General features: G+C 68.2%; 77 protein-coding genes, 3 tRNA genes, 1 other RNA gene, 1 pseudogene and 1 riboswitch (2 of these 83 cut by a window edge). Of the genes and pseudogenes, 32 read left to right on the top strand and 50 right to left on the bottom strand.

Annotated elements, in window-relative coordinates:
- The 3 genes from J2S53_RS00675 to J2S53_RS00665 form a co-directional block, all read right to left on the bottom strand.
- A protein-coding gene (locus tag J2S53_RS00675; protein WP_456239312.1) for an FkbM family methyltransferase crosses the window boundary here: on the bottom strand, positions 1-3209 show its 5' portion. Its footprint begins 595 nt before the window's first position; the window shows 3209 of its 3804 coding nt (coding positions 1-3209); its start codon is at positions 3207-3209; its stop codon lies off the left edge, out of view.
- A 50-nt stretch (positions 3210-3259) separates the two neighbouring features.
- Complete coding sequence (locus tag J2S53_RS00670; protein WP_092929120.1) at positions 3260-4603, bottom strand: glutamine synthetase family protein; 1344 nt, start codon at positions 4601-4603, stop codon at positions 3260-3262.
- A 172-nt stretch (positions 4604-4775) separates the two neighbouring features.
- Positions 4776-6353, bottom strand: coding sequence for an alpha/beta hydrolase (locus J2S53_RS00665; protein WP_456239311.1), 1578 nt, complete (start codon positions 6351-6353; stop codon positions 4776-4778).
- Between the two features lie 85 nt (positions 6354-6438).
- On the opposite strand from J2S53_RS00665, the gene J2S53_RS00660 reads away from it, so the two are divergent.
- Positions 6439-8211 (top strand): NAD+ synthase, encoded by a 1773-nt coding sequence (locus tag J2S53_RS00660; RefSeq protein WP_456239310.1) that lies wholly within the window; start codon positions 6439-6441, stop codon positions 8209-8211.
- 177 nt (positions 8212-8388) lie between these two features.
- On the opposite strand, the gene J2S53_RS00655 is transcribed toward J2S53_RS00660, so the two are convergent.
- The gene (locus tag J2S53_RS00655) at positions 8389-8814 is read right to left on the bottom strand and encodes a hypothetical protein (RefSeq protein WP_456239309.1); all 426 of its coding nucleotides are present in this window, start codon (positions 8812-8814) and stop codon (positions 8389-8391) included.
- Positions 8815-8949: 135 nt separating this feature from the next.
- On the opposite strand from J2S53_RS00655, the gene J2S53_RS00650 reads away from it, so the two are divergent.
- From J2S53_RS00650 to J2S53_RS00630, 5 genes are all read left to right on the top strand, one after another.
- Positions 8950-9828, top strand: a complete 879-nt coding sequence (locus J2S53_RS00650; protein ID WP_456239308.1) for a helix-turn-helix domain-containing protein — start codon at positions 8950-8952, stop codon at positions 9826-9828.
- Entirely contained in the window at positions 9815-10015 is a 201-nt protein-coding gene (locus J2S53_RS00645; RefSeq protein WP_456239307.1) for a DUF397 domain-containing protein, read from the top strand. Before J2S53_RS00650 ends, J2S53_RS00645 begins: the two co-directional genes overlap by 14 nt.
- Before the next feature lie 57 nt (positions 10016-10072).
- A complete protein-coding gene (locus J2S53_RS00640) occupies positions 10073-10270 on the top strand; it encodes a DUF397 domain-containing protein (RefSeq protein WP_092929132.1) in 198 nt (65 codons plus the stop codon).
- 62 nt (positions 10271-10332) lie between these two features.
- Complete coding sequence (locus tag J2S53_RS00635) at positions 10333-10521, top strand: DUF397 domain-containing protein (protein WP_456239306.1); 189 nt, start codon at positions 10333-10335, stop codon at positions 10519-10521.
- Positions 10522-10627: 106 nt separating this feature from the next.
- Positions 10628-11254 (top strand): hypothetical protein, encoded by a 627-nt coding sequence (locus J2S53_RS00630; RefSeq protein WP_456239305.1) that lies wholly within the window; start codon positions 10628-10630, stop codon positions 11252-11254.
- A gap of 93 nt (positions 11255-11347) precedes the next feature.
- Here the strand turns inward: J2S53_RS00630 and J2S53_RS00625 are convergent, their stop codons facing one another.
- Positions 11348-12178, bottom strand: coding sequence for an arylamine N-acetyltransferase family protein (locus tag J2S53_RS00625; protein WP_456239304.1), 831 nt, complete (start codon positions 12176-12178; stop codon positions 11348-11350).
- A gap of 205 nt (positions 12179-12383) precedes the next feature.
- Here J2S53_RS00625 and panB point away from each other — a divergent pair, with 205 nt between their 5' ends.
- On the top strand, positions 12384-13277 hold the full coding sequence (gene panB / locus J2S53_RS00620) for a 3-methyl-2-oxobutanoate hydroxymethyltransferase (RefSeq protein WP_456239303.1): 894 nt from the start codon (positions 12384-12386) through the stop codon (positions 13275-13277).
- A 456-nt stretch (positions 13278-13733) separates the two neighbouring features.
- Here panB and J2S53_RS00615 read toward each other — a convergent pair.
- The 14 genes and pseudogenes from J2S53_RS00615 to J2S53_RS00550 all read right to left on the bottom strand — a co-directional run.
- Positions 13734-14651: pseudogene (locus J2S53_RS00615) on the bottom strand (glutathione S-transferase family protein); the annotation flags it as partial.
- Between the two features lie 221 nt (positions 14652-14872).
- Positions 14873-15538, bottom strand: a complete 666-nt coding sequence (gene npdG / locus J2S53_RS00610) for an NADPH-dependent F420 reductase (protein ID WP_456242661.1) — start codon at positions 15536-15538, stop codon at positions 14873-14875.
- A 161-nt stretch (positions 15539-15699) separates the two neighbouring features.
- Positions 15700-17211, bottom strand: a complete 1512-nt coding sequence (locus J2S53_RS00605; RefSeq protein ID WP_456239302.1) for an RNB domain-containing ribonuclease — start codon at positions 17209-17211, stop codon at positions 15700-15702.
- A gap of 6 nt (positions 17212-17217) precedes the next feature.
- Positions 17218-17439 carry a hypothetical protein gene (locus J2S53_RS00600; RefSeq protein WP_456239301.1) on the bottom strand — a complete coding sequence of 74 codons (222 nt, stop codon included), beginning with the start codon at positions 17437-17439 and terminating at the stop codon, positions 17218-17220.
- 77 nt (positions 17440-17516) lie between these two features.
- Positions 17517-17948, bottom strand: a complete 432-nt coding sequence (locus tag J2S53_RS00595; protein ID WP_456239300.1) for a hypothetical protein — start codon at positions 17946-17948, stop codon at positions 17517-17519.
- A gap of 131 nt (positions 17949-18079) precedes the next feature.
- A complete protein-coding gene (locus J2S53_RS00590; RefSeq protein WP_456239299.1) occupies positions 18080-19066 on the bottom strand; it encodes a C40 family peptidase in 987 nt (328 codons plus the stop codon).
- Position 19067: 1 nt separating this feature from the next.
- A complete protein-coding gene (locus J2S53_RS00585) occupies positions 19068-19694 on the bottom strand; it encodes a hypothetical protein (protein ID WP_456239298.1) in 627 nt (208 codons plus the stop codon).
- 27 nt (positions 19695-19721) lie between these two features.
- Positions 19722-21719 (bottom strand): hypothetical protein, encoded by a 1998-nt coding sequence (locus J2S53_RS00580; RefSeq protein ID WP_456239297.1) that lies wholly within the window; start codon positions 21717-21719, stop codon positions 19722-19724.
- A 2-nt stretch (positions 21720-21721) separates the two neighbouring features.
- A complete protein-coding gene (locus J2S53_RS00575) occupies positions 21722-24652 on the bottom strand; it encodes an ATP-binding protein (protein ID WP_092975263.1) in 2931 nt (976 codons plus the stop codon).
- Complete coding sequence (locus J2S53_RS00570) at positions 24627-25217, bottom strand: hypothetical protein (protein WP_092975266.1); 591 nt, start codon at positions 25215-25217, stop codon at positions 24627-24629. Before J2S53_RS00570 ends, J2S53_RS00575 begins: the two co-directional genes overlap by 26 nt.
- Positions 25218-25255: 38 nt before the next feature.
- Positions 25256-25528, bottom strand: a complete 273-nt coding sequence (locus J2S53_RS00565) for a hypothetical protein (RefSeq protein WP_092929349.1) — start codon at positions 25526-25528, stop codon at positions 25256-25258.
- Positions 25529-26015: 487 nt separating this feature from the next.
- Positions 26016-26804, bottom strand: a complete 789-nt coding sequence (locus tag J2S53_RS00560; RefSeq protein WP_456239296.1) for a class I SAM-dependent methyltransferase — start codon at positions 26802-26804, stop codon at positions 26016-26018.
- Between the two features lie 371 nt (positions 26805-27175).
- An RNA gene (gene rnpB, locus J2S53_RS00555) (RNase P RNA component class A) lies at positions 27176-27578 on the bottom strand.
- A 198-nt stretch (positions 27579-27776) separates the two neighbouring features.
- A complete protein-coding gene (locus J2S53_RS00550) occupies positions 27777-29213 on the bottom strand; it encodes a sugar porter family MFS transporter (protein WP_130466749.1) in 1437 nt (478 codons plus the stop codon).
- Between the two features lie 179 nt (positions 29214-29392).
- Between J2S53_RS00550 and J2S53_RS00545 the strand changes: the two genes are divergently transcribed.
- The gene (locus tag J2S53_RS00545; RefSeq protein ID WP_456239295.1) at positions 29393-30556 is read left to right on the top strand and encodes an ROK family protein; all 1164 of its coding nucleotides are present in this window, start codon (positions 29393-29395) and stop codon (positions 30554-30556) included.
- A gap of 16 nt (positions 30557-30572) precedes the next feature.
- Here the strand turns inward: J2S53_RS00545 and J2S53_RS00540 are convergent, their stop codons facing one another.
- Genes J2S53_RS00540 through cobC form a run of 4 tightly spaced genes read right to left on the bottom strand, consistent with a single transcriptional unit; the run spans position 30573 to position 34502 of the window.
- Complete coding sequence (locus J2S53_RS00540; protein WP_456239294.1) at positions 30573-31784, bottom strand: bifunctional RNase H/acid phosphatase; 1212 nt, start codon at positions 31782-31784, stop codon at positions 30573-30575.
- Positions 31781-32515 carry a zinc ribbon domain-containing protein gene (locus J2S53_RS00535; protein WP_092975284.1) on the bottom strand — a complete coding sequence of 245 codons (735 nt, stop codon included), beginning with the start codon at positions 32513-32515 and terminating at the stop codon, positions 31781-31783. The genes J2S53_RS00540 and J2S53_RS00535 overlap by 4 nt, the downstream gene beginning before the upstream one ends.
- Positions 32512-33372: a Nif3-like dinuclear metal center hexameric protein gene (locus J2S53_RS00530; RefSeq protein ID WP_456239293.1), complete on the bottom strand. Its 861-nt coding sequence runs from the start codon at positions 33370-33372 to the stop codon at positions 32512-32514. The genes J2S53_RS00535 and J2S53_RS00530 overlap by 4 nt, the downstream gene beginning before the upstream one ends.
- A complete protein-coding gene (cobC, locus tag J2S53_RS00525) occupies positions 33369-34502 on the bottom strand; it encodes an Rv2231c family pyridoxal phosphate-dependent protein CobC (protein WP_456239292.1) in 1134 nt (377 codons plus the stop codon). The genes J2S53_RS00530 and cobC overlap by 4 nt, the downstream gene beginning before the upstream one ends.
- A gap of 150 nt (positions 34503-34652) precedes the next feature.
- Here cobC and J2S53_RS00520 point away from each other — a divergent pair, with 150 nt between their 5' ends.
- Positions 34653-35210: a low molecular weight protein-tyrosine-phosphatase gene (locus tag J2S53_RS00520; RefSeq protein ID WP_456239291.1), complete on the top strand. Its 558-nt coding sequence runs from the start codon at positions 34653-34655 to the stop codon at positions 35208-35210.
- Between the two features lie 82 nt (positions 35211-35292).
- Positions 35293-36186, top strand: a complete 894-nt coding sequence (locus J2S53_RS00515; RefSeq protein WP_456239290.1) for a fructosamine kinase family protein — start codon at positions 35293-35295, stop codon at positions 36184-36186.
- Positions 36187-36234: 48 nt separating this feature from the next.
- Here the strand turns inward: J2S53_RS00515 and J2S53_RS00510 are convergent, their stop codons facing one another.
- A complete protein-coding gene (locus tag J2S53_RS00510; RefSeq protein WP_456239289.1) occupies positions 36235-36438 on the bottom strand; it encodes a helix-turn-helix transcriptional regulator in 204 nt (67 codons plus the stop codon).
- Positions 36439-36493: 55 nt separating this feature from the next.
- Here J2S53_RS00510 and tnpB point away from each other — a divergent pair, with 55 nt between their 5' ends.
- Positions 36494-37852, top strand: coding sequence for an IS607 family element RNA-guided endonuclease TnpB (gene tnpB / locus J2S53_RS00505; RefSeq protein WP_456239288.1), 1359 nt, complete (start codon positions 36494-36496; stop codon positions 37850-37852).
- Positions 37853-37926: 74 nt separating this feature from the next.
- Positions 37927-38817 (top strand): SURF1 family cytochrome oxidase biogenesis protein, encoded by an 891-nt coding sequence (locus tag J2S53_RS00500; protein WP_456239287.1) that lies wholly within the window; start codon positions 37927-37929, stop codon positions 38815-38817.
- Positions 38818-38841: 24 nt separating this feature from the next.
- Here the strand turns inward: J2S53_RS00500 and J2S53_RS00495 are convergent, their stop codons facing one another.
- A complete protein-coding gene (locus tag J2S53_RS00495; RefSeq protein ID WP_456239286.1) occupies positions 38842-39783 on the bottom strand; it encodes a cobalamin biosynthesis protein in 942 nt (313 codons plus the stop codon).
- Positions 39784-39916: 133 nt separating this feature from the next.
- On the opposite strand from J2S53_RS00495, the gene J2S53_RS00490 reads away from it, so the two are divergent.
- From J2S53_RS00490 to J2S53_RS00475, 4 genes are read left to right on the top strand one after another with little or no spacing between them, the layout of a single operon-like run.
- Positions 39917-41713: a DUF2397 domain-containing protein gene (locus J2S53_RS00490; protein WP_456239285.1), complete on the top strand. Its 1797-nt coding sequence runs from the start codon at positions 39917-39919 to the stop codon at positions 41711-41713.
- Positions 41710-42966: a TIGR02678 family protein gene (locus tag J2S53_RS00485; protein ID WP_456239284.1), complete on the top strand. Its 1257-nt coding sequence runs from the start codon at positions 41710-41712 to the stop codon at positions 42964-42966. The genes J2S53_RS00490 and J2S53_RS00485 overlap by 4 nt, the downstream gene beginning before the upstream one ends.
- Positions 42963-47174 carry a TIGR02680 family protein gene (locus tag J2S53_RS00480; RefSeq protein ID WP_456239283.1) on the top strand — a complete coding sequence of 1404 codons (4212 nt, stop codon included), beginning with the start codon at positions 42963-42965 and terminating at the stop codon, positions 47172-47174. Before J2S53_RS00485 ends, J2S53_RS00480 begins: the two co-directional genes overlap by 4 nt.
- Positions 47171-48454, top strand: coding sequence for a DUF2399 domain-containing protein (locus J2S53_RS00475; protein ID WP_456239282.1), 1284 nt, complete (start codon positions 47171-47173; stop codon positions 48452-48454). The genes J2S53_RS00480 and J2S53_RS00475 overlap by 4 nt, the downstream gene beginning before the upstream one ends.
- 129 nt (positions 48455-48583) lie before the next feature.
- On the opposite strand, the gene J2S53_RS00470 is transcribed toward J2S53_RS00475, so the two are convergent.
- From J2S53_RS00470 to J2S53_RS00440, 7 genes are all read right to left on the bottom strand, one after another.
- Positions 48584-51064, bottom strand: coding sequence for a beta-glucosidase (locus J2S53_RS00470; RefSeq protein WP_456239281.1), 2481 nt, complete (start codon positions 51062-51064; stop codon positions 48584-48586).
- Positions 51065-51353: 289 nt separating this feature from the next.
- A complete protein-coding gene (locus J2S53_RS00465; RefSeq protein WP_092929183.1) occupies positions 51354-51737 on the bottom strand; it encodes a hypothetical protein in 384 nt (127 codons plus the stop codon).
- 201 nt (positions 51738-51938) lie between these two features.
- Positions 51939-53000: a saccharopine dehydrogenase family protein gene (locus J2S53_RS00460; protein ID WP_456239280.1), complete on the bottom strand. Its 1062-nt coding sequence runs from the start codon at positions 52998-53000 to the stop codon at positions 51939-51941.
- 107 nt (positions 53001-53107) lie between these two features.
- Entirely contained in the window at positions 53108-53689 is a 582-nt protein-coding gene (locus J2S53_RS00455) for a TMEM165/GDT1 family protein (protein ID WP_092975317.1), read from the bottom strand.
- A gap of 489 nt (positions 53690-54178) precedes the next feature.
- A tRNA-Val gene (locus tag J2S53_RS00450) sits at positions 54179-54250 on the bottom strand.
- Between the two features lie 46 nt (positions 54251-54296).
- Positions 54297-54761 carry a peroxiredoxin gene (locus J2S53_RS00445; protein WP_092975323.1) on the bottom strand — a complete coding sequence of 155 codons (465 nt, stop codon included), beginning with the start codon at positions 54759-54761 and terminating at the stop codon, positions 54297-54299.
- Between the two features lie 103 nt (positions 54762-54864).
- Positions 54865-55302, bottom strand: coding sequence for a DUF3052 domain-containing protein (locus J2S53_RS00440; RefSeq protein WP_092975326.1), 438 nt, complete (start codon positions 55300-55302; stop codon positions 54865-54867).
- Positions 55303-55721: 419 nt separating this feature from the next.
- On the opposite strand from J2S53_RS00440, the gene aceE reads away from it, so the two are divergent.
- Complete coding sequence (gene aceE, locus J2S53_RS00435; protein ID WP_456239279.1) at positions 55722-58499, top strand: pyruvate dehydrogenase (acetyl-transferring), homodimeric type; 2778 nt, start codon at positions 55722-55724, stop codon at positions 58497-58499.
- Between the two features lie 68 nt (positions 58500-58567).
- On the opposite strand, the gene J2S53_RS00430 is transcribed toward aceE, so the two are convergent.
- Positions 58568-59251, bottom strand: a complete 684-nt coding sequence (locus tag J2S53_RS00430; protein WP_456239278.1) for a nicotinamide mononucleotide transporter family protein — start codon at positions 59249-59251, stop codon at positions 58568-58570.
- An 85-nt stretch (positions 59252-59336) separates the two neighbouring features.
- Positions 59337-59468: riboswitch (FMN riboswitch) on the bottom strand.
- Between the two features lie 265 nt (positions 59469-59733).
- Here J2S53_RS00430 and J2S53_RS00425 point away from each other — a divergent pair.
- The 7 genes from J2S53_RS00425 to J2S53_RS00395 all read left to right on the top strand — a co-directional run bounded on the left by J2S53_RS00425 (position 59734) and on the right by J2S53_RS00395 (position 66545).
- Complete coding sequence (locus J2S53_RS00425; RefSeq protein ID WP_456239277.1) at positions 59734-59997, top strand: DUF3263 domain-containing protein; 264 nt, start codon at positions 59734-59736, stop codon at positions 59995-59997.
- 77 nt (positions 59998-60074) lie between these two features.
- A complete protein-coding gene (locus tag J2S53_RS00420; RefSeq protein WP_456239276.1) occupies positions 60075-61304 on the top strand; it encodes a PucR family transcriptional regulator in 1230 nt (409 codons plus the stop codon).
- Positions 61305-61514: 210 nt separating this feature from the next.
- Positions 61515-62462, top strand: coding sequence for an ACP S-malonyltransferase (locus tag J2S53_RS00415; protein WP_456239275.1), 948 nt, complete (start codon positions 61515-61517; stop codon positions 62460-62462).
- A complete protein-coding gene (locus J2S53_RS00410) occupies positions 62459-63442 on the top strand; it encodes a beta-ketoacyl-ACP synthase III (RefSeq protein ID WP_092975341.1) in 984 nt (327 codons plus the stop codon). Before J2S53_RS00415 ends, J2S53_RS00410 begins: the two co-directional genes overlap by 4 nt.
- 70 nt (positions 63443-63512) lie before the next feature.
- On the top strand, positions 63513-63752 hold the full coding sequence (locus J2S53_RS00405) for an acyl carrier protein (protein WP_092630548.1): 240 nt from the start codon (positions 63513-63515) through the stop codon (positions 63750-63752).
- Positions 63749-64996, top strand: coding sequence for a beta-ketoacyl-[acyl-carrier-protein] synthase family protein (locus tag J2S53_RS00400; protein ID WP_456239274.1), 1248 nt, complete (start codon positions 63749-63751; stop codon positions 64994-64996). The genes J2S53_RS00405 and J2S53_RS00400 overlap by 4 nt, the downstream gene beginning before the upstream one ends.
- A gap of 109 nt (positions 64997-65105) precedes the next feature.
- Positions 65106-66545 carry an acyl-CoA carboxylase subunit beta gene (locus J2S53_RS00395; protein WP_456239273.1) on the top strand — a complete coding sequence of 480 codons (1440 nt, stop codon included), beginning with the start codon at positions 65106-65108 and terminating at the stop codon, positions 66543-66545.
- A 111-nt stretch (positions 66546-66656) separates the two neighbouring features.
- On the opposite strand, the gene J2S53_RS00390 is transcribed toward J2S53_RS00395, so the two are convergent.
- From J2S53_RS00390 to J2S53_RS00380, 3 genes are all read right to left on the bottom strand, one after another.
- The gene (locus J2S53_RS00390) at positions 66657-67259 is read right to left on the bottom strand and encodes a hypothetical protein (protein WP_456239272.1); all 603 of its coding nucleotides are present in this window, start codon (positions 67257-67259) and stop codon (positions 66657-66659) included.
- Positions 67260-67429: 170 nt separating this feature from the next.
- The gene (locus J2S53_RS00385) at positions 67430-68068 is read right to left on the bottom strand and encodes a response regulator (RefSeq protein ID WP_456239271.1); all 639 of its coding nucleotides are present in this window, start codon (positions 68066-68068) and stop codon (positions 67430-67432) included.
- Entirely contained in the window at positions 68065-69288 is a 1224-nt protein-coding gene (locus J2S53_RS00380) for a sensor histidine kinase (RefSeq protein ID WP_456239270.1), read from the bottom strand. The genes J2S53_RS00385 and J2S53_RS00380 overlap by 4 nt, the downstream gene beginning before the upstream one ends.
- Before the next feature lie 287 nt (positions 69289-69575).
- Between J2S53_RS00380 and J2S53_RS00375 the strand changes: the two genes are divergently transcribed.
- Both J2S53_RS00375 and J2S53_RS00370 read left to right on the top strand, forming a co-directional pair.
- Positions 69576-70664: an ABC transporter permease gene (locus J2S53_RS00375; RefSeq protein ID WP_456239269.1), complete on the top strand. Its 1089-nt coding sequence runs from the start codon at positions 69576-69578 to the stop codon at positions 70662-70664.
- The gene (locus J2S53_RS00370; protein ID WP_456239268.1) at positions 70661-71329 is read left to right on the top strand and encodes an ABC transporter ATP-binding protein; all 669 of its coding nucleotides are present in this window, start codon (positions 70661-70663) and stop codon (positions 71327-71329) included. The genes J2S53_RS00375 and J2S53_RS00370 overlap by 4 nt, the downstream gene beginning before the upstream one ends.
- A gap of 44 nt (positions 71330-71373) precedes the next feature.
- On the opposite strand, the gene J2S53_RS00365 is transcribed toward J2S53_RS00370, so the two are convergent.
- The 5 genes from J2S53_RS00365 to J2S53_RS00345 form a co-directional block, all read right to left on the bottom strand.
- Positions 71374-71877 (bottom strand): DUF3145 domain-containing protein, encoded by a 504-nt coding sequence (locus J2S53_RS00365; RefSeq protein WP_456239267.1) that lies wholly within the window; start codon positions 71875-71877, stop codon positions 71374-71376.
- Positions 71878-72226: 349 nt separating this feature from the next.
- Entirely contained in the window at positions 72227-73690 is a 1464-nt protein-coding gene (locus J2S53_RS00360) for a dihydrolipoyl dehydrogenase family protein (protein WP_456239266.1), read from the bottom strand.
- A gap of 181 nt (positions 73691-73871) precedes the next feature.
- Positions 73872-74522, bottom strand: a complete 651-nt coding sequence (locus tag J2S53_RS00355) for a hypothetical protein (protein WP_456239265.1) — start codon at positions 74520-74522, stop codon at positions 73872-73874.
- 204 nt (positions 74523-74726) lie between these two features.
- Positions 74727-75770, bottom strand: coding sequence for a hypothetical protein (locus J2S53_RS00350; RefSeq protein ID WP_456239264.1), 1044 nt, complete (start codon positions 75768-75770; stop codon positions 74727-74729).
- Entirely contained in the window at positions 75767-76258 is a 492-nt protein-coding gene (locus J2S53_RS00345; protein WP_456239263.1) for a SigE family RNA polymerase sigma factor, read from the bottom strand. Before J2S53_RS00345 ends, J2S53_RS00350 begins: the two co-directional genes overlap by 4 nt.
- Positions 76259-76587: 329 nt before the next feature.
- On the opposite strand from J2S53_RS00345, the gene J2S53_RS00340 reads away from it, so the two are divergent.
- The 5 genes from J2S53_RS00340 (at position 76588) to J2S53_RS00320 (ending at position 81238) form a co-directional block, all read left to right on the top strand.
- On the top strand, positions 76588-77415 hold the full coding sequence (locus J2S53_RS00340; protein WP_456239262.1) for an LLM class F420-dependent oxidoreductase: 828 nt from the start codon (positions 76588-76590) through the stop codon (positions 77413-77415).
- 445 nt (positions 77416-77860) lie between these two features.
- A complete protein-coding gene (gene pobA / locus J2S53_RS00335) occupies positions 77861-79039 on the top strand; it encodes a 4-hydroxybenzoate 3-monooxygenase (protein ID WP_130466728.1) in 1179 nt (392 codons plus the stop codon).
- Positions 79040-79806: 767 nt separating this feature from the next.
- Positions 79807-80604 (top strand): sensor domain-containing protein, encoded by a 798-nt coding sequence (locus tag J2S53_RS00330; protein WP_456239261.1) that lies wholly within the window; start codon positions 79807-79809, stop codon positions 80602-80604.
- 112 nt (positions 80605-80716) lie between these two features.
- Positions 80717-80992 carry an ArsR/SmtB family transcription factor gene (locus tag J2S53_RS00325; RefSeq protein ID WP_207227181.1) on the top strand — a complete coding sequence of 92 codons (276 nt, stop codon included), beginning with the start codon at positions 80717-80719 and terminating at the stop codon, positions 80990-80992.
- 12 nt (positions 80993-81004) lie between these two features.
- Positions 81005-81238: a hypothetical protein gene (locus J2S53_RS00320; RefSeq protein WP_456239260.1), complete on the top strand. Its 234-nt coding sequence runs from the start codon at positions 81005-81007 to the stop codon at positions 81236-81238.
- Between the two features lie 149 nt (positions 81239-81387).
- Here J2S53_RS00320 and J2S53_RS00315 read toward each other — a convergent pair.
- The 6 genes from J2S53_RS00315 to dnaG form a co-directional block, all read right to left on the bottom strand.
- Positions 81388-81465, bottom strand: a tRNA-Ile gene (locus J2S53_RS00315).
- Positions 81466-81632: 167 nt separating this feature from the next.
- Positions 81633-81845: a hypothetical protein gene (locus tag J2S53_RS00310; protein WP_092975383.1), complete on the bottom strand. Its 213-nt coding sequence runs from the start codon at positions 81843-81845 to the stop codon at positions 81633-81635.
- A 593-nt stretch (positions 81846-82438) separates the two neighbouring features.
- Positions 82439-82510 (bottom strand) — tRNA-Asn (locus J2S53_RS00305).
- Between the two features lie 108 nt (positions 82511-82618).
- Positions 82619-83380 carry a trans-aconitate 2-methyltransferase gene (locus J2S53_RS00300; RefSeq protein WP_456239259.1) on the bottom strand — a complete coding sequence of 254 codons (762 nt, stop codon included), beginning with the start codon at positions 83378-83380 and terminating at the stop codon, positions 82619-82621.
- Positions 83381-83460: 80 nt separating this feature from the next.
- Positions 83461-84009, bottom strand: coding sequence for a hypothetical protein (locus J2S53_RS00295; RefSeq protein WP_456239258.1), 549 nt, complete (start codon positions 84007-84009; stop codon positions 83461-83463).
- On the bottom strand, positions 84006-85907 hold the full coding sequence (dnaG, locus tag J2S53_RS00290) for a DNA primase (protein ID WP_456239257.1): 1902 nt from the start codon (positions 85905-85907) through the stop codon (positions 84006-84008). Before dnaG ends, J2S53_RS00295 begins: the two co-directional genes overlap by 4 nt.
- A 187-nt stretch (positions 85908-86094) precedes the next feature.
- On the opposite strand from dnaG, the gene sigJ reads away from it, so the two are divergent.
- Complete coding sequence (sigJ, locus tag J2S53_RS00285; protein WP_456239256.1) at positions 86095-87093, top strand: RNA polymerase sigma factor SigJ; 999 nt, start codon at positions 86095-86097, stop codon at positions 87091-87093.
- Positions 87094-87104: 11 nt separating this feature from the next.
- Here the strand turns inward: sigJ and J2S53_RS00280 are convergent, their stop codons facing one another.
- The 3 genes from J2S53_RS00280 to J2S53_RS00270 all read right to left on the bottom strand — a co-directional run.
- Positions 87105-88223 carry a serpin family protein gene (locus J2S53_RS00280; protein ID WP_456239255.1) on the bottom strand — a complete coding sequence of 373 codons (1119 nt, stop codon included), beginning with the start codon at positions 88221-88223 and terminating at the stop codon, positions 87105-87107.
- A gap of 165 nt (positions 88224-88388) precedes the next feature.
- Positions 88389-88583, bottom strand: a complete 195-nt coding sequence (locus J2S53_RS00275) for a hypothetical protein (RefSeq protein ID WP_092923398.1) — start codon at positions 88581-88583, stop codon at positions 88389-88391.
- 132 nt (positions 88584-88715) lie between these two features.
- Positions 88716-89995: the 3' portion of a deoxyguanosinetriphosphate triphosphohydrolase gene (locus J2S53_RS00270; RefSeq protein ID WP_456239254.1), read on the bottom strand. The gene runs 13 nt beyond the window's last position; 1280 of the gene's 1293 nt are visible here — the last part of the coding sequence; its start codon lies off the right edge, out of view — the gene reads right to left on this strand; its stop codon occupies positions 88716-88718.

Genomic DNA, 89995 nt, shown 5'->3' with positions numbered 1-89995 from the left:
TTGAGCCTGCCGAGCACGCGGACCGCCTGGTAACCGACGTAGGCACCCACGTCGAGGAAGACCCCACCCGGCTCCAGCAGGGAGTCGATCAGGGCGGAGACCTCGGCGTCCCAGCGGTGGTGCGAGGACAGCCACGGCAGCATCACGGTGTCATCGGCGGGCAGCCGCAGCAGTCCCGCCTCGCACACCACGGGAGTGCCGGGCAGATGTGCCGTGTCGCTGTTGCGTTCGTGCTCCCGCAGCACGATGCGACGCAATGCGTCGGTACCGCGCAGCGCGTTGTCGATGTCCAGGGCGCTGCGGCGCAACCCGTTCTCCAGCTGTTCCTGCTGGCTCTTCTCCGACTCCTCGATCCGCTGTTCCAGCCGGTCGACCCGGTCCAGTGTCCGCTCCACCGCCCCGGTGAGGCTGTCGATGCGCTCGGCGAGCTCGGAGAGCTGTCGCTGACCGAACGAATCGCCGGTTTCCTCCAGCCCGCGCAGCCTGCGGTCGTGCTCCGCCAGTTCGGTACGGGCCTGCACCGTGCTGTCGTCGGCTCCCGCCACTCGGGAACCGAGCTGCTCCTGTCGCTGGGCGAGTTGCGTGAGCTCGGCGCGTACCGCGTTGATGTCGAGGTCGTCGGCGCGTTCCTGCTGCCTGCGAAGCAGTTCGGAGGAGGTTTTCTCCACCCCGTCCAGCAATGAGCGAATGATGTCGCGAATGTGCTCGTCGTAGTGGCCCAACGCCTTGAGCACGGCCTTGCGCAACGCGGGTGTGACGGCATTGCGCCCACCCATCCCCACTTCCGGTGGGCGGTGCAGCGCGTGACGGGCGATCAGCAGCGGACGCAACGGGTCCTCGTCGGGGGCGTGCTGGTCGCGTGCCCACTTGGCCCGCCAGTTGCGGTAGGCCGCCTCCACGCGCTCCCGCAGCTGTTCACCCGCCCTGCCCGGGGCGAGCTGTCGGGACAGCCGTTCCCCCGCCGCGACGGCGAACCGCTGGAGTTCACCGGGGTCGTCGGCGGCCGAGGTCAGCGCGGCAGCGGCGGACTCCACGTCGGGTTCGCCACTGCCGTGGCATCCCACCAGCACCGCGCCGGACGAGCCGAACAGCTCACCGACCGCCCCCTGTTCCACTGTGATCACCGGAATCCCGCACCCCGCGGCGTGCAGCATTCGCAGCGCGTAGCGGTCGCCGCCGACACCGCCGTCCGCCCGGTGCAGGGAGACGGCGCAGTCGGCGACCGACAGGAGCGTCTCCTCGGCGTCGTCCCGCTCCAGCAACAGGATCCGGTGGTCGGTGGTGGTGGCCAACCGCAGGCGTTCCGCCGCCTCGGGATGCTCCGCGGCACCGCTGACCGCCACGACCAGCCGCACGTCGGTGCGGCTGCCGAACGCGGCACCGAAAGCGGTCACCAGGCCGAGCACGTTCGCGCGGTGTTCCTCGGCGTGGTCGGCGAAGGCGGCGAAGACGAATTCCTGGTCGATCCCGAGGCGTTCCCGCGCGGTCTGCCGAATGGCGGGCTCAGTTGGCTCCCGCTCCGGGAACGGCAGCGCGAGCACGCGGGCCTGCACTCCCACGTGGCGCGCCGCGTGCCTGCCTGCCTGCGAGAGCGCCCACAGTTCGGTGGGTTCGCCGGAAGCGGGAGTGGTGTCGGCCGGATCGGCCCCACCGTCCGGCCGGATGTCGATGAGGTGGTGCCCGGCGGGTACGGGCACCGAGGGATCGCAGCGCAGCACGACGGGATAGCGCGCGTCGTCCGAGTTCGGGATGCCGGAGGTGCGCACGGCGAGCCGGACCAGTTCGGCGAGCCGTCCGGTACCGACGACCGCGACCCCCAGTTGGTCGGTCATCTCGGAGTCGTCGGTTCCCCTGCTCCGGGCCAACCGGGCGGGCACGCGCCCACTGGCCACCCCGACCCCGGCGCACCACTCGCGGAACGCGGCCGCGTCGTCGGTCAACGGGAGTGGATAGTCGCGCCGCAGCACCTGGTCGTCCTGCCACAGGGCGAAATCCCACCGGGAGCACCCCGCGGCGCGCTGTTGCTCGTCGGCGGGGCTGCCCGCCCACTCCAGGAATTCGGCGAACGGATCACGTTCCGGCCCGGCGGGTTCGAAGGGACTGGGCACGACGGGCTCGCCCGAGGACTCGGCGGACAGCCACTGGGCCCGGTACGCGGCGCGCAGCGAAGTCGGCAGCACCGTACCGTCGGGCAGTTCGTCGAACGGCGAGGCGCGTTCGCTCGTCATTCCCCGCGAGACGAGCGCGTTTCGGTAACCGGCACACAACTGCGCCAGCGGCGGTGATTCGGAGAGCAGCACCCGGGGGCGATCGGAGTACTCCGCGGAGAACAACCAGGGGCGCTGCGGTTCGAACCCCTCAAAGTGGACGGTACGCAGCGGATAACCATCCACTGTGTACGCACCGTCGGAGGTTTCGAGCTCGCGCTGCCCGGCGTTGTACACCGACAGCCCCACACCCGGGTCGCGCAGCACCCGGTGTTCGACCATGGCGGGCAGCCCCTCGAAGAACTCGGCCGCGGCGTCCGGTTCGGCACGCACCCGCTGTGCCCACTCGTCGAGCACCCGTTCCGCGCCGTGAGTTACCGCGAGCAGGTTCGGATCGAACGAGCCCGCCCGGGCCAGGTCCCTCGACCCGGGACGCAGCCCGTCGGCGGGCAACGGGCGAATCACCCGGGGAGCGAGGCCCAACGGCGCTTCGTCGCCGAGCGCGGCGAGCGGTTCCCCGAACGAGCCGAACACCCGGACCACCGGCGACAAATACAGCACGAGCGGTTCGGAGCGCAGCAGGCGGGCGAGCAGGCCGGGGAGCACGACCGAGTTGAGCGGTTCGCCGCCGCAGGCCGTGGCCAGCCGGGAGAACTCGACATCGTCGATACCGATGTCGACGGGGGTGCTGACCTCCTCCCGCAGGTCGGCTTCGAGGTCGGTGTCGAAGTCCAGCAGCAGGATCGTGAACCGCCCGCCGGGGTGGCACCGCAGGAACGAGTCACGCAGCACCCGCGCCCCGGCGAGCTGACCGTGCCGGGCGACCGTGCAACCGTGCGGGGCGGGGAACCCGTTCCCGTCATCGGCGGGCCGAGTCGATTCGTCCTCCGGCAGTTCGGCGGGCCAGGCGGGCTCGTCGACGAACTCGTCCGCCGAACCGAGCCCTTCGGGATCGGCGGACGGCCACTGGTTCGATTCGGAGTGGTCCAGGGGGTCGTTCACGAGTCCTGAACCTACCGTCGAGGCTTCGAGGTCGGCACTCCCCGACCGGATCACAGCATCGGCATCAGGGTGCGAAGCTCGTAAGGCGTGACGTGGCTGCGATAGGCGTTCCACTCGGCCCGCTTGTTGCGCAGGAAGAAGTCGAACACGTGCTCGCCGAGCGTCTCCGCCATGAGCTCCGAGTTCTCCATCTCGGACAGCGCCTCGTTGAGGTTCTGGGGCAGGCTGGGATACCCGGCGGCCTTGCGTTCGCTCTCGGTCAGCGACCAGACGTCGTCCTCGGCCGCGGGGGGAAGTTCGTAGCCCTGCTCCACGCCGCGCAGCCCCGCGGCGAGGATGGCCGCGTAAGCCAGGTAGGGGTTGCAAGCGGAGTCGAGGTTGCGCATCTCCACGCGCCGAGAGGAGGACTTGCCCGGCGAGTACATCGGCACCCGCACCAGTGCGGAGCGGTTCGCGTGGCCCCAGCAGACCGCCGTGGGCGCCTCACCGCCGACCACGAGGCGTTTGTAGGAATTCACCCATTGGTTGGTAACCGCGCTGATTTCCCTGGCGTGTCGCAGCAGCCCGGCCACGAAGGCCCGGCCGGTGTCGGAGAGCTCGTAGGGGTTCTCCGGGTGGTAGAAGGCGTTCTGGTCGCCCTCGAACAGGCTGATGTGGGTGTGCATCCCGGAACCGGGTTGCTCACTGAACGGTTTGGGCATGAACGAGGCCCGCACGTTCTGGGTGAGCGCGACCTCCTTGACCGTGTACCGGAAGGTCATCACGTTGTCGGCCATGGTCAGGGCGTCGGCGTAGCGCAGGTCGATCTCCTGCTGCCCGGGGGCGCCCTCGTGGTGGCTGAACTCGACGGATATCCCCATCGCCTCCAGCGCCTCGATGGCGTTGCGCCGGAAGTGCGGGGCGGCGTCGTGGCTGGCCTGGTCGAAGTACCCGCCGGAATCCGCGGCCACGGGTTCGCTGCCGTCCACGGGCAGATCCTTGAGCAGGAAGAACTCGATCTCCGGATGCACGTAGCAGGTGAACCCGGCCTCGGTCGCCTTCGAGAGGGTGCGCCGGAGCACGTGCCTGGGGTCGGCCCAGCAGGGCGATCCGTCCGGCATCGTAATGTCGCAGTACATCCGCGCCGAGTAGTGTTCGCCGTCGGCGGTTTCCCAGGGCAGCACTTGGAAGGTCGCCGGATCGGGTTTGGCGACCATGTCCGACTCGTAGATGCGGGAGAACCCCTCGATCGCGGATCCGTCGAAACCGATCCCCTCGGCGAAGGCCCCTTCGAGCTCGGCGGGCGAGATGGCCACCGATTTGAGAATGCCGAGAACGTCGGTGAACCACAGCCGCACGAAGCGGATGTCGCGTTCTTCCAGAGTGCGGAGCACGAACTCCTGCTGACGATCCATGCCCGCACCCTAAGCGTCCGGGCGGGTTCGTGCCCCACCCGCTCGGTCACGAGTGGGTGGGGCACGCCCACCGACAGCGTGGCCGAGCCTCGCTCGGACCGGGGGCTCGGCGCGTGACTGTCGGTGCGGAGCTTCCGATGGGGCGGTCACGGCCCCGACCGGAAAACCTCGATCAGGCCGAGCAGCGCTTGCCCTGCTCGGGAACCCGCAGATCGACCAGGTAGCGCGTCCCTGCCTTGTTCACGCAGTCGTTGTCGCCGAGGAAAACCGTGTGCCCCTCACCCTCGTAGGTCAGCAGCCTCCCGCCCAGCGCGTCGGCGAGCTCTCGCCCGTTCTCGTAGGGCGTGGCCGGGTCTCCGGTGGTCGATATCACCATCGTGGCGGGCAGTTTCCCCGGTCGGGGCTCCGGCTTGTCACCTGTCTCCGGGACGGGCCAGAAGGCACAGCGGTCGCGGGCGGAGCTGACCGGCTGACCGTCGTCGGTGAAGGGGGCGGCCTGGCGGTACTTCCGGTTGAGTTCGCGCTGTTGCTGCCTGCCGCCGATGCGGTTGGCGTCCACGCAGACCACCGCCTGGTGGGCGGCCATCATGTTGGAGTAGGAACCGTCCTCGGCTCTGCCGTGGTAGAGGTCGGCCAGTCGCAGCAGCACCGAGCCGTCGCCATTGGCCAACCGGGACAGTCCCGCGTTGAGTGGCTTCCAATACTGCTTCGTGTAGAGCGCCTGCACGAGGCCGGTCTCGACATCCTCGTAGGACAGTTTCCTCCCGTCGAATCTCGTGGCGGCCGGACTGTCGATCAGGGGGCGGGTGATCTCGTGGAACCGCCGCACCGCGCGGTCGGGATCGCCGCCCAGCGCGCAGCGCTGCTGCCTGGCGCACCACTGTGCGAAGGAGTCGAAGGCCTGCTGGAACCCGGCGGCCTGTTCCAGGTTGGTCTCGGTCTGGTCCCACTCGCCCGGCGCCACGGCGCCGTCCAGCACCATTGCCCGGACGCGGTCCGGGAACCGGGAGGCGTACTCGTTGCCGAGCAACGTGCCGTAGGAGTAACCGAGATAGGTGAGTTTCTCGTCACCGAGCGCGGCCCGCAGCACGTCCATGTCCCTGGCGACGCTGGCGGTGCCCACGTTGGCCAGCAACTTCTCACCGCTGCGTTCGGCGCACTTCTCGGCGTAGCGGCGGTTCTCCTCCTCGATCCGTTCGACGGCTCCGTCGGAGGTGATCACCTCGGAGTTCAGTCGAGCGGTGTCCTTCTCCGAGGCGTTGAGGCACTCGACGCGAGGAGTGCTCGCCCCGACGCCGCGCGGGTCGAAGCCGACCAGGTCGAACTTCTCGCCGAGCTCGGTGCCCTTCACGCTGGAGATCCGCGCGGCGGCCGAGGCCATCCCGGAGGCGCCCGGCCCGCCGGGATTGGACACCAACGAACCGATGCGCGCCTGCTCGTCGGAGGCGGACCGGCGCAGCACGCCGATCTTCGCGGTCTCGCCGTCGGGCTCGTCGTAGTCCAGCGGCACGGTCAGCCGGGCGCATTCCAGCCCCTCGGTGCCGAAGAGCTTCTCCGTGCGGGGAGTGGTGGTGTAGGACTCGCAGCTCTCCCAGTCGAGTGACTGCTGGTAGTAGTCCCGCAGCTCGGCGGTGGAGCTCTGCTCACCGGATGGTTCGTTGTGCTGCTGTTGTGAATCCTGCGTGTTCGAGCACGCCGTCGTGACCCCCAGAAGAGCGACAGCGGCGACCACGATTCGTGGGCGAAGCATGCGCGGGATCGTGACACGCGACACCGAACCGCACGATGGGTCGCCCCGGCGAACGTGCGCGGCGTCACTGAGCGAAGATGGGGGCATGCCGCAGTTGCGCGTAGCTCTGGCCCAGGTAAACCCCTGCGTGGGCGATATCGCGGGTAACAGTTCGCTGGTCCTGGAACGCAGCGAGGAAGCCGTGGCGCGCGGGGCGCACGTCGTGGCGTTCCCGGAGATGGTGCTGTCCGGCTATCCGGTGGAGGACCTGGCGCTGCGCAAGTCGTTCGCGGCGGCCAACCGCGCCGAGTTGGAGTCGCTGGCGGTGCGGCTGCGGGACGCGGGCTGCGGCGAGGCGCTGGTGATCGTGGGGCATCTGGACCGCGATGACGAGGGGGTGCGCAACGCGGCTTCGCTGCTGCACGGCGGCGAGGTGGTCAGCACCTACTTCAAGCACCACCTGCCGAACTACGGGGTCTTCGACGAGGCGCGCTACTTCGCCCCCGGCTACGACCTGCCGATCGTGCGGTTCCACGGCCTCGACATCGGCGTGGTCATCTGTGAGGACATCTGGCAGAACGGCGGACCGATCGCGGCACTCGGCAAGGTCGGGGTGGACGCGGTGGTCTGCGTCAACGGCTCGCCGTACCAGCGGGCCAAGGACCACGAGCGCACCCAGCTTGTGGTGCGCCGCGCCGCCGAGGCCGGGGCGCCGATGGCCTACGTGAACATGGTGGGCGCGCAGGACGAGCTGGTCTTCGACGGCGACTCGATGATCGCCACGAATCACGGGGAACTGCTGAGTCGCGCCCCTCGGTTCGCGGAGCACCTGCTGGTGCGCGACCTGGAGCTCAGCGCGGGCGGCCACACCTCCACCGATGTGTCCCCCGAACCGGTCGAGCAGGGAACACCGCTGCACTTCCGCCCGCGCGCGCTGCCCGCCTTCCACGTCGACCGACTCACGCTGAGTCCGGATCCGCTGCCCGCCTACGAGCCCGAGGAGAACGAGGGGCTCACCGAGCCGCTGGCCGAGGAGGCCGAGGTGTGGTGGGCGCTGGTCACCGGGCTGCGGGACTACCTGCGCAAGAACGGGTTCAAGTCGGTGGCCTTCGGCTTCTCCGGTGGTATCGACTCGTCGGTGTGCGCGGCGCTGAGCGCGGACGCACTGGGTGCGGACGGGCTGTACGGGGTGTCGCTGCCCTCGCACTACTCCACGGAGCACTCCCGTTCCGACGCGGCCGAGCTGGCCGAGCGGATCGGCTGCCACTTCGAGGTGCACCCGATCGAGGACATGGTCCGGGTGTTCGTCGACCAGCTGGGACTGTCCGGACTGGCCGAGGAGAACGTGCAGGCGCGCTGCCGGGGAATCACGCTGATGGCGCTGTCCAATCAGCACGGGCACCTAGTGCTGGCCCCGGGCAACAAGACGGAGCTGGCGGTGGGCTACTCCACGATCTACGGCGACGCGGTCGGCGGGTTCGCGCCGATCAAGGACGTGCCCAAGACGCTGGTGTGGCGGCTGGCGCGCTGGCGCAACGCGGAGGCCGAGAAGCGCGGTGAGACGCCGCCGATCCCGGAGAGCTCGATAACCAAGGAACCCTCGGCCGAGCTGCGACCCGGCCAGGTGGACACGGACTCGCTGCCGCCGTACGAACTGCTCGACGAGGTGCTCGACGGTTACGTCGAGGGTGACAAGAGCTACGACGACCTGCTGCTGGAGGGTTTCGACGCCGAGCTGGTGGAGCGGGTGCTGCGGATGGTCGACCGGGCGGAGCACAAGCGCAGGCAGTACCCACCGGGCACCAAGATCACGCTGAAGGCGTTCGGGCGGGACCGCCGGTTGCCCGTGACCAATCGGTGGCGCGAGGCGCGGCCCTGACGGTTCTTTCGCCCCGGTTGTCTTAGCGCTCGGTTGGCGGAACCTCTCGCACGGCTCTCGCCACCGTCCCGGCGATTTCGCGAGAAATTGACACAGCCGGGGCCACACCGCCGTACTGGCGCGGCGATTTCTCGAGAAATCGACGCCGACCGTAACCCCATCGGGGGCTTCCCGGCATCATCCCACCGGGGCGGGCGAAGCGGATGCCGTTCGCCGGTCGGCGCGGGATTCGGACCGTCGTTCGGTGGCGAGCAGCGATTCGAAGGCGTCGGCCTGCGCGGTCAGCAGCCGAACTCCGGCGAAGTTGACCGGGCTGTCCTCGGTGTACGAGGTGAGCACCTCCTCGCCGCTCCAGACCAGGTAGAGCACCCGCAGGTAGTGGCCGGTGCCGTTGGTGGCACGCCAGGCCCCGAACTCGGCGGTGTAGAGGCCGAACTCGAAGTCGCCGTGCGCGAGCTCGGCGACCGCCCAGTCACGCAGTTCCGCTCGCAGTGACTCGGGATCGCGGTTCGTGGTGTCCACTTCGAGGCTGGTGATCAGCGGGTCGTGGGCGCCGAAGGGTAGCGACGCTGGTCCGTGTTCGAGGGTGTAGCCGAAACGCACGGAAATCCTCTCCTCACCGGCTGGATAGACTGCCCGTGTTGGACGGACAGTGTGTGGTTGGTTACACACATAGAATAAACGGTCCTAGGTGATTCACCTAGGACCTGAACGGGTGATGTTGCGGGAGGTCACCGTATGGCTCAGTCGCGCGCCACTATCGAGCGACGGCAGCTCGGAGCAGAGCTACGCAGACTCCGAGAAGGCGCAGGCAAGAGCCAGAAAGAAGCAGCAGACGTCATCGAATGCGACGCGAGCCTCATCAGCAGACTGGAACGTGGACAGGCTTCACTGAAGATCATCGAGATCGAGTCGCTACTGGACTACTTCCACGCGCCGAGTGACTCACGTGAACAGATCAAAGGCCTGGCACAAACAGCTCGCCAACGCAAGCCTCGGAGGGTTTACTCAGATGGGCTTCCCGGAGCCTTCCGGCGTCTGTTGGATCATGAGCAGGACGCGACCGAGATATACTACGCCGACAGTGAGCTTATACCAGGACTACTGCAACACGAAGACTACATCAGGGCCATGATGCGCTCAGCTGAAGCGATCACGCCGAATGCTGACAGAGAAGACTCCGAAACTCACGTACGCTTCCGGCTGGAGCGCCAGGAACTCCTGGAGCGCACGAATCCACCACTCATATGGTTCGTAATCGGAGAAGCAGCCTTGCGGCGCCCCATAGGAAGCCAGCGGATCCTCCAATCTCAACTTGAGCATCTCCTGGCGATGGTCGAGCGACATCCACATGTGGTGGTTCAAGTCGTGCCCTTGAATGCCGTAGACCATCCCCTGCTCGGCGGTCCTATCGAGATACTCCGCTTCGGAGACACTGTTCCGGACATCGTCCATCAGCCGACATTCATCGGAGCTGGTGTCTACGTAGTCGAGCAGCGAGACATCGACGAATGTACGCGTGCCTTCGACAGGCTGCGAGCTATAGCTCTCGGACCACAGGAATCGCAGGATTTCATAGCCAGACATGTGAAGGAGCTCGGTCATGGTCACGGCTGAAAGGCACTCCCCGCGCTGGTTCGTCAGCAGCTACAGCGGTGGTAACAACAACAACTGCGTCGAGGTCCGCTTCACAAGCCAGGGCACCGAAGTGCGCGACACCAAGAACCGCACCGCAGAAACATTGAGCTTCACCCGTACCCACTGGACAGAGTTCCTGCGCACCCTGTTTGATCGCATCGCGTAGCCATAGGTATTTCGGATTCGCTCATCGGGACACCCCGACTACGGAAGGATTTTGATCATGAACGCTGAGCACTCCATCACCGATTGGTTCATCAGCAGCTACAGCGGACCCCGCAACAACAGCTGCGTCGAAGTCCGCTTCACCGGCCACAGCACCGAAGTGCGCGACACCAAGAACCGCGCGGCGGGAACACTCGCCTTCGAGCGCGGGCAGTGGAACTCCTTCGTGCGAACTCTGCCCGACAACATGGCGTGATCCCGAGCGGCCAGGTCATGCTTCGAAACGATCCCCATCAGGACCGTTCGAGGAGTTCGGGCATGTCCACGAAACCGACCGCTTCCGGCTGGTTCGTCAGCAGCTACAGCGGTGGCAACAACAACAACTGTGTCGAAGTCCGCTTCACCGGCCACGGCACCGAAGTGCGCGACACCAAGAACCGCGCGGCGGCAACACTCGCCTTCGGATCGCACCGGTGGAACGCCTTCCTGCGGGCGCTGCGCGGCTGATCAAGGGCAGGAGAACTCCGGCCGGGTCCGACACTCGGCCGGTCACGCCCGCGAAAATCCGAAAACGCCTGCTGGAACACCCACCGGTACGCTACGGTGCCGAATCGTGGCATCCCAGCGACAACAACCGAACGGTCCGAACTCAGCCGCCCCGGGGATCACTCCCGCCGTGTTCGACCTCGGCAAGCGGCTGCGCAGGAACGCGCTGGTAGGCGCGCTGGTTCTGGGACCGTTCGGGGTGCTCGTGCTGCTCGGGAGCATCACGAACAACGTGGACGGTCCGATGGCGGCACGCGTGTTCTCCGGGATCTTCGGCGCCGCGCTGGTGGCCGTGGCCGTGCTCATAGCGTTGCTGTGGCCGGTGATTTCCCGACCGCAGCAACTGGTGTTCGAACACACCGGCATCCGTTGGCACGACCCGCGCGGCCGACCCTTCACCATCCGCTGGCAGGAACTGGCCGGGGTCGAGGTGCACCGGAAATGGACACCCTCGAGGTTCGGCCGCTCCTCGGCACAGGTGCGTATGGACCTCTACCCCGCCGGGCACGACTTCCAGCGACGCCACCCGGAACTGGAACACCTCCTTCGAGGCGGGGAGACCCAAGCGCACTACCGGCTCTCGCTCGGACCGAACAAGACGGCCGCCACGATCGTCGACGAGGGGCTGCAACGCTTCCAACCACGGCTGCGGCAGGGGATCCGGGAGGAGAACCAGCACCCCTCGGCCAGGTGACTTCGGAGCGGAGTGCCGTTTCCCTTCGGCCCGCGTCAATTTCTCCCGAAATCGCCGCGCACTCGGGGGTACCGCGAAGCGGTCGAACTCGGCTCACACTCCCAGCTTGGCCCGCAGTGCGGACAGCTCCCGCTCGGTGAGTTCGATGTCGAGCTCACGCAGTCGCTTCCCCAGTTCGTGACCGGGAACAGGGGTCCGCTCCACCTCACCGGAAACGTGCTCCACCCGCAGCTCGTCGCCGATCAGCTTACGCGTTTTGCCCGGCTCCGGCCGCATCACTATGGGCTTGTCCACGAACGGCGAGTTCGGGTGGGTTGAGGTGTAGTGATGGCCCACCTCGTAGTCCACCGGGCTGCTGGGGAGCGGCTGGAAGGCGTGCAGCGATTCCCAACCGCGTTCGGTTTGGTGCTGCAGGTGCCAGAACGTGCCGTCGTGGCTCAGCCGGTGCGGGATGCCGTACTGCTCGACCTCGACACCGTCCCGCAACGGGATCGGGGTCGGGACGACGCCGAAACCGACATCTGCCAGGTAGTCGCCCTCCGCGAACGAGACGAGCAGCATCATGTGGCTGTAGGGACCGGGACGCAGCGGCTGCACCCGGGCCATGTGCCGGGAGACGGTGAATCCCAGACGTTCGAGCACGGCGGCGAACAGCAGGGCGTGTTCATAGCAGTAGCCGCCACGATTGCGGCCCACCAGCTTGTGCTGGATCTCCCGCAGCCCGACCCCGGGATGGCTGCCCAGCAGCACGTCGATGTTCTCGAACGGGATCGTGCGCACGTGCGCCTCGTGCAGGGCGTGCAACACCGCTACCGAGGGGATAGCGGGCTCGGGCTGTCCGATCCTGATCAGGTAGTCGTCCACCGACACGGTGGCGACGTCCCACTCGTCGATATCGAGATGTAGCGCTTCGATCGTCGTCATGTCATCGAAAGTCACACTTCGAGCGTGCTGGAAGTCAACGAGTTTCGCCGCCCGGGAAAACCGCTCCGCGCCGGAATAGCGGCGGACCGGTGTGACGTGCGCCAGAAGTTGTCGAACCGGAACGGCAACCGTGCCACTGTTGGGGGACAAGCATCCGTTACGAGCCCGTGGACCCGCAGTGCGGGCCGCGAGGAAGAGGATGAACATGTCCGAACAGAACACCCCGAGCGCCGCCGGGGTACACACCGCCACCGGCAACGCCGCCGGTGCCGAGACCTCGGCCCCCTACGGTGCTACCGCGCCGCGTCGCAGGACCCGCATCCACCACCTGCGCGAGTACAAACGTCGTGGCGAGGCGTGGGCGATGCTGACCTCCTACGACACCTACACCGCGCGGATCTTCGACCAGGCGGGCATCCCGGTGTTGCTGGTCGGTGACTCGGCGGCCAACACCGTGTACGGCTACGAGTCCTCGCTGCCCATCACGGTCGACGAGCTGCTGCCGTTGGTTCGGGCCGTGGCCGGGGCCGCCGAGCACTCGCTGGTGGTGGCCGACCTGCCGTTCGGTTCCTACCAGGCGTCGCCGGAGCAGGCGCTGCACACCGCCGTGATGTTCATGAAGGCCGGGGCGCACGCGGTCAAGCTGGAAGGCGGGCGGCGTTACGCCTCGCACGTGGAGGCGCTCGTCTCCGCCGGGATACCGGTGATGGGCCACCTCGGGTTCACCCCGCAGAGCGAGCACGGTCTCGGCGGTTACCGCGTGCAGGGGCGCGGCGACCAGGTGGAGAACCTGCTCGCCGACGCACGGGCACTGCAGGAGGCCGGGGCCTTCGCGGTGGTACTGGAGATGGTCTCCTCGGACGCCGCGAAGCGGGTCACCGGCGAGCTGGAGATTCCCACGGTGGGAATCGGGGCGGGCCCGGAGTGCGACGCCCAGGTGCTGGTGTGGACCGACATGGCCGGGCTCAACACCGGTCAGACCCCGCGCTTCGTCAAGCGCTACGCCGAGGTCGGGAACGAGCTGGCGCGGGCCGCGAGCGAGTTCGCCTCCGACGTGCGCAACGGGGAGTTCCCCACCTCCCAGCACAGCTTCGACTGATTCGAGAACCGCTCTCCCGGGCGAGAGGTGGTTGACCAGCCGGGACGCGAGTCGGCGCCTTCCCCGCACGGGGGCGACCATCGGGCGATCCCGGAGGTCGGTTCAGTCGGCGGGCGGGGTGCCCGTGCCGAACGGGCTCCCGCCCAGTGCCGCCCTGCCGTGCGGGGTTGTTGACTGTTCCCATCCCTGTGTAACTTTATGTAGGACAGTGTGATACTGTCCGTATTGAAGGAGTTCGGGGTGGTGAAAACCAAGCCGTGTCGAGGTCTTTCGAGTGTCCGCTACGGCGGCGTCCACGGAGAGTTGCGCCGGGACGGTAAACAAGCCCGCTGGAAACTCCGGTGAGACCAGCCCTGCTGGCATGGGGTATCGCCACGGGAAGACCGCACCTCCGGGTGCGGCCAAGGCCGCGTAGCAATACGACGGCTCAGGAACACTTTTACACGTTTCCTGAACGGTGTGCCACTCCGCCGACACGGGCCCGGCGGGCACGATCCCGTTGGGATCGATCGCCGGGTGGGTGCGGTAGTAGTGGTTCTTGATGTGCTCGAAGTTCACCGTCTCGCCGAAACCGGGCGTCTGGAACAGGTCGCGGGCGTAGGCCCACAGCACCGGCAGCTCGGTGAGCTTGTGCCGATTGCACTTGAAGTGCCCGTGGTAGACGGCGTCGAACCGCACCAGTGTGGTGAACAGCCTGATGTCGGCTTCGGTGATCGTCCCACCGACGAGGTAACGCTGCCGTTCGAGCCGTTCGGAGAGCTGGTCGAGCCGCCGGAACAGCGCGTCGAAGGCCCGCTCGTAGGCACGCTGTGACGTGGCGAAACCGCAGCGGTATACGCCGTTGTTGACGTCGCGGTAGACGAGCTGGTCGATCTCGTCGATCTCCGTACGCAGCTCCACCGGGTAGAGATCCGGGGCTCCGGGGCGGTGCAGCGCTTGCCACTCGGTCTCGAAGTCGAGGGTGAGCCGGTGGTAGTCGTTGCTGACGATCGTGCCGGACTCGACGTCGATCAGGGCTGGGACCGTGTAGCGCCCGCTGAACTCCGGATCGCTCGCCAGGTACGCCTCGGAGAGCAATCGGATGCCGGTAACCGGATCACGTCCCTCCGGGTCGAGCGTGAATCGCCAGCCGCGCTCGTCCCGGAGCGGATCGACGACGCCGAGCGTGATCGCGTGCTCCAGCCCCAGCAACCGTCGCACGATCAACGAGCGGTGCGCCCAGGGACAGGCCAGACTCACCACCAGGTGGTACCGCCCCGGCAGGGCGGTCCAACCCGACGACCCGTCCGCGGTCACCCGCTCGGTGAACCGGTTGCGCTGCCGCACCCACTCACCGGTGGTGGCCGTTTCTGCCGGGAATTCGGCGGCGCTCATGCTGTCTCCCGCTCTCGGCCCCGGGCGCTCGGCCCCTCGCGCTCGTCCGGTCGAACCGAGCCACACCGCCCGGGGCCTCGCTCGGCCCCGGGCGAGCGTGTTGAGCCGGGCCGAGCGCACGCCGCCGGACGCGTCCTCGCACGAGGCATTGTCGACCGGGTCCCGAGACGTCGCCAGTCGAGCGGGAAGCGGCGACGCGGGGACGGACGCGGCGAACCCGGTCACACGTCGGTGATGCGCACTCCCGCGTGCGCCTTGTAGCGCCGATTGATCGCGATGACGTTGGCGGTCAGCGCCTCCACCTGGTGCGCGTTGCGCAGCCTGCCGCCGTAGATGCCGCGCACGCCGGGGATGACGTCGGCCAGCGACCTGACGAGATCGGTGGCTTCCCGGTCGTCCCCGAGGACCAGCACGTCCAGGTCCACGTGCGAGACGTCGGTGTCGGCCAGTGTCACGGCCGAGACGTGGTGGAACGCGGCGGTGACCCTGGAGTCCGGCAGCAGCGCCTCCGCCTGCTGGGCCGCGCTGCCCTCCTCGACCGGCAGCGCGTAGGGCCCCTTCTTGTCGAAACCGAGCGGATTGACGCAGTCGATCACGATCTTGCCCGCCAGTTCCGAACGCAACTCGCGCAGCGTGTCGGCGTGCGCCTCCCACGGCAGCGCCGCCAGCACCACGTCGGCCTCGGCGGCGCAGTCGGAGTTGCTCCTTCCCTGCACCGAACCGCCGCTGGTGGTGGCGATCTCCTCGGCCGCCTCGGCGGCCCGGTCCGCCGACCTGGAACCGATCAACACCTTCAACCCCGCCTGGGCCCACCGGATGGCCAGCCCCTTGCCCTGCGCGCCGGTACCGCCCAGCACTCCGACGGTCAGTTCCCGAACGTCAACCACCATTACTCCTATCGACTCCGATCACGTGCCAGCACACTTTATTACCCGACGGTAACCAAAAGCGTCCCACCGGCACGGCGTGTTCGCGAACGCGGACGGAAGTTCGTCCGGCAACGGGCGGGCCGACTCGGAACGGGGCGATGCGAGGGTGCCACCCGGAATCAGCCGGAGGGAGCGTCGGCGAGTTCGAAAAGGACCTCGCGATGAGCCGAGTCGACGTCGACGAGCCGTACGGAAACCCGCTGACCGCGAACCAGTTCGGCACCGCGGCAACGCGCTATCACCGGCGGCTCGGGCACGAACACCTCGCCCGTACCCGCCTCGCCGTCGGTGCGCAGCACGGTCGCCGTGAAGACCTCACCGAGCCGATCCGCGAGTTCCCACGCCTGCACCTGCGCGATGCACGCCCGTTCCACGCGCGAGGCCAGCCGGTCGGAATTTCCCATCGCCGAGGGAAGCTCCACGATGCCCTCCCGAACCCATTCCGGCACGGGCCGTCCGGCGACCACGGCGAGACAGATCTCGGTGCACAATCTGTCCACCAGCCGTCGCAGCGGAGCCGTGACGTGCGCGTAGGCGGCACCGATCCCCGCGTGACCGACCACAGCCGGTTTCCCGTCCCGAAAGGCGGTGTATCCCGCGCCGCGCAGCAGTCGGGTCCCAGCCACGTGCAGGGCCAACGACTCCGGACGCGACGGTTCCAGAGCCGACAGGAACTCCGCGGGTGACTGCTCCGGAGGCCAGTACACCCCGAGACGTTCCGCCGAACGCCGCAGCCCCAGCACGGCCTCCTCATCGGGGTCGGGCACCGTGCGCAGCACCCCCACCCCGGCCGCGAGCATGATCTCGGCAGCGCACATGCCGGTGAGCAGGGAGATCTCGGCGTTGAACGCCTCGAGCCACATCCGGGGACGCAGACCCAGTCGCCAGCCGGAACTGTCCGAGAACTCCACCCGTTGTTCCGGGAGTCCGAGCTCGATCGCCCCACGGTGCGTCGTCTGCTCCCTACGCAGCAGGCCGACTTCCGGTAACAGCTCCACCGCCGGGTGCGGTTCGCCCGCCTCGAAGGACCGCAGCAGCCCCCGGTAGTCCAGCGCCGCCACGGAACGGACCACGGCGCGGCGAACGTCGACTCTTATCGGGGCACCGTGGCTGTCGAGATCGACGGTCCAGAGCACGGCCGGTCTGACCTGCTCGGGCAGCAGGCTGGCCGCTCCCTCGGAAAGCAACGGCGGGTGCAGCGGAATATTGCCGTCCGGCAGGTAGAGGGTCTGGCCACGGCGGAACGTCTCCCGGTCCAACGCGCCGCCAGGGGCAACGAAGGCGGCCGTGTCGGCGATCGCGTAGTGCACCCGGAAACCGCGGCGCCCCCGCCGCCGCAGCAGCACTGCCTGGTCGAGATCCTTGGAGCCCTCGGGATCGACGGTCACCAGCGGCAAACCCGTCGCGTCGGTGCGTTCGGCGGAAGACAGCGGCTCGGCCACGGCCTGCTCCGCCTCCGCCAGGGCGGCGGTAGGGAACTCGCCGGGCAGACCGAACTCGCGGCGGATACCGGCGAAAGCCGTCCCGACAGGAACCACGGCCTCTTCAGGGGCCACTTCCCCGGCGTCCGGGTTCTCCGATTCTGCAGCAGCGGCGGAATCGATCCGCTGGGAGGTCCGCGCCGCTGCCATCGGTACTCAGCGCTCCTCGGCCCCTGGGCGCCCCTCGGCCCCTGGCTGCTGTTCCCAACGCAGATCGGCCTCGTCCGCCGCTTCGGTGCGCTGCCTTGCCAGTTCCAGCGCGTGTTCGGCCGAAGCGCGATCAGGATATGGACCGAGACGGTTGAGCGAACGGCACACTTCACCCGGCGCTTCGACTCGTCGGTGCTTCAAGCAGAAGAACCAGCTGTTCGGGTCCATGACACGAGCCTGGCACGCCGGAACAGGAATGTCACGTTCACGACGCCGAGCGCGGCCGACGACACCCGCCCGGCGGATCAGGTGCTTCCCCGGGAACCTCCGTGTCGGCGCGGGATGGGGTCCAGGCAGGGCACGAGGACGCGCTGCTGTTCCGGATGCTCGATCGGCACGCCGTCCCGGGAGCGGTACTCCAGTTCGCCGGTGTCGTCGACCTCCATGGTGTATCCGATCTCGGCCAGTTGCTCCTCGTCCAGGTCGACCAGTCGCTCGTACCTGGTGGGTACGACGCGGTAGACCGGCCATTTCAGATGTCCGAACGCCTGGTGGAACTCGGCCAGCAACTCCCGCATGTGCCGCTGCCAGGGCAGCGGCATGGACTCGGCCAGCGAACGCGGCAGCACGGCATAGGCCTGATCGACGCCGTGGTGCTCTTCGGAGAGGTAGTCCCCCAGCGGAGTGCTGGAAGCGGGCGGACCGTTGGGCCGTGGAATCGGGTCGGGGGTGAACATGCTGTTCCTCCTGGAGCGTGCGGCGAACCGTTTCGGTCACCGTTCGACCGACCTGGACATTCTCGGCGCGATCGCGTCCGAGTGCCCGTCTCACCTGCCGGTGCTGTCGTTCGGGGATCGCTCACGACAGTTCACCGCGACCTGGAAAGCGTGGGCCGCACCGCCGTCGGCAACAGCTCGCCGCCGTCCCAGAGCTTGGCGATCTGGACTTCCTCGCCGGGCTGCGGAGCGTGCAGCACCTTGCTGTCACCGAGGTAGAGCGCCACGTGGTGCACGTCGGTCGACTGTCGCCCGGTTCCCCAGAACACCAGGTCCCCGGCCCTCGCCTGGGACAGTTCCACCTTGGCTCCGCCACTGTCGTACTGGTCCTGCGAGACCCGCGGGATCTGCACCCCTGCGGCGGCGTACGCCTGCTGCGTCAGACCGGAGCAGTCGAACGTGTCCGGCCCCTCGGCCGCCCACTCGTAGGGGGCGCCGAGCTGCCGCTTGGCGTAGTCGATCGCCTCGCGGACCAGGGAACCGGTGTTCGGCATCTCGTCGCAGCCGCTCAGCGCGGCGACGTCACCCTGGTTGCTGACCAGGTGTGCCGCCATGGCCTCGGCCTCGTGGTAGCGGTCGGGAAACGCCGAACGCTCCACCGCCTGTGCCGCGGCACCGGGCCGCATCCGCTTCCAGCCCTCGACGTCGAGCAGTACGTCGTAGAACTTGTTGATCGCGTACCCGAGATCGGTCACCTGCCGCGGGGTCCCCCAGTTCATCGAGGGCCGCATCTGGAACACGCCCAACGAATCGGCGTGCCCGTAGTCGAGATTGCGCAGGTTCGACTCCGTCTTGCCCGCCTGGATAGCGATCTGCCAGGCGCGCGGCGGCAACTCGCGCTGCTTGCCGATCTCGATGATCCGAGTGGCTATCCTGCGCTGTTCGCGTTCGAGCCGGGCGGCCATGCGCTGCCCGCGCTGGGCGGAGTTTCCCGAGGTCGCCAACGCGGTGCTGCAACCCGACCAGGTGGAGTTGCCGCCGCCTCCTCCCATGCCGGCCAGCAGGCCGGTGACGGCACCGACACCGATCAGCCCCCCGAAACCGGTGAGCAGCACCAGGACAACAGCGATCTTGCGCATATCAGTCCACCCTGTCGTAACCGGCAACGCGCCAGCCCTGCTCCGCCCGGACCACGTGCAACCGCAGCGTGGGCCCGTCAGTGGGCGCCAGTACCCGCATGGAGTTCTTCGTCGACTGTTGGGTTCGCAACTCGCCCGTCAGTTCGGTGGCGGGCACGTTGGCGGGTTCGACGGTCTCCAGCACACCGATGAACTCGGGGGTGGTGTGGGGCCGCAACCGGTCGAGCCACTGCTGCCGCTGCTCACCGGTGGAGTGACGCACCCAGTTCGTCACCCAGGAACGCGCCACGTCGATGCCCGCCGGATCGGGCGCGGTGGACTCCACCGTGACGGTGGGCACGGAGATCGTCGGCGGAGCTCCACCGAGCTCCTCCCGGCCGGTGCTCTCGTCGGAGCCCTCGGAGGCACTCTCCCGCGTGCCGTTGTCGACGGTGTAGTCGACGGAATCGCCGTCGGTGCGAGGCGCGGCGCCACCCCGCGAGGAGATCTCGGGGAGCAGCAGCCCGACGACGCTGACCAGCGCGACCAGCAGCACCAACGCCATGATCAGGTGTTTGGGGGAACGCAGCGGCCAGCCCCATAACCTGCGGTATACGGCGGCACGGCCGCGGTGTGTTCTGATCGGCATCAGGATCGACCCTCTCGAAACGATGCGTCACTCATCGGAGACCTCCAACCCACGCGAGGGGCGATAGACCACATTGACCGGTCGCCCCCGGACGAACTCGTTGTCGGGCCGCCGATCCGTGTCCGTCGACATGCTCCGCACCGAACCGCTGCCGCCGACCCGTGAGGGAACCACCACCGGATCCTGGTCACGTTCGTTCCACGATCCGTCGCTGATCGGAGAGGTGTCCACCATGCGGCTGCTCTCGCCACCGGCCCCGGCAGCGGGTAGCGCTCCCGTCGCCCGTTGCGTCGCCCCCGGGCGCTGCTGTCCACCACCGGAGTTGTCCTCGGCCGAAGTGCCACCCGCGCGTGCGGCCGGGATCGCCGCCCCGGGCACGGCACCCTCCTGACCGCCGTCGCGCCGCGAGGCGGGTCGATCCATGCGTTCGGAGGTCGCCGTCACCGGAGGCTCCACGGACTCGGGACGACCGCGTCCGGAGCGGCTGCCGCCCGACGGGGAGGAGTCCTCCTCACCCCCGGAGGCACGCACCCGGTCCCAGAAGTCGTCCTGCGCGCCACTCTGCTGCCCGTCGGAGCGCCCCCCGCGCGATCGGGAGAACAACGAGGGAGGACTGGGCAACGCCCCGCCCGCGAAACCGGCCGAGAGCTGGACCATCTGCCCCATCCGACGGATCGGTTTGCCGATCATCAGGAAGATGAGGGTCAGCAGCCCGGCCAGGGCTATCTGGGTCAGCAGGGCGAATCCGCTCTGGGGAGCGAAGATCAGGTTCAGCACCACGGTGTGCACACCCGCCATCGCCGAGATGACCACCACGTTGAGCAGCGCGGAACCCGCGATACGGCCGACACCGCGCAACACGTCGTGGTGCAGTATCGCGATGAGACCGATGAGCGGCCCCGTCAGGATCAGCACGCGCAGCAGCAACTGGGCCAGCAGGATGGCGGCCTTGGCCAGTAGTTGGAACGTGGTGTAGGCGAGCGCCTGGAGCAGGCTCAGCATGCCCGCACCGATCCTGCTGCCGTCCACGCCCTGGAGGTAGCCGTAGGCCCCGCCCATCCGGGAGGCGACGTCCTCGAACTGCTGCTGCTTCTCCTGCGCGGAACCGTCGGCGGCGCCGGACAGCACCTCCCGTTTGGTCCAGGCCTGCGCGTCGAGCAGCTCCATGCCCAGTTCCTCGGCCTTGGCCGAGTCGGGATCACCGAACTCGCCGCGTAACCATCCTCGGTAGACCACCTGGTCGTGCAGCAGGGTGGGCAGACCGTCCCGCTCGTCGACGCCGACCTCGCGCAGAAAGCCGCCCTGCACAGCGGAGGTGCCGGTGATCACGACGTCGTCCAGCGCCTGGGTGTAGACCAGCGGGGTCAGATAGGTCGCGCTGGCAAGCCACAGTCCCGCGAGCGCCCAGGTTGTCCGCTTTCCGATGCTGGCGAGGTCACCCCGCCAGATGTAGCGGAACAGCAGCACGGCGAGTATCACCGCGACCACCCCGAACCAGGGGGTGAACACGCTGTCGTACAGCGCCACGGTGGCCTCGGCGATCATGTCGTCCAGCGGTTCCATGAGATCGCCGGACAGCAGCGAGTAGTGCAGCGCGTTGGTCACGCCCACCAGGTTCTTGGCGACGTTGAACAGCTGGTTGCCGATCCAGGTGTCGACCATCGCGTTGGGGTTGCTGACCCCCTGCGGCCCGCAACCGAGGTCGTAGGTGTGCCAGACCTGCCCGGCGTAGCCGTACTTGTCGTAGGCGCTGCCACTCTGTCCCACGCCGATGGGCGCCGGGTCCAGCGCGCCGACCATGCCGGTGCCGGGACGTCCCGGTGTCGGGGGTTCGGTGCAGTCCAACGGCTGCGCGTGGGCGGGAGCGCCGGCCAGGGCCTGCAGTCCCAGCAGCGCGATCACGATCGTCAACGCACCGCGACGGCCACGGCGGGGAACCGGGAAGCGACCGGAACCGCGTCCCGCACGTCGGAGTCCGGCGACCACCGCCGTGGTCGCCACCGCCAGGATCAACAGCAACCACACGATCAGGTAACACCTCGTGCTCGGTCCCCGCCCCGGTAACCGTTACTGCTCCCGGGCTCCTCGTCGGACTCGGTCTGATGGTCGTCGCGCCCCACCCCGGCAGCGGTGAGCTCCCACTCGGCGAAGTCCTCCAGCAGCTCCTCGCTCTCCTCCGAGACCGGTTCTTCCTCGGAGTCGGCACCGCCGATCTCGGCGATCGAGTCGGAGTTCGGCGTCAGCGCATCGTTGCCACCCGAGGTGTTCTCCTCGGACTCCTCCGCCACCGGCGTGGTGTCCAGCGAGTCGCGCAGGTGCTGCAGGTGCGGACCGCTGAAGTCGATCCTGATGCGTTCCACGCCGCCGTCGCCGTCACCGAAGATGAACTGCCGCGGCGAACGGTCCCGTTCGGTGCTGTTGCGCGACGGTCCGGGGCGGCGCCCCAGCGCGGAGACGACCTGTTCGTAACCCGCGTCGACCGGAACCTTCAGCAGTCGCAGCGCGTCGGACTGGGCCTGCTCGTCGTCGAGCCTGCCGATGAACACCGAGTCCAACAGCGACACGAAACCCTGGATGCGCAGGAAGTCGTCGGGGATCTGGCTGGACAGCAGCACACGCACGTTCCACTTCCGGGAGTCACGGGCGAAGCGGTTCATCAGCACCCGTCCGGTGGGAACCTCGGACAGGAAGAACGCCTCGTCGATCCAGACTCCCTTGCGTTCCTCCTTCGGACGCTCGTAGACGGTGCGTTGGGTCAGCCACGCGGCCAGGTTGAGCAGTTGGACCCCCAGGGCCTCGCTGTCGGTCCAGTGCTCGCGGCCGACGCCGTCCTTGGGAAGGGTCAACCCGGCCATGGTGAGCACGGTCAGCCGGTCCTCCCTGCGCTGCGAGTAGGGATCGGCGTCGGCTTCCGGGATCAGCAACGACATGCGTTCGCGGACCTCGTCGAGGAAGTCCGCGACCACCACGGCGTGCTCGTGGTGCTCACTGGCATCCCTGCGCAGCGCCTCGAACACCATACCTGGGTGCGCGTCGGGCCTACCGCCGACGGCCCGGACCGCGCGCAGCAGCACGATGCGGGTCTGCGGCATCCGGGCGACGTCGTAGGGCAGCAGGCCGGTGAGCACGTCGAGCACCAGTCGGCGTCTGGTGGCCGCGGCCAGCGCGCGTTCCCGCCGCCAGCTGCGCTCCGGGTCCTCCTCGTCCACGAAGTGCTCCAGCTCGGGCTCGGCGACGACCCGGTACGGATTGAGGATGCCCGGTTGCGCGTTGAGCAGGTTGATCGGACGCGCGTAGGGCCGCAGTTCGGGCAGTTCGCACAGCTCGGCCAGCGGACCGGACGGGTCCAGCAACGTCCAGTACGCCCCGGCACGCAGCGTCTTGTACACCAAACCGCCGCCGAGGAAGGACTTGCCGCCGCCGAGACCGGCGACCATGGCGGTCAGCCCGGAGGCGTCGCGCACCTCCTGCGCCATCCACGGGTCCCAGGCCACCGGGCGCCGCGTGGCGGTGCAGGTCTCGCCCAGCAGCACTCCCCTGCGGTCCCCCACCTCGGCGGTGGCCTGCGGCACCGAGGAGGCGGCCCACACCACGGAGCCGCGACGCATGTAGGCCCCCGAGGCGAGCGGCTCACCGGGGATGAACTCCCGCGCCATGGCGTACTGGGCCTCGGGGTGCTCAATCGCCACCTTGGGTTTGTAGAGATCGAGCAACTGCTGGGCGAGCCGCAGCGCGTCACGCTCGGTCGGCCCGGAAACCGACATGCGCCACCAGGAACGCACCCGGGTGGCCAACGCGGTGAAGCCGGAGGTCATCTCGTCGTCGATCTCCAGCACCCTGCCCGCCTGCCGGGAGAGCGAGGTGGGCGGTTCCAGGCCGTGTTCCTCGGTGTAGTGGCGCACTTGGGAGCGCACCTTGTTCATCTGGCGCTGCAGCTCCCCACCGACGTCCTCCGGTCGACGGACGTAGATGCGGGCGGACCACTCGACCGGAGCGGGCAGCCGGTCGGAGTGCTGCAGCCAGGGATCGTCCACTTCGGGGATCTGCAGTCCGTGCGTCTGGCCGAGGGTCAGCACCGCCACCTGTCTGCTCACACCGGCGTTGGAGCCGGTGCGCCCCCGGACGGTGACCGTGGGGGCGTAGGGCTCCTGGTGCATGTCGGCGGCGTCGGTGAAGGAGGCCAGGTCCTCGGGTTGCCAGTCGCTGCTCGGAGTCGCGGGCAGGTTGCGCGGGGCCGGCAGCCCGAGCGAGCACGAGCGGTGCATCAACCAGGAGACTTCCTCGGCGGTGACCGGTCTGCCGTCCAGCCCCGCCGAGCCGATCACCTGATCCAGGTGTTCGATCTCGCTGTCCAGGGCGACCAGTTCGGCGTCGACGGCCTCCGGGAACACTCGACGCAGCAACGGCGCGGCTCGCTCGACCGCGCGGTCGACCACGTTGCGGGTCTGGACCTGCACCCCCAGGTAGACCTCCTTCTCGGCCATCGAGCGTCCCATGAGCTGCTGCTGTTCCCCGACCATGTAGTCGTCGAAGCTCAACGCACCCGCTACATCGGGCATCGGGTTGTGCGCGTTACGTACGTGCGCCTCGGCCCACATCCGGATCGGATAGGGCCGGTTCGTCACGCGCAGGTGCAGCCAACGTCCCTGCAACTCGGCGTACTGCCCGGCGATGGCGGCGATGAGGTCCTGCCGCTGCGAATCGGACCTGAACGACCAGCGCTGCGGGGAGAGCCGGTACCAGGCGAACACGTCCTGGCCGGTACGCAGCAGGTGACCGTCGATGGAGCGGGCCGCTATCGACGGCGTGTAGCTGGGCAGGGACTGTTCCCCGGAAGGTTTGCGGTCCTTGCCCTTGCCCCGCCGTCCGGTCTTCGACGCCTTCTGCGGCGCGGCACGGTACTGCTGTCCCGAGGCCCGCTTGGAATCGTTCTCACGACCTCGCCCGCGACCGAACACCGCGAACCTCCTTGCTACGCACACGACTGTTGGGGGCACTGGCTCGTCCGGCGGAACCGGACCGATCACGCGGCGGCCGGACCTCGCGCCCGGACCGGGGGGCCTCGCCCTGCCGAACGGGTCGGGCGGGCGCGGACCCGGCGGAGGCCCGGTTCCGGCGGGCGGCTCGTTTCCCACGTCCGGACTGTTTGGACCGCGCGGGGCGAGGACGTTGTGGACTGACCCGCACGGCTGCGGCGCTCGCGGCTCCTCCCCTGCCCTTCAGGGAACGGCGCGGCGCAGTCAGTTCACGCAACCACATCACCATCACGGCGCTCAGCGGTCGTTCGTGACTGATTCGGGAGCAGATCAGCCGAGTCAGCGCGATCGTGATGACCACGGCCCACGCCGTGGAGAAGAAACCGAAGCCGATGTTCATCCGACGTTCCGCGGCGAGCACCAGCAGAAAGACCAGGATCCCCACGCCCCAGGCGACGTAGCGGGCACGCCACGGGAAGGTCGCTTTCGGAGGGCCCAGCCAAACGGCATCCACCCGGTAGATGTCGTCGTCGGTACGTACCTGCATATCCTTGCCACCTGCCCATCGGACCGAGCTCTCGGTCGTTACCCACCGCTGGTGCTGAACAGGCCGGCTATGAAGGTTCCGATGTCCACACCGGTACCGCTGACCGCGAGTCCGATGATCGCCAGTGCGACGAAGACGCCGCCGACGCGGCGCATCACACCCGCGTTGTCGCCCTTGCCGCCACCCAGCCACAGCAGCAGCAGTGCCACGGTCAACAGCAGCAGCGGGAGCAGATTGTTGAGAATCCATGCCCGGATGCCGTCGGTGTTCAGATCCGTCTGGGCGAGCACCGTGACCGGCGACCTCGTCATGACGAACACTGCGATCGGGTCCAGGGCTGCTAGTGGCACGGCGGTCATTGTTACCTCTGTGTACGAGCGGTTGTCGGCTTTTTTCGACAAACCGGGGGATGCCCGGCACGCGGTATCGAGTAGAACATGGCACGTGTCCCGGAAGTAGTGGTAGCGCCCACCGGGTGTGGCGTCGAACGTGTCACTCTTACAGCATGCCCGCCGACCCTGAAAACCACTCGTACGGCGCAATTTCGTGTCGCACGATCCGGCGGGGATTCACCCGTTCGTCCACGCCGAGCCGTGTTCCGTCCCGAGTGGAAGGTTCGACAGTGGCCAACCGAGGACCATCCTTTCGTGACTGGCGGAACTCCGACAACGGCCCCGGTGATCACTCGGCGCTCACACCGATGATGCCGGATCTCACATCACACTTCCGTGAAGCCAGTGTCGATCATCGTCGCACGTGGTCCCCGCTCGATTGACAGCGGCGGAGAACGAGCACGATTCACCGAATCCCGGAATTACCGACGAGCAGAAACCCGCGCATCGCGAAACGCCGGTCCGTCAGCAGTCGCATGGCGTGTCGCCAATCGGCGAGGTCGACCCGCTCGTCGGCGAGCACGCGGTTCCGGAGCTGGGTGAAATTGGCCCGGATCAGCTCACATCCGGGCGAACCACCCCGCCACACCTCGGCGGTCGCCGTGGAATCGATCCGGCGTAGTTCCGTCCGACACAGCTCGCCGTAGAGGTGTCGTCCCCAGTGTATGTCGACCCCCACGGCGGACATGGCGTCCAGATAGGACCACAACACGCGGTCGAAGACCTCAGCGTCCACCTCGGTGGGAGCGCAAACGGCTCCCGCGCCCTCGACGTCGAAGTCCTCGAGCAGCAGAACCCCACCGGGCTTGAGCGCTCCCGCGAGGTGCCGCAGGAGTTCGCGTCGTCCTTCGAGCAGGATCAGCAGCAACCTGCCGTGCACCAGGTCGTAACCGCCCTCGGCGAGTCGGTCCACGGTGAGGTCGTGCTCGACGACTCGCAGGTTCCTCGCGGACACGTGCCGCAACCCACGGAGATCCACATCGGTGGCGACGACTTCGCCGCGCCGACCGACCCTGCCCGCCAACCACACGGCCAGCGAACCGCTCCCGGCTCCCACGTCGAGACACCGCCAGCCCTCCCGTACACCGCAGTCGAGCAACCGTCGGACGCTGATGTGGTCGAAGGCCCTGTCCAAGGCACCGAGATGGGCCGCGGTGAGCCGGTCGTCCGAGGCGAAGACATACCCTGCTGCCAAGCCGATCTCCCAATTTCACGGGCGGGACTGGATTCCGCTGCCCGGGTTGGTCGCCGCCCCCTACGGGAGACGGCGGCAAGCGGCAGCGGTACGTCGTCGATCCACCCTTCGCGAAGGCGGATCGACTAAACGTTTCGCCTGCTCTCGCTCCGGGTGGCTCGACATCGACTGGTTACCACGCCACCTCGGCTCCTCATCCCGTAAAACCGGCGCGTTGGAACCAACGAGTGATCGGACCGCGATCGAGATCGGTGTAAGGACTCTTCGCCGGAGCACCGGAAGCACCGGCGGAATACCAAGCAACGGGCGTTCGGCCCGGAAGAAACACTGCCAGGGGGAGGGGGCGGTGCGGGAACACCGCCCGGGGAAAGCGGACGAGTCGACCTGTAAGCCGGATCCTGTACGCGGAGAACACCCGAGGCGTTCCCGCGTGGCGACCATCCATCTAGGCCCGCCGTTACCGACGAGCTCCAGCGGTCTACCCGCGAGTCTCGGACGGGCCGCCCTCGAACACTCGCGCAGACACCGACAACGGTGCCCTCTTGACCTTGCTCCGGGTGGGGTTTACCGAGCCGTCCCCGTCACCGGGGACGCTGGTGGTCTCTTACACCACCCTTTCACCCTTACCCGACCGAACGGTACGGCCGGGCGGTTCACTTTCTGTGGCACTTTCCCGAGGGTCACCCCTGGTTGCCGTTAGCAACCACCCTGCCCTGTGGAGTCCGGACTTTCCTCGACGGGGCCGAACCCCGTCGCGGCCGCCCGGTCGACTCGTCCACGTTCTCATTCTAGTAGGAGTCGCTCGCCCCGTTCGCCCCAGGTGTCCGATTGGCGGAACCTCCCGTCCGCCCTCGCTCGCGAGTGGTGGCGAGGGCGAGCGGCACCCGCCACATCGGGTGCCGCTCGCGGGGGCGGAGGCGGGAGGACCCCGGCGGACCGACGACTCCGCCGACCGCCGGTCGGCCCGGTCGTTCAGGCCCGCGACGACACGGTGGTGCGATCCATGTCCTCGAGTGTCCGTCCCTTGGTTTCGGGTATCCACTTGATCACGAACCACACCGACACGGCCGCGAACGCGGTGTACCCGAGGTAGGTCATCGACAGGCTGATGTCGGACAGCGGCGGGAAAGTGGCGGTGACGAGGAAGTTGGCCAACCACTGGGCGGCCGCGGCGACCGCCAGCGCCGGGGCGCGGAACCGGTTCGGGAACATCTCACCCAGCAGTACCCACACGACCGGACCCCACGAGATGGCGAAGAAGAACACGAAAACGTGCGCGGCGACCAGCGCCATCGGCCCGTACGGGTTGGCCAGGTTCGGTTCGCCGTCCACGGTGTTCGCGTGGCTGAAGGCGAACGTCGCCAGCCCCAGCATGATCGTCATGCCCACCGAACCGGTCAGCAGCAACGGGCGTCTTCCGACCCTGTCGAGCAGCAGCAGGGCGATGACGGTTCCCAGCACGTTGAAGATCTGGGTGGACAGGCTCAGCAGCAGTGAGCTGGACTCGTCGATACCGACCGACTGCCACAGCGCCGACGAGTAGTAGAAGATGACGTTGATCCCGCCGAACTGCTGTAACACGGACAGGACGATGCCGATCCAGACGATCGGCAGCAGCCCGGAGCGCACGCTACGCAGATCCCGCACCCGGGGCCGGTGGTCGTTCACCACGGAATCCCGGATCTCGGTGAGCCGTTCGTCGACGTCGCCCTCCTCGGTGGTGTCCAGGACCTGTCGAGCACGGTCGAAGTGACCCCGTGTGACCAGGTAGCGCGGTGATTCCGGGATGGTGAACGCCAGCGCCCCGTAGAGAACCGCGGGAACCGCCTCCACCGCCAACATCCACTGCCAGGCGTCGAGCCCCAGCAGTGGCTCCGCGGCGCCCCCGGCCGCACCCGCGATGGCCCAGTTGACCACCTGGGAGATCGCGATGCCGAGCACGATGGCCAGTTGTTGCAGGGTGCCGAGCCGTCCCCTGCGCCGGGCCGGGGCGATCTCGGCGATGTAGGCCGGTGCGATCACCGAGGCCATACCGACCGCGACGCCGCCGACGAGCCGCCAGAACGTGAAGTCCCAGACGGTGAACGGCAGGGCGGAACCGATCGCACTCAGCAGGAAAAGCACGGCGGCGGTGCGCATCGTGACCAGTCGGCCGTACCGGTCGGCGAGCGTTCCGGCGTTCCAGGCACCGAGGGCCGACCCGATCAGAGCCATGGCGACGGCCAGCCCGGTGACGACCGAACCGACTCCGAAGGCTTCCCGAATCGAGGTGACGGCTCCGTTGATCACGGCGGTGTCGTAACCGAAGAGAAACCCGCCGAGCGCCGCCACCGAGGCGAAGTGGGCTGTGCGCAGTGGGCGGGCGTGAGATCCGGCACCCGAGGTGCCGGTGGTGGAATGGAAGGACATCTATGCTCCATTGCACTCAAGGGGAAGTGTGACCCAGCAATGGTTGGTAAGGATCGTATCCTTACTAATGCGTGTCAATACGGTGAACGACTGTTACTCCAGGTTCCGATCGATCACCGAGAGCTACAGCGCTCGCGGCCGGTGGTGCTCCGCGAGCCGTACGAGGAGGTTTTCGCGGCATGGCCGACCCACGGACGGTCCGGCAGCTGAACCGACAGCACATGATCGAGCTGTTCAGCGACGGCCAAGCGCGCTCACGCGCGGCTGTGGCCCGCACGACCGGTCTGACCAAGCCCTCGGTGTCCTCGATCATCGACTCGCTGCTCGAGGAGGAACTGCTCATCCCGGCCGGAGTCGGTGAGGCGGCCGTCGCGGGCGGTCGCAGGCCGAACCTCGTGGTCTTCAACCCGGACGCGCGTGCCTACGTGGGTGTTCACCTCGGGGTGCGCGACAGTTCGGTGGCCGTGGCCGACGCACTCGGCAGGACGCTGGCGCAGGCCTCGGCTCCCAGCTCGGTCGGTGACGCGGCGACAGGTGTGAACCGGCTGGATCCACTCGTCCGGGAAGCGGCGGAACGAGCTGGGGTTCCCGTCGAACGCATCTCCTCCGTCGGGGTGTCGGTCTCCGGGCTGGTCGACCACCGCAGCGGACGCTGCCTGCTGGCCCCGAACCTGGATTGGCACGACGTGCCGCTTCGGGAGTGGGTCGAGGAGCTGTTCGGCGTCCCGGCGGTGATCTACAACGAGGCACACGCCGGAGCCTTGGCGGAACAACGCTTCGGCTGGGGCGACGGTGTCGCCAACTTCGTCCGGATCATGGTCGACACGGGCATCGGCGCGGGTGTGGTGCTGGACTCGCGGTTGTTCTCGGGAGCCGCCGGAATCGGCGGCGAGATCGGGCACTGCCGCGTGGAGGACAACGGTCGGCAGTGCGCCTGCGGCAACTCGGGATGCCTGGAGAGCGTGGCCTCACGACCCGCGATTCTGCGGTCGGTTCGTGAGGCCGCCGAGGCCGGAACCCCGACCGCGCTCGCGCCCGACTGCGACATCGACGCCGTGCTCGACGCCGCCGAGAGCGGCGACGCCGGGGCGGTGGCAGCGCTGCGGCGTGCGGGTACCGCGCTGGGGCACGGGATCGCCTACCTCCGCAACGTGCTGAACCCGGACCTGGTCGTCATCGGAGGTGCGGTGACCGGGGCGGGCGAGGTGCTGCGGCATCCGATGGAGCAGGCGGTGCGGTGCTCCTCGCTACCGCACTCCGCCTGCCGCCTGGTGACGAGCTCGCTGCGCGATGCCGAGCTCGACGGCGCCGTGCTGTTGGCACACGAACAGCTCGCCCTCTGATCGGCGCCCGGAACATTCAGATTCCACGGAGGTGTGAAGTGTCGTTGACCAACCGAACCGAGGCGTTCCCGTCGGGGTAGAACTCGGCCACCGACAGCGATGCCAGATCGAGGTGGAGCCGGTAGAACAGTTCCGGGCCGGCCCCCAGCGCCATGCGTAACAGCGCCTTGATGGGGGTGACGTGGGTGACGAGCACGATCGTTCGTCCCGCGTAATCCCGCAGCAGCCGGCTCCGCACCTCGTCGATCCGCTCGAAGACCGCGTTCATACTCTCGCCGTCCGGTGGTGTCACCGCGGGATCACCGAGCCAGCTGCGATGCAGCTCGGGATACCGCTGTGCCGCCTCCGTGAAGGTCAGTCCCTCCCAGGCACCGAAGTCGGTCTCCACCAACCCCTCGTGCGGCACCAGCTGTCCGCCGATGGCCGTGGCCACCACCTCGGCGGTACCACGAGCCCGCCTCAGCGGCGAGGAAAGCACCGGGACCGCTCCCTCCCCGGGAACGAGCTCGTCCATCGTCAGCAGTCGCCCGGCAGCGGCCCGCGCCTGTCGCCTCCCAAGCTCGGTGAGCGGCACGTCCCCGCGCCCGGAATAGCGCTTGTCCACCGACATGGGGGACTGCCCGTGCCGCAGCAGCAACAACCGTGTCGGGGCTCCCACGGCACCGCTCCAGCTGGCGACCCCACTCGGTGCGGAATCGGTCCCGGCCGTTCCAGTCACCGCGGCCGTTCCGGTCACCGTGGCCGGCTCGGTCGGTTCGGCCGGCACCGCCGCCCCGGTGGGCACCGTCGATCCGGCCTCGGCCACCGAGTCCGCGCCGTCACCCTGCCGGTCCATGGCCTCGTTGGCGAGCCGGTCGGCGTGCTTGTTGCGCTCCCGTGGAATCCACTCGAACCGCGCGGAGGTGAACCGGGACACGAGGCGCCGGGCCTCGGCGGCCAACGGTTGCAACGCCGGGTTCTTGACCCGCCACCTGCCCGACATCTGCTCGACGACGAGTTTGGAGTCCAGCCTGATCTCGGCCTCCGCCGCACCGAGCTCCAGGGCCGCGTTCAGCCCGGCGATCATGCCGCGGTACTCGGCGACGTTGTTGGTCGTCTCCCCCAGCCCGTCGGAACGTTCGACCAACACACGTCCGTCCGCGGCGTCGCGAACCACCGCTCCGTAGCCCGCCGCGCCCGGATTACCGCGCGACCCGCCATCGGCCTCGACGATCACCCGTGTGCTCACTGACCCGACTCCTTGGTACGCACCATGATCGCGCCGCACTCCTCACAGCGCACCACGTCGTCCGCCGCGGCCTCCCGCACCGAGGCGAGCGCCGCCCGGTCCAGTTCGAGACGGCAGGCGCCGCACCTGTTCCCCTGCAGATATCCGGCACCCGAACCACGCTGCTGCCTGATCCGTTCGTAGAGGTCCAGAAGCTGCTGCGGTATGTCCGCGACCAGCGACTCCCGTTCGGCCAGTCGCTTGGCCTCGTCACTTTCCAGGTCGGCCAACGCCTCGTCACGAGCGTGCCGCGCGTCCTCCAGCTCGGACTCCGCGGTGTTGACCTCCTGCTGGGCGTGCGAAACGTCGGCCTCCTGGGCCTCGCGGCGCTCCATGACCTCCAGCATGTCGTCCTCCAGCGCGGCCTCGCGCCTGCTGAGGGTGCTCATCTCGTGCTGCAGGTCCTCCAGCTGCTTGGAGGAGCCGGTGGAATCCATCATCTGGCGGTCGCGCTGTTGCCTCGACCGCACCTGATCGACCTCGTTCTCCAGCCGCTCGACCTCGCTGCGCAGATCGTCGAGTGTGGTCCGCGCTGCCACCAACGCGTCCTGCTTGGTCCGCACCTCGCGCTCGGCGGCGCCGATCCGTTCCAGCTCCGGAAGCGACCGCCTGCGGTGGTTGATGCGGTTGAGCTCGGCATCGACGTTGGCGACTTCGAGCAACCTGCGTTGTGCGGCGGGATCGGCTTTCACTCGGGCTTCCTCCCAGTATCGGTGTCCGTGGCGTGCGCGTGCACCGTCCATGGATCGGTGCGGCACGCGGAGACGAGGACTTCGACAGTATCGGGCAACGCCGCGCCGAGGACATCGGCTGCCTGCTCGCACCAGGGCCACTCACTGGCCCAGTGCGCGACGTCGACGAGGTTGGGAACACGCGTGTCCGGCACATCGGCACGCGAGAGGTGTTCGGCCGCCGGGTGGTGCCGCAGATCCGCGGTGACGTAGGCGTCCACTCCGGCCTCGACGGCGGCATCCAGATTCGAGTCACCGGAACCGCCGCACACGGCGACCCTTCGCACGGTACGGTGCGGATCACCCGCCCCGCGCACCCCCCACGAGGTCACGGGCAACGCGTCGGCGACCCGGTGCACGAATCGTTCGAACGGTTCGGGCTCGGGCAGGGTTCCCAACCTGCCCAGCCCGGTTTCGGCCCCCTCCCGGTGCGGACTGAGCGGACCGGTGACGGTCAGTCCGAGCCGCGCGGCGAGCGCATCGGAAACGCCGGGGCTGGCCGTGTCGGCGTTGGTGTGGGCGCAGTACAGCCCGATCCCGGCACGGATCAGCCGGTGCAGCAGGCGGCCCTTGGGATCGTCGGCAGGAAGGGCGTGCACCCCGCGCAGCAGCAGCGGATGGTGCGAGACGAGCAGCTGGGCGCCCTGCTCGACGGCGGCGTCGACGGTCTCCTCGACCGGATCGACGCAGCACAGCACACGATCCACGGTCGCATCGGGATCGCCGCAGACCAACCCCACCGCATCCCACGACTCGGCGTAACTCGGCGGGTAGGCGGCTTCGAGTACGTCGAGCACATCCCTGATCCGTGTGGTCATCGAGTCGCTTCCCGTGTCGTGGATCGATTTTCGGTAACGGTGGCAACCGGCTCCTCGTCGGTGCGTTCCCGCTCCGGCGAGGCCGGTGGCACGACGACTTCCCGCAACGCGGAGACCAGTCGGGCGTTCTCCGCGTCACCACGCACGGCCACCCGGATGTGGTCCTCGTCGAGTCCGGGGAAGGTGTCGGCCCGGCGTACCGCGATGCCGTGTTGCCGCAGCCCCGCGCGTACCGAGGGACCGTTCGGCACCCGCAACAGCAGGAATGGGGCCGCTGCCGGCAGGGCGACGTGAATTCCCGGGATGTCGGCGAGCTCGGCCGCCAGTTCGTCACGGCACCGGGCGAGCAGCTCCGCCGCGCGTCGCGACTCGGCGACGGCCTCGGGTTCACAGCACGCCAACAGGGCTTCCAACCCGAGCGTGCTCACCGGCCAGTGCGGGCGGCGGTGCGTCAACCGCCGCAGCAGTTCCGGCTCTCCCAGCGCGTATCCGACCCGCAGCCCGGGCAGTCCCCACATCTTGGTCAGCGAACGCAGCACGAGCAGTCCGGGGATCCGTTCGGCGGCCAACGATTCCGGCTCGTCGACCACCGCGTCGGCGAAGGCCTCGTCCACGACCAGGACCCGTCCGGGACGAGCCAGCGAGCGCAGGGTCTCGGCGGGGTGCAGCACCGAGGTCGGATTCGTGGGGTTGCCCAGCACCACCAGGTCGACCCGCTCGGGCACGGCCTCCGGCCGGAGTCGGTATCCGTCGGCCGGATCGAGCGGCACGCGGGTGACGTCGACGCCACCGTCGCGCAGCGCCAGTTCGGGCTCGGTGAACGAGGGATGCACCACAGCGGCCAGCTCCGGGCGCAGGGTTGGCAACAACGCGAATCCCTCCGCCGCCCCGGCCAGGGGCAGCACTTCCTCGGGAGAACGGTCGTGCCGTCGAGCCACCGCGCACCGGGCCGCGAGGTCGTCCTCGGCGGACGGATAACCGCCCAGCCTGTCCAACGCGGCGATCAGCCGATCGCGCAACCACTCCGGGGGTTGTCGCAGCCGGACGTTGACCGCGAAGTCGAGCAGCTCGCCAGCGGCGTCCACATCTCCGTGATGGCGCAGCATCTCCCTGTCGTCCCGGCGAGTCATCCCCGGCAGTCTAGCTACCGCGCGGGTCGAGCCGGACAGCGCCGGTGGTGCCGCCGGAACCACCGGATACCGGAACTCGGGGGGCGTCGGAAAGCGTCACGAGGAAGAACCCGACGCTCGGGCGATGCCGTTCGACGGGACACTGGGGATGTGACATTCGATTCCACCACCAAGGCCTTCCACGTTTCGTTCGTCTGCACCGGCAACATCTGCCGGTCCCCCATGGCAGCGCTGGTGTTCGGCGAGCACCTGAGACGTGCCGGACTCTCCGACCGGGTCGAGGTGTCCAGCGCGGGCACCGGCCCCTGGCACGTCGGGGAGTCGGCCGATCCGCGCACCAACGCGGTGCTGGCGGACCACGGCTACCCCACCGAGCACACCGCCGCGCAGCTCGACGAGCACCACCTCGGCGCGGACCTGCTGCTGGCCATGGACGCGGGGCACCTGCGCGTGCTCCGGGACGAGGTTCAGGACAACGAGCGGGTCAGGCTGCTGCGCTCGTTCGACCCGAAGTCCGACGAGTGGGCGGAGGTGCCGGACCCCTACTTCGGTGGCGAGCGCGGTTTCGACGGGGTGATGGAGATGATCGAGGCCGCTGTCCCCGGACTGCTCGACCGGGTCAGGACCGGCCTGGGGCTGCCCGGTTCGGGAGATCGGGGTTCCGCCTCCTCGGCCGGGACGACGTCCCCCTCCGAGACGGCGTCGTGAGCACTCGTCGCAGCGGTCGACAGCGGAAACGACCGGAGCTGACCGGAAATCACGACCCGACAACCCGATCGAGGGAGATGTCATGAGCCATCCGGGGTTGGCCGAGGCAGTCGCGGAACTGACGGGTGCCGAAGCGGCGGAGCCTCGTCGTCTCGGCGGTGGTGACGCCTCGGCTGCCTACGAGGTCCGACTCGACGACGGACGCAGCGTGTTCGCCAAGGCAGCCCCGCCGAACATGCCGCACGCCCTGCGTGCGGAGGCGGCCTCGCTGCGGTGGCTGGCAGAGGCGGGCGCGGCCCGGGTACCCGAGGTCTTCGGCGAGGACGAGCAGTGGCTGATCACCGAGCACGTGGCCGAGAGCTCTCCCACGGCCGAGGCGGCGGCGGAGTTCGGGCGCGCACTCGCGCGAACGCACGCCGCCGGGGCCACCGCGCACGGCTGCCCACCTCCGGGCGGCCCCCGCGACGCGTGGATCGGGCTGGCCCCGATGCGCAACGAACCCGTGGCAGACTGGCCGACCTTCTACGGCACACTGCGCGTGGAACCCTACGTGCGGCGGTTGGTGGACGCGGGCACGCTGCACCGCTCGGAGGCGGAGCCGATAACCGAACTCTGCGAACGACTCGGTGAACTTCCCGGTGCCGACGAGGCGCCCGCCAGGCTGCACGGTGACCTGTGGAGCGGCAACGTGCACTGGGGACGAGGTCCGGAGGAGACGACTCACGTGTGGTTGATCGACCCGGCCGCGCACGGCGGGCACCGCGAGACCGATCTGGCGATGCTGCGGTTGTTCGGCTGTCCCCGGTTGGATCAGGTGCTGGCCGCCTACGAGGCGGAGACACCACTGGCGCCGGGCTGGCACGAGCGGGTGGGGATACACCAGCTGTTCCCGCTGCTGGTGCACGGCGTGTTGTTCGGCCGCGGCTTCGCCAGACAGGCACACTCGGTCGCGCGGGAAGCACTGCGCTCGTTCTGAGCGGGGAGACGGGGTTTCCGACTGTTGGTGGTTCTGTGGAAGAATGTGTCAACGTGTGATTGTGCGTTCGCGTGGTGGGTGTTCGTAGCGCCAGGCGCGTAGCTCGTCCGGGTCGTAGAGCACGGTGCGTCCGACCTTGGTCGGCTGGGGGAAGTCGTCGTAGACGTACGAGTTGCGGTACAGCGTCTTGACGCTGATCCCGAGTAGTTCGGCCGCTTGTGGGGCGGAGAGCAAGTCATCCAAGTTAGCCATACTCAAGTATGGTATATTGTGATCAAGCCAGACGTCACGAGGGAGGTGACCCAGCATGACCACGGTGTTGCAGGCGTACCAGTTCGCTCTCGATCCCACGCCGCAGCAGCGGGCCATGTTGTCGTCGCATTGCGGTGCGTCCCGGTTCGCCTACAACTGGGCGCTCGCGCAAGTCAAGGCCGTGATGAACCAGCGGGTAGCGGAAGCTTCCTACGGAGTCGCCGAGGACCAGCTCACCCCGGTGATGAGCTGGTCGGCCTACAGCCTGCGCAAAGCCTGGAACGCGGCCAAGCACGAGGCGGCCCCGTGGTGGAGCGAGAACTCCAAGGAGGCGTACGCCTCCGGGCTGGCGAACCTCGCGACCGCGCTGGACAACTGGCACAAGTCCCGCACCGGCAAGCGCGCCGGTCGCGGGGTCGGGTTCCCCCGGTTCACGTCCAAGCGGCACCGCGCTTCATGCCGGTTCACCACCGGATCGTTCGGGCTGTCCGATTCCGACCGCCGCCATGTCAAGCTTCCGCGTATTGGCACGGTGCGTACCCACGAGTCCACCCGCACACTCGCCCGGCACGTCGAACGCGGCACCGCCCGTATCCGGTCGACCACCGTGTCGTTCCAACGCGGCCGGTGGCACGTGTCGTTCTCGGTGGAGATCACCAAGACCGAGCCCGCACCCGCCACACGCGGCGGAACCGTGGGTGTCGACCTCGGAGTGAAAGAACTCGCGGTGCTGTCCACCGGGGAAACCATCGCCAACCCCAAACACCTCGACCGTGCGCAACGCCAACTTCGCCGGCTACAACGGCAAGCCGCCAGGCGCGTAGGGCCGGACAAACGCACGAAGCGGAAACCGTCGCAGCGATGGCACAAGGCGCAGCAACAGGCCTCCCGGTTGCACACGCGGGTCGCCAACGCGCGTCGAGACGGGCTGCACCAGCTCTCCACCCGACTCGTGCGCGAGTACGACACGATCGCGGTAGAAAACCTCAACGTCGAGGGCATGAAACGCAACCGCCGGTTGGCTCGCCACATCGCCGACGTGGGTATGGGCGAGCTACGGCACCAACTCGACTACAAAACCACCTGGCACGGCCGCGACATGATCGTGGCCGACCGGTTCTATCCCAGCTCGAAAACCTGCTCGGACTGTGGCGTGGTGAAAGCCAAACTGCGCCTGTCCGAACGCGTCTTCACCTGCGATCACTGCGGCCACACCGCTGATCGCGACCTCAACGCGGCCCGCAACCTCGCGGGCCTCACAGCGTCCACGGCGAGTTGCGTCGGGACGGAAAACACGCCCGCTGGAAACCCACCTAAGACCAGCCACGCTGGCGACGGGTATCGCCACGGGAAGACCCCGGACGGAACCGGGGTCAACGCCGCGCCGCAAGGCGACGGCTCAGGAACACTCTGACACGTTTCCTGAACGGCCCACTACCGGGTGGACCCGTGCGGCGCACCGGCCATCGCCCGGCCTACCGTGGACCCGTGCGTTTCGGATTTCTACTGCGCCCCGGCTGGCTCGCGTTGCTCCTGCTGGTGGCTGTTTTTTCCACGCTCTGCTTCACGGTGTTGGCACCGTGGCAGTTCAGCAGGCACAACGAGACGCAGGCGCGCAACGACGCGATCCGGGCGTCGATGCGGGCGGAGCCCAAGCCGTTGCGTGATGTGCTGCCCCGTGAGGAGGCGCCGAGCTCCTCGACCGAGTGGAAACGGGTGACGTTCACCGGTCACTACCTTTCCCGGGGCGAGACACTGGCCTGGCAGCGCACCGTACTCGGCGAACCCGCTTTCGAGGTGCTGACCCCGTTCCGGCTGGAGAACGGTGGGACGGTGCTGGTGGACCGCGGATTCATCCGCCCGGTGGAGTCGACCAGGGCACCGGAGTACGCGGCCGCCCCGGAGGGAACGGTGCGGTTGACGGCGCGGATCCGCGCGAACGAGTACGACGCCGAGCAGCGGTCGACGTTCCGCCACGACGACCACCGGTGGACGTACGCGATCAACGCGAACACGGTGGAGCGCGGCGTCGACATCCCGATGCGCTCCGGTTACTTCACGCTGGTGTCCGAGCAGCCCGGTGTGCTGCAGGCAGTGCCACTGCCGAGGCTGGAGTCCGGGCCCTACCTCTCGTACGCGATGCAGTGGATCATCTTCGGAGTCATGGCGCCGCTGGCGTTGGGGTATCTGGTTTACAGCGAAGCGCGTTCACCCCGCACCCCGAACGGCCGGACCTCGGCCGGAGGAACGCCGGACGCGGGTAGCCCCGGGACCGGCGGGCGGAAGCGGAAACCCCGCATGTCGGTCGCCGAGCTGATCGCGGCGGAGGAACGCCGGGAGCAGGAGAACCGTGAGCAGCGGAACTCGGCGGGTACCTGACCGGCGAGCTCTTCGCGGAACGACTCACCTCCGTCTGCCTGCGACCAGCGCCGTCACAGCGGCCAGCGCACCCCCCACGGTTCCGATCAGCCTGGACAGCTCGACACTCCGCGTGACGTCGCCACCGTCGGCGGTACGCCCCTCCCCCAGCACGGGACGGGTCTCGGCGGCGTGCTCGTAGTCGATCCGGCCTCCCAGCCTGATGCGCAGCGCACCGGCGAACGCCGCCTCGACCTGGCCCGCGTTGGGGCTGGGGTGCGCCGAGGCGTCCCGTCGCCTGATCCGGCCGCTCTCGCGTGCCGAGCCACCGACCACCGGTGCGCACACCACGGTCAGCATCGCGGTGGTGCGTGCCGGGAGCAGGTTCAGCAGATCGTCCAGCCGCGCCGCGCCCCAGCCGAACGCGCGGTACCTGCTACTCCGGTTCCCGATCATGGCGTCGAGCGTGTTGGCCGCCCGGTAACCGACGAGACCGGGAACTCCCGTGAGGGCTCCCCAGAACAGCGGGGCGATGACCGCGTCCGAGGTGTTCTCCGCCACCGATTCGACCGTGGCACGCGCCAGTCCCTGGTTGTCGAGGTCATCGGCGCGACGACCGCACAGTCCGCGCAGCCTGGAACGCGCCGCCGCCAACTCACCGGAGTCGAGATGAGCGGCCATCGCACTGCCCTCACGTGCCAGGGAGGCGCCGCCGAGCACGCTCCAGGTGGTCAGGGCGGTCAACGTCGCTTCGGCGACCGGCGAACGCCGGACCATCCGCTGGAAAATCACACCGAGTCCCACGGTCGCGCCGACCAACCCGGCGGTGTGCAGCACGCCGGCCGAACGGCTGTCGCGGTAGGTGACCGACTCGGCCCGTTGGGCGGTCCTGCCGAACGCCGCCACCGGATGTCCGCGTTTCGGATCCCCCAGAACCGCGTCAGCGGCTACGCCGAGTAATAAACCGACCGCCCGCCCCGAGCTCACGGCAATTCCTCCTCGCAAGGTCGACCACGTCCGTGGCGCACGCTACCTTTCCGTGACGACGCGAGGCACACCGAGGCCACGAGTAACGGAGTGTTTTCGGTGGCGTCCGTGACCGGAGTTATCGTGGCTGACCGTGACCGCCGATCACGAAGCCGTCGAGCCGCGCTCCGGGGCGATGCCGAACGCCGTGCCGCCCCACGGTGCCCCGGTCGCACGTCCACCGGGGCCGGAGCGGATCACCGGGACCGGAACGGACGGCGCGGACCTCGCGAGAACCGCTTCCCCGAACAGCGGAACAGCCGCCGCGGGCGACGAGGTCTCGGACAGCCCGACGGCCGAACGGGACCTTCCGGCGGGCGCGGAGGTCGACTCCGGTGAACGACGCCTGCTGCTCTACCGTCATCTGCAGGTGAGCGGTCACCGCACCTACCTGACGATCATGCGGCTGTTCACCTCCACACTGCTCGCGGACCTCTCCGCGGCGGAGGTCGCGGGAACGCTGGCGGTGGCCGAGCGCGAGGGCAGGATCTCCGAGGGCGAGTCCGAGCTGTCGACCGTGGTCGAACGGCTGCGCAAGCTCCGCGAGTGGGGCAACCTGACCCACGGCAGACGCGAGACAACCGCGTCCAGCATCGCGGAGTTCCAGCACGGCAGTGTCCGCTTCCAGGTGAGCAAGCTGGGTGTGCGGGTGCAGCGGGACGTGGACGCGCTGTTGCGGGTCCCCGAGGGGGCCCGGGAAGTCTCCAAGGAGTTGCTGCCTGCCATCGAACGCGGGCTGAGCGGGATCGTAGAGCTGCTTCCCGAGGAGACGAGCGCCGCAGCCCTGTCGGAGCAGACCAGGGAACGCCTCTCGGAACAGGTAACCACGGTCTTCCTGCAGCACTCCGAGCTCGCCGACACCGTTCGCGATTTCTACGCCTACCTCGGTCAGGTGGTCACCAGGCATCACCTGAACGCGGGCGAGATATCCGGTTTCCGGAACCTGCTGGTGGAGTACATCCAGTCGGTGGTCGAGGACGTGATCCGCCACACCGAACCGATCGCGGCGTCGTTGAGCGTGCTGGCGCGGCGTCGGGACCAACTGCTGGCGGCGCTGGGCACCGTGGAGGACCTCGGTGACGAGGTGGAACGGGCACGCGGCAGGACCGGGGCCGACTGGCAGGAACTCACCGACTGGTTCCTGGACTCGCCGGGCAGGCCGAGCCAGGTGTCGGCCCTGCGCGAGGCCACCGCACGCGCGATCGGCTCGTTGCTGGCCAGCGTCAAGCACGCAACCTCGGGCGGTGGGCCGGTACCGGGGCGTCGGAGCGATCTGCTCCACCTGGCGCGTTGGTTCGACGACTCGGACCAGGCCGGGGCGCATCGGCTCTACGCCGCCGCTTTCGGGCTGTACTCCTCCCGGTGTTTTCAGCCCGCCCCGCCGCACGACGGGGACGAGCACGCCACCAGTTGGCTCGCGGGAAACCGCGTGGAGATCCCGGTCAACGTCCGCAACCGCGCCGATCGGAGCGGCAGCGGCGGCACTTCTCGGGTGCTGCACGACCCAATGACCGAGCGGCAACTGCTGGACGAACGCCGCGCCGAGCAGCAGCGACGTGCCGCTGCCGTGGCGGAGCTGGCCGCCGCGTCGGAAAACCCGGCGGGGAGCAGATTCTCCGCCGACGCGCTGGAAGTGCTGTGCGAACTGCTGACGCTGGCGATGGCCGATCGGGAGGATCCGGCCGAAACCCGCACGGCGTTGGAACCGGTTCACCGACTGCGGCTGCGGATCCGACACAGCCCGGAGGGACCGACCACGATCTCCAGCGTGCGCGGCGAGCTGACCCTGCGGGACACGGCGGTGGAGCTGGACGTCTCCGAGATGTCCGGGAGGTTCACCACGACCGGCGCCGCGAACCACGAGAACGTCACCGACGGAGCGATCCGATGAGAACACGGGAGACCTCGGTTCCGGGGTTCGACCGACTCGGCGATATAGACGCGGCCAACGTGGTGCGCTGTGCCAGGACGCTGCTGCGCCGCCCGTTACTGCACGCGGCGAGTCAGGACGGCGACCTGCTGGGCATGATCTACCGCCACCGCGAGGTGCTGCGGGAGCTGTTCGCCACGCTGCTCGGCTACCGGTTGGTGATCCGCAGGCGGTACGCGCGGTTGTACAAGTCCGGCCCCGGTCGGGACGCCACCAGGGCGGTCCCCACTCTCACCCCGCGTGGCTACGCCTACGTGGCGCTGACGCTGGCCGCGCTGACCGGGTGCGGAAAGCAGGTACTGCTGTCACGGCTGATCGACGACGTTCGTGGAGCCGCCGTGGAAGCGGGGATCACGATCGACGACGAGCCCGGTGACCGCAGGGCGCTGGCCACCGCACTGCGCCATCTGGTCGCCCTCGGGGTGCTCACCGAGACCGAGGGCACGGTCGGCCCGCTCGCCGGCGACGCCACGGCGGAGGCGCTGATCACCGTCGATACCGATCTGCTCGGTCAACTCGTGAGCGGACCGCTGTCGGAGGCCGACGGTCCGCAACGGTTGGTGGAACTGGCGTCGGGCGATGCGGGCGTGCACGCGGCCCCTGTGGAACAGGCCGTGCGGCGCAGGCTGGTGGAGGATCCGGTGGTGCACTACCGAGACCTCCCGGAGTCGCAGGCGAACTGGTTGCGCAGGCACCGTGCCGGTGAGACCCGGCTGCTGGAGCGGTACTTCGGCATCGTCGCCGAGTCACGTTCGGAGGGCATCGCCACGACCGACCCGCAGGACTACCTCAACGACACCTCGTTCCCCGGTAGCTCGACGGTGGCGCGCGTGGCACAGCTCGCGATTCCGCGGCTGCTGGACGGCTCGACGGCCAGGGAGGGCGACCACCGGCACCCGGTGACGCGGGAGGATTTCGGCAGGGTCTGCGAGGAGCTGCTGGAGAGGTATCCGGCCGCCTGGTCCCGCCGGGCGATCGAAGACCCGGACTCGCTGGTCACGATGGTGGTGGACCTGCTGCGGCGGGTGGGCGTGCTGATCCCGCACGAATCCGGGGATACGGAGTGGTGGCTGCTCAGCCCCAGCGCGCACCGCTGGCTACCGATTCCCGACGGTGAACCGGCCCCGGCGGAGCGGGAAACCGAACCCCCCGCCGAAACAGCGGTGCCCGACCTAGCGTTGTTCGACTATCCGGAAGGAGAACCCGCCCGGTGAGCACGGAAGCGGTGACGCAGCCCGACGGTGCGGCAGCACAGCACCTTTCGACCGCTTCCGGCGGAGAGCCCCCCGGAGGTGAGGGGGTCGGCAGCCGGTGGCGCCTGCGGCGGGGCGGCGTGGTCAACATCTGGCAGTACGCCAACCAGACGTTCGACCTCAGCGGTGGACGCGCGATCTTCCAGGGGACCAACGGCTCCGGGAAGTCCCGGACCCTGGAGTTGCTGCTGCCGCTGTGCCTGGACGGTGATCTGCGGCAGATCGGGTCCAAGGGATTCGACACGGTCAGCATGAAGCGGCTGATGCTCGACGAGCGCGAGAGCGGTGGCAACCGGCTCGGCTATGCCTGGGTGGAACTGTCCAGGATCTCGCACGACGGCTCCGAACGGTTTCTGACCTGCGGGATCGGTGTGAAGGCCACCGCGACCTCGAACCAGATCAGCGATTCTTGGCGGTTCGTCACCGAACGCCGGGTCGAGCACGACCTGCGGCTGATCGGTCCGGGAGAGGTGCCGCTGAGCCAGCCCCAGCTGCGCGAGGAGCTGGGTGCGGAGTGCCTGCACGACGAGCAGTCCTTCCGGGCCAGAATCGCGGGCACGGTTTACGGCATCACCCCGGAGCGCTACGGCGACCTGCTGCACCTGCAACGCACGCTGCGCAACCCCGACGTCGGACTGCGGGTGCAGGAGGGACAGCTCGAACAGATCCTGTCCGACGCGCTGCCGCCGCTGGACTCGACGCTGATACAGCGGCTGGCGACCTCGTTCGAGGACCTGGAGTCCATCCGCGAGAACATCCTGCGGCTGACCACGGCCGACAGCGCGCTGAGCTCGTTCCTGACCACCTACGCGGACTACGCGCTGACAGTCCTGCGCACACGTGCGAAGGCGTCCCGCGAGGCGGCCAGGCAGCACGACTCGCTGCACACTACGATCGACGAGCTGGCCGAGCGGTACCGATCCGAACTGGACAAACGTTCCGCGAGCGAGGAACGGGTCGGCGAGCTGGAGCGGCGTGACCGCGAGCTGGACTCCTCGCTGGGGGCGCTGCGACAGAGTCCGGCCTACACCGAGCTGCAGAACCTGCACGACCGCAGGGCACTGGTGGACAACGAGCGCTCCGCGGCGGAGGGCGCGCTGCGCACGGCCGAACGGCACCGTGACCAGGAACAGCGCTCGGTCTCCACGGTGCTGGGCATGCTGGAACGACTGAGCTCGGACATCGACGCGGCCGAACAGCACCGCCAACAGGCCGATGCCGGGCTCAGGGCGTCGGGATTGGACGGTTCGCTGGCACCGGCGATACCGACGATGCCTCCCACCGAGGCCACGGTCCGCTGGGAGGTCGTGCGCGGCACGGCCGACAGCGGTTCCGAATGGCTCGACGTGGCACGGCACATCCCCCCACAACCCGACACCGAGGAACTCGCCTCGCGGCTGCGTGAGGTCGACGAGCACGCCGCCGGGGCGGTCGAGGCCGCGCGGGAACGCGGTGCGTTGACCCTGACACTGCGGCAGCAGGCCGAGGAGACGGATCGGCAGCGGGCCGAGGTCTCCGACGCCGGACGACAGGCCGAAGCGGCGAAGTTGACCGCCACGGAGGCCGCAGCACGACGCAACCAGGTACGGCAGGACCTGTACGACACCGCCGTGGCATGGCTGGACCGGGTTCGACGCTGGTGGCACGACGGCGCGCTGGCGAGCGAGGCCGCGGGAACACCCCCGCCCCCGGAATCACCGACGCCGGAACAGCTGACAGCCGACCGCTTCGCGGCGCGCGGCGGTCGGGAGCGGATGCGCGAGTGGGCGCAGCCGGTGCTGCATCGCGTGCGGATGCGCATCACCGAGCTGGACCGGAAGCTGGCGGAGACCCGTTCGGCGGTGTCGGAACGCGACACCGAACTCGCGGAACTGCGCTCCGGCGGCGAGCGGGTACCGGCCTCGCCCTCCTGGGCCACCGCGGAACGGGACCCGGGCTCTGGCGAGGCGTTCTACCGACTGGTGGACTTCGCGGAATCGCTTTCCGGGGCCGAACGGGCCGCGCTGGAAGGTGCGCTGGAGGCCTGCGGACTGCTCAACGCGTGGGTGACAACCGACGGCACCGCCACCGACGTCGCCACCTCCGACGTGGTGGCGACCCCGGGCGAACGGCTCACCGGGGGCTCCCTGTCCGAACTGCTGGTGCCCGCCGCCGAACCGGACTGCCCCGTCCCCGAGGCGCGGATCAAGGCGTTGCTGTGTTCGGTCGCCGTGGACGACACGGCGGAAACGGCGGTGCTCGCCGACGGCCGCTGGCGCAGCGGCGTGCTCTCCGGCGCGTGGCGCAAGGAGATGGCCGAGTACGTGGGCGCTGGGGCTCGCGGTGCCGCTCGGCAGCAGCGCATCACCGAGCTGGAGGCCGAGCTGGCGGAACTTCGGGCGGAGCTCGGTGAGCTGGAGCGGCAGCGGGCCGACACGGGACGACGTGCCGAGTCGCTGGAGCGCGAGCTGGAGTCCTACCCGGACGACGACGAACTGTTCAGCGCGCACGCGAGGCTGAGCAGCGCCGTCGACGACGCGGACGAGGCACAGCGCACCGCGAACCGGTTGCGGCAGGCCCACGAACAGGCGGAGGCGCGCTGGCAGGCGATGCGTTCCGAGCTGTCCCGCGCGGCGGGCGGAGCGGGGTTGAAACCGGAGACCGAAGCGCTGCAGGAGGCCAACCGGTCCGCCACTGATGCCCGGCGGGCGTTGGAAACCCTGCGCGAGGCGATCGGATCCCGATGCCTCGGCACGTTGGAGCAGCTGGGCACCACGGTGCTGCACCACGACGCGACGGTGGCCGACCGGATGGCGGCGGAGTCGCTGGCCGAGCAACACTGCGCGAACCACGCCGAGCAGGCCGCCGCTCTGGCGGAGTTGACCGCCTCCGTCGACGACGAGGGCAGGCGCGTCGCCGAACAGGTCGCGGAGCTGACGCGGGAGCAGGAACAGCTCCGAGACCTGCTCCCCGAAGTCAGGGAGCAGGTCTCGGCGGCCCGGGAGGAGGCCGGGAAGCTCGACGAGAAGCTGACGGCGGCTCGTGCCCGGTTGTCCGAGCGCGAGTCGGAGAGCAGCGAAGCGGCGAGCGCGCTGCGTCGGGCGATGGAACTACCGGGGCTGTGGGCAGCGGCCGTGGCCGCCACCGAGGGGGAACTGCCCGAAGAACCAGGTGGGGTCGAGGAATCGGTGACCGCGCTGCTGTCCACCACGGTGGCCCGGTCGTCCCCGGGTAGCACGACGGCCAAGGCGGTGCACGACAAACTGCACCCGCTGAAGCAGTCGCTGAGCGGCCACTTCGACGTCACCACGGCCGAGGAGGACGAGGTGCTGACCGTGACCGTGATCGGCGAGGAGGGTCCGCTGCCCGTCGCCGAGGCGGCCATGCGGATAAACCGGCGGTTGGCCGAGCAGCGCGAGTACCTCAACGAACAGTACCGGTCGATCTTCGCCGACTACCTCATCCGCGATCTCGCGGAGCGGCTGCGCGACCAGATCGCGGTGGCCCGGGATCTGTGCGACCGGATGAACCGGGTGCTGGAGGGGGCGCGCTCCAGCCAGGGGGTGCACGTGCAGCTGGACTGGCAGCCCGCCACCGCGCTGAGCGAGGACATGCGGCAGGCCATCGAGGTGGTCCGGAAACCGTTCGCGGAACGCGGGGAACAGGAGGACGCCCTGCTGCGACGGGTCTTCACCGATCTGATCGAGTCACAGCGGGAGAGCGTTTCCGGCGGTTACGGTGAGATCCTGTCCAAGGCGCTGGACTACCGGGACTGGTACGAGTTCACGGTGCGGGTCCGCGACTCCGGTCCCGACAACCAGCGGCGGGTGCGGCGACTGCGACAGTTGTCCTCGGGGGAAACCCGGCTGGTGTCCTACGTGACCCTGTTCGCGGCGGCCGCTTCGTTCTACGACGCCATCGAGTCCGCGGCCCAGCAGCACGACCCGTTGCGGCTCGTACTGCTGGACGAGGCGTTCGAGCGCCTGGACGACCCGACGGTGGCACGTATGCTGGGGTTGCTGGTGGATCTGGACATGGACTGGATGATCACCTGGCCGAGCGGTTGGGGAGTTTCCCCCAAGATCCCGAAGATGCACATCTACGACGTGCTGCGACCGCGCAGCGGGCACGGAATCGCCTGCACCCACACCGTGTGGAACGGTCGCGGTCTGGAGCGGACGGAACATTGAACGATCCCGAGAGCATTCGCGCCGTCTGGGACCTGCCGGAGCTGCGGGGCCTCTGGGAACGCGCCAGGCAGGCGCTGGAGGCCGCCGACCGCCCTCCGACGTTCCGGCTGGAGCTGCCGGACGAACGGACCCGCCAGAAGGTGGGCGAGGTCTACGGCCGCCCCATGTGGGGGCAGGGAACCAGGATCAATGTGTCCAAGCTGGACGAATCGCTGCGTGCGAGCTCACACGGGGTCGATCTGGAACGGCTGCTGGAGATCCTGCACGAACGGCCGGTCACCCGGCAGGAGTCGGGTTCGCGACGCCGAGAGCACGCACAGGACCGAACCGTCGGGGTGCTGAACGCGGCGCTGGCCGAACACGGCCTGGCGGAACAGCCGTGGGCCGCGGCGTGGACCGACTGGGTAAGGCAGTACGGGCGGGTGGCCGACTCGGACCTGGACGCGACCGCGGAACGGGCCGCCGCGGTACTGGCACGTCTCGTGCTGGACCCGGATCGACAGCCACGGGTCCGGTGGTCGCGCACCGAGCTGGCAGCGCGGTGCGCCGGGAACGAGTACGAGCTGGACAACGGAACCACGTTGAGCCGAGTGGTGCTGCGTGCCGCATCGATGGCGCACGGCACGGACTCACCGGGCGGTGAACGCGAACGCCGGACCCTGTGGGAACGCTGCGGAGTCACACCGGACGGAATCTCGGCCACGGTGCCCTGCTGGGCACTGCCACTTCCGGGAGAGGACACGTGGTCGGGCACCGTGCGGGAACGCACCGAGCTGGGACTGCCGACGCACCTGACGCTCCTCGACCTCCGGGCCGCCCCGGAGCCCCTGGTCGAACCGGGCACGGTGATCGCGGTGTGCCAGCACACGCGGACGCTCGAAGCCGCCGTGACCTCCGGTGTCCGGCACCCGGTGGTGTGCCTCTCCGGACGTCCCGGCACCGTGGCGCTGGAACTGCTCGACCGGCTGCGGGCCGACGGAGCGATCCTGCGATTGCACTGCGACTTCGACTGGACGGGGCTCTCCGTCGCGGGGGCGCTGTACGAGCGGCCGGGATTCGTGCCGTGGCGGATGTCGGCGGCGGACTACCGCGAGACGGTGAACCGGGCCGCCGCCCGACGCACCGACCTGCGGATCCTGGACGAGAACCCCACCGAAGCGCCGTGGGACCCCGAGCTCGTCGAAGTCATGTCCAGCGCGGGACGTGCCGTCGAGGAGGAGATAGTACTCGACGACCTGTTGCACGACCTGCGGAGCGGGCTCGTCGGCCCGGCGGCCTGAGAAGCAGTGGCCCGGCGATTCCGCGAGAAATCGCCGCCGCGGGTGGCGACCACGACACCGGTTGCCACCACGCGACCAGCTGCGCTACCCGGCCGGGCTACCCGGCCGGGTAGCCCGGCCGGGGAGAGCTCAAGCGTCGAGCGTGAGTTCGGCGCGCAGCGGAAGCTCGGCGACGCTGCGTCCGGCGAGCACGGTGAAGGTGCCGGGTTCGAAACTCCAGCCGCCCGCGGCTGGATCCCAGTGCCGGAACGCGGTGGCCTCCAGTCGCACCGGGACGCTCGTCTCCTCACCGGGATCGGCCTCGATCGTGGCGAATCCCGCCAACCACAGTGCGGGACGGTCCACAGCCGACTCGGTCCGCCGCAGGTACAGCTGCACGACCTCCTTGCCGTGCCGATCACCGGTGTTGCGCAACCGCACCCGGAACAGGGCGTCCTCTCCGGTACCGATCCGGTCCGGCCCCAGCAGCGCGGAGTACTCCCACTCGGTGTATCCCAGGCCGTGCCCGAAGGAGTACGCGGGCTGCCGCCCGGCCCGCTGCCACGCCCGGTAGCCGAGGTGCGGACCTTCGGTGTAGGCCAGCTTCCCGTGATCGGGTCGGGTTTCGAGCACGGGCACGTCGTCCTGGCGCAGCGGCCAACTGGTCGGCAGCCGACCACCCGGTTCGCTCTCACCCAGCAGGACGTCGGCCAGCGCGTTACCGCCCTCCTGCCCCGGGAACCAGCTCAGCAGCACGGCGGGGACCTCCTCGTGCCACTCCAGCTCGACCGGTGCGCCCGAGTTCACCACCACGACGGTGCGCGGGTTCACCCGGGCGACGGCGCGGACGAGTTCGCGCTGCCTGCCGGGAAGCGCGAGCGTGTCCCGGTCGAAGCCCTCGCTCTCGGTACGCGCGGTGGTACCGACCACGACGACGGCGGCATCGGCCTCGGAAGCGACTGACACTGCCTCGGAGAACTCCCGCTCCTCGTCCGGTCGCTTCGGGAGCAGTCCCAGCGTCACGGCGCTGAGCGGCGCACCGGACACCCGGTGAGTGGCGAGCACGTCGAACGGACGCTCCGGTTCGAGCTCCACCGGCACCGTGGCGTAAGGCGGGGCGAGAAAGCCCGCCGCCGGGTCGTCGCCTTCCGGTTCGAGCGTTCGCTCCAGCACCACCGAACCGTCGACCGACAGGGTGTGCTGCCCCATACCCGCCACGCCGAGCTCGTACTCGCCGCCCACTGCCGGGTGAACCCTGGCGATGACCTCGACCGCATCCGCTCCGTGCAGTTCCGGGCCGGTCCACATCAGCTGGGCGGTGCCACGGTGCTCGGTGCCGAGCAGCTCTCCCCGCGCGCCGCGGAAGCGTACCCGCACTCCGCGTTCCGAGGTCTCCGGATCGGTCAGCATCTCGGTCGGAATCGGTTCGAGTCCGTCCCGGACGGTCACCCCTTCGCGATGGACCACCTCGGTCGTGGGTTCGAGCGCCGCGCGCAGTCCCTCCAGCGGTGAGACCGTGTACTCCGGCACCACGCTGGAACTGCCACCTCCCTGGCTTCGGGCGGCCGAGGCGTTGTGGCCGAGTACGGCCACCCTGCCCAGCTCGGAACGCCGCAGCGGCAGCAACGGACCCTCGTCGCGCAGTAACACCATCGAGTCGGCGGCGACCTCACGGAGGATTCGGCTCCGGTCCGACGCTGTCGGCGGCTCATCGAGTTGGGCCGGCTCATCGAGTTGGGTGGGGTCGTCGAGTTGGGTGGGGTCGTCGAGCGCGCCGACACGCGCGGCCAGCCGAATGATCCGGCGCACCTTCTCGTCGACGGTGGCTTCGGCGATCCGCCCGGCACGGATGGCTTCGAGCAACGGCCCGCCCCAGACCTCGGAAGGTCCCGGCATGGCGAGATCGTTGCCAGCCGCTGCTGACTCCGTGCTGCGCACGGCGGTCCAGTCCGAGACCACCACCCCATCGAATCCCCACTCCGCGCGCAGTGGATCGGTCAGCAACGGGTGTTCGGTCATGGTGTGGCCGTTCACCCCGTTGTAAGCGGACATGACCAGCCAGGCGCCCGCGGCGACCACGCGTTCGAACGGTGCCAGGTAGACCTCGCGCAGCGTGCGCTCGTCCACCCGGACATCGACGGTGTAACGCTCGGTCTCGGAGTCGTTGGCGACGTAGTGCTTCGGGGTCGCGGCCGTACCGGCTTTCCGCAGGGCGGTGACATAGGCCTCGGCCATCCGCCCGGTCAACAGCGGGTCCTCGGAGAAGCACTCGAAATGCCTGCCGCCGAGCGGACTGCGGTGCAGGTTGATCGTCGGGCCGAGCACCACGTGCACCCCCTTGCGGCTCGCCTCGGCGGCGAGGATCCCGGCAGCTCGGGCAACCGTCGACTCGTCCCAGGTCGCTGCGAGGGCCGTGGGTGAGGGCAGGCAGCTCGACGGATCACGCTCGTCCCAGAACTCACCGCGCACTCCGGAGGGCCCGTCGGAGAGGAACACGCTTCGCAACCCGATCACGGGCTCGGCGGGGGTGTGCCAGAAATCGGCACCGCTGATCAGTCGGACCTTGCGTTCGACGTCGAGGCGCCCCAGCAGTTCCTCGATGCGCTCGTCCGTGATGTGCGGTGGTCTCATGACGGACTCCTCCTCAGCGATTCCGGAATCGCTCTCGGCCGGGAAGGCGTGATCAACGGAGCCCACGGTATAGGTAGCGCGGGAACCGACAACCGGGACGAGCCCGCGAGCGGCCCGTCGGTTCCCGACCGTTCACGTTCCCAACCGTGTCACGACTCCTGCCGTCGCCGTACCGCGCGGCGTCGAGATCCGCCGGCACGCGGTTGCTCCCGTGGCAACCACGCCCCCCGCGCTGCCGCTCAGGTGCGGCGGCCTTGAGCGGACGGAGCGAAGTGAACGGCGCTGGTGCTCACTCCTCGTCGTAGCGGCGATAGAAGTCCTTGAGCAGCTGGTGCGCCTTACGTGTGGGGGAACCGGTTATCTCCACGCTGTCCGCGCCCAGCCGCAGGATCACGCTCTCCTGGTTGTTGCGTCGCAACCAGGACTGCACCAACGCGACGATCTTCCGGACGCCGGAGCCGGACAGCAGACCGCGCACCACGAACTCGCGGGTGCCCACCCGCTCGTCGTGGATGTCGCCGAGGCCGGGATCGCGGTCACGCCGTTGCAGGGATTCGATCCGCAGCCCGAGCAGTTCGTGTTCCAACGAACAGGTGAGCCGGTCCAGCGCGGCACGGTCGGTCCCGGTCACCGGTACCAGTGTCAACTCGATCGAATCGGCGTGCTCGGTCATGAACTTCCAACCACGTTCGGGAGTGCGAGCTGCCGCGCGCCCGCCGGACTCGCGAACCGAGCGTACTGAAATCGATCACAGAACTGGCGCGACGCGCTCGAACATCATCCGTTCGGAGCACCTTGGGCACCCTTAACGGCTCCCGAACCGGCTCGATCGCGTCCGCCGGACATCCGAGTCACGACAGCATTCCCGCAGCCCCTATGCCGGAAAATGCCGGGGTTCCACCACACGCACCCCTTCGAGTGAACGCACGAAGTCGGCGCCGAGAGCCGTAGCGGGGGTGCGCGTACCGACCGGAACCTCCCCCGCCTCGATCGCGCTGACGATACGCAGCACCGCGTCGGCGGTGAGGTCGTAGGTGTCCGGCCCGATCAGCGCGGCACTGACCGCGTTGCCCGCCGCGTCGCCCGCCTCGGCATAGACCTCCACACGGCTGGCCGACCTGCTGCCGCGGCCCGGTCCCCGCACGAAGGCGTCGATCGCGGTGTTGGCGACGCGCCGAACCCGGGGTTTGCCGAACAGGTCTCGGGTGACACGCGCGGCGGTCGGATTCATCCGGTCGAGGCCGGGCAGCCCCGCGAAGGTCGTGATGTTGCCGATGCCGGTGGTGCGGTAAGCCGTAGCCACATCCCCCCAGGGCAGCGAGGTCACGACTCGCTGTCCCCCGGGGAAGTCGACCGTACGTCTGCGCCAGCCGACGGGCACGTCACGCAGGGCGCCTTCCAATCGGACCCGACCACCCAACGACACGCCCTCCAACGCGCTTTTCAGCGTGCCCGGGCTGATCCCACCGGTGGTGGTGAACGCGAGATCGAGATCGGTGGCACCGGGCAGTTCGGCAGCGACCATCGCGGCCAGGCAGTCGGTCGGCACCACGTCGAAACCGGCACCGGGCAACAGCGTCACACCAGCGGTCCTGCTCTCGGCGTCCCGCGCGAAGGCGGCCTCGAAAACGTCCACCTCGCCCGTGATGTCCAGGTAGTGGGTCCCGGTACGCAGACAGGCGTCGACCATCGGGCCCGAGGTCGCGGAGAACGGACCGGCGCAGTGCGCCACGGTGTCGACCTCCCGCAGGCACGCGTCGAGCCGGTGGGTGTCCCGCAGGTTCAGCGTCCGGTACTCCAGCCCGAGCGGCACGGCGGTGGCGGCGAGCTTGCGGGGATCACGTCCGGCGAGCACCGGTCGGTGTCCGCGTCGCACGGCGAGCTCCGCGACCAACCGGCCGGTGTAACCGGTGGCGCCGTAGAGCATCCAGACCATGGGCCAGCCTCCGCGATCGACGGTCGGGTATCACGCCGCGACGAGAGGCGCGCACCGTGTCGGACTCCGTGTCGGAACCCGGCACCGTATCGCGCCGAGCGACAAACTTACCCGATCGAGGGAAGTGAGGAAATGATCATCCATCCCCCGAACACCGCGAACAGTGAAGCCGCTCCGTAGCGCACGGCGCGCGAGGACAGGCGCCGAGCCAGCAGCAGGCCGGCAACGATGGCCAGTGCGTCCGCCGCGACCATCCCCAGTGTCGAGCCGAGCCACGTACCCAGCCAGTCGTGGCGAGTGGCCAGCGTGACGGTTGCCAGCATCGTCTTGTCGCCCAGTTCGGCGAGCATGAATGCCACGGTCACCGCCAGCAGGGCGGCACGGACGCCGCGGCCGGACGCGGCGGCGTTGCCCGAATCGTCGAGTTCGTCGCCACGCAGTGTCCAGAGCGCGAACCCCAGGAAAGCCACGCCCGCGCAGAGTTCCACCCACCCGTTCGGCAGTGCGCTACCGATTCCGAAGCCCAACGCCACGGAAAGGGCGTGCACGAGCACCGTGGCCACGGTGATTCCCACCAGGACCTGCCAGGCACGGTATCTCGTCGCGAACGTCATGGCGAGCAGTTGCGATTTGTCACCCAGCTCCGCGACGAAAATCGCGACGGAGCTGAGTGCGAAACTCACGAGCACGTGGGCTCCAAACTTGTCGGGGCGGATCGAGCATCCCGCCGCTTCTCACCACCGAAACCGGAGCAAACCCGTGCACAGGCATTTCGACACGACAGCGCCGCAGGGAACACCACTTCCGGTCGGCTTCGCCCACATTACCCACATTCCCACGAAAATCAACAGCCAATGTCGTAAACCACAAATGGACCCAATTACGCAGAACGACCAAAAACCGATTTCGCCGCCCCGAAACACTCGTTTCCCCGAGTCCAGAAAAGAAATGCGTGTCCGCACGACAACGAATACGGCGTCCCATTGCCGCGGCGTCGATTTCTCGCGAAATCGTCGGGAGGACGGCGGTTCGCCGCGGTCGTGTTCGTGCTGCTCCCGCCGGGAGTGCGCGAGAATTCGACGGCTGCCTCGCGGACTGCGACCGGAACCGGGACCAAAAGAGAACGAAAACGGCTCCTACCGATCGCGGTAGAAGCCGTTTTCGCGGGTAAACAACTGTGGGCGCAGCTGGGCTCGAACCAGCGACCCCCTGCTTGTAAGGCAGGTGCTCTTCCGCTGAGCTATGCGCCCTCGCCGATGGCCGACCCGTATCCTACAGGTCGGCCATCGTGAGGTGTCACGCGGATACTTCCGCGAGCACCTTTCGCCAGGCGTCCTGGTCACGAGGCTCACCGGGCTGGTTCATCTCGGCGAATCGAACCTTGCCCTCGGTGTCGATGAGGAAGGTTCCCCGATTGGCCATGCCCGCCTGCTCGTTGAAGACTCCGTAAGCCTTGGCGACTTCACCGTGCGGCCAGAAGTCGGACAGCAGCGGGAAGGTGTAGCCCTCCTGCTCCGCCCACGCCTTCAGTGCGAACGAGGAGTCGACCGAGACTCCGAGCACCTGGACACGGTCGTTCTGGAAGTCACCGAGGTCGTCGCGGACCTGGCAGAGCTCGCCCTGGCAGACACCGCTGAAGGCGAACGGGTAGAAGACCAGCAACACGTTCTTGTCGCCGCGGAAATCCGACAGCGACACCTTCTCCTTGTTGTAATCCGGCAACGTGAAGTCCGGCGCTGTGGCACCGACCTCGAGCGTCATGCGCCCACCCTTCTGTTCGACGACAGCGTTCCGGCGCCGAACCTACACCGATCGGGACGACGAGCGCACCGGCAGCCATCCGGTTACCGGCGCGTAGGAGTCGTCACCGCTTGGTCTTGGCGGGCTTGCGATAGGCCAGCCTGGTTCCCGTCCACTTGTCGCCGAGACTCAGGTTGGAGGTCTGTGCGAGGTTGGAAGTGGCGGCTGCTTCGGCGATGTCGCTGGGTTCGACGTGCCCATCGAGGCCGGTCTTGGGCGTCATCACCCATATGACGCCTTCCTCGGCCAGCGGCGCCATGATGTCGAGAAGTGTGTCCGTGAGATCGCCGTCTTCGTCACGCCACCACAGCAAGACGACATCGACCACTTCGTCGGCATCCTCGTCGAGCAGTTCGCCTCCGCAACGCTGCTCGATCGCTTCTCGGACGGTGTCATCGACATCCTCGTCCCAGCCGATCTCCTGCACCACCATGTCTGGCTCGATATCGAGCTTCTCGGCGACGTCGGTTTCGTTCTTACCGGCGTCTTCCGCGGCGACCACGGCTTTCTCACTCCTCCAATTCTCATGTGCGCGGGTGGTTCACCCGACGCACGAGACAAGTTTGCACGATCTTGCCGTAAGCGAACACCGTCGACGGGCATCAACGCAACCGCAGATCGCACGATACGACGTATCAACACTGACAGTGACCGAACAGCGAACAGCATCCGCCCCCGCTTTCGGGGACGACACCGGCTTCCCGCGCGAGCGCGCGCCCGCGAAATCGAAGCGGTGTTCGCGTTGTCCGTTACGAGCCACGCCACGAGACTGACGGTACTACGGCCACCACACAACCCGGGCCGTGTTCGTACCGAGTGGTAACTGTGTCGGTTCGCATCCGTGCAGCACGATGGGAGACGATGAGGCTGCCGGATCGCGAGCCTCCGGCGAGCACGCGCACGACTTCCCCAGGAGACCCCTTGACCCCGCACAACAACGAGACCGGTGGCGCGAACTCCCCACAACGTGTGCGGGTGATTCGAAACGGTCTGGCTTCGCACATCCCGGACATCGCTCCGGAGGAGACCGAGGAATGGCTGGAGTCGTTCAACTCGGTGCTGTCCGTCGCGGGTAAGGAGCGTGCCCGGTACCTGATGCTGCGGCTGCTCCAGCGCGCGGGCGAGACCGGGGTGGGCGTGCCCTCGCTGACCGGTACCGACTACGTCAACACGATCCCGACCGAGCTGGAACCCTGGTTCCCCGGTGACGAGGAGACCGAACGCCGCTACCGGGCCTGGATGCGCTGGAACGCCGCCATGATGGTGCATCGGGCCCAGCGCCCCGGCGTCGGCGTGGGCGGGCACATCTCCTCCTTCGCCTCCTCCGCGAGCCTCTACGAGGTCGGATTCAACTGGTTCTTCCGGGGCAAGGACGCTCCCGGCGGCGGTGACCACCTCTACATCCAGGGGCACGCCTCCCCCGGCATCTACGCGCGGGCCTTCCTGGAGGGACGCCTGTCCGCCGACCAGCTCGACGGGTTCCGCCAGGAGTACTCCCACGCCGGCCCGGGAGGCGGGCTGCCCTCCTACCCCCATCCGCGCCTGATGCCGGGGTTCTGGGAGTTCCCCACGGTGTCGATGGGCCTCTCGCCCATGAACGCGATCTTTCAGGCGAGGTTCGACCGGTATCTGCGCGACCGCGGCATCAAGGACACCAGCGACCAGCACGTCTGGGCGTTCCTGGGCGACGGCGAGATGAACGAGCCGGAGTCACGCGGCATGCTGCAGGTGGCGGCGAACGAGGGGCTGGACAACCTGACGTTCGTGGTCAACTGCAACCTGCAGCAGCTGGACGGCCCGGTTCGGGGCAACGGCAAGATCATTCAGGAGCTGGAGGCGTTCTTCCGCGGCGCCGGCTGGAACGTGATCAAGGTGGTCTGGGGACGCGAGTGGGACTCCCTGCTGCACGCCGATCGGGACGGCGCGCTGATCAACCTGATGAACACCACCCCGGACGGGGACTACCAGACCTACAAGGCCAACGACGGCGCGTTCGTGCGCGAGCACTTCTTCGGGCGGGACCCGCGCACCAAGGAGATGGTCAAGAACTTCACGGACGACCAGATCTGGGGCCTGCGCCGGGGTGGGCACGACTACCGCAAGCTCTACGCGGCCTACAAGGCGGCGATGGAGCACCACGGTCAGCCCACGGTCATCCTGGCCAAGACAATCAAGGGATACGGACTCGGAGCCCACTTCGAGGGACGCAACGCCACGCACCAGATGAAGAAGTTGGCGTTGGACGACCTGAAGCTGTTCCGGGACAGCCTGCGCATCCCGATCTCGGACGCCCAGCTCGAACAGGATCCCTACCTGCCGCCCTACTACCACCCCGGGGACGACGCCCCGGAGATCCAGTACCTGCGGCAGCGCCGGAGCAAGCTGGGCGGCTACCTGCCGGAACGCCGCACACCGGCAAAACCGCTGGTGCTGCCCGGCGACAAGGTCTACGACGTGGTGCGCCAGGGCTCGGGCAAGCAGGAAGTGGCGACCACGATGGCGTTCGTGCGGTTGCTCAAGGACCTCGCCAAGGATCCCGAGATCGGGCCGCGGCTGGTGCCGATCATTCCGGACGAGGCGCGCACCTTCGGGATGGACTCGATGTTCCCCTCCCAGAAGATCTACAACCCGGCGGGTCAGACCTACACCCCTGTGGATTACCAGCTGATGCTGGCCTACCGGGAGAGCGACCAGGGCCAGATCCTGCACGAGGGGATCAACGAGGCGGGCTCGGTCGCATCGTTCACCGCGGCCGGAACGAGCTACGCCACCCACGGCGAACCGATGATCCCGGTCTACATCTTCTACTCGATGTTCGGGTTCCAGCGCACCGGCGACGGCCTCTGGGCGGCGGGCGACCAGATGGCGCGGGGTTTCCTGCTCGGAGCCACCGCGGGACGTACCACCCTGGTCGGCGAGGGGCTGCAGCACGCTGACGGCCACTCGCAGCTGCTGGCGGCCACCAATCCGGGGGTGGTCTCCTACGACCCCGCCTGGGCATTCGAGCTCGCCCACATCGTCCGCGACGGACTGCGCCGGATGTACGGGGAACAGCCGGAGAACGTCTTCTACTACCTCACCGTCTACAACGAGCCGTACCAGCAGCCCGCCGAACCGGAGGGGATCGACGTCGACGGCCTGCTGCGCGGCCTGTACCGCTACAAGCGGGCCGAGAACGAGCAAGGTCCGAGGGCCCAGCTGCTGACCTCCGGGGTGGCCATGCCGGAGGTGCTGCGCGCACAGGAGATGCTCGCCACCGAGTGGGAGGTGGCGGCCGACGTGTGGTCAGCGACGTCCTGGACGGAACTCCGTCGTGAGGCGGAGGCGGTGGACCGGGACAACCTGCTTCATCCGGACGCCGAGCGGCGCGAGCCGTACGTCACCCGCGCGCTGCGCCCCGCGGTGGGCCCGGTGGTGGCGGTCAGCGACTGGATGCGTGCGGTGCCGGATCTGATCCGCCCGTGGGTGCCGGGGGAGATGACCACGCTCGGCGCGGACGGCTTCGGCTTCTCCGACACTCGTCCAGCCGCGCGACGGGTCTTCCTGGTCGATGCAGAGTCCACCGTGGTGACCACGCTCGCGGCACTGGCACGCCGCGGCGAGATCGAGCAGTCGAGGGTGAGTGAGGCGGCCGCCCGCTACCGGATCGACGACGTGCGGGCGGCCGGTCCGCAGACCTCGGAGTCCGGCGACGCTTGAGCCGCGGGTGCCACGGGCGGCGGTACGGATCCGACCGCCGCCCGTGGCACCCACCGGAGCACGACGATTCACCCGATCTCGCGGCGGCCGACTCGACCCGCGGGCAGGGTTCCGTGCTCGGTTTCCGATCGGTCGCGGTGTCGCCGGGCGGTGCGCCGCCAGCTGAACCAGCCGTGCAGCACCAGCGCCGCGAACACCAGGTAGATCGCCGCGCTGAACCAGAGACCCGACGCCAGCTGCAACGGCACGCTGACCGCGTCCACGGCCAGCCAGATCAGCCAGAACTCCAGCAGTCCCCGCCCCTGGGCCCAGAAGGCCACCACGGTGCCGACGAAGATCCAGGCATCCGGCCAGGGCGCCCAGGAGGCGTCCAGCACCCGCAGCAACGCGCCGAACACGGCGGAGCCCAGCAGCAGCGCCGCCAGGAGGCTCCACCGCTCACCGGTCGTGCCACGGCGCACGATCACGCCGTGCACCGCGTCGCGGTGGCGGTACCAGGCAACCCAGCCGTACACCGAGATCAACATGATCACGACCTGCCGGAAGGCCATACCCCCCAGCTCCGCGGCGGCGTAGACCGCGAACAGCAGCAGGGTGGCCAGGATCTGCACCGGCCACGTGGCCAGGGTGCGTCGCTGCGCGAGAAAGACCACCGCCAACGCACATATCTGACCGACCAGCTCCGCCCAGGAAATCGACTGCCCGAGAACGACGACACCGTTGCTGAGCAACCACTCGGCGATCGCCCGCACTGCCCACTCCTTCCGAGACGTCCTTCGGGGACGCGAAGGGCAGCGACACCGAGCCGCGCGGTACCAGCGGCCGAACGCGGTCGGCGTGCGCTTCCTCCCATCCGGACTTTCACCGTCGGTTCCGGAGTTTCACCGGATCGGCCGGTCCACCAGGAGTGGAACACGGTTCGCGGACTCTCACCGCCGGTTCGGACTTTCACCGAGCCCCGGAGCGCACGTTTTGCTCTTCGCGATCAACAACAGCACTCCCGGGTCACTTCCGCGATCGGACTGTGCGGTGGAACACGGCGAATCATTCGCGCTGTCGAGGCCACGTGCCCCCACGCGTAGACTGACGGCGGACCGGTGCACCGCGCCCACCCGGTGATCCGTCGTGGCGACGGCACGTGAGCCGCCGGAGAAAATCCCCACGCTTCACTCCGCCCGTGGAACTCACCGGGCCCGTGGAGCTCGCCCGCGTCTCGTCTCCAGGGAGAGTCAGGTTGAACGACACCGACCGGGCGATTCTCGCCTTCGAGAACGAGTGGTGGCGGCACTCGGGAACCAAGGAACGGCTCATCCAGGAGCGGTTCGGGCTCTCCGCCATCCGCTACTACCAACGGCTGAATCGGCTGCTGGACGACCCCGAGGCACTGGCCGCCTCCCCTGCCCTGGTCAACAGGTTGTTACGAGTGCGGGACGGCCGAGCCTGGCAACGGGAAGGCTCCGGCGGGACCGGCACTAGAGGCCCCGAAACCCCTTCCTGAACGCTCTTCCCCGTCCGCCCCGGGAACGGCCCGCCTGAGCACGTCGTGCGAACCGAGCGGTGTGCGAAGCTGGCGACATGGCGGGTGGCAGTGAACCGGAAACCCACGATACGAACGTGTCGAGGACCGAACGCACCGAATTGTCGGGCAGGACCCTGCGCAAGCTGGAGCGTGCCTCCGGGGGGCTGGCCACCGCGAGTATCACCGCCATGGAGGATCGGCTGACGTGGTTCTCCCGACTTCCCGCCGATCAGCGCTCCAACATACTGCTGGTGACCCAGACCGGGGTGTCCAACTTCGTCTCCTGGCTGCAGGACCCTTCCGAGTCCATCAGGCTCACCGCCGAGGCGTTCCGGGCGGCCCCAAGGGATCTGTCCCGGTGGATCAGCCTGCGCCAGACGCTGGAGATGGTGCGCACCGCCATCGACGTCTTCGAACAACAGCTGCCCGACCTGGCCGAGGACGAGCGGGAACGGATCCTGCTCACGGAGTCGATCCTGCGCTACACCCGGGAGATCGCGTTCGCCGCCGCGACCTCCTACGCGGCCGCGGCGGAAGCCCGCGGCGCCTGGGACGCGCGGCTGGAAGCGCTGGTGGTGGACGGGATCGTCCGGGGCGACACGGAGGAGTCGCTGCTCTCCCGCGCCGCGGCGCTGGGCTGGGAACCGTCCTCGGAGGCCACGGTGATGGTCGGTAGCGCGCCGTCGGACGATCCGCCGACGATCGTCTACCAGGTACGCAGCAGAGCCGCCCGCGCGGGCAGGTCGGTACTGCTCGTCGTGCAGGGCAGCAGGCTGGTGGTGGTGTTCGGCGAGGCATCGGACGGACGCGCCGTGCGGGATCCGGCGAGCACCATCGCCGAGGCTTTCGAGGAGGGCCCGGTGGTGGTCGGGCCGACCGTACCCAGTCTGGCCGAGGCGCACAGGTCGGCGGAGGACGCCATGTCGGGGCTGCGTGCCGTGGTCGCCTGGCCGGAGGCACCTCGACCTGTGGCTTCGGAGGATCTGCTTCCGGAGCGGGTGCTGGCGGGTGACCCGGAGGCGGAACGGCTGTTGGTGGAAACGATCGTGTCACCGCTGAACGAGGCGGGCGGCACGCTGCTGGAAACGCTGGACACCTACCTGGAGGTGGGAGGTGTGCTGGAGAGCTGCGCGCGGAAGCTGTACGTGCACCCCAACACGGTTCGCTACCGGTTGCGCCGGATATCCGAGGTGACCGGGCGCAGCCCGTCCAATCCGCGCGGGGCGCACACCCTCCGGGTGGCGCTCGGGGTGGGCAGGCTGGTCAGGTCGCGCGGGGTGGGGTGAGCCGCGCGGCGACAGGACCGGGGCCATTCGCCGCCGGGCGGAACGCACGGTTGATCCGGTTGTCACTCACCGGTCACAATCAACAAGGGGTATCGTGACTGGTAGCACCATCGGTGGATACCCCTTTGTAGGGTTTCCACAAAAAATCGACATTGACTTAGTTGATGTCAGCATCACGTCACCCCGGCTGCGACGTGTTCAGTGAAGAGTGTGATCGCGCTGCTAGCCCCCGGCCAGGGCGCCCAGACGCCCGGCATGCTCCAACCGTGGCTGGAACTGGACGGAACCGAGCGACGGCTGACCGAGTGGTCCGAGGCCACCGGTCTCGACCTCGTACGACTCGGCACCACGGCCGACGCCGAAGAAATCAAGGACACCGCTGTCACCCAACCACTCGTGGTGGCGAGCACGTTGCTCGCGGCGGAGGAGATGTGGCGACGCCACCCCGAGCTGCCGCTCGACGCACCGGTGGCCGGGCACTCGGTGGGCGAGCTCGCGGCCGCGGCCATCGCGGGCGTGCTCAGCTTCGAGGACGCGATGTCGTTGGCGGCGATACGAGGCAGGGAAATGGCCGCCGCCTGTGCCGCGGAGCCGACCTCGATGTCGGCGGTTCTCGGTGGCGATCAGGACGAGGTGTTGGACCGGCTGGACCGGCTCGGACTGCGGCCGGCCAACCGCAACGGCGCGGGCCAGATCGTCGCCGCGGGCCGCGAAGGGGCGCTGGCGGAGCTGGCCGAGAACCCGCCGGAGAACAGCAGGGTACGACCACTGGCGGTGGCCGGTGCGTTCCACACCGAGTTCATGGCGCCCGCGCGGGAGGCGCTGCGGGTGCACGGGGACAAGCTTTCCGTATCGAACGCCGGACGTGCGATGCTGTCGAATGCCGACGGCATCGCGGTCACCGACGGGGACGAGATCCTGCACCGGCTGGTCGAACAGGTCGTTCGGCCGGTGCGGTGGGACTCCTGCATGGCCACTCTCGGCGAGCTCGGCGTCACCGCCACGATCGAGTTCCCGCCGGCGGGAACCCTGTCGGGCATGATTCGCCGTGACCTCAAGGGCACCAAGACGGTGTCACTGAAAACCCCCGCCGACCTGGACAAGGTCGCGGAAGTACTGGCCGAACACGGCCGGGCCTACTCCGGGAGCGATTCGTGAGCAAACCTTCGACGTTGCGCCAGACCAGTGGCCCCGCGGCCACCCGGGTCCTCGGCTTCGGCAGCGCGCAGGGCAACCGGGTCGTCACGAACGACGACCTGACCCAGTATGTGGAGACCAACGACGAGTGGATCCAGCAACGGGTGGGGATCGTCAGTCGCAGGCTCGGCGAGGACGACCAGACGGTAGTGAGCATGGCGGTTGAGGCGGGTTCGAAGGCCGTCGCCGACGCGGGACTCTCCCCCACCGATGTGGATCAGGTCATCATCGCGACCTGCACCATGCCCGGCCCCATCCCGAACGCCGCGGCCCAGGTGGCCGACCGGATCGGGATAACGGCTCCCGGCGCGTTCGATCTCAACGCGGCCTGTGCGGGATTCTGCTACGCCCTCAGCACCGCCTCCGACTTCATCCGTGGTGGTTCGGCGCGCCGCGTGCTGGTGATCGGCGCCGAACGATTCCAGGAATGGCTGGACTGGGAGGACAGGGCCAACTGCATCATCTTCGCCGACGGCGCGGGCGCAGCGGTCGTGGGACCGGCCGAGGACCCGGCCATCGGCCCGGCCGCACTGGGTAGTGCCGGTGACATGGTCGACACCATCTACCTGCGGGAGAACCGCTACATCTACCAGGAGGGGCAGACCGTCTTCCGCTGGGCCACCTCGGAGGTGGCTCCGGTGGCCGCACGAGCGGTGGAACAGGCGGGACTACGGCTGTCCGATGTGGATGCCCTGGTCGCGCACCAGGCCAACCTGCGAATCGTCGAGGCCGTGGCGAAGAAACTGCGGCAACAGGGAGCCCGTGACGATCTCGTCGTGGCTCGTGACATCGTGCATTCCGGCAACACGTCGGCCGCCTCGATCCCACTTGCGATCGATCACATGCGATCGACAGGAGAGATCAACAGTGGTGACGTGCTGCTACTGGTCGGCTTCGGGGCGGGACTGTCCTACGGCGGCCAGGTGATCATTTGTCCGTGACCGGACGAAGAACCGGTCGGCACGCGCCGGCCGACGACGTCGAGCGAATCGAAGCAGGAAGGAAACGAACGTGACGAACGAGGAAATCACTTCAGGCCTGGCGAGCATCGTCGAAGAGGTCGCAGGGGTCGACGCTGAGGAAGTGTCCGTCGAGAAGTCCTTCGTCGACGACCTGGACATCGACTCGCTGTCCATGGTGGAGATCGCCGTCCAGGCCGAGGACAAGTTCGGGGTCAAGATCCCCGACGACGAACTGGCCAACCTCAAGACCGTGGGCGATGCGGTTGACTACATCGTCAAGAACGCATGACGACCAAGGACGTTGTGATCACCGGGATGGGCGCGACGACTCCGCTCGGCGGGGACGTCGCGTCCACCTGGGACGGTTTGCTGAACGGCGCCAGCGGTACCCGCACGATCGAAGCCGACTGGGTGGACACCTACGAGCTGCCCAGCCGGATCGCCGCTCCGCTGGCGGTGGAGCCCAACGAGGTGCTGCCCCGGGTCCGGTTGCGGCGCATGGACCGCTGCGAACAGATCGCGCTGATCGCGGCGCACCAGGCGTGGAGTGACGCGGGTTTCGAGCTGCCCTCCGAGGAGGATCAGCCCGTCGATCCCGAGCGGCTCGGCGTCGCCATCGGGACCGGCATCGGCGGTCCCATGACCCTGCTGGATCAGCACGAGACCTTGAAGTCGCAGGGGCTGCGCAAGGTCTCACCGCTGACGGTTCCGATGCTCATGCCCAACGGGCCCGCGGCGCACGTGAGCCTGGAGCTCAGGGCACGCGCGGGGGTGCACACCCCGGCCGCGGCGTGCGCCTCGGGCTCGGAGGGGCTGGCCACCGGGATGGACATGATCCGCTCCGGACGGGCCGACGTGGTCGTCGCCGGCGGAGCGGAAGCGTGCATCCACCCGATCACGGTGGCGGGCTTCGCGCAGTCGCGCACGCTGAGCACCCGCAACGACGAGCCGGAGCGTGCCTCCCGCCCGTTCGACGTCGACCGGGACGGTTTCGTCATGGGCGAGGGTGCCGGCGTCGTGGTGCTGGAGAGCGCCGAGCACGCGGCGGCGCGCGGTGCCAGGATCTACGGACGGCTGGCCGGGGCGGGCATCACCGCCGACGCCTACCACATCACGGGCAGTCACCCCGACGGTCTCGGGCAGATCAACGCGATCAACACCGCCATCGGAACCGCCGGACTGTCGACCACGGACATCGGACACGTCAACGCGCACGCCACATCCACGGTGGTCGGCGATGTGGGTGAGGCCACCGCCGTCCGCAAGGCGTTGGGTGACGACGTGGTGCTGACAGCCCCGAAGGGTGCCCTGGGGCATCTCGTCGGCGGAGCGGGCGCGGTGGAGAGCATCGTCACGATCCTGTCGCTGTATCACGGCGTGGTTCCGGCGACCCGAAATCTGGAGAGCCCCGACCCCAAGGTCGAACTCGAAGTGATCTCGGGCGAACCACGCGAGTCGAACGCGACGGCCGCGGTCAACGATTCCTTCGGGTTCGGTGGCCACAACGTCGCACTGGCATTCACCAGGAGTTGAGGCCGCCACGAGCGTGGTGGCCGACACTCAACCGACCACGTCACCGGCAACCAGGGTGACGACGATTCCCGAACCTGACACCGCCCCACTTTCGACATCGGAGAATCCCGTGACAGCAGTGGCGTCTCATTCCGAAACATCGGGGACAGACTGGGATCCCCGCGACCCCGAGCTGCGGTTGTCGCAGTTGCTGGACACCGATTCGATCGTCGCGCTGTACGAGCGGGACGACAGCGGAGTGTTGGCGGTGCGCGGCCGTATCGGCGGCTCACCCGTCATCGCCTACTGCACCGACGGAACGGTCAAGGGTGGGGCGATGGGCAGTGCGGGTTGTTCCCGCATCGTCGCCGCGATCGACACCGCCGTGGCCGAGGGATGCCCGGTGCTGGGTGTGTGGCACTCGGGTGGCGCGCGCCTGCCCGAGGGCGCCGAGGCACTGGACGCGGTCGGCCAGGTGTTCGCGGCGATGATCCGGGCCTCGGGACGCGTGCCCCAGATATCGGTGGTGCTGGGGCCCGCGGCGGGTGGTGCGGCCTACGGTCCGGCGCTGACGGACGTGGTCATCATGGCGCCGTCCGGACGGGTCTTCGTCACCGGTCCGGACGTGGTGCGCAGCGTGACCGGTGAGCAGATCGACCAGGAGGGGCTCGGTGGTGTCGATGCCCACGGCACCAAGTCGGGCGTGGTGCACGTGGTCGCCTCGGACGAGCCGGACGCTTACGAGCGTGCCCGTCGGGTGACCGGTCTACTGGCCGACCAGGGCGATTTCGATCTCGGCGCCGTCGAGGCCCGCGGTGAGGATCCGGGGGCGCTGCTGCCCGAGACGGCACGGCGGGCCTACGACGTCAAACCGGTGATCCGGCGAATTCTCGACACCGACGTCTCCGGGGGAGCCGTCTTCGAGGAACTGCAGGCCGAATGGGCACCGAACATGGTCACCGGCCTGGGCAGGCTCGGTGGACGGGCAGTGGGCGTACTGGCCAACAACCCGATCCGCAAGGGCGGCTGCCTGGACTCGCTGTCCGCCGAGAAAGCGGCCCGTTTCGTGCGGATGTGCGACGCGTTCGGTGTTCCCTTGGTCGTGTTGGTCGATGTTCCCGGCTATCTGCCGGGCGTGGACCAGGAATGGGGCGGGGTGGTGCGCCGGGGCGCCAAGCTGCTGCACGCCTTCGGCGAGGCGGTCGTTCCGAGTGTCACCCTGATAATGCGCAAGTCCTACGGCGGTGCCTACATCGCCATGAACGCCCGCTCGCTGGGTGCGGGCACCGTGCTGGCCTGGCCGGAGGCCGAGATCGCGGTGATGGGAGCCCGTGCGGCGGTGGGCGTGCTGCACCGCAAGGAGATCGCGGCCGCTCCCGAGGAGGAGCGGGAGGCGCTGCAGGACCGGCTGGCCGAGGAGCACCAGCGGGTCTCGGGCGGTGTCGACCGTGCCAAGGCGATCGGGGTGGTCGACGAGGTGATCGATCCCGTTGACACCCGAGCACGGCTGGCCGAGGCGCTGGACGAGGCCGAACCGCGACGCGGCACCCACGGCAACATCCCGCTGTGAGTTCGCGCCGAAGTTTTCCGGTCGGGTCGTCGAGCTACTCGCGCGGCGGGGTACCTCGCCGGCTCTCGTTCCGGGTTTCCCACCTCGGGAGGTAGCGGCGAACGGTGCGGGTCAGTTCTCGGCACAGCGCTTCGACAGCGAACTGTCCGGCAGTCCCTGTCCCAGCCGTAATCCTTCCGAGCTGGGAACGATTCGGTAGACGACCCGCCAGCGCAGACACCCCGCGGGCATCGACTTCGGCGCGTCGGCGGGATCCTGCGTACTGATGAAGGACATGACCACTCGCATCGTGGCATCGGGTCCCGGCACGATCCGGTGGATCACGACCGTGCCGTCCTCGGTGCTGTGGTACTCGTCCTGCCACTGTTCATAGGGCTGGTTGATCCGCTTGGCGCGTACCACGGTGCTGCGCCACAGGTAGTACTTGTCCTTGTTGATCGAGTTGAAGTGACGTTGCAGCAGTTGCTGCACGGCCTCGGCATCCGGATGCCGCCGGGCACCCTCGCTCAGGGCGACCCTTCGAGTTCCGGGCGGCTCGCCCTCCGGAGTGGGCGACGCGGAACTCTCGGGGGCCGATTCGACACGTTGCGCCACGTCACCGTAGACGTTCCGTGCGAACAGACCGGCGGCGACCGCACCGACCAGGGCCACCGCGGTCACCGGCAGCGCCCACAGCAACAGCCCTCGCTCGGAGGACACGGATTTCGACGGCACACCACGAGCGTGCCATACGGGGAAATCACCGCTCGATCCACACCGACACCAGCGGGATCCTCCCGTGCGGAGAAGCCGCCCACGAAACGTCGAGCGGAACCACCGGGCGGCTCCGAGGCGGTGTCGATTTCTCGCGAAATCGCCGCGCCGCTTCGGCCCGGGAGGTCCGGTTACGGGGTGGGGCGGATGATGCCTCGCTGGATGGCGGTGGTGATCGCCGCGGTGCGGTTGTCCACCCCGAGCTTGTCGAAGATGTGCACCAGGTGTGTCTTGACGGTCGCCTCACTGATGAACAGCTCCCGGGAGAGCGCTCGGTTGGACAGTCCCTGTCCGAGCATCCGGAGTATCTCCACCTCGCGTGGGCTCAACGCCTCCTCGGCACCGCGCATCCTCTCGAACAGCCGGGCAGCGACGTTCGGACCGAGTGCGGTCTCACCCCGCGCCGCCGAACGGACCGCCTGGGCCAGCTGCTCCGGCGGGGAGTCCTTGAGCATGTACCCGGTCGCCCCGGCCTCCACCGCGGCCAGGATGTCGGCGTCGGTGTCGTAGACGGTGAGCACCAGCACCGCGGGCGGCTCGGGCAGGGCCGTTATCCGCCCCGTGGCGGTGACGCCGTCCGTGCCACTCCCCATGCGCAGGTCCATCAGCACCACGTCCACGCTGGTGTCCGCGAGCACGTCCAGCGCCGCACGACCGTCGCCCGCTTCGGCCACCACCAGCATGTCGGAACGTTCGTCGAACATGGCGCGAAGACCGCGGCGGACGACGGGATGGTCGTCGACCAGCAGCAACCGCAGCGGCTCGTTCACCGGCTCACCTCCTCGCGCAACGGAAGCCTGATCGCCACGACGGTTCCGTTGCCGGTGCTCTCCAGTTCGAACACACCGCCCAACCGCTCGATCCGCTCACGCAGCGATCGCAGTCCGAAGCCGCTGCCGTCCGGACGCGGAGCACGCGGAGACGCCGGGTCGAAACCGGCACCGTCGTCGTAGACGTCCAGCGTGACCTCGGTCCGCAGGTATCCGAGCGTGACGGTCGCCGAGTCGGCCCCGGCATGCTGCACCACGTTGGCCAGGCTCGCCTGAGCGGCGCGCAGCAGGGCCACCTCGTAGCCGGCAGGCAGGCCGAGAGCGGTTCCGTCGAGCCTCAACCGGCAACGCAGTCCGGACTCACGCTCGACGCGCTCGCACAGTCTGCGCAGCGCATCGGCGAGTCCGGCTTCGTTCAGCGCGGGCGGGCCTAGCTCGCTGACCAGTCCGCGCGCCTCGGCGAGATTCTCGGAAGCGGTGTCGCGAGCCTCCACGAGATGACCGCGTGCGGTGTCGGCTCCGGCGGGCAACGCGGCCTCGGCAGCGCGCAACAGCAGCACGACGCTGGAAAGTCCTTGTGCGATCGTGTCGTGGATCTCGCCCGCGAGACGTTCCCGCTCGGCGGCGACGCCCGCTTCGTGCTGGGAGACGGCCAATTGGGAACGTGTCCGTCGCAGGTCCTCGATAAGCAGACGACGTTGCTGACTCTCGCGGTGGACGGCCGCGTATCCCCAGGCCACGAGGACCGCGAATCCGGCCCCCAGGCTCGGTCCCAAGACCATGGCGACACTGAACTCGTCGGCGTGTGCCAGCTGGGTGGCGATCACGAGCCCGGTCACGATGACCACGGCCACAACGGCGTGCGGACCGCGCAGCAGATGCATGTGCAGGAAGAACAGCGGGAAGGCGATCCAGGAGAAATCCGGGCTGACAGCCAGCAGGGCGGCCCAGAGCGCCGTCACGCAAGCCAGCCAGAGCAGGGCGGTCCGCCGGTTGTGGGCAACGCGGCGAGGTAGCGCTCCCACGGCGTAGAGCACCGCCAGCGCGAGCACCCCGAACAGCGCGAACATCATGGCGCCCCGAGGCTGGGCGGTGGCGAACAACCGGGCGGTGGCGACCGCGAGAAGCAGGTAGAAACCCGCGTGCAGCGCCGTGCGAAGTACACGCAGCACCACGGAGTCACTGGGGTCGTGCCCGGTCAACGACTCGTTCCCTCCCACTCCGGCAGCTTAGCGGTTCGGTGCCCGGCCCTGCCGGTTCGCGGGCGGTGGAGCACCGCTCGGGTGTGCCCCGGAAACCGCCCGGGGACTTCCGGAACCAGTCTCCACACGGCCGGCCGGCCGGGGCATCAATCGTTCGATTGACTTTCGCCTCGACCGAACGACACCCGGATATCGATCCCGATATCGATGGCGACGCGAGGCGGGCCGGCGAGAGTGGGTGGCAGTCCCCGGCACCCGAGCGCCGGGGAGCGGTTCAGACACAACCACCAGGAAAGAAGTGACCCGTGTTCGTCGCCATCCGAGACATCCGCTTCGCCAGGGGGCGATTCGCGCTGATGGGTTCGGTCGTAGCGCTGATCACCCTGTTGATCGTGCTGCTCTCCGGACTCACTTCGGGGCTGGCCGATCGGTCGGTATCGGCCGTCAGAAACCTCCCCGCCACACATCTGGTGTTCGGTGGCGCGGGAGACGAACAACCGGAGAAGTCCTTCGCGGACAGCACCGTGACACCGCGACAACGCGCTGTCTGGGAGAACACGGCGGGCGTGCGGCGAGTGAGCCCGCTGGGAATAACGACCACCCGTATGGGAACCCCGAACGGCTCCGAGGCGAGCGCCACCGTGTTCGGGCTGCCACCGGACGCGCCCTCCGCACCGACAGGAACATCCGACTCGGCCGTGGTGATCAGCCGTTCCCTCGCCGAGGAACAGCGGTTGCACACCGGTGACCGACTGTCCACCGCCGCGGGTGATCTGCCGGTGAGGGCGATCACCTCGGACGAGTTCTACAGCCACACCCCGGTAATTTGGACCACATTGGACACTTGGCGGGAGCTGCGTACCGCGCGGAGCGCGGGAGCGGAAACGCCCCTCGCCACGGTCCTGAGCGTGGAGGCGGAACCGGACGCACGGCTGTCCGAGGCCGATTCGACCGCGAACACGCTCTCGGCGACCGTCGGGGACAGCCTGGAAGCAGTCGGATCGTTCTCGTCCGAGAACGGCTCGCTGCTGACGATGCAGCTGCTGCTGTACGCCATCTCGGCACTGGTGATCGGCGCGTTCCTGACCGTGTGGACGATTCAGCGCAGCGGTGACGTCGCGGTGCTCAAGGCGCTCGGCGGTTCCACCGGGTACCTGCTGCGCGACGCGCTGGCCCAGTCGTTGATCGTGCTGCTGGCCGGGGCCGGTCTCGGCGGAGCGGCGGGCGTCGCGCTGGGCAGCGCGGCGGGCGAGGTGGTGCCGTTCGAACTGACCGCGCGCACGACGCTGGTTCCGGTGCTGGTGATGATCGCGCTCGGCATGGTCGGAGCGGCGCTGGCAGTACGCCGCATAACTTCCGTGGAACCGCTGACAGCGTTGGGAGCTGGACGATGAGTCTGAGGCTGCACGGGATCGGGCTGACCTATCCCGACGGAGAACGAACGGTGCACGCGCTGGACGAGGTCTCGTTGCGGGTCGATCCCGGCGAACTGCTGGCGGTGACCGGGCCTTCGGGCTCGGGCAAGTCGAGCCTGCTCGCCGTGGCGGCGGGTCTCGTCCGGCCCACGGCGGGTTCGGTCCACGTGGGCGAAACGGATGTCACCGGTTTGAACGGTGCGGCGCTGAGCAGGCTGCGGCTGAACCGGATCGGAATCGTGTTCCAACAGCACAACCTCGTGGCATCGCTGACGGCGGTCGAACAGCTGCAGGTCACCGAGCACATGCGGGGACGTTCCGCGCGGAAGGCAAGGGACAAGGCGGTTCAGCTGCTGGCCACGGTGGGGCTGTCGGGGAAGCAGCACCGCAGGCCGAACAGGCTCTCCGGAGGGGAGCGACAACGGGTCAACATCGCACGGGCGTTGACGGCCCGTCCCGAGGTGCTGCTGGTGGACGAGCCGACCGCCGCCCTGGATCAGGAGCGCGGCGCGCGAATCGTGGAACTGCTCCGGGACGTGACCCGGCAGTACCGTGTCGCCACCGTGCTGGTCACGCACGACACCCAGCACCTGGCGCACGCGGACCGGACCGTGGCGATACACGACGGAAAACTGTCGGGGTAAGGAGTTTCGTGCCCGGGCGCGTGGAACCGGGGGACGCGACGGCGTCAGCCGACACTGTGCAACCACTCGACGGGCGGCCCCTCACCCGCCCCCCGATACGGCTCCAACGCCTCGTCCCAGTTGGTCCCCAACAGCTCGGTCACACGATGTCGCATGCTGTCCACGTCCTGACAGTCGGCGACCAGGGTGCGCAGTTGGTCCTCGGCGACCACGATGTCGCCGTTCGCACCGGTTCGGGCCCGCCACAGCCCCAGCTCCGGGACGTGGCAGAACCGTTCGCCGTCCGCTCCGGGGCTGGGATCCTCGGTGATTTCGAAACGCAGTATCGGCCAGGTGCACAACGCCCCGGCCAACCGTGCGGCGGTTCCGGGCTCGGCGTACCAGATGTGCTCGGCGCGAAGCTGTCCGGGAGCGGCGGGCTGGGCGGTCCAGCGGAACCCGTGATGGGTATCGAGCACGCTCGCGATCGCCCACTCGACGTGCGGGCAGACCGCCCCGGGTGACGAGTGGATGTAGACAACACCGCTTGTATGGTCACACGTGCTCACTGCTGCCCTCCGCTTGTGCCACGAGGGACGTTCTTCCGCCACGACCTCGAAGCGAAGTACGACTCCGTCAGTCGATCACAAACGACGGGCTTACGCACGCTTCGCCTAGAGGTACCTTCCCTCGCGGAGGTTCGTCCGCAGTGGACCTTCCTGGATGGACCGTCCCACCGGACGGAGTCGAAATCGCAGTTCGGAAGGCATCAACACGGTTTCGACCCCACGTCTCGGAACCGGCGTAGCCGAGGATGCCCCGGACTGCCACCGAAAGGTGATACCACTCGAAAGGGGACACTCGTGCTAAATGTCGCTGCCCGGGCGGACTCCCACGGTCCGCTCGGGGCGGTACGGTTCAGAGCCCGTAGCTCTCCAGCAGCCGCAGCCAGACCTCGCTGAGGGTGGGAAACGCCGGTACCGCGTGCCGCAGTCGTGCGAGCGGAACCTCCCCGACGATCGCGATCGTCGCCGCGTGCAGCAGCTCGGCGACGTCCTGGCCGACGAACACGGCGCCCAACAGCACCTGGTCTCGTTCGTCGATCACGAATCGAGCCCTGCCCCGATAACCGTCGGCACGGAGTTCCGCACCGGCCGAGGCCATGTCCAGTTCGACGGTGCGTACCCGGTGACCGTCCTGTTCGGCCCGCTCCGGGCTGTAGCCGATCTGGGCCACCTCGGGATCGGTGAAGATCACGGTGGGGACGGCGTGCCTGTTGGCCGAGGTCATGTAACGACCGAACGCATCGGTGGTGACGTGTCTGCCCGTGGCTCTGGCGACGACGACGTCCGCGACCACCCGCGCCGCGTACTTGGCCTGGTGCGTGAGCTGGGCCTGCCCGGTGACGTCACCCGCGGCGTAGAGCCACCCCCCGGAAACCCCCCTGACCTCGCCGTGTTCGTTGACGTCCACGGCGCCTTCCTCGTGGATCCCCACCGACTCCAGCCCGAGATGCCCGGTGGCGGCGCGACGACCGGTGGCGACCAACAACCGCTCGGCCGAGACCTCGGTACCGTCGGCGAGTTCCAGCGTCACACTCCCCTCCGTACTCGACACCCCGTTGACCACGGCGTCGGAGTACAGCCGCACCCCGTCGGCACGCAGCGCCGCCTCCAGCAGGTCCCCGGCGAAATCCGGGGCCGAAGGCAGCGGACGGGGACCGCTCTCGATCATCCGCACGTGCGTTCCCAACCGGGCCCAGGCCTGCGCGAGTTCCACCCCCACCACTCCGGCCCCCAGCACGGCCAGGCTCTCCGGAGCTCGCTCGGCGGAGGTGGCAGCACGCGAATCCCAGAAGTCGACCTGGTCGAGACCGGGAATCGGAGGACGGACGGGCACGCTCCCGGTCGCGAGCACGACCGCGTTGCCCGCGTAGAGCGAAAGGGTCGTACCGTCCGGATCGCGCACCATGACCTCCCTGCTGCCCGCGAGCCACGCCGAACCACGGAACAGGGCCACCCCGGCGTCGTGGACCCAGTCGACCTGTCTCCGGTCGTCCCACTGATCGACGAACGAATCGCGCCTGCGCAGGGTGCCGGAAACATCGATATCACCCGTGACGGCCTGCCGGGCCCCGTCCACCCGACGAGCGGCGGTCACGGCGTGGCCGGAACGCAGCAGTGCCTTGCTGGGCATGCAGGCCCAGAAGGAGCACTCCCCGCCGACCCGTTCCCGCTCCACGAGAGCCACCGAGAGGCCACCCGCGGCGACCCGGCCCGCCACGTTCTCCCCGGCGGGACCGCCACCCACGACCACGACGTCGTACTCGTATCCACCGGACTCGGCAACGGCCTCACCGGACTCGGCACCTGTAGCAGCCATACTGGTCAGGGCAATACATCACGAGGACAACGGCAACCGGAAAGCCGTCCGGCCGGTCTGTCGCGGGCGCCTCCGACCGGTTCCGCCCCGGCTGCCGGAGCGGAACCACCGAGAGGGTTCGGAGCGGGACGACAACCGGTTCTCGCCCCATCACGGACCGATCGTTGCCGCCCGTCGGCCCTCAACGGGACACCCTGCTCCACCCACCGACACCGGGAGTGTGGCCGCTGTCGTACTCGGTGGTCAGTATCCGAGGGGTTCGGGTCAGGTAGGGGTGGAACAACCGGAAGACCACGACAGCGGGCGCGTAGAGCGGCACGACCGCGGACAACGTGGCCGCCGTGACTCCGGCGCGGAACACGTCGGCAGGCAGCAACCGCGGATAGCGATCCACGAACCGACCGTTGGCGAGCGAGACCGCCCACAGCACGAACACGAAGCCGGCCATAGCACCCACCGCGATGATCACGGAGGGCTGGTACCCCAGCCGCTGCGATCCCAGCATGACAGCGATCCACCCCAACAACGCGGGCATCTGGCCACGCTCGGTGGTGGCCGCCCACAGCAGTCCGCCGAATACCGCGAGTACCACCCCGGCGCTCTCCCAGGCCCGTACCACCCGGCCACTCCAGGCGACGTCCGGAACACCGATCCGCTCCAACAGACCACGCCACACCTCCACGGCCGAGGGAGCGGCCTCCGGCGCCACGAACTGTCCACCGATCCAACACAACGTCCACACCGAGACCACGAACGCGGCCAGACATTGCCAGTACGGTCTGCTGCCCACGACACTGCACAACCTGAGTACTTCCCACCAGTGCGCCCGCACGAGGGTGACACCTCCGCCGATCGAATTCGCTGCACCACGCTGATCGTCACCGCCCGCGGGGCGTCGGGTCCATTGCCCGATCGGCGGCGTGTCCCGAACGCGTTGGGTAATCGGAACGGCAGTCTCCTGGTCCGGCCGAGCATGCCGGGGTGCACCGGCACGACCAGCCGCGCTCACCCCCGAGCTGATCCGCGCCCCGACCGGTCACATCACCGAGGGAATCGGGGCACAGTCCCGGTGCGAAGCACAGCGCCCGGTGACGGAATCGACTCCCGTACCGTCGACCAACCACATGTTCCCGGTAGTGGTCGACACCAACATCCGATCAGCGGCGTCCGTGGAGAGGCGTACGTCCTCGGTGGCATCGATCGGATGATCGAGCCTGAAGTGGACTCCACCACCGATCCGACTGCCCGTCGTCGGGTCGATCGTGGTGATGCGGACGGCCTCGGTCACGGCACACTCGTCGGGCCGAAGTACGGCGAGTCCGGTCGACGTCCACGCCGTCCGGAGCGGTCCGCACCCCACTTCGAAGGTGTCGAGCCGAGCGGCGCTGTCGCCACCCGCGGGAATCACCCGCAGCGTCGGCGGCTCGCTGCTCGCCCGATCGCGCACGACGAGCGCCAGGCGTCCCGACCGGTCGAGTGCCAGATCCCGCACCACCAGGCCGGTCGGCAACGTGATCCGCCGGGTGGTGTTCCCCGAAACCAGCGAGACCCGATTTCCGCTCGCCACCACGAGCCTGCCGTCGGCAGCGTCGATGGCGGTCACCTCGTCGCCAGGAACCACCCCACGCATCCGCCGAACCGTGCCGTCCGGGCCCAGCCGCGACACCCCGCCGTCGGCAGTGGCCGCGTAGACGTGCTCCTCGCCCCTGGCCAGCGCCGTGACGTCGATGTCCGGTCTGCCGAACTCGTGGTGCACCTCACCGGTTTCCAGCATCACGGAAACGAGGGTTCCGTCGGCGAGCTGAGTGACGTAGCTGTCCGGGGCCGTGCCGGTCGGTACCGTCGGGGGACTCCGGTCGACGACGAACACGAGTGTCAACAACAACGCGGCGGTGGTGGCGGCAACCGCTCCGGTAACCCCGAGGACCGTCCGCACTCCGGAACGCCTGCGACGTCCGGCCAGTACACGCGGCAGGGCCGTGGCGGACGGTTCCACATCGGCGACGAGCGCGTGCAGCCCATTACGCACCAGCTGCTCGTCGGAACTCCCGTCTGGGGCTGCGGTGTCCGACTCCGTCACACGCGCTCCCTCAGCAAACTCGACAATCGCGAGACCCCTCGGGAACAGTAGGCCTTGACCGCGCCCGGGGTCACTTTCATTATCTTCGCGGTGTAGGCCTCACTGAAGTCGGCGTAGTAACGCAGCACCACCGCTTCCCGCTGTCTGGGAGGCAGTCGGGCGATCGCGTCGGCCAGCACCGTGCGGTCGACACCGTGCACGCTCTCGTCCGGTCCGGACTCACGTTGTACCAGTCGGTGCTGATACTTCCGCGACACCTGCCGCCTGCGCAGCAGCGAACGGGACTTGTTGAGCACCGTCCGACGCAGGAAGGCCAACGCCTTGTCCCGGTCGCGCAGCCGAGCGCGGGAGTCGAACACACGCATGAACGCGTCCTGCACCACGTCCTCCGCGGCCGATCCGTCATCGACGAGCAGCACGGCCATACGCAGCAGTCCGGAGTAGTGCTCGTGGTAGAGATCGGCCAGTTCGGCGGTCGAGTCATCCATGTGGAGCGGCCCGTTCGACCGTGCGGCGGGGGCGACCTCGACCGAAGGACGTCGAAAGGAACGACACGCGAGTACGCCGTGCGGGTTCAACCGCGCGTAAAGCCTTTCGACCGATCACCACGACGCCCTCTACCACACTCGAAAAACGGCGAACCCGACACCACGTCGGAGTGACACTGTGATCTTACCCGTTCGGGGAATACTGTCCGACAGTTGTCAGTGTTTCCACCCGACGACAGGTGATGTGAGGTATATCCACGGATGCCCATCGTCATCCGGCACGACCTCTAGTTGGGAGAAGGGCGCGGTCCGGGCGCCCGGTGAATCGTATGAAGTTCGGTATCTCCACATTCGTCACGGACGAAGGAATAGACCCGGCGGAGCTTGGTGAGGCCGCCGAACTGCGTGGTTTCGACGCACTGTTCCTCGCCGAGCACAGCCACATCCCCACGAGCAGGAAAACGCCCTATCCCGGCGGCGGTGACCTGCCGAGGCACTACTACCGGACCCTGGATCCGTTCGTGTGCCTCACCGCCGCCGCCGTGAACACCAGGCACCTGCTGTTGGGAACCGGAATCGCGCTGATGATCCAGCGCGACCCGATCCACACCGCCAAGGAGACGGCCAGCCTGGACCGCGTCTCGGGAGGCAGGGCGATCCTGGGTGTGGGGGCCGGTTGGAACCGCGAGGAGATGCGCAATCACGGCACCGATCCGGCTCACCGTGGTGCGCTGATGGACGAACGCATCCGCGCCATCAGGGCGCTGTGGACACAGGAGGAGGCTGAGTTCCACGGCGATCACGTGGACATCGAGTCCTCGTACTTCCGGCCGAAACCGGTCCAGTCACCGCATCCCCCCATCTACGTCGGCGGGGAGAGCGAACGTTCGGTCGAACGCGTCGCCGAGTACGGCGGTGGCTGGCTCCCCCGATCGGGAGCCGAGAACCTGGCGAAACAGATCGAGCACGTCCGCGAACGCGCGGGATGGCGGGTTCCGGTGACGCTGTACTCGGCGCCCGACGATCCCGCGGCGATCGAACAACACGCCCACGCGGGCGTGGACCGGATCCTGTTCTACCTTCCCACCGAGCCCCGTGACACTACGTTGCGTTACCTGGACCAGTTCGCCGAATCGGCCAGGAAATCACAGCGGTAGCGGTGTCCGAGCACGCCGAACCGGCCCGCTCCGATCCACCGGACTCGGACGCGGAGCACGGTTCGGCATGCCCCAACGCTCCGATGAATTCCGAACAAAAACCTCAACGAGACTAAACCTCGTTTACCGAACGTCCGTACACGTCACACCGCCCGCACGAACCGGCACTCGCCGCAGTCCGCACAATTTTCGACTCTGCCGTGAACAAAAGCATCCTCGCAGCACAGTGGACACTAACCACCTCGGTCGAACCCGAAGGGCGGTCATCGGCGAGTTACGACGAATTGAACGACGACAGGCGGCACGACGAAAAGCCACCGATCGAACACGGTACGACGTAACGAGCTCACGCCACCCGCACTTCCACTGGACGGAAGCCCGCTGCCTCAATTCACCAACCGGGCTGAGAGGCTGAATCGAACGCAGCCTAGAAGGGGAGGTTGGAATGCGTACCCAGGTCGCGATCGTGGGAGCGGGTCCAGCGGGCATGCTGCTGTCTCATCTGTTGCACCTACAGGGAATCGAATCGATCGTGTTGGAGCGGCGCAGCCGCGAATACGTACAGCAACGGGTGCGTGCGGGAGTACTGGAACAGGGCACCGTCGACGTACTGCGGGAAGCGGATGTGGCCGAACGGCTGGACCGGCAGGGCCATCCGCACCACGGAGTGAACGTGCAGTTCGACGGGGAACGGTTGCGTATTCCGCTGTCCGAACTCACCGATGGGCGGAGCATCACCGTCTACGGTCAGCAGGAGGTCGTCAAGGATCTGGCTGATCGGCGTGAGCGTGACGGGGGCCAGGTCCACTACGAGGTCTCGGACGTCTCGATCGAGGGGCCCGACACCGAGCGGCCGCTCGTGCGGTTCACGGCGAACGACGGGACGAACCACGAGATCCGGTGTGACTTCGTGGTCGGTTGCGACGGTTTCCACGGCGTCTCCCGGAACACGATTCCGCGCACGGTCCGTACCGACTACGAGCGTGTCTACCCGTTCGGTTGGCTCGGGATCCTCGCGGAAGTCGCGCCCTCCAGCGAGGAACTGATCTACTCCAACCACGTCAACGGATTCGCCCTGCAGAGCCTGCGTTCACCGGAGCTGAGCAGGATGTACCTGCAGTGCGATCCCGACGATTCGATCGAGAACTGGTCCGACGAGCGGATCTGGGCCGAACTGCAGAACAGGCTGGGAGCGCCCGGCTGGGAACTGCGGGAAGGCCCCATCATCGACAAGAGCATCAGCGCGTTGCGCAGTTTCGTCACAGAGCCGATGAACTACGGCAGGCTGTTCCTGGCGGGCGACTCGGCACACATCGTACCCCCGACCGGCGCGAAGGGACTGAACCTCGCCGTGGCCGACGTGGCCCGGCTGGCGCGGGCCATGACCGACTTCTACAGCGGCAACGGCACCACCGGGCTCGACACCTACTCCGAGGACTGCCTGCGGCGCGTGTGGCGCGTGCAGCACTTCTCCTGGTGGATGACCTCGATGACCCACCGGTTCGACGGGCCGGACTCGGCCTTCGACCGGCGGCTGCAACGCTCGCAGTTCGACTATCTGCGGACCTCGAAAGCCGCGGCCACCACGCTGGCGGAGAACTACGTGGGGCTTGCCTCGGTCTGACGGCCACGGCGACGACCGCGGCCACCCGACGCCGGGCCGCGGTCACCGCTCGGCGGAAACGCCCGACCGAGCGGCTTCATCGGTCCCGCGACCACGCACCACTACCCGCACTTCGGACATTCGGGTGGTCCGCCCCCTTGCGGCGGGATGGTGGGACCACCGCACGTCGGACACATCGGTGACATAGCTCCTGCTCCCGACACACCTCCACACGGTTCACGACCACGAAGCTCCCGGTAAGGAACTCGATTTCGCGCCACCCCGATCCCGGGGAGGCGAGTACCGCGTCGCCCCGTGAAGCCGCGTGCCCGACGACATCCCGCCCGACACTGGACACGGGTGCACCGCCGGTGGCCTACGCGCCTCGGACCACTCCGCTCGACACACCGTGCTTCGCACGGGCTTTCCCCCTCACCGCTTCCTGCCGCACCCGGGCCACCGCTGTCGATCGACGACGTCCGCGTGGCAGGAGCGATATCGGTCGCCGGGACGGAAACCGTTCTCGGTTGAATCGGTACAGCATCCCGAAACGATGCCGACCATCGGGTATGTAACGCACGACACTCGCGGCGTGTTCACACCGCTCCCCCCGTTTCGATCTTATCCCCACCGCGACCTTTGACAGTCACATCCTTCGCCTGTCAGTATTTTCTTACACCTGGCAAAAAGTTCCAGCCGCCGAGGAGTGCGGAACGAAGTCCAGGACTGGGGCCGCGGGAACGAACCGAGACCGGCTGAACCTTCGATCGGAGTTCCGGGAGCTTTTCATGACCGATTCACGGGAGCATCGAGAAAGCGGCGGGCGGAGATGGCGGCCACTGCTGTTGTCCGGACGGCCTTGGGCGGCGACGCTCTACCTGTTGAGCTACTCCGTGGTCGGCACCCTGTTGTTCAGCCTGGTAATGACGAGCGTGTTGGTCGCCGCGGCCCTGAGCATCGTGTGGGTGGGACTCCCGCTGCTGGTAGCAGCGGCGGTGCTGATCCGGGGTTGCGCGGCGATCGAACGATGGCGCGCACTGCTGGTGACGGATTTCGTGCCGGCCGTTCACCGCACGGTTCACGGCCGTGGAATCATGGCACAGCTCCGAACGAGGTGGTCGGATCCGGCCACTCTTCGCGCCTGCGGCTACCTGATCCTGATGTACGTGCCGTTGCTGATACTGGACACCGCGGTCGTGGCACTCTGGTTGTCCGTCGTCGGAATGGTGACGGTTCCACTGTGGTTCTGGGCGATTCCGCAGAACGGTGGCCACGGAGTGATGATCGGCTACCGACCGGAGGCGCCCGACACCACGAGTTTCGCCTTCGGCGACGGCTCGTTCGGACTGTGGATAGGGGATCTGCCCACCGCCCTGCTCGCGGCCGCGTTGTTCCTGGTCCTGGCCTTCGTCCTCGCACACCTGGTAGTGGCTGTCGCCGGGGCGCACGGCAGAGTGGTGCGCTCGCTGCTGGGGCCACCCACCGATCCGCTGGAGACCGCCAGGCGGGCATTGGACGAACCCGGTCCGCTCCACGGCGGGATACCTTCGGAAGCCGGAAGCCGCGGTGGTCTCGAGAACCGATGAACGACATCCCCGTTCGGAGTACCCGCGAAGCAACGGGAAAATCGGTCCGACGAGAAACCGTCGGCGGGGGTGAAATCTGAACAGCGAGGAGCTGCTGAACTTCCTTTCCGCGGTGGGCCATTCCCACCGGCTGCGCATCATCGCCGCGCTTTCCAACGGTCGGGTACACGTGAGCGAGCTCGCCCGCAATCTCGGGCTGTCCCGGCCGTTGCTGTACATGCACCTCGACCGGCTGGAGAAGGCGGGACTGGTGCGCGGCCGACTGGAGCTCTCCCCCGACGGCAAGGCCATGAAGTATTTCGAACTCGTCGACTTCGGGCTACATCTGACACCGGAAACCGTCATAGCGGCTCTGGACGCCGACGAGCGGGAAACCAAGGACGAATGAAGGGATCGGAGCATGAGCGGCGCCGTGACTGCCATCCTGATCGTGCTGATCGCCGTCGGCGGACTCACGACAGGAGTCGTCACCTATTTCCGGCTGCAACGACACCGGGCCGACGCCGTGGCCATGGCGAACTACCGCAAGCTCGCCGAGGAGGCAGTGGCTCGCCAGGAGGCGGTGGAGAACCGGCTAAGGGAACTCGACTCCAGACTCATGGAGATCGAGCGGATGCTGCGCAGCATCGACTGAGCGGATTTCGGCCGAGCGCTCCGAGCTCCCCGCGTCGAATCGCGAAATCACCGAAACAACGGAAGGGGCTCCGATCACGGATCGAAGTGTGGCAAAGATGTGGGGACGATCTTGGTTGGATCTCCCCACGTCTCGCTGCGCTGGGATGTTGGTGGGACGGGTGGGACTTGAACCCACGACAAGACGAATTATGAGTTCGCTGCTCTGACCTGCTGAGCTACCGCCCCGTTACGGACGCTGCCGATCATACCGGCCACGTCCTCCAGTATGACCGCAGGGTCGGCCGGACGGTACCACCGGGACGAAAAGGGTCGGCGCACCACGGCGGTGCACCGACCCGGCGTTGTCGAACACTGGTCCGCTCACAGCGAGCCCGTTCTCAGCGAGCCCGTTCTCAGCGAGCGATGAAGGTCGCGATGTCGAATGATCCGGTCAGCTGGCCGACGACGACGATGCTGGCCAGCAGCGCCCCGACTCCAGCGACGGTCAGCACCGCGAGCATGACCAGGTAAACCATCGCTTTCAATGGTTTGGGCAGCCGCGTCACAGCCGAAAGATCCGGCATGGACAGCTGCCTAGGGTTCTTACCGATACCAGGTGCGGACATGATATCTCCCCCGTCCTCTGCGATCCCCTGTCATATTCCGCCGTCCCGGGGACGAAGAGCGGCGGAACCGCGTTGTGTATCAGCGGCAACGAATTCGATCGCGTTTTCAGCCTACCGAGGGCCGAAAATCGACCATGATCGCACTATGAAGCCTTGAGCTGCACAAACATGGAGTACGGCGTTTTCCGTACACTCCGATGATCGCCAACGGAGCATGGATCGTTACCGGAGCCTGACCTCGCCGACACCAAACCACACCTTCAGGTGAAATGTCGGTCTTGGCCGTTCAGGGACACCACGCGCCGGGACGGCACGCGGCTCCACCGGACCCAATGCGGCTCCACCGGACGCAGCGAAGCGGCTCGATGGCGCACTCGAAGAACCTCGGGCTTCGACTGCCGGTATCCGCTGCCATCGTACCGTGCGTGATCGGAACTATCGAGAAGATCGAACGGGTGATTCACGACAGCATTCCGAACGGACTCCCAATCCAGCCGCAATGTGTCGTGACGCACATTCGACGCGATACGCGGCAACATCGGGACGATCGACGAAAAAAGCCCGAATCCGGTGAACGGATCGGGCTTTACCTGCTCCCCCGGCTGGACTCGAACCAGCAACCTTTCGGTTAACAGCCGAATGCTCTGCCATTGAGCTACGGAGGAATGTTTTGTTTTCCGCAACGCCGTCGCGCTGACAACAACAACTCTAGCGCATACCGCGAAGCCTTCGAACACCCCCTCCCCCTTGTGCGGAAACACCTGGCCAGAAGCTCAATTTCGGTGAGCGACCAGGAAGATCCGCCGAAAGGGCAACCAGGTTGATCCGTCCGCGCGGGGCGGGTAGGCCTCCCGCAGCCGTGGGGCGAGTTCCGCGGTGAAACGCCGCCAACGGTGATCGTCGAGCAGGGCGTGGATCGGGCGCAGCGCGGTTCCGGCCAACCAGGCCAGGACGGGGTCCTCGCCGTGGAGCCGATGGACATAGGTCGTTTCCCAGGCGTCGATCGCCACGTCGAGATCGGCCAACGCCTCCGCGTACTCGACGGGTCCGGATACCCGGTTCGGATCACGCGGAACCTCCCCGATCTCGGATCGCCACTCCGGTTCCGCGGCGAGCTGGTAGCAGATCCGGTGCGCCGGAGCGGCGAAGTTACCGGGAAGCTGCATCCCGAAGCAGGCTCCCGGTGGGAGTCGGGACAGCCATCTCTCGACCAGTTCGAGATGGCCCGGAATCCAGTGCAACACCGCGTTGCAGACGACCACATCGGTATCGGATCTCGGCATCCACTCCCGGATGTCGGCGATCTCGGCGGGGACTCCGGACCGCACGGCGGCGGCGACCATCTCGGGCGAGGAGTCCAGTGCCTCCACCTCGGCGCCGGGCCAGCGCTCGGTCAGCAACGGGGTGAGGTTTCCCGCACCACACCCCAGATCGACCACGCGCCGCGCCGAGGGGATGAGCATTCTCGCGAGCAGATCGCGCATCGGTCGCTCACGCTGCTCGGCGAAAGCCAGATACGTTCCCGGGTTCCACATTCACGGCTCCGACCGAGAAGGAACAGTACGAACGTACTGTATCCACTCGCGCCGAGCCGCGAAACACCGAACGGCGGGGCTCACTCGCCGTTTTCGGCCACGCTCTCCAGCCGACGTGCCACTTCCCGCGTGTACTCGACCAGAGCGGCCTCGTCCGTCCCCGGATCGGCCCTTACCTGCAGTACCGTGCCGTCCCGCCCGGGAACACCGCGACGCACGAACCGCGCCCCGCCCACGTCGGGGAGTTCGCGGTACTGGGTGGATCGGATGGAGCGCGTCACCCTGCTGTGCACCACGTCCGGCAGCTTGCCCGCGGCGTTCAGTCGGAAATCACGACGAGGTCGGTCCCGGAGGAGCACCGCGCCGTCGACCCACTGCCACTCCTCGGCCTCGACGATCCCGATAACCCCGTCCTGCCAGCGCACATGGCTCAGCAGGTGCCAGCCGACCCGACGCGCACCGGATTCCTCCGGTAGCCACAGCCCGTGGTTGGTGGCCACCAGCGGCCCGTGCGTCCCGCTCGCGGTGGCCAGCACACGCTCCTCGCCCGCCAACTCGCCGTCGAACCCCGTGGGCAATTCGTGCGCACCGGTCAACAGCGCACGCACACGTCTGAGCAACGAAGTCATACGACACCGTCCGCGGCCTGTTGCTGCAACGATCTGTGATACTGCTCCAGCGCCACCAGGTCACCGAACAGCGCGTGGTATTCCTCGGCGTTCTCCAGCGGCGACAACCGCTGGACCCGCGACTTGATCTCGTCGATCTGGCGGGCCACCATCCGCTCGCGGAGCCTGGCGAGCACCCCACCCACGTAGCGGTGGTCCTGCTCGGACTTGGTATCCGGCGTCTCCACCGCGAGCTGGGAGAGCAGCCTGGTGGAACCCTCGTCGGGGCACTGCGTCCGCACCGCTTCCACCAGGATCGAGCCGGACAGCCCCGACTGGGTGCCGCCCGCCTTGAGCAGTGCGGTGTGCAGCTTCGCATAACCGGACTCGGTGAATGCCTCTTCCGGCAGCGAGTCGTACACCGGTCCCGCCAGGGCGGGCATCTGCAGCGCGGCCTTCAGGGCCTCCCGCTGCGACCAGCGCAGCTGATCGTGTCGTGGGGGACGTTCCGGCAACCGTTCCCCGGCCGGTTCCGACTCGGGGTCGGCACGCCGCTGCTTCTTCCCCCGACGGTTCCCGTTCGCGGTCTCGCCGGAGTACTCCCGCACCCGGCGTACCACCTGGTTCTCGTCGTTCCAACCGGTCCAGCCGGAGAGCTGCACGGCGTAGCCGTCCCTGCTCGCGGGATCCTTGATACGCGCCACCAGCGGTACGGTGCGCCGGAGCGCGGCGACCCGGCCGTCCACCGAGTCGAGGTCGTAGCCGTCGAGCAGGCTGCGGATGGCGAACTCGAAGAGCGGACGTCGCCGCGCGACCAGATCACGCACCGCGGCGTCCCCGCCGCGCTGTCGCAACTCGCAGGGGTCCTCCCCTCCCGGTGTGATGGCGACATAGGTCTGCGCGGCGAACCGCTGCTCGCCGTCGAACGCCTTCAGCGCCGCGTTCTGTCCCGCCTCGTCACCGTCGAAGGTGTAGATGACCTCTCCGCGGAAGGTGTCGTCGTCCATCATCAGCCGACGCAGCACGGAGATGTGCTCGTCACCGAAGGCGGTGCCGCAGGAGGCGACAGCCGTGGGAACCCCGGCGAGGTGCATCGCCATCACGTCCGTGTAGCCCTCCACCACCACGGTCTGGTGGCGCTTGGCTATCTCGCGTTTCGCGAGGTCGATGCCGAACAGCACCTGTGACTTGTTGAAGATCGGGGTGGCGGGGGTGTTGATGTACTTGGCCTCGATCGGATCGTCGTCGAAGATCCGCCGCGCCCCGAAGCCGACCACATCGCCACCGAGATCCTTCAACGGCCAGAGCAACCGGCGGTGGAACCGATCCATGGGGCCGTGCCTGCCTTCCCTGGACAGCCCCGCCTTGTAGAGCTCCTCGGCCTCGAATCCCTGGTTGAGTAGGTACTTGGTCAACCGGTCCCAGCCGCTCGGGGCGAAACCGCAGCCGAATCTGGTGGCCGCTTCCTCTCCGAACCTCCGTTCGGTGAGGAACTCGCGGGCCTGGCGCGCCTCCTCGGAACGCAGCCGCTCGGCGTAGAAGGCGGCCGCGAGTCGGTTGGCCTCCACGAGCCGGACTCTGGTGCCGGGTTCGCGACGACTCGTCGGGTTGCCGTCCTCGTAGCGCAGTCTTACGCCGGAACGGTCCGCGAGCCGCTCCACCGACTCGACGAAACCGAGGTGCTCGGTCTTCATCAGGAAGGCGATGACATCGCCGCCCTCACCGCATCCGAAGCAGTGGAAGGTCCCGTGATTGGCGCGCACGTTGAAGGAGGGAGTCTTCTCGTCGTGGAACGGGCACAGCCCCTTGAACGCGTCCCCGCCGGAACGGCGCAACGCGACGTACTCACCGACGACATCGTCGATCCGGTTGCTCTCGCGTACTTCGGCGATGTCGCTTTCCCGGATTCGTCCCGCCACGAGCCCAGTCTAGATGCACGCGCTCACGGGAGAGGTGACGGTCGCGTCGCACCGGGATGATGCGACGTTCGACAGCGGCTCGAACCGTCTGGTGTCGCCCGCACCCCGGTCGGCCTCGGCGGCACGGCGCACAACCGAAAAGGTTTCTCAGCAGGGCAACAGTGGATTGTTCGGGCACAATCGCGGTGTGCGATCGGTGGAGGAAGCTTTCACTGCGGAGTCGGGCAGTCGGCACGCGCGGCTGCTCGGTCTCGCCTATCGACTCACCGGCAGCATCACCGACGCGGAGGCGGTGCTGCGGCAGGCGCGCGTGCGGTTCGCCGGAGGCGGAGACGTGGCGGACTCGCCCGCTCACTGCCCGGAGGACGGGCTGAGCGGCGCGGTGGGGGAACTGGCGGTGGATCGTGCGCTGTCGGGGGCGGCGCGCCGGGAGCACTACGTCGGCCCGTGGCTGCCCGAACCGATAGTCACGCTGGAAGTACCGGCACGAACCACGGACCCGCTGGAGCGGATCACCCGCGCCGAGGACGTGCGCATGGCGGCGTTGCGGGTACTGCAGCAACTCACTCCGGAACAACGGATCGCACTGGTGCTGCACGAGAACTTCGAGGTTCCGTTCGAGGAGATAGCCGGAATGCTCGGCTGCACGGCCACGACCGCCGGGCAGTACGCCTCCCGCGCACGGCGAGTCATGAACGAGGCACGGCCACCCCGCCGCGTGCCCGCCACCGAGCAGCACGAACTCGTCGAGGCGATGCTCGCCGCGCTCGCGTCGGGGGACGAGTGGCGGCTGGCACGGTTGCTTCACCCGCACGTGAGCGTGCACGGCGACAGCGACGGCAAGGCCCGCACCGCGTTGCGACCGGTCCACGGGCGGGACAAGGTAACCCGTTTCCTGCTCAGCCTGATGCGCAAGTACCCGTCCCCCACTCCGTCGAACGTTCGATCGGTACTGGTCAACGGGGATCCGGGGTTGCTGCTTCCCGGAACCTCTAGCGGGGACGTCTTCCGCGATTCGGCGGCGGTGCGCGTGGTGGGGTTCGCCGTACGCGACGGGTGTGTCGCGGAGATCCACGACATCGTCAACCCGGACAAACTGACCAGGATCTCGTGCTCGCCCCCTACGGCTGAGCCGCTGTCGGCGGTCGAAACCGGCGGGATGAGCGAGTCACGCCGGAGTTGGTGAGGCCCCCGGGCTCAGCGAGGCCCACCGGGGTCGGTGATCCTTGCCAGGAAGTGAACGAACCCGCTCTGCCGGTGACGGAGCAGGAACAGGAACGGCCGATCCACCCGTACTCGCACGGGATCGTCGAACAACGAGGTCAACCGCATCATCACCGCGGTGGCGGCCGCTCCTTCCACACCGTGCTCGTCGACCCGTAGCACGGCCTCGTGCAGCGCGGTGGATACCCGCAGCGGCCGCGGAGTCAGGGGCGCGAAGTCCGCGGCGGGCGTGAATGCCCGGCGCACTCCCAAGGCCGCCAGCGGATCGTCCAGCTCGCCGGAACCGGACACGGCGAAGCGCGGCAACCGGAGTTCGACCGGACACTCCTCGACCGCTTCGAGCAGCCGGAGCAGCGTGTCATGGTCGAGCGCCGGTTCCGCGGTGGCCAGCTCCGCGTCGGGCAACAGCACGAACGCGTCGAAGCCTCCCTCCAGTCCCGCCCGAACGACCCGCCAACCGTGATGATGGGCGTAGCCGAGTCGAGCGCTCACACGCATGAGTGAGACAGGTTGTTCCCCTGCCGGAGTAAGGAACGAACCGGATCTCGTCTCGTTCGGATCGAAGACCTCCTGCCACGGCGCCTTCAGGTACAGCGCGTTGACCAGCGCCGCGACCGTGTCCGAGTTCACCGCTCCCGGTTTGACCAGCTCGGGGATCAACTGCCGGGTCACGTCCGCCACGTCCTGGTTGATCCGCTCCCGTGTCCGTTCCGGGGCGTCCCGGAACGGGGCGGTGCGAATCCCCGCGCCGAACCGCTGTTCGAGTGCCGCCGGGGAGTCCGTTTCGAGCGGTAGCCGCTCGTCGGCCCACAGCCGGTTGGCGACCGCGAGGGCGACGCTGTCCCGGGATTCGACGCTGTCCCGGGATTCGGCCTCGGGACGCGCTGCCGCGTTCAGCGATTCGACGAACTCCGGCTCCGCCGGATCCGTCCCCAGGGCCTCGACGACCTCGGCGCGGGTCCGTCCCCGCGTGATCTCCGCGAGCAGCCCCAGTGCCGTCGTCACCGAGTACGGGGACCAGCAGTGGTTCTCACGGGGGTCGGGGGCGAGCCGCCGGTGCAGCCACCACAGGAATCGCAACTCGGTGTTCACCACGACGCGGTACTCCGATCGGTCTCGCGAGGCTTTACCGGAGGCGAGTCTGCCAGTGAGAGGCCGTACCGGGCGAGCTTTCGGAGGGATTCCGCCGAGTCCGACCGTCGGGCGGCCGAAGCGGCGAAGAGGCCGCGGGAGGCTACTACCCCAGCGTCTCCTCGATTACCCCAGCGTCTCCTCGATGTCGGCCAGCCCCATCAGGCGGAGCTCCTGGGCGATGTAGCCGGCCGCGCGTTCGGCGGCGGGATCCTGCCAGCGCAGATCCGTCACCCAGTCGGCGACATTGTCCGAGTTGATGTAGGGCTCGCCGTCGACGACGACCTTCTGGATGTGATGCCGGTTCACGTCGTTGGACATCGGGGCTCCTGGCGGCTTATCGGGGACTGCCGCAAATTTTCACACGAAAGTTGGAATCATGACCAGTAAAAATCACGCTGCGTATTAGCGTGCACCAACAGATGCGTTTTACGCTGCCTTGTCTGACATAGGTCACACTGAATAACCGGTTTTAGTCACCCAATGTGCATGCCAGGACACCGCTTGGGCGTCGGTGAACGAGGCCACCTGATCGAGCAAGGCACGCAGTCGCCCGCGGTCGTCGGAGGCGGCCTCCCAGGCGACCCGCGCCGCCGGAGTCAACGAGGCAGGAGCGGCCCGCGCCAGCACATTGACCAACTCGGTGAGGATCCGACGCTGGGACTCCTGCAGCCGCAGCCGCTCCGGATCGCTCATGACGTAACGCAGTGCCATGGCCTTGAGTACCGCCACCTCGGCGGCCACCTCTTCCGGCACCACCAGATCGGCCGCGTAACGCGTCAGCGGACCGGTCCCGAACTCCGACCTGGTGGCTCGTACCGCCGCGGCGACGAACCGTCCCACCAGCTCACTGGTCAGCCGCTTGAGCGCCACCTGCGCGGTGACCGAACCGTCGTAGTCGAGCACGGCCGCGAGAGCGGGGTTCGCCACCAGTTCGAAAGCCGCCGCCTCCAACGATCCGGTGTCCAGCGGTCGCTGCCCACGGAAGTACTTGTCCGCGATACGCAGGATCTCCCCACGTTCCTCGGGATCCAACAGAGCCCGCGGTGCGATCCGCCCGGTGTGCACCCCGTCCTCCAAGTCGTGCACCGAATAGGCGACGTCGTCGGCCCAGTCCATGATCTGGGCCTCCAGACAACGCGCGCGGGAAGGCGCTCCCAGTCGCAGCCACCGGAACACGGCCGAGTCCGACTCGTAGACCCCGAACTTGCCGTATCCGTCGTGCGACAGCGGCCACGGGTATTTCGTGGCGGCGTCCAGGCAGGCACGGGTGAGATTGAGACCGCACTCGGTACCGTCCGGAGCCACCAGCTTGGGTTCGAGTCTGGTCAGGATCCGCAACGTCTGTGCGTTGCCCTCGAAACCACCGCAGTCCGCCGCGAGCTCCGCGAGCGCGTCTTCCCCGTTGTGGCCGAACGGCGGATGACCGATGTCATGGGCCAACCCGGCGGTGTCCACCACGTCGGGGTCGGTTCCCAGCTCCACCGCGATGGCGCGACCGATCTGTGCGACCTCCAGGGAATGGGTGAGCCTCGTCCGGGGGACATCACCCTCACCGGGCCCCATCACCTGAGTCTTGCCCGCGAGACGACGCAACGCTGCCGAGTGCAGCACGCGCGCACGATCACGTGCGAAGGGCGCACGCGGCAGCGGCTCCCCGCCGGCCGACTCGGAGACCTTGGGGGACTCGTCGACCAGCCGCTGTGAGTCGTGCTCGGCGTAGCCCGGCGGCC

The organism is Actinopolyspora lacussalsi, from assembly GCA_030803735.1.
Taxonomy (GTDB): Bacteria; Actinomycetota; Actinomycetes; order Mycobacteriales; family Pseudonocardiaceae; genus Actinopolyspora; species Actinopolyspora lacussalsi.
This window is presented reverse-complemented; position numbering and strand designations above follow the sequence as displayed.

Excerpts from the sequence above, each read along its gene's own strand:
- J2S53_RS00670 (WP_092929120.1), bottom strand. The coding sequence starts at position 4,603 with ATGGATCGTCAGCAGGAGTTCGTGCTCCGCACTCTGGAAGAACGCGAC.
- J2S53_RS00665 (WP_456239311.1), bottom strand. The coding sequence starts at position 6,353 with ATGCTTCGCCCACGAATCGTGGTCGCCGCTGTCGCTCTTCTGGGGGTC.
- J2S53_RS00660 (WP_456239310.1), top strand. The coding sequence starts at position 6,439 with ATGCCGCAGTTGCGCGTAGCTCTGGCCCAGGTAAACCCCTGCGTGGGC.
- J2S53_RS00650 (WP_456239308.1), top strand. The coding sequence starts at position 8,950 with ATGGCTCAGTCGCGCGCCACTATCGAGCGACGGCAGCTCGGAGCAGAG.
- J2S53_RS00645 (WP_456239307.1), top strand. The coding sequence starts at position 9,815 with ATGGTCACGGCTGAAAGGCACTCCCCGCGCTGGTTCGTCAGCAGCTAC.
- J2S53_RS00640 (WP_092929132.1), top strand. The coding sequence starts at position 10,073 with ATGAACGCTGAGCACTCCATCACCGATTGGTTCATCAGCAGCTACAGC.
- J2S53_RS00635 (WP_456239306.1), top strand. The coding sequence starts at position 10,333 with ATGTCCACGAAACCGACCGCTTCCGGCTGGTTCGTCAGCAGCTACAGC.
- J2S53_RS00625 (WP_456239304.1), bottom strand. The coding sequence starts at position 12,178 with ATGACGACGATCGAAGCGCTACATCTCGATATCGACGAGTGGGACGTC.
- panB (WP_456239303.1), top strand. The coding sequence starts at position 12,384 with ATGTCCGAACAGAACACCCCGAGCGCCGCCGGGGTACACACCGCCACC.
- J2S53_RS00605 (WP_456239302.1), bottom strand. The coding sequence starts at position 17,211 with ATGGCAGCGGCGCGGACCTCCCAGCGGATCGATTCCGCCGCTGCTGCA.
- J2S53_RS00600 (WP_456239301.1), bottom strand. The coding sequence starts at position 17,439 with ATGGACCCGAACAGCTGGTTCTTCTGCTTGAAGCACCGACGAGTCGAA.
- J2S53_RS00595 (WP_456239300.1), bottom strand. The coding sequence starts at position 17,948 with ATGTTCACCCCCGACCCGATTCCACGGCCCAACGGTCCGCCCGCTTCC.
- J2S53_RS00590 (WP_456239299.1), bottom strand. The coding sequence starts at position 19,066 with ATGCGCAAGATCGCTGTTGTCCTGGTGCTGCTCACCGGTTTCGGGGGG.
- J2S53_RS00585 (WP_456239298.1), bottom strand. The coding sequence starts at position 19,694 with ATGCCGATCAGAACACACCGCGGCCGTGCCGCCGTATACCGCAGGTTA.
- J2S53_RS00570 (WP_092975266.1), bottom strand. The coding sequence starts at position 25,217 with ATGCAGGTACGTACCGACGACGACATCTACCGGGTGGATGCCGTTTGG.
- J2S53_RS00565 (WP_092929349.1), bottom strand. The coding sequence starts at position 25,528 with ATGACGAGGTCGCCGGTCACGGTGCTCGCCCAGACGGATCTGAACACC.
- J2S53_RS00550 (WP_130466749.1), bottom strand. The coding sequence starts at position 29,213 with ATGTCCTTCCATTCCACCACCGGCACCTCGGGTGCCGGATCTCACGCC.
- J2S53_RS00545 (WP_456239295.1), top strand. The coding sequence starts at position 29,393 with ATGGCCGACCCACGGACGGTCCGGCAGCTGAACCGACAGCACATGATC.
- J2S53_RS00530 (WP_456239293.1), bottom strand. The coding sequence starts at position 33,372 with ATGACCACACGGATCAGGGATGTGCTCGACGTACTCGAAGCCGCCTAC.
- cobC (WP_456239292.1), bottom strand. The coding sequence starts at position 34,502 with ATGACTCGCCGGGACGACAGGGAGATGCTGCGCCATCACGGAGATGTG.
- J2S53_RS00515 (WP_456239290.1), top strand. The coding sequence starts at position 35,293 with ATGAGCCATCCGGGGTTGGCCGAGGCAGTCGCGGAACTGACGGGTGCC.
- J2S53_RS00510 (WP_456239289.1), bottom strand. The coding sequence starts at position 36,438 with ATGGCTAACTTGGATGACTTGCTCTCCGCCCCACAAGCGGCCGAACTA.
- tnpB (WP_456239288.1), top strand. The coding sequence starts at position 36,494 with ATGACCACGGTGTTGCAGGCGTACCAGTTCGCTCTCGATCCCACGCCG.
- J2S53_RS00485 (WP_456239284.1), top strand. The coding sequence starts at position 41,710 with ATGAGAACACGGGAGACCTCGGTTCCGGGGTTCGACCGACTCGGCGAT.
- J2S53_RS00470 (WP_456239281.1), bottom strand. The coding sequence starts at position 51,064 with ATGAGACCACCGCACATCACGGACGAGCGCATCGAGGAACTGCTGGGG.
- J2S53_RS00465 (WP_092929183.1), bottom strand. The coding sequence starts at position 51,737 with ATGACCGAGCACGCCGATTCGATCGAGTTGACACTGGTACCGGTGACC.
- J2S53_RS00460 (WP_456239280.1), bottom strand. The coding sequence starts at position 53,000 with ATGGTCTGGATGCTCTACGGCGCCACCGGTTACACCGGCCGGTTGGTC.
- J2S53_RS00445 (WP_092975323.1), bottom strand. The coding sequence starts at position 54,761 with ATGACGCTCGAGGTCGGTGCCACAGCGCCGGACTTCACGTTGCCGGAT.
- J2S53_RS00420 (WP_456239276.1), top strand. The coding sequence starts at position 60,075 with ATGGCGGGTGGCAGTGAACCGGAAACCCACGATACGAACGTGTCGAGG.
- J2S53_RS00400 (WP_456239274.1), top strand. The coding sequence starts at position 63,749 with ATGACGACCAAGGACGTTGTGATCACCGGGATGGGCGCGACGACTCCG.
- J2S53_RS00370 (WP_456239268.1), top strand. The coding sequence starts at position 70,661 with ATGAGTCTGAGGCTGCACGGGATCGGGCTGACCTATCCCGACGGAGAA.
- J2S53_RS00360 (WP_456239266.1), bottom strand. The coding sequence starts at position 73,690 with ATGGCTGCTACAGGTGCCGAGTCCGGTGAGGCCGTTGCCGAGTCCGGT.
- J2S53_RS00345 (WP_456239263.1), bottom strand. The coding sequence starts at position 76,258 with ATGGATGACTCGACCGCCGAACTGGCCGATCTCTACCACGAGCACTAC.
- J2S53_RS00340 (WP_456239262.1), top strand. The coding sequence starts at position 76,588 with ATGAAGTTCGGTATCTCCACATTCGTCACGGACGAAGGAATAGACCCG.
- pobA (WP_130466728.1), top strand. The coding sequence starts at position 77,861 with ATGCGTACCCAGGTCGCGATCGTGGGAGCGGGTCCAGCGGGCATGCTG.
- J2S53_RS00330 (WP_456239261.1), top strand. The coding sequence starts at position 79,807 with ATGACCGATTCACGGGAGCATCGAGAAAGCGGCGGGCGGAGATGGCGG.
- J2S53_RS00320 (WP_456239260.1), top strand. The coding sequence starts at position 81,005 with ATGAGCGGCGCCGTGACTGCCATCCTGATCGTGCTGATCGCCGTCGGC.
- J2S53_RS00310 (WP_092975383.1), bottom strand. The coding sequence starts at position 81,845 with ATGTCCGCACCTGGTATCGGTAAGAACCCTAGGCAGCTGTCCATGCCG.
- J2S53_RS00300 (WP_456239259.1), bottom strand. The coding sequence starts at position 83,380 with ATGTGGAACCCGGGAACGTATCTGGCTTTCGCCGAGCAGCGTGAGCGA.
- J2S53_RS00295 (WP_456239258.1), bottom strand. The coding sequence starts at position 84,009 with ATGACTTCGTTGCTCAGACGTGTGCGTGCGCTGTTGACCGGTGCGCAC.
- J2S53_RS00275 (WP_092923398.1), bottom strand. The coding sequence starts at position 88,583 with ATGTCCAACGACGTGAACCGGCATCACATCCAGAAGGTCGTCGTCGAC.